The sequence below is a fragment of the Kosakonia sp. SOY2 genome (assembly GCF_027109175.1).
Taxonomy (GTDB): domain Bacteria; phylum Pseudomonadota; class Gammaproteobacteria; order Enterobacterales; family Enterobacteriaceae; genus Kosakonia.
Genome location: NZ_JAPVXH010000001.1, coordinates 519,044 through 631,885 on the forward strand (window position 1 = coordinate 519,044; position 112,842 = coordinate 631,885).

General features: G+C 52.7%; 118 protein-coding genes, 5 tRNA genes, 1 pseudogene, 1 riboswitch and 1 other annotated feature (2 of these 126 only partly in view). Of the genes and pseudogenes, 78 read left to right on the forward strand and 46 right to left on the reverse strand.

The features are described from left to right. From cpsG to ugd, 23 genes are all read left to right on the forward strand, one after another. Nucleotides 1–288: the final stretch of a colanic acid biosynthesis phosphomannomutase CpsG gene (gene cpsG, locus O3S68_RS02340; protein WP_044489686.1), read on the forward strand. The gene continues 1,083 nt to the left of window position 1, outside the view; only the last 288 of its 1,371 coding nucleotides appear in the window; its start codon lies beyond the left edge, outside the window; it ends in the stop codon at nt 286–288. A gap of 59 nt (nt 289–347) precedes the next feature. Beyond that, nucleotides 348–1,742, forward strand: coding sequence for an undecaprenyl-phosphate glucose phosphotransferase (gene wcaJ, locus O3S68_RS02345; RefSeq protein WP_020454302.1), 1,395 nt, complete (start codon nt 348–350; stop codon nt 1,740–1,742). Nucleotides 1,743–1,751: 9 nt separating this feature from the next. Continuing rightward, a complete protein-coding gene (wzxC, locus tag O3S68_RS02350; RefSeq protein WP_020454301.1) occupies nt 1,752–3,230 on the forward strand; it encodes a colanic acid undecaprenyl disphosphate flippase WzxC in 1,479 nt (492 codons plus the stop codon). A 32-nt stretch (nt 3,231–3,262) separates the two neighbouring features. Beyond that, nucleotides 3,263–4,543 carry a colanic acid biosynthesis pyruvyl transferase WcaK gene (gene wcaK / locus O3S68_RS02355; protein WP_020454300.1) on the forward strand — a complete coding sequence of 427 codons (1,281 nt, stop codon included), beginning with the start codon at nt 3,263–3,265 and terminating at the stop codon, nt 4,541–4,543. Then, nucleotides 4,540–5,760 (forward strand): colanic acid biosynthesis glycosyltransferase WcaL, encoded by a 1,221-nt coding sequence (wcaL, locus tag O3S68_RS02360; RefSeq protein ID WP_269230711.1) that lies wholly within the window; start codon nt 4,540–4,542, stop codon nt 5,758–5,760. The genes wcaK and wcaL overlap by 4 nt, the downstream gene beginning before the upstream one ends. A gap of 10 nt (nt 5,761–5,770) precedes the next feature. Further along, on the forward strand, nt 5,771–7,186 hold the full coding sequence (gene wcaM / locus O3S68_RS02365) for a colanic acid biosynthesis protein WcaM (protein ID WP_020454298.1): 1,416 nt from the start codon (nt 5,771–5,773) through the stop codon (nt 7,184–7,186). A gap of 177 nt (nt 7,187–7,363) precedes the next feature. Further along, entirely contained in the window at nt 7,364–8,257 is an 894-nt protein-coding gene (gene galF, locus O3S68_RS02370; protein WP_020454297.1) for a GalU regulator GalF, read from the forward strand. Nucleotides 8,258–8,664: 407 nt separating this feature from the next. After that, complete coding sequence (rfbB, locus tag O3S68_RS02375; RefSeq protein WP_269230712.1) at nt 8,665–9,753, forward strand: dTDP-glucose 4,6-dehydratase; 1,089 nt, start codon at nt 8,665–8,667, stop codon at nt 9,751–9,753. After that, nucleotides 9,750–10,649, forward strand: a complete 900-nt coding sequence (gene rfbD, locus O3S68_RS02380; RefSeq protein WP_269230713.1) for a dTDP-4-dehydrorhamnose reductase — start codon at nt 9,750–9,752, stop codon at nt 10,647–10,649. The genes rfbB and rfbD overlap by 4 nt, the downstream gene beginning before the upstream one ends. Nucleotides 10,650–10,697: 48 nt before the next feature. After that, the gene (gene rfbA, locus O3S68_RS02385) at nt 10,698–11,573 is read left to right on the forward strand and encodes a glucose-1-phosphate thymidylyltransferase RfbA (protein WP_020454294.1); all 876 of its coding nucleotides are present in this window, start codon (nt 10,698–10,700) and stop codon (nt 11,571–11,573) included. A 3-nt stretch (nt 11,574–11,576) separates the two neighbouring features. After that, entirely contained in the window at nt 11,577–12,119 is a 543-nt protein-coding gene (gene rfbC / locus O3S68_RS02390) for a dTDP-4-dehydrorhamnose 3,5-epimerase (protein ID WP_020454293.1), read from the forward strand. Nucleotides 12,120–12,128: 9 nt separating this feature from the next. Continuing rightward, on the forward strand, nt 12,129–13,259 hold the full coding sequence (gene rffA / locus O3S68_RS02395; protein WP_269230714.1) for a dTDP-4-amino-4,6-dideoxygalactose transaminase: 1,131 nt from the start codon (nt 12,129–12,131) through the stop codon (nt 13,257–13,259). 28 nt (nt 13,260–13,287) lie between these two features. Then, nucleotides 13,288–14,808, forward strand: a complete 1,521-nt coding sequence (locus O3S68_RS02400; protein WP_269230715.1) for a lipopolysaccharide biosynthesis protein — start codon at nt 13,288–13,290, stop codon at nt 14,806–14,808. Between the two features lie 16 nt (nt 14,809–14,824). Next, nucleotides 14,825–16,102, forward strand: a complete 1,278-nt coding sequence (locus O3S68_RS02405; protein ID WP_269230716.1) for a glycosyltransferase — start codon at nt 14,825–14,827, stop codon at nt 16,100–16,102. A 457-nt stretch (nt 16,103–16,559) separates the two neighbouring features. Then, entirely contained in the window at nt 16,560–17,840 is a 1,281-nt protein-coding gene (locus O3S68_RS02410) for an O-antigen ligase family protein (RefSeq protein ID WP_269230717.1), read from the forward strand. Between the two features lie 3 nt (nt 17,841–17,843). Then, nucleotides 17,844–18,404, forward strand: coding sequence for an acyltransferase (locus O3S68_RS02415; protein WP_020454288.1), 561 nt, complete (start codon nt 17,844–17,846; stop codon nt 18,402–18,404). Next, the gene (locus O3S68_RS02420) at nt 18,397–19,416 is read left to right on the forward strand and encodes a glycosyltransferase family 2 protein (protein WP_020454287.1); all 1,020 of its coding nucleotides are present in this window, start codon (nt 18,397–18,399) and stop codon (nt 19,414–19,416) included. Before O3S68_RS02415 ends, O3S68_RS02420 begins: the two co-directional genes overlap by 8 nt. A 16-nt stretch (nt 19,417–19,432) precedes the next feature. After that, nucleotides 19,433–20,587, forward strand: coding sequence for a glycosyltransferase family 4 protein (locus tag O3S68_RS02425; RefSeq protein ID WP_020454286.1), 1,155 nt, complete (start codon nt 19,433–19,435; stop codon nt 20,585–20,587). Nucleotides 20,588–20,600: 13 nt separating this feature from the next. Next, complete coding sequence (locus O3S68_RS02430; protein ID WP_269230718.1) at nt 20,601–22,025, forward strand: mannose-1-phosphate guanylyltransferase/mannose-6-phosphate isomerase; 1,425 nt, start codon at nt 20,601–20,603, stop codon at nt 22,023–22,025. A gap of 1 nt (nt 22,026) precedes the next feature. Beyond that, nucleotides 22,027–23,454 (forward strand): phosphomannomutase, encoded by a 1,428-nt coding sequence (locus O3S68_RS02435; RefSeq protein ID WP_269230719.1) that lies wholly within the window; start codon nt 22,027–22,029, stop codon nt 23,452–23,454. Nucleotides 23,455–23,502: 48 nt separating this feature from the next. Continuing rightward, entirely contained in the window at nt 23,503–24,939 is a 1,437-nt protein-coding gene (locus tag O3S68_RS02440) for an undecaprenyl-phosphate galactose phosphotransferase (RefSeq protein ID WP_269230720.1), read from the forward strand. 134 nt (nt 24,940–25,073) lie between these two features. Next, nucleotides 25,074–26,480, forward strand: coding sequence for an NADP-dependent phosphogluconate dehydrogenase (gene gndA, locus O3S68_RS02445; protein ID WP_045510668.1), 1,407 nt, complete (start codon nt 25,074–25,076; stop codon nt 26,478–26,480). A 267-nt stretch (nt 26,481–26,747) separates the two neighbouring features. Then, entirely contained in the window at nt 26,748–27,914 is a 1,167-nt protein-coding gene (gene ugd / locus O3S68_RS02450) for a UDP-glucose 6-dehydrogenase (RefSeq protein WP_045510666.1), read from the forward strand. 44 nt (nt 27,915–27,958) lie between these two features. On the opposite strand, the gene O3S68_RS02455 is transcribed toward ugd, so the two are convergent. Then, entirely contained in the window at nt 27,959–28,963 is a 1,005-nt protein-coding gene (locus O3S68_RS02455; protein WP_269230721.1) for an NAD-dependent epimerase, read from the reverse strand. A 204-nt stretch (nt 28,964–29,167) separates the two neighbouring features. Between O3S68_RS02455 and wzzB the strand changes: the two genes are divergently transcribed. After that, nucleotides 29,168–30,151, forward strand: a complete 984-nt coding sequence (gene wzzB, locus O3S68_RS02460; RefSeq protein WP_269230722.1) for an LPS O-antigen chain length determinant protein WzzB — start codon at nt 29,168–29,170, stop codon at nt 30,149–30,151. A 39-nt stretch (nt 30,152–30,190) separates the two neighbouring features. On the opposite strand, the gene hisIE is transcribed toward wzzB, so the two are convergent. The 9 genes from hisIE to hisL all read right to left on the reverse strand — a co-directional run bounded on the left by hisIE (nt 30,191) and on the right by hisL (nt 37,395). Further along, nucleotides 30,191–30,802, reverse strand: a complete 612-nt coding sequence (gene hisIE / locus O3S68_RS02465; RefSeq protein WP_097405685.1) for a bifunctional phosphoribosyl-AMP cyclohydrolase/phosphoribosyl-ATP diphosphatase HisIE — start codon at nt 30,800–30,802, stop codon at nt 30,191–30,193. Then, a complete protein-coding gene (gene hisF / locus O3S68_RS02470) occupies nt 30,796–31,572 on the reverse strand; it encodes an imidazole glycerol phosphate synthase subunit HisF (RefSeq protein WP_269230723.1) in 777 nt (258 codons plus the stop codon). Before hisF ends, hisIE begins: the two co-directional genes overlap by 7 nt. Beyond that, nucleotides 31,554–32,291, reverse strand: coding sequence for a 1-(5-phosphoribosyl)-5-[(5-phosphoribosylamino)methylideneamino]imidazole-4-carboxamide isomerase (hisA, locus tag O3S68_RS02475; protein WP_269230724.1), 738 nt, complete (start codon nt 32,289–32,291; stop codon nt 31,554–31,556). Before hisA ends, hisF begins: the two co-directional genes overlap by 19 nt. Beyond that, nucleotides 32,291–32,881 (reverse strand): imidazole glycerol phosphate synthase subunit HisH, encoded by a 591-nt coding sequence (gene hisH / locus O3S68_RS02480; RefSeq protein WP_269230725.1) that lies wholly within the window; start codon nt 32,879–32,881, stop codon nt 32,291–32,293. The genes hisA and hisH overlap by 1 nt, the downstream gene beginning before the upstream one ends. Continuing rightward, nucleotides 32,881–33,948 (reverse strand): bifunctional histidinol-phosphatase/imidazoleglycerol-phosphate dehydratase HisB, encoded by a 1,068-nt coding sequence (hisB, locus tag O3S68_RS02485; RefSeq protein WP_045510641.1) that lies wholly within the window; start codon nt 33,946–33,948, stop codon nt 32,881–32,883. The genes hisH and hisB overlap by 1 nt, the downstream gene beginning before the upstream one ends. After that, nucleotides 33,945–35,006 carry a histidinol-phosphate transaminase gene (gene hisC, locus O3S68_RS02490; protein WP_269230726.1) on the reverse strand — a complete coding sequence of 354 codons (1,062 nt, stop codon included), beginning with the start codon at nt 35,004–35,006 and terminating at the stop codon, nt 33,945–33,947. The genes hisB and hisC overlap by 4 nt, the downstream gene beginning before the upstream one ends. Beyond that, complete coding sequence (gene hisD, locus O3S68_RS02495; protein WP_045510638.1) at nt 35,003–36,307, reverse strand: histidinol dehydrogenase; 1,305 nt, start codon at nt 36,305–36,307, stop codon at nt 35,003–35,005. The genes hisC and hisD overlap by 4 nt, the downstream gene beginning before the upstream one ends. A gap of 4 nt (nt 36,308–36,311) precedes the next feature. Further along, nucleotides 36,312–37,211 carry an ATP phosphoribosyltransferase gene (gene hisG / locus O3S68_RS02500; RefSeq protein WP_020454271.1) on the reverse strand — a complete coding sequence of 300 codons (900 nt, stop codon included), beginning with the start codon at nt 37,209–37,211 and terminating at the stop codon, nt 36,312–36,314. 35 nt (nt 37,212–37,246) lie between these two features. Then, nucleotides 37,247–37,369: a sequence feature (His leader region), on the reverse strand. Further along, nucleotides 37,345–37,395 carry a his operon leader peptide gene (gene hisL, locus O3S68_RS02505; protein WP_001364200.1) on the reverse strand — a complete coding sequence of 17 codons (51 nt, stop codon included), beginning with the start codon at nt 37,393–37,395 and terminating at the stop codon, nt 37,345–37,347. (Overlaps the previous feature by 25 nt.) A 175-nt stretch (nt 37,396–37,570) precedes the next feature. Here hisL and O3S68_RS02510 point away from each other — a divergent pair, with 175 nt between their 5' ends. From O3S68_RS02510 to tsuB, 4 genes are all read left to right on the forward strand, one after another. Then, the gene (locus tag O3S68_RS02510; RefSeq protein ID WP_269230727.1) at nt 37,571–38,398 is read left to right on the forward strand and encodes an SDR family oxidoreductase; all 828 of its coding nucleotides are present in this window, start codon (nt 37,571–37,573) and stop codon (nt 38,396–38,398) included. Nucleotides 38,399–38,737: 339 nt separating this feature from the next. Continuing rightward, nucleotides 38,738–40,099 (forward strand): APC family permease, encoded by a 1,362-nt coding sequence (locus tag O3S68_RS02515; protein WP_269230728.1) that lies wholly within the window; start codon nt 38,738–38,740, stop codon nt 40,097–40,099. A 167-nt stretch (nt 40,100–40,266) separates the two neighbouring features. Then, a complete protein-coding gene (tsuA, locus tag O3S68_RS02520; RefSeq protein WP_045510820.1) occupies nt 40,267–41,322 on the forward strand; it encodes a thiosulfate utilization transporter TsuA/YeeE in 1,056 nt (351 codons plus the stop codon). A 15-nt stretch (nt 41,323–41,337) separates the two neighbouring features. Continuing rightward, entirely contained in the window at nt 41,338–41,565 is a 228-nt protein-coding gene (gene tsuB, locus O3S68_RS02525; protein WP_020454267.1) for a thiosulfate utilization sulfurtransferase TsuB/YeeD, read from the forward strand. 32 nt (nt 41,566–41,597) lie between these two features. Here the strand turns inward: tsuB and sbcB are convergent, their stop codons facing one another. After that, a complete protein-coding gene (sbcB, locus tag O3S68_RS02530; protein WP_097405691.1) occupies nt 41,598–43,022 on the reverse strand; it encodes an exodeoxyribonuclease I in 1,425 nt (474 codons plus the stop codon). A 210-nt stretch (nt 43,023–43,232) separates the two neighbouring features. Between sbcB and dacD the strand changes: the two genes are divergently transcribed. From dacD to O3S68_RS02550, 4 genes are all read left to right on the forward strand, one after another. After that, nucleotides 43,233–44,393, forward strand: a complete 1,161-nt coding sequence (gene dacD / locus O3S68_RS02535; RefSeq protein WP_269230729.1) for a serine-type D-Ala-D-Ala carboxypeptidase DacD — start codon at nt 43,233–43,235, stop codon at nt 44,391–44,393. A gap of 121 nt (nt 44,394–44,514) precedes the next feature. Next, entirely contained in the window at nt 44,515–44,988 is a 474-nt protein-coding gene (gene sbmC / locus O3S68_RS02540) for a DNA gyrase inhibitor SbmC (RefSeq protein WP_020454264.1), read from the forward strand. 126 nt (nt 44,989–45,114) lie between these two features. Next, complete coding sequence (locus O3S68_RS02545; RefSeq protein WP_269230730.1) at nt 45,115–46,173, forward strand: FUSC family protein; 1,059 nt, start codon at nt 45,115–45,117, stop codon at nt 46,171–46,173. A gap of 166 nt (nt 46,174–46,339) precedes the next feature. After that, entirely contained in the window at nt 46,340–46,675 is a 336-nt protein-coding gene (locus tag O3S68_RS02550; protein ID WP_020454262.1) for a DUF496 family protein, read from the forward strand. Between the two features lie 25 nt (nt 46,676–46,700). On the opposite strand, the gene O3S68_RS02555 is transcribed toward O3S68_RS02550, so the two are convergent. Then, nucleotides 46,701–47,567 carry an L-threonine kinase gene (locus O3S68_RS02555; protein ID WP_269230731.1) on the reverse strand — a complete coding sequence of 289 codons (867 nt, stop codon included), beginning with the start codon at nt 47,565–47,567 and terminating at the stop codon, nt 46,701–46,703. 442 nt (nt 47,568–48,009) lie between these two features. Continuing rightward, a riboswitch (cobalamin riboswitch) is annotated at nt 48,010–48,191 on the forward strand. Between the two features lie 99 nt (nt 48,192–48,290). On the opposite strand from O3S68_RS02555, the gene O3S68_RS02560 reads away from it, so the two are divergent. The 16 genes from O3S68_RS02560 (at nt 48,291) to cobT (ending at nt 62,464) form a co-directional block, all read left to right on the forward strand. Further along, complete coding sequence (locus tag O3S68_RS02560; protein ID WP_269230732.1) at nt 48,291–49,664, forward strand: cobyrinate a,c-diamide synthase; 1,374 nt, start codon at nt 48,291–48,293, stop codon at nt 49,662–49,664. Continuing rightward, entirely contained in the window at nt 49,661–50,617 is a 957-nt protein-coding gene (gene cbiB, locus O3S68_RS02565) for an adenosylcobinamide-phosphate synthase CbiB (protein WP_269230733.1), read from the forward strand. The genes O3S68_RS02560 and cbiB overlap by 4 nt, the downstream gene beginning before the upstream one ends. Nucleotides 50,618–50,628: 11 nt before the next feature. Then, nucleotides 50,629–51,261, forward strand: coding sequence for a cobalt-precorrin-8 methylmutase (locus O3S68_RS02570; protein ID WP_269231646.1), 633 nt, complete (start codon nt 50,629–50,631; stop codon nt 51,259–51,261). Further along, nucleotides 51,258–52,397, forward strand: coding sequence for a cobalt-precorrin-5B (C(1))-methyltransferase CbiD (cbiD, locus tag O3S68_RS02575; RefSeq protein WP_269230734.1), 1,140 nt, complete (start codon nt 51,258–51,260; stop codon nt 52,395–52,397). Before O3S68_RS02570 ends, cbiD begins: the two co-directional genes overlap by 4 nt. Further along, nucleotides 52,391–52,996: a cobalt-precorrin-7 (C(5))-methyltransferase gene (locus tag O3S68_RS02580; protein ID WP_269230735.1), complete on the forward strand. Its 606-nt coding sequence runs from the start codon at nt 52,391–52,393 to the stop codon at nt 52,994–52,996. Before cbiD ends, O3S68_RS02580 begins: the two co-directional genes overlap by 7 nt. Beyond that, the gene (locus tag O3S68_RS02585; RefSeq protein ID WP_097405700.1) at nt 52,986–53,555 is read left to right on the forward strand and encodes a decarboxylating cobalt-precorrin-6B (C(15))-methyltransferase; all 570 of its coding nucleotides are present in this window, start codon (nt 52,986–52,988) and stop codon (nt 53,553–53,555) included. Before O3S68_RS02580 ends, O3S68_RS02585 begins: the two co-directional genes overlap by 11 nt. After that, a complete protein-coding gene (locus tag O3S68_RS02590; protein ID WP_200550506.1) occupies nt 53,548–54,321 on the forward strand; it encodes a cobalt-precorrin-4 methyltransferase in 774 nt (257 codons plus the stop codon). The genes O3S68_RS02585 and O3S68_RS02590 overlap by 8 nt, the downstream gene beginning before the upstream one ends. After that, nucleotides 54,302–55,357 (forward strand): cobalt-precorrin 5A hydrolase, encoded by a 1,056-nt coding sequence (gene cbiG, locus O3S68_RS02595; protein WP_269230736.1) that lies wholly within the window; start codon nt 54,302–54,304, stop codon nt 55,355–55,357. The genes O3S68_RS02590 and cbiG overlap by 20 nt, the downstream gene beginning before the upstream one ends. After that, nucleotides 55,357–56,082, forward strand: coding sequence for a precorrin-3B C(17)-methyltransferase (locus O3S68_RS02600; RefSeq protein WP_269230737.1), 726 nt, complete (start codon nt 55,357–55,359; stop codon nt 56,080–56,082). Before cbiG ends, O3S68_RS02600 begins: the two co-directional genes overlap by 1 nt. Then, nucleotides 56,079–56,864 (forward strand): cobalt-precorrin-6A reductase, encoded by a 786-nt coding sequence (locus tag O3S68_RS02605; RefSeq protein ID WP_160269577.1) that lies wholly within the window; start codon nt 56,079–56,081, stop codon nt 56,862–56,864. The genes O3S68_RS02600 and O3S68_RS02605 overlap by 4 nt, the downstream gene beginning before the upstream one ends. 10 nt (nt 56,865–56,874) lie before the next feature. Further along, complete coding sequence (gene cbiK, locus O3S68_RS02610; protein ID WP_269230738.1) at nt 56,875–57,669, forward strand: sirohydrochlorin cobaltochelatase; 795 nt, start codon at nt 56,875–56,877, stop codon at nt 57,667–57,669. Beyond that, nucleotides 57,666–58,376, forward strand: coding sequence for a cobalt-factor II C(20)-methyltransferase (locus O3S68_RS02615; protein ID WP_269230739.1), 711 nt, complete (start codon nt 57,666–57,668; stop codon nt 58,374–58,376). Before cbiK ends, O3S68_RS02615 begins: the two co-directional genes overlap by 4 nt. A 202-nt stretch (nt 58,377–58,578) precedes the next feature. Further along, nucleotides 58,579–60,102 (forward strand): cobyric acid synthase, encoded by a 1,524-nt coding sequence (locus O3S68_RS02620; protein ID WP_269230740.1) that lies wholly within the window; start codon nt 58,579–58,581, stop codon nt 60,100–60,102. Beyond that, nucleotides 60,096–60,641 (forward strand): bifunctional adenosylcobinamide kinase/adenosylcobinamide-phosphate guanylyltransferase, encoded by a 546-nt coding sequence (cobU, locus tag O3S68_RS02625; protein WP_269230741.1) that lies wholly within the window; start codon nt 60,096–60,098, stop codon nt 60,639–60,641. Before O3S68_RS02620 ends, cobU begins: the two co-directional genes overlap by 7 nt. Beyond that, on the forward strand, nt 60,638–61,378 hold the full coding sequence (gene cobS, locus O3S68_RS02630; RefSeq protein WP_269230742.1) for an adenosylcobinamide-GDP ribazoletransferase: 741 nt from the start codon (nt 60,638–60,640) through the stop codon (nt 61,376–61,378). Before cobU ends, cobS begins: the two co-directional genes overlap by 4 nt. A gap of 27 nt (nt 61,379–61,405) precedes the next feature. After that, nucleotides 61,406–62,464 (forward strand): nicotinate-nucleotide--dimethylbenzimidazole phosphoribosyltransferase, encoded by a 1,059-nt coding sequence (gene cobT / locus O3S68_RS02635; protein WP_269230743.1) that lies wholly within the window; start codon nt 61,406–61,408, stop codon nt 62,462–62,464. A gap of 38 nt (nt 62,465–62,502) precedes the next feature. On the opposite strand, the gene O3S68_RS02640 is transcribed toward cobT, so the two are convergent. Then, nucleotides 62,503–62,814 (reverse strand): ArsR/SmtB family transcription factor, encoded by a 312-nt coding sequence (locus tag O3S68_RS02640; RefSeq protein WP_020454244.1) that lies wholly within the window; start codon nt 62,812–62,814, stop codon nt 62,503–62,505. A gap of 237 nt (nt 62,815–63,051) precedes the next feature. On the opposite strand from O3S68_RS02640, the gene fusA reads away from it, so the two are divergent. The 8 genes from fusA (at nt 63,052) to O3S68_RS02680 (ending at nt 69,972) form a co-directional block, all read left to right on the forward strand. After that, complete coding sequence (fusA, locus tag O3S68_RS02645; RefSeq protein ID WP_269230744.1) at nt 63,052–65,154, forward strand: elongation factor G; 2,103 nt, start codon at nt 63,052–63,054, stop codon at nt 65,152–65,154. 215 nt (nt 65,155–65,369) lie between these two features. Beyond that, entirely contained in the window at nt 65,370–65,723 is a 354-nt protein-coding gene (locus O3S68_RS02650) for a type II toxin-antitoxin system RelE/ParE family toxin (protein WP_174240571.1), read from the forward strand. A gap of 4 nt (nt 65,724–65,727) precedes the next feature. Continuing rightward, nucleotides 65,728–66,030 carry a helix-turn-helix domain-containing protein gene (locus O3S68_RS02655; RefSeq protein ID WP_045510571.1) on the forward strand — a complete coding sequence of 101 codons (303 nt, stop codon included), beginning with the start codon at nt 65,728–65,730 and terminating at the stop codon, nt 66,028–66,030. Between the two features lie 82 nt (nt 66,031–66,112). Then, a complete protein-coding gene (gene ldtA, locus O3S68_RS02660) occupies nt 66,113–67,063 on the forward strand; it encodes a L,D-transpeptidase (protein WP_269231647.1) in 951 nt (316 codons plus the stop codon). 142 nt (nt 67,064–67,205) lie between these two features. Next, on the forward strand, nt 67,206–68,231 hold the full coding sequence (locus O3S68_RS02665) for an LLM class flavin-dependent oxidoreductase (protein ID WP_269230745.1): 1,026 nt from the start codon (nt 67,206–67,208) through the stop codon (nt 68,229–68,231). A gap of 188 nt (nt 68,232–68,419) precedes the next feature. Further along, the gene (locus O3S68_RS02670; RefSeq protein ID WP_020454238.1) at nt 68,420–68,896 is read left to right on the forward strand and encodes a cold-shock protein; all 477 of its coding nucleotides are present in this window, start codon (nt 68,420–68,422) and stop codon (nt 68,894–68,896) included. 253 nt (nt 68,897–69,149) lie between these two features. Beyond that, nucleotides 69,150–69,689, forward strand: a complete 540-nt coding sequence (locus O3S68_RS02675) for a DUF2058 domain-containing protein (RefSeq protein WP_044489404.1) — start codon at nt 69,150–69,152, stop codon at nt 69,687–69,689. A gap of 37 nt (nt 69,690–69,726) precedes the next feature. Then, nucleotides 69,727–69,972 carry a DUF2543 family protein gene (locus O3S68_RS02680; RefSeq protein ID WP_097405711.1) on the forward strand — a complete coding sequence of 82 codons (246 nt, stop codon included), beginning with the start codon at nt 69,727–69,729 and terminating at the stop codon, nt 69,970–69,972. Nucleotides 69,973–70,069: 97 nt separating this feature from the next. On the opposite strand, the gene O3S68_RS02685 is transcribed toward O3S68_RS02680, so the two are convergent. Together O3S68_RS02685 and O3S68_RS02690 are read right to left on the reverse strand one after the other, a co-directional pair. Further along, complete coding sequence (locus O3S68_RS02685; RefSeq protein WP_269230746.1) at nt 70,070–70,576, reverse strand: hypothetical protein; 507 nt, start codon at nt 70,574–70,576, stop codon at nt 70,070–70,072. Between the two features lie 506 nt (nt 70,577–71,082). Next, on the reverse strand, nt 71,083–71,418 hold the full coding sequence (locus O3S68_RS02690) for a gamma-glutamylcyclotransferase family protein (protein ID WP_045510554.1): 336 nt from the start codon (nt 71,416–71,418) through the stop codon (nt 71,083–71,085). Between the two features lie 330 nt (nt 71,419–71,748). Between O3S68_RS02690 and O3S68_RS02695 the strand changes: the two genes are divergently transcribed. Together O3S68_RS02695 and O3S68_RS02700 are read left to right on the forward strand one after the other, a co-directional pair. Then, on the forward strand, nt 71,749–72,009 hold the full coding sequence (locus O3S68_RS02695; RefSeq protein ID WP_269230747.1) for a hypothetical protein: 261 nt from the start codon (nt 71,749–71,751) through the stop codon (nt 72,007–72,009). Next, nucleotides 71,999–73,306, forward strand: a complete 1,308-nt coding sequence (locus O3S68_RS02700) for an MFS transporter (RefSeq protein ID WP_269230748.1) — start codon at nt 71,999–72,001, stop codon at nt 73,304–73,306. Before O3S68_RS02695 ends, O3S68_RS02700 begins: the two co-directional genes overlap by 11 nt. A gap of 107 nt (nt 73,307–73,413) precedes the next feature. Here the strand turns inward: O3S68_RS02700 and O3S68_RS02705 are convergent, their stop codons facing one another. Next, nucleotides 73,414–74,592: a dienelactone hydrolase family protein gene (locus O3S68_RS02705; protein ID WP_269230749.1), complete on the reverse strand. Its 1,179-nt coding sequence runs from the start codon at nt 74,590–74,592 to the stop codon at nt 73,414–73,416. Between the two features lie 98 nt (nt 74,593–74,690). On the opposite strand from O3S68_RS02705, the gene O3S68_RS02710 reads away from it, so the two are divergent. After that, nucleotides 74,691–74,861, forward strand: coding sequence for a hypothetical protein (locus O3S68_RS02710; RefSeq protein WP_269230750.1), 171 nt, complete (start codon nt 74,691–74,693; stop codon nt 74,859–74,861). 19 nt (nt 74,862–74,880) lie between these two features. Here the strand turns inward: O3S68_RS02710 and O3S68_RS02715 are convergent. Beyond that, nucleotides 74,881–74,956: transfer RNA gene (locus O3S68_RS02715), tRNA-Asn, on the reverse strand. A gap of 6 nt (nt 74,957–74,962) precedes the next feature. Between O3S68_RS02715 and O3S68_RS24240 the strand changes: the two genes are divergently transcribed. The 3 genes from O3S68_RS24240 (at nt 74,963) to O3S68_RS02725 (ending at nt 76,754) form a co-directional block, all read left to right on the forward strand. Continuing rightward, entirely contained in the window at nt 74,963–75,121 is a 159-nt protein-coding gene (locus O3S68_RS24240) for a DUF5951 family protein (RefSeq protein ID WP_353609784.1), read from the forward strand. 9 nt (nt 75,122–75,130) lie between these two features. Beyond that, a complete protein-coding gene (locus tag O3S68_RS02720) occupies nt 75,131–76,597 on the forward strand; it encodes an EmmdR/YeeO family multidrug/toxin efflux MATE transporter (protein WP_409521837.1) in 1,467 nt (488 codons plus the stop codon). 81 nt (nt 76,598–76,678) lie between these two features. Next, nucleotides 76,679–76,754: transfer RNA gene (locus O3S68_RS02725), tRNA-Asn, on the forward strand. A 239-nt stretch (nt 76,755–76,993) separates the two neighbouring features. Here the strand turns inward: O3S68_RS02725 and O3S68_RS02730 are convergent. From O3S68_RS02730 to O3S68_RS02755, 6 genes and pseudogenes are all read right to left on the reverse strand, one after another. Further along, nucleotides 76,994–78,772, reverse strand: coding sequence for an aminopeptidase P family protein (locus tag O3S68_RS02730; RefSeq protein ID WP_269230751.1), 1,779 nt, complete (start codon nt 78,770–78,772; stop codon nt 76,994–76,996). A gap of 19 nt (nt 78,773–78,791) precedes the next feature. Beyond that, nucleotides 78,792–80,246 (reverse strand): AMP nucleosidase, encoded by a 1,455-nt coding sequence (locus O3S68_RS02735; RefSeq protein ID WP_020454228.1) that lies wholly within the window; start codon nt 80,244–80,246, stop codon nt 78,792–78,794. A gap of 136 nt (nt 80,247–80,382) precedes the next feature. Next, nucleotides 80,383–81,360, reverse strand: coding sequence for an acrylyl-CoA reductase (NADPH) (gene acuI / locus O3S68_RS02740; protein WP_097405943.1), 978 nt, complete (start codon nt 81,358–81,360; stop codon nt 80,383–80,385). Next, nucleotides 81,357–82,094: pseudogene (gene acuR, locus O3S68_RS02745) on the reverse strand (acrylate utilization transcriptional regulator AcuR). The gene acuI and the pseudogene acuR overlap by 4 nt, the downstream one beginning before the upstream one ends. Nucleotides 82,095–82,239: 145 nt before the next feature. Further along, nucleotides 82,240–82,428 (reverse strand): YjfB family protein, encoded by a 189-nt coding sequence (locus O3S68_RS02750; protein ID WP_017458405.1) that lies wholly within the window; start codon nt 82,426–82,428, stop codon nt 82,240–82,242. Between the two features lie 159 nt (nt 82,429–82,587). Further along, complete coding sequence (locus tag O3S68_RS02755) at nt 82,588–83,076, reverse strand: GNAT family N-acetyltransferase (RefSeq protein WP_269230752.1); 489 nt, start codon at nt 83,074–83,076, stop codon at nt 82,588–82,590. A 96-nt stretch (nt 83,077–83,172) separates the two neighbouring features. On the opposite strand from O3S68_RS02755, the gene O3S68_RS02760 reads away from it, so the two are divergent. Beyond that, entirely contained in the window at nt 83,173–84,105 is a 933-nt protein-coding gene (locus O3S68_RS02760) for a LysR family transcriptional regulator (RefSeq protein ID WP_269230753.1), read from the forward strand. Between the two features lie 351 nt (nt 84,106–84,456). Further along, nucleotides 84,457–86,001 carry a methyl-accepting chemotaxis protein gene (locus tag O3S68_RS02765; protein ID WP_269230754.1) on the forward strand — a complete coding sequence of 515 codons (1,545 nt, stop codon included), beginning with the start codon at nt 84,457–84,459 and terminating at the stop codon, nt 85,999–86,001. Nucleotides 86,002–86,347: 346 nt separating this feature from the next. On the opposite strand, the gene O3S68_RS02770 is transcribed toward O3S68_RS02765, so the two are convergent. Continuing rightward, nucleotides 86,348–86,423: transfer RNA gene (locus tag O3S68_RS02770), tRNA-Asn, on the reverse strand. Between the two features lie 330 nt (nt 86,424–86,753). Here O3S68_RS02770 and nac point away from each other — a divergent pair. Further along, nucleotides 86,754–87,671 carry a nitrogen assimilation transcriptional regulator NAC gene (nac, locus tag O3S68_RS02775; protein ID WP_086873058.1) on the forward strand — a complete coding sequence of 306 codons (918 nt, stop codon included), beginning with the start codon at nt 86,754–86,756 and terminating at the stop codon, nt 87,669–87,671. Between the two features lie 104 nt (nt 87,672–87,775). Beyond that, nucleotides 87,776–88,726: an HTH-type transcriptional regulator Cbl gene (cbl, locus tag O3S68_RS02780; protein ID WP_020454221.1), complete on the forward strand. Its 951-nt coding sequence runs from the start codon at nt 87,776–87,778 to the stop codon at nt 88,724–88,726. Nucleotides 88,727–88,769: 43 nt separating this feature from the next. Here cbl and shiA read toward each other — a convergent pair whose 3' ends face one another. Together shiA and O3S68_RS02790 are read right to left on the reverse strand one after the other, a co-directional pair. Next, the gene (gene shiA, locus O3S68_RS02785; protein WP_020454220.1) at nt 88,770–90,095 is read right to left on the reverse strand and encodes a shikimate transporter; all 1,326 of its coding nucleotides are present in this window, start codon (nt 90,093–90,095) and stop codon (nt 88,770–88,772) included. Nucleotides 90,096–90,443: 348 nt separating this feature from the next. Next, a complete protein-coding gene (locus tag O3S68_RS02790; RefSeq protein WP_160269609.1) occupies nt 90,444–90,989 on the reverse strand; it encodes a chorismate mutase in 546 nt (181 codons plus the stop codon). Nucleotides 90,990–91,293: 304 nt separating this feature from the next. Here O3S68_RS02790 and O3S68_RS02795 point away from each other — a divergent pair, with 304 nt between their 5' ends. Then, nucleotides 91,294–91,806 (forward strand): GNAT family N-acetyltransferase, encoded by a 513-nt coding sequence (locus tag O3S68_RS02795; RefSeq protein WP_269230755.1) that lies wholly within the window; start codon nt 91,294–91,296, stop codon nt 91,804–91,806. A 59-nt stretch (nt 91,807–91,865) separates the two neighbouring features. On the opposite strand, the gene O3S68_RS02800 is transcribed toward O3S68_RS02795, so the two are convergent. Beyond that, the gene (locus O3S68_RS02800; protein ID WP_269230756.1) at nt 91,866–92,657 is read right to left on the reverse strand and encodes an MBL fold metallo-hydrolase; all 792 of its coding nucleotides are present in this window, start codon (nt 92,655–92,657) and stop codon (nt 91,866–91,868) included. On the opposite strand from O3S68_RS02800, the gene O3S68_RS02805 reads away from it, so the two are divergent. Continuing rightward, the gene (locus tag O3S68_RS02805) at nt 92,608–92,886 is read left to right on the forward strand and encodes a hypothetical protein (RefSeq protein ID WP_269231693.1); all 279 of its coding nucleotides are present in this window, start codon (nt 92,608–92,610) and stop codon (nt 92,884–92,886) included. The genes O3S68_RS02800 and O3S68_RS02805 overlap by 50 nt on opposite strands. On the opposite strand, the gene O3S68_RS02810 is transcribed toward O3S68_RS02805, so the two are convergent. Beyond that, nucleotides 92,883–93,227 (reverse strand): winged helix-turn-helix transcriptional regulator, encoded by a 345-nt coding sequence (locus O3S68_RS02810; protein WP_020454215.1) that lies wholly within the window; start codon nt 93,225–93,227, stop codon nt 92,883–92,885. The two genes, O3S68_RS02805 and O3S68_RS02810, sit on opposite strands and share 4 nt — an antisense overlap. 90 nt (nt 93,228–93,317) lie before the next feature. Here O3S68_RS02810 and O3S68_RS02815 point away from each other — a divergent pair, with 90 nt between their 5' ends. Together O3S68_RS02815 and O3S68_RS02820 are read left to right on the forward strand one after the other, a co-directional pair. Beyond that, nucleotides 93,318–93,644, forward strand: a complete 327-nt coding sequence (locus O3S68_RS02815; protein WP_269230757.1) for a nuclear transport factor 2 family protein — start codon at nt 93,318–93,320, stop codon at nt 93,642–93,644. Beyond that, entirely contained in the window at nt 93,644–94,423 is a 780-nt protein-coding gene (locus O3S68_RS02820) for an SDR family oxidoreductase (RefSeq protein ID WP_020454213.1), read from the forward strand. The genes O3S68_RS02815 and O3S68_RS02820 overlap by 1 nt, the downstream gene beginning before the upstream one ends. A 188-nt stretch (nt 94,424–94,611) precedes the next feature. On the opposite strand, the gene O3S68_RS02825 is transcribed toward O3S68_RS02820, so the two are convergent. Then, nucleotides 94,612–94,687 (reverse strand) — tRNA-Asn (locus tag O3S68_RS02825). 99 nt (nt 94,688–94,786) lie between these two features. After that, nucleotides 94,787–95,584 (reverse strand): DgsA anti-repressor MtfA, encoded by a 798-nt coding sequence (gene mtfA / locus O3S68_RS02830; protein ID WP_269230758.1) that lies wholly within the window; start codon nt 95,582–95,584, stop codon nt 94,787–94,789. A 93-nt stretch (nt 95,585–95,677) separates the two neighbouring features. Between mtfA and O3S68_RS02835 the strand changes: the two genes are divergently transcribed. The 4 genes from O3S68_RS02835 to O3S68_RS02850 all read left to right on the forward strand — a co-directional run bounded on the left by O3S68_RS02835 (nt 95,678) and on the right by O3S68_RS02850 (nt 97,675). Next, nucleotides 95,678–95,767, forward strand: a tRNA-Ser gene (locus tag O3S68_RS02835). Between the two features lie 399 nt (nt 95,768–96,166). Beyond that, complete coding sequence (gene drpB / locus O3S68_RS02840; protein WP_020454211.1) at nt 96,167–96,433, forward strand: cell division protein DrpB; 267 nt, start codon at nt 96,167–96,169, stop codon at nt 96,431–96,433. A gap of 36 nt (nt 96,434–96,469) precedes the next feature. Then, nucleotides 96,470–97,168, forward strand: coding sequence for a phosphohydrolase (locus tag O3S68_RS02845; RefSeq protein WP_269230759.1), 699 nt, complete (start codon nt 96,470–96,472; stop codon nt 97,166–97,168). 12 nt (nt 97,169–97,180) lie between these two features. Beyond that, on the forward strand, nt 97,181–97,675 hold the full coding sequence (locus O3S68_RS02850; protein WP_269230760.1) for a very short patch repair endonuclease: 495 nt from the start codon (nt 97,181–97,183) through the stop codon (nt 97,673–97,675). On the opposite strand, the gene yedA is transcribed toward O3S68_RS02850, so the two are convergent. Continuing rightward, on the reverse strand, nt 97,650–98,561 hold the full coding sequence (gene yedA, locus O3S68_RS02855) for a drug/metabolite exporter YedA (RefSeq protein ID WP_020454208.1): 912 nt from the start codon (nt 98,559–98,561) through the stop codon (nt 97,650–97,652). The genes O3S68_RS02850 and yedA overlap by 26 nt on opposite strands. A 176-nt stretch (nt 98,562–98,737) precedes the next feature. Between yedA and O3S68_RS02860 the strand changes: the two genes are divergently transcribed. The 3 genes from O3S68_RS02860 to dgcQ all read left to right on the forward strand — a co-directional run bounded on the left by O3S68_RS02860 (nt 98,738) and on the right by dgcQ (nt 101,702). Further along, nucleotides 98,738–99,649, forward strand: coding sequence for a DUF808 domain-containing protein (locus O3S68_RS02860; RefSeq protein ID WP_097405729.1), 912 nt, complete (start codon nt 98,738–98,740; stop codon nt 99,647–99,649). Between the two features lie 79 nt (nt 99,650–99,728). Beyond that, nucleotides 99,729–99,911 carry a YodC family protein gene (locus O3S68_RS02865; RefSeq protein ID WP_020454206.1) on the forward strand — a complete coding sequence of 61 codons (183 nt, stop codon included), beginning with the start codon at nt 99,729–99,731 and terminating at the stop codon, nt 99,909–99,911. A gap of 93 nt (nt 99,912–100,004) precedes the next feature. Continuing rightward, complete coding sequence (gene dgcQ / locus O3S68_RS02870; RefSeq protein ID WP_097405730.1) at nt 100,005–101,702, forward strand: cellulose biosynthesis regulator diguanylate cyclase DgcQ; 1,698 nt, start codon at nt 100,005–100,007, stop codon at nt 101,700–101,702. Here the strand turns inward: dgcQ and O3S68_RS02875 are convergent. Further along, nucleotides 101,666–102,496 carry a mannosyl-3-phosphoglycerate phosphatase-related protein gene (locus O3S68_RS02875; RefSeq protein WP_020454204.1) on the reverse strand — a complete coding sequence of 277 codons (831 nt, stop codon included), beginning with the start codon at nt 102,494–102,496 and terminating at the stop codon, nt 101,666–101,668. The genes dgcQ and O3S68_RS02875 overlap by 37 nt on opposite strands. A gap of 222 nt (nt 102,497–102,718) precedes the next feature. Continuing rightward, nucleotides 102,719–102,949 (reverse strand): YodD family peroxide/acid resistance protein, encoded by a 231-nt coding sequence (gene yodD / locus O3S68_RS02880; protein WP_017458383.1) that lies wholly within the window; start codon nt 102,947–102,949, stop codon nt 102,719–102,721. Nucleotides 102,950–103,076: 127 nt separating this feature from the next. Between yodD and dsrB the strand changes: the two genes are divergently transcribed. Beyond that, nucleotides 103,077–103,265 (forward strand): protein DsrB, encoded by a 189-nt coding sequence (gene dsrB, locus O3S68_RS02885; RefSeq protein ID WP_017458382.1) that lies wholly within the window; start codon nt 103,077–103,079, stop codon nt 103,263–103,265. Between the two features lie 43 nt (nt 103,266–103,308). On the opposite strand, the gene rcsA is transcribed toward dsrB, so the two are convergent. The 13 genes from rcsA to fliG all read right to left on the reverse strand — a co-directional run. Next, entirely contained in the window at nt 103,309–103,932 is a 624-nt protein-coding gene (gene rcsA, locus O3S68_RS02890; RefSeq protein WP_020454203.1) for a transcriptional regulator RcsA, read from the reverse strand. 276 nt (nt 103,933–104,208) lie between these two features. Next, nucleotides 104,209–105,006: a flagellar biosynthetic protein FliR gene (gene fliR, locus O3S68_RS02895; RefSeq protein ID WP_269230761.1), complete on the reverse strand. Its 798-nt coding sequence runs from the start codon at nt 105,004–105,006 to the stop codon at nt 104,209–104,211. 8 nt (nt 105,007–105,014) lie between these two features. Then, entirely contained in the window at nt 105,015–105,284 is a 270-nt protein-coding gene (fliQ, locus tag O3S68_RS02900) for a flagellar biosynthesis protein FliQ (RefSeq protein ID WP_269230762.1), read from the reverse strand. A 9-nt stretch (nt 105,285–105,293) separates the two neighbouring features. Beyond that, entirely contained in the window at nt 105,294–106,031 is a 738-nt protein-coding gene (gene fliP / locus O3S68_RS02905; RefSeq protein ID WP_017458378.1) for a flagellar type III secretion system pore protein FliP, read from the reverse strand. Continuing rightward, the gene (gene fliO / locus O3S68_RS02910; protein WP_017458377.1) at nt 106,031–106,405 is read right to left on the reverse strand and encodes a flagellar biosynthetic protein FliO; all 375 of its coding nucleotides are present in this window, start codon (nt 106,403–106,405) and stop codon (nt 106,031–106,033) included. Before fliO ends, fliP begins: the two co-directional genes overlap by 1 nt. Before the next feature lie 7 nt (nt 106,406–106,412). Next, nucleotides 106,413–106,829: a flagellar motor switch protein FliN gene (gene fliN / locus O3S68_RS02915; protein WP_269230763.1), complete on the reverse strand. Its 417-nt coding sequence runs from the start codon at nt 106,827–106,829 to the stop codon at nt 106,413–106,415. Further along, on the reverse strand, nt 106,826–107,830 hold the full coding sequence (gene fliM / locus O3S68_RS02920; RefSeq protein ID WP_020454199.1) for a flagellar motor switch protein FliM: 1,005 nt from the start codon (nt 107,828–107,830) through the stop codon (nt 106,826–106,828). The genes fliN and fliM overlap by 4 nt, the downstream gene beginning before the upstream one ends. Before the next feature lie 4 nt (nt 107,831–107,834). Beyond that, nucleotides 107,835–108,302 carry a flagellar basal body-associated protein FliL gene (gene fliL / locus O3S68_RS02925; RefSeq protein ID WP_020454198.1) on the reverse strand — a complete coding sequence of 156 codons (468 nt, stop codon included), beginning with the start codon at nt 108,300–108,302 and terminating at the stop codon, nt 107,835–107,837. Between the two features lie 103 nt (nt 108,303–108,405). Next, nucleotides 108,406–109,680: a flagellar hook length control protein FliK gene (gene fliK / locus O3S68_RS02930; RefSeq protein WP_097405731.1), complete on the reverse strand. Its 1,275-nt coding sequence runs from the start codon at nt 109,678–109,680 to the stop codon at nt 108,406–108,408. Next, nucleotides 109,677–110,120, reverse strand: coding sequence for a flagellar export protein FliJ (fliJ, locus tag O3S68_RS02935; protein WP_017458372.1), 444 nt, complete (start codon nt 110,118–110,120; stop codon nt 109,677–109,679). Before fliJ ends, fliK begins: the two co-directional genes overlap by 4 nt. A 19-nt stretch (nt 110,121–110,139) precedes the next feature. Next, nucleotides 110,140–111,510: a flagellar protein export ATPase FliI gene (fliI, locus tag O3S68_RS02940; protein ID WP_020454196.1), complete on the reverse strand. Its 1,371-nt coding sequence runs from the start codon at nt 111,508–111,510 to the stop codon at nt 110,140–110,142. After that, nucleotides 111,510–112,226 (reverse strand): flagellar assembly protein FliH, encoded by a 717-nt coding sequence (fliH, locus tag O3S68_RS02945; RefSeq protein ID WP_020454195.1) that lies wholly within the window; start codon nt 112,224–112,226, stop codon nt 111,510–111,512. The genes fliI and fliH overlap by 1 nt, the downstream gene beginning before the upstream one ends. After that, on the reverse strand, nt 112,219–112,842 hold the 3' portion of the coding sequence (gene fliG / locus O3S68_RS02950; protein WP_020454194.1) for a flagellar motor switch protein FliG. The gene runs 375 nt beyond the window's last position; the window shows 624 of its 999 coding nt (coding positions 376–999); its start codon lies beyond the right edge, outside the window — the gene reads right to left on this strand; its stop codon occupies nt 112,219–112,221. The genes fliH and fliG overlap by 8 nt, the downstream gene beginning before the upstream one ends.

Below are 112,842 nucleotides of genomic sequence, written 5' to 3' on the forward strand. Positions count from 1 at the left end.
CTGGCGCAACTGGTGCGCGACCGCATGGTGGCGTTCCCGGCGAGCGGCGAGATCAACAGCAAGCTGGCGGACCCGGTGACGGCGATCAACCGCGTTGAACAACACTTCACGCCGGGTGCGCTGGAGATCGACCGTACGGACGGCATCAGCATCGCATTTGCCGACTGGCGTTTTAACTTGCGCTCTTCCAACACAGAACCCGTTGTACGTCTGAACGTTGAATCGCGGCACGACGAGGAACTGATGAAAGCGCGAACGCAGGAAATTCTGGCACTGTTAAATCAATAACGATAAGGCGTTCCTCTCCCCGATGCCGGGGAGGGTGAACATTACAGGCAGGTACAACAATGACTCATCTCAAAAAACGCGACCGGGCCAAAACGAATGCATCGTTAATCTCTATCGTGCAGCGCTTCTCCGACATCACCATTATGTTCGGTGGCCTGTGGTTGGTGTGTAAGGTCAATGCGCTGCCGTTCTTCTACATGCATCTGCTGATGGCTCTGATTACGCTGGTTGTTTTCCAGATGATCGGCGGAATGACCGATTTTTACCGCTCCTGGCGGGGCGTAAAAATCATGACTGAACTGACACTATTGTTGCAGAACTGGACGCTGAGCCTGATTTTCAGCGCCGGTTTGCTGGCGTTCAACAATGATTTTGATAATACCTTCAACATTTATCTCGCCTGGTATTTGTTGACCTCAATGGGGCTGATGATGAGCCGGGCGGTGATCCGCTTTGGCGCAGGCTGGTTGCGTAACCTTGGCTACAACACGCGCCGCGTGGCGGTGGCCGGTGATATGCCGATGGGCCAGGAACTGCTGGAAGGTTTTCGTAATGAACCGTGGCTCGGGTTTGATGTGGTCGGGGTTTACCACGATCCACAACCGGGCGGCATTACAACCGGCTGGGCGGGAAATCTCGACCAACTGGTGGAAGATGCGAAAAGCGGAAAAATTCACAACGTCTACATCGCCATGTCGATGAACGATGCGGCCTGCATTAAAAAGCTGGTGCGCCAGCTCGCCGATACCACCTGTTCGGTGATCCTTATCCCTGACGTTTTCACCTTTAATATCCTGCACTCGCGTGTGGAAGAGGTGAACGGCGTGCCGGTGGTGCCGCTGTACGACACGCCGCTTTCTGGTGTTAACCGCATCCTGAAACGTCTGGAAGATATTGTCCTCTCCTCGCTGATTTTGCTGCTCATCTCCCCGGTGCTGCTGGCGATTTCCGTGGCGGTGAAACTCAGCTCGCCGGGGCCGGTTATCTTCCGCCAGACGCGCTATGGCATGGACGGTAAGCCAATCAAGGTGTGGAAATTCCGCTCCATGAAGGTGATGGAAAACGACAAAGTGGTGACCCAGGCAACGCAGAACGATCCGCGCGTGACGAAAGTCGGCAGCTTCCTGCGCCGCACGTCGCTCGATGAACTGCCGCAGTTTATCAATGTGCTGACCGGTGGGATGTCGATTGTTGGCCCGCGCCCGCACGCGGTGGCGCATAACGAGCAGTACCGCTCACTGATTGAGGGCTACATGCTGCGCCATAAAGTGAAACCCGGTATTACCGGTTGGGCGCAAATCAACGGCTGGCGCGGTGAAACCGACACGCTGGAGAAAATGGAAAAACGTATTGAGTTCGATCTCGAGTACATCCGTGAATGGAGCCTGTGGTTCGATATCAAAATCGTTTTTCTGACCATCTTTAAAGGCTTTGTTAACAAAGCGGCGTATTAAGGAAAGGTCATGAGCCTGAGAGAAAAAACCATCAGCGGCGCGAAGTGGTCCGCCATGGCGACCCTGACCATTATTGGTCTGGGGCTGGTGCAGATGACCGTGCTGGCGCGCATTATCGATAACCACCAGTTCGGTTTGCTGACCGTCTCGCTGGTGATTATCGCGCTGGCGGATACGCTGTCGGATTTCGGCATCGCAAACTCGATTATTCAGCGTAAAGAGATAAGCCATCTCGAACTGACCACGTTGTACTGGCTCAATGTTGGGCTGGGCATCGTGGTCTGCATCGCCGTTTTCTCCCTGAGCGGGGTGATCGCCGATGTGCTGAATAACCCGGATCTGGCACCGCTGATTAAAACGCTGTCACTGGCCTTCGTGGTGATCCCACACGGCCAGCAATTTCGCGCCTTGATGCAAAAAGAGCTGGAGTTCAACAAGATAGGCGCCATTGAAACGCTGTCGGTGCTGGCGGGCTTCAGCTTTACGGTTATCAGTGCGTTCTTCTGGCCGCTGGCGATGACCGCGATCCTCGGTTATCTGGTCAACAGCGCCGTGCGCACGCTGCTGTTTGGCTATTTCGGGCGCAAAATTTACCGCCCCGGGCTGCATTTCTCGCTGGCGTCGGTCAGCTCCAACCTGCGTTTTGGCGCCTGGCTGACGGCAGACAGCATCATCAACTATGTGAACACCAATCTCTCCACGCTGGTGCTGGCGCGTATTCTCGGTGCCAGTGTCGCCGGGGGCTACAACCTGGCGTACAACGTGGCGGTAGTGCCGCCGATGAAGCTCAACCCTATCATCACCCGCGTGCTGTTCCCGGCGTTTGCCAAAATTCAGGACGACACCGAGAAGCTGCGCGTGAACTTCTACAAGCTGCTGTCAGTGGTTGGGATCATTAACTTCCCGATCCTGCTGGGGCTGATGGTGGTGTCGAACAACTTTGTGCCGCTGGTGTTTGGCGACAAATGGAACAGCATTATTCCCATCCTGCAATTGCTCTGTATCGTCGGGCTGTTGCGCGCGGTGGGTAACCCGATCGGCTCGCTGCTGATGGCGAAAGCGCGGGTGGATATCAGCTTTAAATTCAACGTCTTTAAAACGTTTCTCTTTATCCCCGCCATCATTGTCGGTGGACATCTGGCGGGGGCGCTCGGCGTGACGCTCGGCTTTCTGCTGGTGCAAATCATCAACACCGTTCTGAGCTACTTCGTGATGATCAAACCGGTGCTCGGTTCCAGCTACCGTCAGTACATCCTGAGCCTGTGGCTGCCCTTTTACCTGTCGCTGCCGACGCTGGTGGTGAGCTATGGCTTGGGTCTGGCGCTGAGCGGACATCTGCCGCTGGCGGCGATGCTGGCGATTCAGGTCGCGGCGGGCGTGGTGGCATTCGCCGGGATGCTGATTGTGTCGCGTAATGCGCTGGTAGTAGAGATGAAACGCCAGTTTTGCCGCAACGAGAAACTTAAAACGCTGCTTCGCGCAGGATAAGAAACCTGATTGAACCCCTTTATGAGGTCGTTATGAAATTATTGATCCTTGGCAATCACACATGCGGCAACCGTGGTGACAGCGCTATTTTACGTGGATTGCTGGATGCGATTGCCCTGATTGAGCCGGATGCAGAGGTGGATGTGATGAGCCGCTATCCGGTGAGCTCATCCTGGTTACTCAACCGCCCGGTGATGGGCGACCCGCTCTATAGCCAGATGAAAGAGCAGAACAACGCTGCCGGATTGATGGGGCGCGTGAAGAAGGTGCTGCGCCGCCGTTACCAGCACCAGGTGCTGCTCTCCAGGGTGACGGATACCGGGAAGTTGCGCAATATCGCCATTGCGCAAGGGTTTACCGATTTTGTCCGCCGTCTGGCGGACTATGACGCGATTATTCAGGTCGGCGGCTCTTTCTTTGTCGATCTGTATGGTGTGCCGCAGTTTGAACACGCGCTGTGTACGTTTATGGCGAAAAAACCGATCTACATGATTGGTCACAGCGTGGGGCCGTTCCAGAACGAGGCTTTTAACCAGCTGGCGAATTATGTTTTTGGCCATTGTGATGCGCTGATCCTGCGCGAAACAGTCAGCCTGAACCTGATGAAGCAGAGCAATATCACCACGGATAAAGTCGAGCAGGGCGTCGATACCGCCTGGCTGGTGGATCACCATCAGCATGATTTTGTGGCCAGCTATGCGGTGCAGCACTGGCTGGATCTGGCGGCAAAAGAGAAAACCGTGGCGATTACGCTGCGTGAACTGGCGCCGTTTGATAAACGACTCAACACTACCCAGCAGGCCTATGAACAGGCTTTTGCCGAGGTGGTAAACCGGATCATTGATGCGGGTTATCAGGTTATTGCGCTCTCCACCTGCACCGGTATCGACAGCTACAACAAAGATGACCGCATGGTGGCGCTCAATCTGCGCCAGTATGTCAGCGACCCGTCGCGCTACCACGTGGTGATGGATGAGCTGAACGATCTGGAGATGGGCAAGATCCTTGGCGCGTGTGATTTAACGGTGGGTACACGCCTGCACTCCGCGATTATCTCGATGAACTTTGGAACACCGGCGATTGCTATCAACTATGAACACAAGTCGGCAGGCATCATGCAGCAACTCGGGATGCCGGAAATGGCGGTCGACATTCGCCATCTGCTGGATGGTTCGCTGGCGGCGATGGCGGCCGACACGCTGGGGCAACTGCCTGCGATTAACCAGCGTCTGGCAACGGCGGTGGCGGCTGAGCGCGAGCATGGCATGAAAATGGTCAAATCGGTGCTCGATCGCGTACAGGGGGTGAAATGAAAGTCAGCTTCTTTTTGCTGAAGTTCCCCTTATCTTCCGAAACTTTTGTGCTCAACCAGATCGTTGCCTTTATCAATATGGGTTTTGAGGTTGAGATTGTCGCCCTGCATAAGGGCGATATGAACAATACACACTCGGCGTATACCGAGTACCGGCTGGCGGAAAAAACGCACTGGCTGCTGGCCGAGCCGGAAGGGAAGATGGCAAAACTGAGCTATCGCGGGCAGGCGATAGCGCGAGGTATCTGGAAATCCTCCACCTGGAAAGCGTTGAATATGTCGCGCTATGGTGACGAAGCCCGCAACCTGATCCTGCCAGCCATTTGCGGCCTCGCGCCGCGCACATTCAGCGCCGATGTCTTTATCGCCCACTTTGGCCCGGCAGGCGTTACCGCCGCCAAACTGCGGGAACTTGGCGTTCTTAAAGGCAAAATCGCCACCGTATTCCACGGCATCGATATCTCGCATCGCGACGTGCTGAACCACTATACGCCGGAGTATCAGCAGCTTTTCCAGCGCGGCGATCTGATGTTGCCGATCAGCGAGTTATGGGCCGGCAGACTGAAAAACATGGGCTGCCCGGAGACCAAAATTGCTGTGTCACGCATGGGGGTCGATATGGCCCGCTTTAGCCTGCGCTCAGTGAAAAACCCCGGTAGTCCGCTGCTAATTATCTCTGTGGCGCGCCTGACCGAGAAAAAAGGGCTGCACGTTGCGATTGAAGCGTGCCGTCTGTTGAAAGAACGCGGCGTGGATTTCAAATATCGCATCCTCGGTATTGGCCCATGGGAACGCCGCTTACGCACACTTATCGAACAATTCCAGTTGGAAGATGTGATTGAAATGCCGGGCTTTAAACCCAGCCATGAAGTGAAAGCGCTGCTTGATGAAGCCGACGTCTTTTTGCTGCCGTCAGTTACCGGCGCGGATGGGGATATGGAAGGGATCCCGGTTGCGCTGATGGAGGCGATGGCGGTGGGGATCCCGGTGGTTTCAACCGTCCACAGCGGCATTCCGGAGTTGATCGAGGCCGGACAGTCCGGCTGGCTGGTACCGGAAAATGATGCCGAGGCGCTGGCGCAGCGTCTGGCTGCTTTCTGTGATATGGAGAGCCGGGATTTAACACCGGTGGTGACGCGGGCGCGTGAAAAAGTCGAGAACGACTTCAACCAGAAAATCATCAACCAGCAACTTGCCAGTCTGTTGCAGACGCTTTAACAGAGGTTTTATGACCGTGAAGAAAACAGCAACTGCGCTATCGCGACGCACTTTTCTGGCCGCCGGTTCCGCGCTGGCGGCACTTCCTTTGCTACATATTCCCGCAGCCCGCGCGTTGGGACGTAACGACACGGTCAGCATCAGTGATTACAACCGCAATGACTGGCCTGCGGCGTTTAAACAAGCTTTTGCTGACGGGCAAACGGTGGAAGTTCCCGCAGGTGTGGTCTGCGACAATATCAACACTGGTATTTTCATTCCTGCCGGCAAAACACTGCTGGTGCGCGGCGCGCTGAAAGGTAACGGGCGCGGGCGCTTTGTGTTACAGGACGGTAGCCGGGTGGTGGGGGAGAAGGGCGGTAATTTCTATAACATCACGCTGGATGTGCGCGGTTCAGACTGCGTGATCAAGGGCGTGAGTATGAGTGGCTTTGGCCCGGTGATGCAGATTTACATTGGCGGGAAAGAGGCGCGCACGATGCGCAATTTAGTCATCGATAACATCACGGTGAGCAAAGCGAACTATGGCATTTTACGCCAGGGTTTCCACAATCAACTGGACGGTGTGCGGATAACCAATGGTCATTTCAGCGACTTACAAGGTGATGCTATCGAATGGAATGTGGCCATTAATGACCGCAACATTCTGATCTCCGACCATGTGATTGATAATATTAACTGCACCAACGGCAAGATTAACTGGGGCATTGGTATTGGCCTGGCGGGCAGCACCTATGACAATAACTACCCCGAAGATCAAGCAGTTAAAAACTTTGTCGTGGCGAATATTACCGGTAGTAACTGCCGTCAGTTAGTGCATGTGGAAAACGGTAAACACTTTATTATTCGCAATGTGAAAGCGAAAAACATCACCCCGGATTTCAGTAAGAAAGCCGGGATTGATAATGCGACGGTGGCGATTTACGGCTGTGATAATTTCGTCATTGATAATGTTTCAATGGTCAATAGCGCCGGTATGTTGATTGGCTATGGTGTTATCAAAGGCGATTATTTGTCGATCCCGCAGAATTTCAAACTCAACGATATCCAGCAGGACAACAGCAGCAGCAAATATAAGCTGCGCGGTATCCAGATCTCGTCCGGTAATGCTACGTCGTTTGTGGCGATCACTAACGTGAAAATGCAGAGCGCGACGCTGGAGCTGCACAATAAACCGCAACATCTTTTCCTGCGTAATATCAACGTGACGCAACAGGCGGCCAACGGCCCGGCACTGAAGCTGAACTTCGATTTACGCAAAGATGTGCGCGGGCGTTTTATGGCGAAACAGGACACCTTGCTGTCATTGGCGAATATTCACGCAGTCAATGAAAATGGGCAAAGTTCAGTCGATATCGACAGAGTCGATCAGCATGTGGTGAATGTCGATAATTTGAATTTCCGTTTGCCGGCGAAGCGGCTCTAAGCGCGGGAAATGGCCTTTTACGATAAATCCTGGTGCTTTAACACCGGGGTTAGGATTACATCTACTGCCTTGCAGGGACATTAGGCGTAACATCTTTCACTTTCCTCGCTGCAAACGCACTGGCGAAAACAGGTTAAAGGTTTATAATTCATCCAATTATTATAGGTGGAAGAAATAATGGTTAATTTGAAAGCAGTTATTCCGGTAGCCGGTCTGGGGATGCATATGCTCCCGGCCACGAAAGCGATTCCAAAAGAGATGCTACCGATCGTCGACAAGCCGATGATTCAGTACATCGTCGACGAAGTTGTTGCTGCAGGGATCAAAGAAATCGTTCTGGTGACTCACTCGTCAAAAAACGCGGTGGAAAACCACTTCGACACCTCCTACGAACTTGAAGCGCTGCTTGAACAGCGAGTTAAACGTCAGCTGCTGGCGGAAGTGCAGTCTATTTGTCCGCCAGGCGTGACAATTATGAACGTGCGTCAGGCGCAGCCGCTGGGGTTAGGCCACTCTATCCTCTGTGCGCGCCCGATCGTTGGCGACAACCCGTTTGTCGTGGTGCTGCCGGATATCGTGCTGGATACGGCGACTGCCGATCCGCTGCGTTACAACCTCGCGGCGATGGTGGCACGCTTTGCTGAGACTGGTCGTAGCCAGGTGCTGGCAAAACGTATGAAAGGCGATCTCTCTGAATACTCCGTGATCCAGACTAAAGAGCCGCTGGATACGGAAGGCAAAGTCAGCCGCATTGTGCAGTTTATTGAAAAACCGGATCAGCCGCAGACACTGGATTCCGACCTGATGGCAGTGGGGCGCTATGTCCTTTCTGCTGATATCTGGCCAGAACTCGAAAAAACCGAGCCAGGCGCGTGGGGGCGTATCCAGCTGACCGATGCGATTGCTCAGCTTGCGGAAAAACAGTCTGTTGATGCGATGTTGATGACCGGCGACAGCTATGACTGCGGTAAGAAAATGGGGTACATGCAGGCCTTTGTAAACTACGGTCTGCGTAACCTGAAAGAAGGTCAGAAATTCCGCGAAAGTATTAAGAAATTGCTTGCACAATAAAGATTAAAAATGTTGTGTAACTAAGATTTTTGGAGCAGGGCAGAAAGGGTTGCCAGAAGGACATTTGATCCTTTGGTTATTCTTACTGCCCTTTTTATTTCCATTATAAAATCAACGATTAAAAAAGGTAGGAATGGGTAATTCTTGCGCTGACGTAAGCAAGATTTTTCCTTGTTTCCGTCCCTGTTTCGGCGGAGAATAGCCGCTTAGCATTTTGTGCCAAGTGGTAGATTCAAATAAGAGCAGCGCAGTTTTTGACATCATAAATTGCCGACAAAAGCACACAGTACACAGGTAGCTGAAGAGCCTGGGGCGGTAGCGTGTCTGAAATATATACATGTAAGTTAATAACCTACTCTTGACTAACCTTAAGTTAATACATAGTAAAGTAAAAGCGGAAGAAACTCGTGAAAATACTGGTCACAGGTGGTGCAGGTTTTATTGGGTCTGCAGTGGTTCGTCACATCATTAATAACACTACTGATCATGTGGTTAATGTAGATAAATTAACCTACGCCGGGAACCTGGAATCACTGGCGGAAATAAATAATGACCCGCGTTATGTTTTTGAACGTGCGGATATTTGTGATAGTGACGCCATGGCGCGGATTTTTGCTGAGCATCAACCTGATGCGGTCATGCACCTGGCGGCAGAAAGCCATGTTGATCGCTCGATTACGGGGCCTGCCGCGTTTATTGAGACAAATATTGTCGGCACCTATGTATTGCTTGAAGCTGCTCGTCAATATTGGGGACAACTTGAGGAACCACGTAAAGCTGCTTTCCGTTTCCATCATATCTCCACTGACGAAGTGTATGGTGATTTGCCCCACCCGGATGAAGTGGCGGCTGGCGAACCATTGCCCCTCTTCACTGAGCAAACTGCCTATGCGCCGAGCAGCCCTTACTCAGCCTCTAAAGCCTCCAGCGATCACCTGGTCCGCGCATGGCGCAGAACCTATGGTTTCCCTACAATTGTTACCAATTGTTCCAATAATTATGGGCCGTTCCATTTTCCGGAAAAACTGATCCCGCTGGTTATCCTGAATGCGTTGGCAGGCAAAGCGTTGCCAGTGTATGGCAAGGGAGATCAAATTCGCGATTGGTTGTATGTCGAAGATCACGCGCGCGCGCTTTATACCGTGGTCACGCAAGGTGTTGCGGGTGAGACTTATAATATCGGTGGCCATAACGAAAAACAGAACCTCGATGTTGTCCACACGATTTGTGACTTGCTTGATGAAATCGTACCGAAGGCGACCTCTTATCGTGAGCAGATCACTTACGTAACTGACCGTCCGGGCCACGATCGCCGTTATGCAATCGATGCCGATAAAATCAGTAAAGAACTGGGCTGGAAACCGGTCGAAACCTTTGAAAGCGGAATCCGTAAAACGGTTGAGTGGTACTTGTCCAACAGCGCATGGGTCGCGAACGTACAAAGTGGTGCCTACCAGTCATGGATTGAACAAAACTACGGGAAGCGCAGCGAATGAATATTCTGTTATTCGGAAAAACGGGACAAGTAGGCTGGGAGCTCCAGCGTTCGCTGGCTCCATTGGGCAACCTGATTGCGCTGGATGTTGATTCCACAGAATATTGCGGTGACTTCAGTAACCCGCAGGGTGTTGCTGAAACTGTGCGCCGTATACGACCTGACGTGATCGTCAACGCCGCCGCGCATACTGCGGTTGATAAAGCTGAATCCGAGCCGGAATTTGCCTCACTGCTGAATGCGAAAAGTGTTGAAGCTATTGCGCGTGAAGCCGCCAAAATTGATGCATGGGTGGTTCACTATTCAACCGATTATGTTTTTCCGGGCGACGGTCAGACGGCGTGGGTGGAAACAGATAGCACTGCTCCCCTAAATGTCTATGGCCAGACAAAACTCGACGGTGAAATTGCTCTGCGCGAAAACTGCCCGAAGCACCTTATTTTCCGTACCAGCTGGGTTTACGCCGGAAAAGGGAACAATTTCGCGAAGACCATGCTCAAGCTGGCGAAAACGCGCCAGGAACTCTCGGTGATTAACGATCAGTTTGGTGCACCTACCGGTGCTGAGTTACTTGCAGATTGTACCGCTCATGCAATCCGAACAGCATTGATACAACCACAAGTAGCCGGTTTGTATCATCTGGTTGCTGGTGGTGAAACATGCTGGCATGACTACGCGGCGCTGGTTTTTGCTGAGGCCAGGGCAGCGGGAGTTGAACTCGCTTTGAATAAATTAAATCCGGTAACGACAGAAAGTTTCCCAACGCCGGCGAAACGACCGCACAATTCGCGACTGAACACAGATAAATTTCAGCACACTTTCGATCTGGTTCTCCCTGACTGGGAGCTCGGCGTGAAACGTATGCTGGCTGAGTTATTTAGCACAACGCCTATTTGACAATATGAAAAGTGCCTATGGGCAGGCATTTTTGCTCGGGATTACGAAATGAAAACACGTAAAGGAATTATACTGGCGGGTGGTTCGGGAACTCGTCTGTACCCGGTTACAATGGTTGTGAGTAAACAACTGCTGCCAATTTATGATAAGCCAATGATTTACTATCCGTTATCCACGCTTATGCTCGCGGGGATTCGTGATATTTTAATTATTAGTACCCCGCAGGATCTACCTCGCTTCGAACAATTACTTGGCGATGGTAGTCAGTGGGGTTTAAGCCTCCATTATAAAGTACAGCCAAGCCCTGATGGGTTAGCGCAGGCGTTTATTCTTGGTGAAGAGTTTATTGGTAATGACTCCTGCGCTCTGGTGCTGGGCGACAATATTTTCTATGGTCATGATTTGCCGAAGCTGATGGATACCGCTGTGAAACAGGAAAGCGGTGCAACTGTCTTTGCTTACCATGTTACCGATCCAGAGCGCTATGGCGTGGTCGAATTTGATAAAAATGGCACGGCAGTCAGCCTTGAAGAGAAACCGCTGGAACCGAAAAGTAATTATGCGGTAACCGGGCTCTATTTTTACGATAACGATGTTGTCGCCATGGCAAAAAGTCTTAAACCATCCGCCCGAGGCGAGCTGGAAATTACTGACATCAACCGTATCTATATGCAGCAGGGGCGTTTATCGGTGGCGATGATGGGCCGTGGTTACGCATGGCTGGACACCGGTACGCACCAGAGCTTAATCGAAGCCAGTAACTTTATCCAAACCATTGAAGCACGCCAGGGGCTCAAGGTCGCATGCCCTGAAGAGATTGCATTCCGTAAAGGATTTATCAGCGCTGAACAGGTGCGAAAGCTGGCAATTCCGCTGTCAAAAAATGCCTATGGGCAGTATCTCCAGAAGATGGTTAAAGGCTAATAAATGAATATTCTTGAGACGGAAATTCCGGATGTACTGATCATCGAGCCAAAAGTTTTCGGCGACGATCGCGGATTTTTCTATGAAAGTTATAACCAACTAGTATTAGAAGAGAGTATCGGTTGTAAGCTCTCATTTGTGCAGGACAATCATTCAAAGTCGAAGCAAGGAGTACTTCGCGGCCTGCATTATCAAGCCGAACCTTACTCACAAGCAAAATTGGTGCGCTGTGTAGTTGGAGAAGTATTTGATGTCGCAGTTGATATTCGCCTTGATTCTCCAACTTTTGGACGCTGGGTTGGTATTAACCTTTCCGCAGAAAATAAACGCCAACTTTGGATCCCCGAAGGGTTTGCTCATGGTTTTTTAGTCCTAAGTGAAATGGCTGAATTTTTGTATAAAACAACAAATTATTATGCACCTGCAGCAGAGCGTGGCATTGCATGGAATGACCCAACATTAAATATCGAATGGCCAATACCATCGGATAAATTAATACTTTCATTAAAAGATATGCAAGCTGGCAGTTTTGCTGATTTAAAATAAGGAAGAAAAATGATTCCATTTAATAAACCCTATTTACAAGGGAATGAGTTGACATATATTGCGCAGGCAGTTAGCAGTGGGAAGATTTCTGGAGATGGCATTTTTACTAAAAAATGTCATGAGTTTTTTGAAAAAAAATATGGTTTTAAGAAAGTGCTTCTTACTACGTCATGTACTGATGCATTGGAAATGGCTGCAATATTACTGAATATTCAGCCTGGCGATGAAGTGATTGCGCCATCGTACACCTTTGTTTCAACAGTAAATGCGTTCTCTCTTCGTGGTGCGAAATTGATTTTCGTCGATAGCTATAGTAACAATCCAAATATTGATCCCGTTGCTATTCGTAACAGTATTACCGAAAAAACTAAAGCGATTATTGTCGTTCATTATGCCGGGGTCGCCTGCGATATGGATGCGATTATGGCAATATCGAAAGAATTCAATATTCCAGTTGTTGAAGATGCAGCACAAGCGATCGACTCATATTATAATAACAAGCCATTGGGCAGTATTGGTACATTCGGTACTTTTTCTTTTCATGAGACGAAAAACATTATCTCAGGTGAAGGGGGAATGCTTGTCATCAACGACGATAAGTATATACAACGCGCTGAAATAATTAGAGAGAAAGGCACAAATCGTGCTTCATTCTTTAGAGGAGAAGTGAATAAATACGGATGGGTTGATATTGGTTCCTCGTTCTTACCTTCAGATATTATTGCAGCTTATCTCTATGCTCAGCTTGAAAACATGGATATCATCCAAACCAAAAGAATATCACTTTGGGAACAATATTACGCTGGTCTCAGCCGTCTTGCTGAAACAGGTGTCATAGCACTTCCAGCAATTCCAGCGTTTGCAAGTAATAACGCGCATATGTTTTACATTGTTTGTGAAAATATAAATGTCCGAACCGGGCTTATTCAGTATCTTAAGGATAACGGCATATACTCTGTTTTTCATTATCTCTCATTGAATAAAAGCGAGTATTATCTTACTAAGAACGAAAGTGTTGATCTCGAGAACAGCGATCGTTTCACTGACAGTTTGCTAAGACTCCCAATGTTCTATGAATTAGAATTGGAACAAGTGGATTATATATGCTCAAAAATAATTGAGTTTTATTATGCGAAGTAATGCGTTCCGCTTGTTTTTGTGAGCTATTATGTTTAAAAAAATAGTTATTCTATATGTGGCTCAACTATACCGTGTTGCATTTCCTCTCTTTTTGGTCCCTTTGATTATTGGGCTCTTAGGTACGGAAAGATATGGTATAGTTTCTTTTTTTACGATGCTAATAACATTAATGGGGTTGTTGGACGCAGGAATAAGCGGGACTTTTATTAAATTAGTCGCTACTAATAAAAATCACCTTGTTACCTTCATGAAGGTTATCAAATTATTTATTAAAGTATTATGTGGTTTTGTTATCATTGCCGGATTTGTTAGTTTTGTTTTTAACTATTTTTCCTTATATATAGTTACCGATTGGTTACAAACGTCATTATCCAGAGAAGAAACCGTATATTGTATAAAACTCACAGGTATAATTCTTGCATTTTTATATTTGCGGTCGTATTTGCAAAGCTTTATAAATGGTATGGAACGACAGGATTTGATTGCTATATGGAACATGTTATATACCACAGCATTTTATGGTGGCTCATATCTAATCCTTTCCTTTTATTCAAATACGTTACCTGCTTTTTTTAATACATTGTTATTTCTATCTGTCATAGATATTATTGCGACATTAGGCTGCGTAGCTTATGTTATTATTAAACAGCATCGGCAACTGATAAATCGACATCAGGAAAGAGATAAAAACAGTACCGATAGTATTTCATTTAGAAATATAGTTAAGTTTTCATTGCAATTATCTGGTTTGTCGATGATTTGGGTCATCGCTACTCAAGTCGATAAACTCGCGTTATCAACATACACAGATTTAACCCTCTACACTCATTACCAAATTGGTTCTCAACTAAGTGCGGTCGTGCTAGCACTGACTGCACCGTTATCACAATTCCTGCTACCCAGATTAAGCGCACTGGTTAAAGAAAAAAATTACAATAAATTTATTGAGTTGTTTAGCATTAGTTCTGTCGGATATGTAGTTATTCTCGGTCCGTTAGTCCCGTATATGTGCGTTTATGGAAACGATCTCATTTCATTGTGGCTTAAAAATAAAGATCTCGGATTTGCTGTTAATTTATATGCTAAATGGTTGGTCTCGGCTGCTTTTTTTGCGGGGATAATGAATTTTGTTTTTATATTGTTATATTCTAAAGGTCAGTTAAAGTACCATTTTTATGCATATGCATTTTATTCTGCGATAACGATTCCGTTAACAATTCTTATCGCTAAATTATATGGTCCAGAATGGTCGTGTATATTCTACTTTATGCATACAATACTTTTCATGATATTATGGGGAGGTTTTTGTTTAGGTAAAGAAATTATAGGTTATATATCTTTATTACTACCCTTGGCTTCGGTTGTTTTAATATTATCTTTCTTGGTTTTTTTAATTATACAAAAACTCCAAATTTTTATTCTATATAGGATAATATATGTCATTTTTCCTCCTGTTGCTAATATGATTATTATTTCCACTTTTCTTTATCTTTTACGTATGCCATTAATAGCCGCGATCAGAAATATGAAGTTAAAAAAATGGTATTAGCAAAGCGAGTTTAACCATGAATGTTTTACATTTATCTACAGGCGATAGCAAAGGTGCGTTTTATGGTGCATACAGAACGCATATAAATCTTCAAAGATATGGTCATGACTCCACAATGTTTGTAGTTGAAAAGACATCGAATGATGAGAGTGTAATCTCAGTGGAGCATATTAGACACAAGGTTATCAACTTTTTTATTAAATTAATTCGACGGTCTCTGGTACGTTGGAATGATGTAGAGAATAAGTATTATTTATTCTACAATTCTACTTTTAGTTTGAACAAACTTTTTAAAAGTTATAAGAAAAAACCAGATTTAATAATTATTTATTACGTTTCAGGTTTTCTTTCTGATTATGATATATATATAATACAAAAGAAATACCAATGCCCTGTTGCATTTTATCTCATGGATGCGGCTATGTTCACAGGTGGGTGCCATTACCCATGGAAATGTGAAGGCTATATAGATGGTTGCGATAATTGCCCGGCTATGAAATTCCCCAATTTAATTAAACTTCCGGCTTACATTTTTAACAACAGGAAAAAATATTATCAAGAAATGGACTGTTTTTTCTTGTCGGCAAGTAAATGGCTTGACGAGCGTTGTAATCGAAGTGGAATAAAAGCAAAGTTAGGTATTAAAAAAGCAATTATAGGTATCGACGAGAATATATTTTGCCCTCGCCCTCTTGATTCAGCCAAGAAACATATTCAAATTAATATTCCGGAAGGGCGGCGAGTAATTTTTTTAGGTGCACAGTCTCTCAGTGACCCTAGAAAGGGGGTGAAATATGTTGTTGAAGCTCTTAATGTAATTAAAAAAAACCATCCTGAGCATCTTAGTAAAGTTTCTCTTTTGACTGTGGGAAATAAGGCCGAACTTCAGTTACCTGAGGATATTCCGGTCATCAATATCGGGTTTATTAGTGACAAAGATAAGTATCCATTCTTATACAACTTCGCAGACGGTTTCATTTGCCCTTCGATAGAAGATGCTGGTCCGATGATGATAAATGAGGCGTTGATGTCCGGTGTTCCTGTTGTTGCTTTTAAAGTTGGTGTGGCAGAGGATCTTATTATTGATGGTCGAAATGGATTTCTGGCACAAGAAGTTAATTCTAATGCGCTCGCAGAAGCAATTTTGAATTTGTTACAGTTGAATGATTCATCCTTAGAAGCTCAAAAAAAATATGCTCGGGAGTATGCCTTGGAAAAATGCTCGGCGCATACGCAAGTGCGTGATATAGAATTACTTATCAGTGAATTTCCAAATTCTTTTAATGGTGACTGAATTTTTTAAGGGAGTTGATATTTCGCCCTTGAAGTATTGTTTATTTAAGATTGATGATGAACAAAAATATGTATATTTAATGTATGATGTTGAAATAGCTTTACGAATCACCTTCGTTTACCTTATGATTTTTTAATGTTATAAGATTTTTTTGATATTAAATGAGTGAATATTAATTTCATAATGAATAGATACAATGCCGATTGTACTAGCGAAAAACATTTTTATCCATGACCATAAATCATAACCAGTATTTTGATAATACTATTTGAAAGGTCATGATTATAAAAGAGAGTTTTTAATGAGAAAAGTATTAATGTAGAATTATTTAATAATCGCATCGTTATCATTTCTAATTATGTGCCAAAGATTTTTATCTTTTGTATAAAATCTTTTTTAATTAGACGGTCATTAAGGAAGTGTTTTTTATTCACCAACATGTATGGAATGTCTAATAATGTTAAACATAGTTTCGTTTGAAAGAATACTTCTTTTTTTGATAATGACAACTGTTGGTTCACCTTATCTTAGCTCATGGCTTCCTAAAGTCTCTGATATGCCAATAGGCCCACTTATTCGGTGTGTGGCCATTCTTCTGTTTTATGTAATAATCATCTATACGCTATTTCTATCTGGAAGCTTTAAAGTTAACGGGAGTTTAATCACGCTCTTTATCCTGATGCTATCAGGTACTCTGCTTTCGATTATAGATAATCGCTCAAATATTTTGCAAGTAGTTCTAGGATTGCATGCTCTGGTTTTCTACCCAATGGTTTTTAGTATTCTTGCCTGTTATTTTAATAATGATTATGACAATGATCGCTGGCGTAGAATTGCTTTTTTTTTAAAGCGAGTATTGACAGTGGTTTTTCTTATAACCAGCTCGATTGCGATTATTGATGTTGTAACTGGCGGAAATTTTACCTTAATGCTTGGTTACAACCCCAACTATGGGGGAGATAATTTTTCATTGATTAACCGATATTATGATTTAGTGAGAGCCAATGGTGGATTTGCCGATGCATTGGCTTTCGGTTACTTGATGGTTATCGCTTTCATCTTCTTTGTTTATAAAATTTTTAGTAAATATGGTTCAAAATATACAAACCTATTAGGTGCCATATTGGCCATCATCGCCTGCTTTATGTCAATTACTCGCGGAGCGATCATTGCCTTAATATGTTCTGGGCTGATTTTTTTATGCCGGAGCAAGATTATCGTGAAAGCCAGCGCTTCATTAATGGCTTTCGTGCTGCTGGTTGCTATTTCGTTGAGTAGTTATTCAGATATATTTATTGGACGCTTCACCGACAGTGATAAAGGTTCAAAGTACTCCACGACGCAACGTTTTGATATGGCGTCAAACTCGATTGATTTTCTAGTCAACCATCCACTAGGTGAAGGCCTGGGATCTCAAGGTGCAGGAAGCACGCTCTCACAAACGACAGAAAGAATTAACACTGATAACTTTATCTTCCATGGTATGTTAGAAGCTGGCATTTTTGGCGGCTTGATGTTCCAGTTGTTAATATTATATCAATTCAGAGTTTTTTATAAAAAAACAAAGGGAGCACGGCAGTTTTTCTTTGCATTATTTTTTTTGTACTGGTTATCTGCGGCGGTGAGTTCTTCGTTCCAGGCGGGTATCCTTTCTGTTTTATTTTGGATTGTGTGTTTTATTATTTACAGCGAAACGATAATCACAAGAAGAGAATCACTCTTGGAGTGCGGGAAGTAAGCTATGCTAATCTATAAAGTTAAGGGCAGATTACGTGCCTTGTATTACAGTTTAACTCGCAAGTTATCTATACGAATTCTGGGTAGTAATCCCAAAATTTTCGGCGCGAAGTATATGAAGATGACAAATTGCTCTATCGGAGACAATTGTTGGATACAAGCAGTAGATAAATATAAAACACAAAACTTCACTCCAGAAATCATTTTTGGTGAAAATGTAATGATGAGTTGTAATGTTCATATATCAGCTGTGAAAAAGATTGATATTGGAGATAATGTTTTATTAGGTTCTAATATTTATATTGGTGATCATTCCCATGGTTCAACTCGTCCTGCAAAATATGAGGCTCATATTCCTCCGGCATCACGTGATTTAGATGATATTGCAGAGATAAAAATTGGTAATAATATCTGGGTTTGCGACAATGTGGTCATATTAGCCGGTACATCCGTTGGTAAAGGTTCAATTATCGCAGCGAACTCAGTTGTGAAAGGCCACTTCGAAGAAAATAGTCTCATTGCAGGAAATCCAGCAAGATTCATAAGGAAACTGACTAATGGATAATGCCGCAACAATTTCAGTTGTTATACCAAGTTATAATCGGGTTCAGGAGTTAAAAGAACTCCTTAGCTCTGTACTATCACAAGAGGTTTATCCTGATGAAGTGCTAATCTGCGAAGATAATTCTCCGGAAAAACTAAATATTCAAAATATGGTTGATTCTTTTCGAAGTGAGTACGAAAATAATAAAATAAAACTTACTTTTATTATTAATGAGTTGAATCTTGGTTATGATAAGAATTTGAGAAAATGCATCGAAAGCGCCTCATGCGAATGGGCGGTAATTATGGGTAATGATGATCTGTTATTGCCTAATGCTATTTCAGAAGTTAAAGATTATATAGCAAAAAACCCACGAATCAATTTTATTTCACGTGCTTTTTTGCGCTTTAATCATGATATTTACAATCCCATTGGCTTGTCTTCGCTGAGCGATAAAGACTCAGTTTATAAATGGGGAGCATCAGAACCCAAAATGATTTTCAGGGCCGCAGGTTTTGTCGGTGGGTTGATTGTGAATGTTCCTTTCGCCAGATCTTTACATACGGAAGAATTCGATGGTTCACTCTATTATCAAATCTATTTAGCTGCATCTGCTTTTATAGGTGAAGGTATCGGCTATATCTCCCGGCCAATTATCGGGGGGCGTGCTGATAATCCGCCTATGTTTGGTCAGGCTGCGGACGACAAAGAAGTCCATGTCCCTGGCAGTTACACCGCCCGCGGGCGTGCTGCGATGTGGCGCGGCGTTCTCACCATAGCAAAAAGCGTGGGTGCCGCATATAATGTCGATCTTTATACACCGTTAAAACATGAGCTTACTACCAGACAGTCATTCCATATTTTTGAAATGAATGCGGGGCAAAGTATCAAAGTTAATAAAGAATTAAAGCAGGAGCTCTCCGCGCTAGGATTAATGAGCCATCCCGTGCCGCTTGCGTTCTATTTTCTTAACTGCACGTTGAGATCCAATGCGCGTTTTATCTATAAAGCTATCCGCAAAGTCATGCAATAATGACAAGGTTTTATCAATGAAAAACGATGTTAAAATATCCCTTGTTCATGAGTGGCTGTTAAGCTATGCAGGTTCAGAGCAAGTTTCCGCGCAAATATTAAAAGTTTTCCCAGAGGCGGATCTTTTTTCGGTGGTGGATTTTCTTACTCCGGAACAACGTGCAAAGTTCATGAATAAAAGAGCGAAGACTACCTTTATTCAACACTTACCCAAGGCACAAAAATATTATCAGAAATATTTGCCATTGATGCCTCTGGCGATTGAACAGTTAGATGTTTCTGGTGCCGATATAGTAATTTCAAGTGCGCATGCCGTGGCCAAAGGGGTAATTACTGGCCCGGATCAGTTACATATAAGTTATGTGCACTCACCTATCCGGTATGCTTGGGATCTTCAGCATCAGTATTTGCGTGAATCCGGACTTAATAAAGGATTAAAAGGCTGGTTGGCTAAATGGATTCTGCACAAAATGCGTATATGGGATTGTCGCACACCGAATGGCGTAGATCATTTTTTAGCTAATTCACAATACATTGCACGCAGGATTAAGAAAGTATACGGACGAGAGGCTGATGTTATTTATCCACCAGTGGCTGTGGATGAATTCGAGTTGAGAAATGAAAAGTTTGATTTTTATCTTACAGCGTCGAGAATGGTTCCTTATAAAAGAATTGCTCTGATTGTTGAAGCTTTTAATGCCATGCCTGACAAAAAACTGATTGTAATTGGTGACGGTCCTGATTTCGAAAAAATAAAAAAGATTGCCGCAGCCAATGTCACCTTGATGGGGTATCAGCCATTTGCTGTTCTGCGCGAGCATATGCAAAACGCAAAAGCTTTTGTTTTTGCAGCAGAAGAGGATTTCGGCATTATTCCCGTTGAGGCGCAGGCTTGCGGTACGCCTGTTATCGCGTTTGGCAAAGGTGGTGCGCTTGAGACAGTCATCCCGCCTGAACACAGTAACCCGACAGGTATTTTCTTTATGGAACAAACAGCCAGCGCTATTATTGAAGCTGTTGAAATCTTCGAAAAAAGCTCGGTTGCATTTACACCAGAATCATGCCGTAAAAATGCTGAACGTTTTTCACAGCAGCGTTTTGAGCGTGAAATAAAAGAGTATGTCGAATCAAAATGGACGGAGTTTTGCCATTATCGACAGGTAAAACGTTAATATTGGTAGCGCTATGAAAAATATTATACCTGTGATCATGGCTGGCGGCAGCGGAAGCCGTTTATGGCCACTTTCGCGAGAAATGTATCCAAAACAGTTTCTTCAGGTTGGTGGCAGCATAACCATGCTGCAACAAACAGTTAAGCGCCTGGAAAAATTACAGACATGTCCGCCTGTCGTCATCTGTAATAACGAGCATCGGTTTCTGGTTGCAGAGCAACTGCGAGCTATCGACAAATTGTCGGACAATATTATTCTGGAGCCTTCTGGTCGTAATACCGCACCCGCCATCGCCTTAGCGGCGTTTACGCTCCTCCAAAACAAGCAACAGAATGTTGACAATATCATGTTGGTGCTCGCGGCTGATCATGTCATTCAGAATGAGGATGCCTTTATCACTTCTGTTACGCAAGCTGTGGCCTATGCTGAACGCGGTAAACTAGTAACTTTTGGCATTGTTCCCTCACGTCCGGAAACCGGATATGGCTATATTCGCCGTGGACAGTCGCAAGGTAATGATGCATTTGTTGTTGCCGAGTTTGTCGAAAAACCGAGCTATGAAATTGCATGTGACTATTACTCCAGCGGTGAATACTACTGGAATAGCGGCTTGTTCATGTTCAAAGCCGAAAGTTACCTGGCAGAATTAAAAAAATACCGACCCGATATTTATGTGCAGTGCGAAAATGCGATGACGCAGACCCATCAAGATCTAGATTTTGTAAGGATTGACGAGCAGGCGTTTGCGCAATGTCCCGCGGAATCCATTGATTACGCAGTAATGGAGCATACCGATCATGCTGTTGTCGTCCCGATGGATGCCGGCTGGTCTGATGTCGGCTCATGGTCGTCGCTGTGGGATATTTCCCCTAAAGATGAACGTGGGAATGTAAAACAAGGAGATGTCCTCGAGTTTGATTGCCATAACATTTATGTCCATTCGGAAGACGCGCTGGTAGCTACCTTAGGGCTGAAAAATACCGTTGTGGTCCAGACCTGTGATGCGATTCTAATTGCTGATAAAGACCAAGTGCAGAATGTGAAAAAAGTGGTTGAACATCTTAAGTCTAGTCGACGGACTGAGCACCGCGATCACCAGGAGATCTATCGCCCTTGGGGAAGCATTAATACGCTGGTGCAAGGAGATGATTATCGCGTTCGTAAAGTCACTGTGCGCCCTGAAAAGCAACTCGCCGCGCAAATCCATCATCAGCGTGCTGAACACTGGATGGTACTTTGCGGGCGCGCAAAAGTGATTCTGCAAGATCGCGAATATTTCGTTGAAGAAAACCAGTCAACGTTTATTCCCGCAGGCCTGGTACATGTATTGGCGAATGCAGGTTCAACTCCTCTGGAAATCATTGAAATTCAATCAGGTAAAAATTTGAGCGAAGACGATGTAATTCGTGTTGAAAATCCTGTTTCAGAGAAAAAATAAAATGTCAGATTTTTTAAGCAATCATGTGATTAACAATTCGAATATACAGTTTGGCACCAGCGGTGCAAGAGGGCTGGTTCAATATTTCACACCACAAGTATGCGGTGCATTTACTGCTAATTTTTTGAGCACTACAGCCGCCTCGTATAGTTTTGATACCGTTGCGATTGGTATCGATAACCGCCCAAGTAGTTACGATATGGCACGTGCCTGTGCTGCTGTTGTCGAATATATGGGGTTCAAGCCATATTACTGTGGTGTCATTCCAACACCGGGACTGGCATATTACGCGCTTGAGAACAAAATCCCGGCGATCATGATAACCGGTAGTCATATCCCATTCGATCGTAATGGGTTAAAGTTTTACCACCCGACCGGTGAAATAACGAAGTCTGACGAAGCGGTAATTGCGACTGGGAGTACACGTTTTACCCTGCCCGCCAGATTGCCTGATTTGATCGTGAGCAACGATGCAAGTGCGCACTATATCGCGCGTTATACTTCTTTCTTCCCTAAAAATGCCCTTGCGGGAATACGGATTGGCATTTATGAACACTCCAGCGCCGGACGGGATATTTACCCTATACTGTTTTCGATGCTCGGCGCGGAGGTGGTTTCCCTTGGTCGTAGTGATCAGTTCGTGCCTATCGATACCGAAGCTGTGTCCGAAGAGGATCGACAGCGGGCTATTAACTGGTTACGCGAGTTTCATCTTGATGCCGTGTTTTCAACTGATGGTGATGGCGATCGGCCATTACTTAGTGATGAAAAGGGACGCTGGCTGCGTGGCGACATCCTCGGATTACTTTGCTCTTCGCATCTGGGTATTGATGCGGCGGCGGTGCCAGTGAGTAGTAACAGTATTATCACAACTAGCGGTTTGATCCCTCACGTTGTGCTGACCAAAATAGGCTCGCCGTATGTTATCGCGGCCTTTGACGCATTACTGGACCAATTCGGTCGTGTTGCAGGTTTCGAAGCCAATGGAGGCTATCTCTTAGCCAGTGATATCCATCACGCGGGCCGTACGCTGAAAGCATTACCTACCCGTGATGCATTATTGCCGGTGGTAACGGCGCTGGTTTCAAGCCAGCATAAAAAAATTAGTCAACAATTAGCGGAGTTGCCAGCGCGTTATACCTCTTCGAACAGACTGCAGAATTTCTCTGTCGCCCGGAGTGTTGCTTTGCTAGATAAACTTGTGAATGATCCTGCGAAGACCTTAAGCGCTTGTGGTGTAACAAATGCGAGCTTTGTGGGGCGGGATATGACGGATGGCGTCAGGTTACGGTTGACTAACGATGATATTATTCATCTCCGACCTTCCGGAAATGCGCCTGAATTACGATGCTATGTTGAGTCCACCTCTCCACACAAAGCAGATGAGTTAGTCAGAGTTATTCTCTCTCATATCGAGGACCGTTTCTAATGATTAACGTAAGTCGGTTTTTCATTCAATTCGAATCGTGAGGGGATAATGGAATTTAAGGATGTGAAAAATAATTATAAACCCTTCTTGTGTCAGCTTCTTCTCGCGCTGTCTGATTTTATTTTTTTTAATCTGTCATTAGTTTTTTCATTGGCGCTAGTCTATTTTCTGTTCGCTGATTTACAGCGTTTTATTCCGCAGGAGCAGTTTCAATATCGTATCGTTTCCCATTTATTATTGTCATTAACCTGTGTTGCGTGGTTTTTAATCCGCCTGCGTCACTATTCTTACCGCAAACCGTTTTGGTATGAGCTGAAAGAGATCCTGCGTACAATTATCATTTTTGCGATCTTTGATTTGGCGTTGATTGCTTTTACTAAGTGGCAGTTCTCGCGTTTTGTCTGGGTGTTTTGCTGGAGCCTGGCGCTCTTTATGGTGCCCTTTTTCCGCTTCACCACGAAGTATCTGTTGAATCAGTTAGGCATCTGGAAAAAGAAAACCATCATTTTGGGCAGCGGTAAGAACGCGCGTGAAGCCTGGTTTGCCTTGCAGAGTGAAGAAATGCTGGGATTTGACGTCGCGGCTTTCTTTGATGATGAAACAACTCAGGACAAGCTTCTTGATTGCCCGATTTATAAAAATGCTGACGACATCTGGCAAGATCCCGATCTTAAACATGTGCATTTTATCATTGCCTTCGATGTTGATGAGATAGACAAGACGGTAGCGTGGCTGAGGGAGTTGTCCAAACACCAGTGTCGCTCAGTAACCGTCATTCCTTCATTGCGAGGGTTGCCGCTATATAACACGGACATGTCGTTTATTTTTAGCCATGAAGTAATGCTGCTGCGGATCAACAACAATCTCGCGAAACGCACTTCGCGTTTTCTTAAGCGTTCCTTTGATATCGTATGTACACTGTTTATCTTGCTCATTTCATCACCGTTGTTTATCTACCTGTGGTACAAGGTGACACGTGACGGCGGGCCAGCCATTTATGGGCACCAGCGGGTGGGCCGCGCTGGGAAACTTTTCCCATGCTACAAGTTCCGCTCTATGGTGATGAATTCGCAAGAAGTTTTACAAAACTTGCTAGAGAATGATCCGCAGGCGCGTGAAGAGTGGGACAGGGATTTTAAACTGAAGAATGATCCGCGCATCACGAAAGTAGGGCATTTTATCCGCAAAACCAGTCTTGATGAGCTACCTCAACTTTTTAACGTGCTGAAAGGCGAAATGAGTCTTGTCGGACCGCGCCCAGTGGTCACGAAAGAGCTAGAACGCTACGAACTAGATGTTGACTATTATTTAATGGTGAAACCCGGAATGACCGGCTTGTGGCAGGTTAGCGGGCGAAATGACGTGGACTATGATACACGTGTCTATTTTGACTCTTGGTATGTGAAGAATTGGTCTTTGTGGAACGATATTGCCATTCTCTTCAAAACGGTGAAGGTCGTGCTTCGCCGGGATGGCGCTTATTAGTACAGGAGCGCCTACTGGTGGTTCAAAGTGACATCTATTGCTACCAGCTTAGTGGTTTCCTGAGTTAACATTATTTTTACTTAACCTGGCTGTAGATATACAGGCTGGGTGTTCAAACCTGACAGGAGTATGTAATGTCCAAGCAACAAATCGGCGTTGTTGGTATGGCGGTAATGGGGCGCAACCTGGCGCTCAACATTGAGAGCCGTGGCTACACCGTTTCAGTTTTCAACCGCTCGCGCGAAAAAACCGAAGAAGTCATTGCCGAAAACCCGGGCAAAAAGCTGGTTCCTTACTACACCGTACAAGAATTTGTCGAATCACTGGAAACCCCGCGCCGCATCCTGCTGATGGTGAAAGCCGGTGCTGGCACCGATGCCGCTATCGACTCCCTTAAGCCATATCTTGATAAAGGCGATATCATTATTGATGGCGGCAACACGTTCTTCCAGGACACCATTCGTCGTAATCGCGAACTTTCGGAAGAAGGTTTCAACTTCATCGGCACAGGCGTTTCCGGTGGTGAAGAAGGCGCGCTGAAAGGTCCATCAATCATGCCTGGTGGTCAGAAAGAAGCCTACGATCTGGTTGCTCCAATCCTGACCAAAATTGCTGCAGTGGCGGAAGATGGCGAACCTTGCGTAACGTATATTGGTCCGGACGGTGCGGGTCACTACGTTAAAATGGTGCATAACGGTATCGAATATGGCGATATGCAGCTGATTGCCGAAGCTTACGCGTTGTTGAAAGGCGGCCTGAATCTCTCTAACGAAGAGCTGGCGAAAACCTTCAGCGAGTGGAACGCAGGTGAGCTGAGCAGCTATCTTATCGACATCACCAAAGATATCTTCACCAAGAAAGATGAAGAGGGTAAATATCTCGTTGATGTGATCCTCGACGAAGCGGCGAATAAAGGCACCGGCAAATGGACCAGCCAGAGCTCTCTGGACCTTGGCGAGCCGCTGTCGCTGATCACCGAATCCGTGTTTGCGCGCTATATCTCTTCTCTGAAAGAGCAGCGTGTTGCCGCGTCTAAAGTGCTTTCCGGCCCGCAGGCGAAACCGGCGGGTGATAAAGCTGAATTTATCGAGAAAGTACGCCGTGCGCTGTACCTCGGTAAAATTGTTTCCTATGCACAGGGCTTCTCTCAGCTGCGTGCTGCTTCTGACGAGCACAACTGGAACCTGAATTACGGCGAAATCGCGAAGATCTTCCGCGCAGGCTGTATCATCCGTGCGCAGTTCCTGCAGAAAATCACCGATGCTTATGCCGAGACCCCGGCTATCGCAAACCTGCTGCTGGCACCGTACTTTAAGAAAATTGCCGACGATTACCAACAGGCGCTGCGTGATGTAGTGGCCTATGCCGTGCAGAATGGTATTCCGGTACCGACTTTCTCTGCGGCGGTGGCATACTACGACAGTTACCGTTCTGCGGTACTGCCGGCGAACCTGATCCAGGCTCAGCGTGATTATTTCGGTGCGCACACATACAAGCGCACAGATAAAGATGGCGTGTTCCATACCGAATGGCTGGATTAATCTGATAATCACCCATCTGGTTTACCCAGGCCCGGTTGTTAAAACCGGGCCTTTTTTTCGTCTCAACCGCCGTTTTTTCGGGCAGTCATATTCATTTTGTCGATTATTTCCCGCTAAACCATACATAAACGCCGCTGTTGACGGCCGATTGTCGCCTTGACAGTCCCTCAACAGAAGAGGTAAAAACCCCAACAGTTATTGATATTAAGCGGGTGGCGACGGGATCGTCATCTCCGGTTTCATACACTCACAAAAGTTGCTTATCGAATGAAAATAACAATCTCCGGAACAGGTTACGTTGGGCTATCGAACGGGATTCTGATTGCGCAGAACCATGAAGTGGTGGCGCTGGATATCGTTCAGTCCAAAGTAGATATGCTTAATCAGAAGATCTCTCCCATCGTGGATAAGGAGATCCAGGAGTATTTGCAGAATAAGCCGCTGAACTTCCGTGCGACGACGGACAAACTCGACGCCTATCGCGGCGCGGATTTCGTCATCATTGCCACGCCGACGGATTACGATCCGAAAACGAACTACTTCAACACCAGCAGTGTGGAGTCTGTGATTCGTGACGTTCATGAGATCAACCCGCAAGCGGTGATGATCATTAAATCGACTATTCCCGTTGGCTTCACCCAGTCCATCCGTGAAAAATATGGCATTGATAACGTTATCTTTTCACCGGAATTCTTGCGTGAAGGTAAGGCGCTGTACGATAACCTGCACCCATCGCGTATCGTTATCGGCGAACGCTCCGAACGTGCCGAGCGTTTTGCTGCGTTGCTACAGGAAGGCGCTATCAAAAAAGATATTCGCGTGCTGTTTACAGACTCAACTGAAGCCGAAGCGATTAAACTCTTCGCCAACACCTATCTGGCGATGCGCGTGGCGTACTTCAACGAACTGGATAGCTATGCAGAAAGCCTGGGGCTGAACAGCCGCCAGATTATCGAAGGCGTATGTCTGGATCCGCGTATCGGCAATCACTACAACAACCCGTCGTTTGGCTACGGCGGTTACTGCCTGCCGAAAGACACCAAACAGCTGCTGGCGAATTACCAGTCAGTACCGAATAATATTATTTCGGCTATCGTTGATGCTAACCGTACACGTAAAGACTTTATTGCGGATTCCATCCTGGCGCGTAAACCGAAGGTGGTGGGCGTTTATCGTCTGATCATGAAGAGCGGTTCCGATAACTTCCGCGCCTCTTCAATTCAGGGCATCATGAAGCGTATTAAAGCGAAGGGCGTGCAGGTCATCATTTATGAACCGGTAATGCAGGAAGATGAATTCTTCCACTCCCGCGTGGTACGCGATCTGGACGCGTTCAAACAGGAAGCGGATGTCATTATCTCCAACCGTATGGCGCAAGAACTGGCTGATGTTCAGGACAAAGTCTATACCCGCGATTTATTCGGTAACGACTAATTGTTATTGCTTAAAGTAAAACGGCCCGTCAGGGCCGTTTTTTTTTACACGTTATAAAACGCTCTATACCAGTCAACAAAGCGCTTCACACCGTCTTTGACTGAAGTCTGGGGCTTAAAGCCTGTCACCTCATACAGCGGCTGGGTGTCTGCGCTCGTTTCCAGCACATCACCTGGCTGAATCGGCATCATGTTTTTCTGCGCTTCAATACCCAATGCTTCTTCCAGTGCCGTGATGTAATCCATCAGCTCGACCGGAGAGCTGTTGCCAATGTTATAAACATGGTAAGGCGCAGAGCTGGTTGCTGGTGATCCGCTTTCAACTGTCCAGTTTGCATCCGGCTGCGGGATAACATCCTGCATACGGATAATCGCTTCCACGATATCGTCAATGTAGGTGAAGTCGCGCTTCATTTTGCCATAGTTGTAAACGTCAATGCTCTTGCCTTCCAGCATCGCTTTCGTGAACTTAAAGAGCGCCATGTCCGGGCGCCCCCAGGGGCCATAAACCGTAAAGAAACGCAGGCCGGTCGTTGGCAGACCATACAGATGCGAATAGGTATGCGACATCAGTTCATTGGCTTTTTTCGTTGCCGCGTAGAGTGATACCGGGTGGTCAACTGAATCATCAGTGGAGAACGGCATCTTACGGTTTAACCCGTAAACGGAGCTGGAGGACGCATACAGCAGATGCTGCACTTTATGATGACGGCAGCCTTCAAGTACGTTCAGATGTCCAATCAGATTAGATTCTGCGTAAACGTGCGGGTTTTCCAGCGAGTAACGGACACCTGCTTGTGCAGCGAGATGAATAACGCGGTCGAATTTCTCACGCGCAAACAGCTGCACCATCGCTTCGCGGTCAGCGAGATCGATTTTATGAAAGTGGAAATCGGGAAAGGCCAGTAAGTCCAGGCGCGCTTGCTTCAGACTGACATCGTAGTAATCATTCAGGTTATCAATACCCACCACCTGGTGGCCTGCTTTCAGCAAACGTTCACTGACGTGATAGCCGATAAACCCGGCAGCGCCGGTAACCAGAAATTTCATAGCTAATCCTTTCTTACATCAAAAACGTACAATCCTTCTATTGTATGATCCCCGACAGGTAATCGCTATCAGTTATAAACGCGGTCACTATTCTTAAATAGTGTCTGGTAAATCTTAATTACACGTAGTCCTATAGAAAAAAAATAACGAACCGCTAAACTCGCGCTCTATGATTCTCTTTTGCGCTTCTCATTTAGGGTTGCTATGACATACGAAAAAAACAATGTGCCTGCCGGGCAGAGTAATGATTCGGAACTAATTGATTTGTTAGAGGTTTTAGCTCAACTTTGGCGTGGTAAATGGATTGTAGCCTTATTTATTCTTGTCGCTGTTATTGTCGCTGGCGTCTATTTAAGTATTGCCAAAGAAAAATGGACTTCGATCGCCGTGATCAGCGCTCCTGATGCCGGGCAGATTGCTGGTTACTCCAATGCGATGAGCATATTGAGCAACGATGAAAGATATGATATCGCAGGTATCCAGCAGCGCGTGATTGGCCGCTTTAATTCCGCCTTCACGGCATTGTCGGAAACCCTTAGTAACCAGGATGAGCCGGAAAAACTGACTATTGATACTGCGGTCCAGGGGCAGCCATTGCCGCTAAAAGTTACCTATCAGGGAAGTACTGCCGAGGATGCACAAAAAAAACTGGCGCAATATATCGAGCAAATTGATCAACAAATCGCCAAAGAATTGATTGACGATTTACAGACCAGTGTGAAATCGCGTACTCGCGATTTAGTTGAGTCGTTGTCGACGCAGGAAAAAGTTGCACAGGAGCAAAAAGACCTTAGGATCAAACAGATCGCCCAGGCACTTTCTGTTGCAAAAGAGGCGGAAGTGCATTCACCGCAAGTGCGGCAAACGGAAAACGTATCTCAGGATACGCTGTTTCTGCTTGGCAGCGCGGCGCTGGAGTCGATGATCAAGAATGAATCGTCCCGCCCGCTGGTATTCCCTGATGATTACTACAAAATTCGCAAGAATCTTCTTAATATTCAGACGATTGTCGTAAAGCCACAAAATATACATGCTTATCGTTACGTGATGAAACCAACGCTGCCTATCCATCGGGACAGCCCGCGTAAGGTAATTACTCTTGTAGTGGCCATTTTACTCGGGGGCATCCTGGGTTCTGGTTTTGTGCTGATGCGTAACGCATTTCGGGAGCGTCAATCAAAAGCATAAGTACAAAAAACCGGGCAACGCCCGGTTTTTTTACGCCCGTTATTTATGCCGCTTGCGTAAATTCTCAATCACGGTCGTTAAATCAAGCTGCTGATCCTGTAACAGCACCAGCAGGTGATACATCAGGTCAGAGGCTTCGTTAGTCAGCTCTTCGCGGTCGTTCACGGTTGCCGCCAGTGCCGTTTCTACTCCTTCTTCGCCCACTTTCTGCGCGATACGTTTAGTACCGCTGGCGTAAAGTTTGGCGGTGTAAGAACTTGCCGGGTCGGCCGTCTTACGCGCGGCGAGCAACTCTTCTAACTGGTAGAGGAACAACCACTGGTGGCTGGTATCGCCAAAGCAGCTGGATGTTCCCGTGTGGCACGTTGGGCCGATTGGGTTAACAAGGACCAGCAATGTGTCGTTGTCGCAATCAGGCGCTATCTTCACTACGTTAAGGAAATGGCCCGAGGTTTCACCTTTGGTCCATAAACGCCCTTTAGTGCGGGAGAAAAAAGTCACTTTGCCGCTTTCCTGCGTTTTAGCCAGCGCCGCTTTGTTCATGTAACCCAGCATCAGCACTTCGCCGGAAACCGCATGTTGCACCACGGCGGGCAGCAGTCCGTCGGTTTTTTCCCAGTCCAGTTGGGCCAGTTGTTGCTCTGTTAACATACCCTGATCTCCACGCCCTGATCTGCCAGGTACGTTTTTAATTCACCAATATTGATAATCTGCTTGTGAAACACGGAAGCTGCCAGCGCGCCGTCAACGTTCGCATCGCGGAAGGCTTCCAGAAAATGTTCCATGGTGCCCGCGCCACCAGAAGCAATCAGCGGCACGTGGCACATCGCGCGCACTTTCTTCAGTTGTTCAAGGTCATAGCCATTGCGCACGCCATCCTGGTTCATCATGTTAAGCACGATCTCCCCGGCGCCGCGCTTTTGCACTTCCTGCACCCAGTCCAGCGTTTCCCATTGCGTGACCCGGGTCCGGCTCTCATCACCGGTGTACTGATTAACGTGATATTTGCCCGTTTCGGCGTCAAACCAGGTGTCGATACCGACCACAATGCACTGTACGCCAAAGCGATCGGCCAGCCGTGTGATTAATTCCGGATCGGCCAGTGCAGGGGAGTTAATCGAAATTTTATCTGCACCGAACGAGAGAATTTTCGCCGCATCGTCAGCAGACTTAATCCCACCTGCCACACAGAAAGGAATATCAATCACTTCCGCCACGCGTGATACCCAGCTCTTATCCACTACGCGGCCATCGCTTGAGGCGGTGATATCGTAGAACACCAGCTCGTCCGCGCCTTCTTCGGCGTAGCGTTTTGCCAGCGGCACAATGTCGCCAATAATTTCGTGATTACGAAACTGTACGCCTTTCACCACCTGGCCATCACGCACGTCAAGACAAGGGATTATCCGTTTTGCCAGCATTGAATGGCCTCCTTCACCGTGAATTTACCTTCCAGCAGCGCCCGTCCGACAATCACGCCGCGCACGCCAGTACCGCGCAGGGCGGCAATATCATTTAAACCGCCAATACCGCCGGAAGACTGAAACGCTACCTGCGGCCAGCGAGCGCAAATCTCTTCATACAACGCAACGTTCGAGCCCGCGAGCGTGCCGTCTCGCGAGATGTCGGTGCACAATACATGCTTCAGGCCAACAGCAAGATAGGTTTCCACCAGCGCTTCCAGCGTCACCCCGGAGTTCTCCTGCCAGCCGCTCACCGCGACCTGCTTAGTGCCTTGTTCATCAATGCGCACATCCAGCGCCAGCACCAGCTTGTCTGCGCCAAAACGTGCAAACCAGCCTTTCACTACCTCAGGCGATTTTACCGCCGTCGAGCCGATGACCACGCGGGCAACACCGGCCGAGAGCAGGGCGGCGACGTCCTCTTCCGTGCGTACACCGCCGCCCACCTGTACCGGAACGTTCACCCCGGCAACCAGCATTTTCAGCAACGGGATCTGGCGTTTCGCCGGATCTTTCGCACCGGTTAAATCGACGAGGTGCAGCACCTGCGCGCCCTGAGCGGCGTAATCCTGCAAGCGTGGCAGCGGGTCGTTGCCATAATCGCGCTGCTGCGCGTAGTCGCCCTGATGAAGACGTACGACGGTGCCGTCAATTAAATCTAAAGCTGGAATAATCATCACATCTCCAGGAAGTTTTTCAGCAGTTGCGCACCTGCGCGGCCGGAACGTTCCGGGTGAAACTGCACACCGTAAAAATTGTCTTTCTGCACGGCAGCGGTAAACGGCTCGCCGTAATCGCAGCGGGCAATGGTGTACGCATTCACCGGCATGGCGTAGCTGTGCACAAAGTAGAAATAAGCGCCATCCTCGATGCCCTGGAACAGACGGTTGCCGGCTTTTGCGTAAACCTGGTTCCAGCCCATATGCGGCAGCGGCAGGCCAGCGTCTTTCATCTTCGGCACATCCTGTTCAATGATGCCCAACAAATCGACGCCGTGGGTCTCTTCGCTAAAGCGCCCAAGCAGTTGCATTCCCAGGCAGATGCCGAGCACCGGCTGCGTACAGGCTTTCACCAGTTCGATCAGGTCTCGCTCGCGCAGCTGATCCATCGCCGCCTGCGCGGTTCCGACACCGGGTAAAAACAGTTTGTCTGCGCGCAGCACCACATCCGGGTCGCGGCTGACTTGCGGCTCGTAACCGTGGCGCGAGACGGCGGATTTCACCGAGTTCAGATTGGCGCAGCCGGTATCGAGGATCACCACATTCATCACAGCACTCCTTTTGATGAGGGGAGCGTATCGCCTTCCACGCGGATCGCCTGGCGCAGCGTGCGGCCAAATGCTTTAAATAAACTTTCCACGCGGTGGTGGTCGTTTTTGCCTTTGGTTTTGAGATGCAGCGTCACCGCCATGGTGTAAGAGAGCGAGCGGAAGAAGTGCTCGACCATTTCGGTGCTCAAATCGCCCACGCGCTGGTAGGCAAATTCCGCTTTATATTCGAGGTGCGGACGGCCGGAGATGTCCAGCGCACAGCGAGCCAGACATTCGTCCATCGGCAACACAAAGCCAAAACGGTTGATACCACGTTTGTCGCCGAGCGCCAGTTTTAGCGCTTCCCCCAGCGCCAGCCCGGTATCTTCGACCGTGTGGTGATCGTCAATATAGAGATCGCCTTTCACCACAATTTCCATCCGAAAACCGCCATGTGTCGCAATCTGATCGAGCATATGGTCGAAGAAACCGACGCCGGTGTGGATCTTGCTACCGCCTTCGCGATCCAGCCACACTTTGACATCAATCTGTGTCTCACGGGTGTTGCGTTCAACGTGCGCATAACGATCGCGGCGCGTCAGTTGCTCACCAATCATCGCCCAGTTCAGCGTTTCAGGGTTGTATCGCAAACCGCCAATCGACATGTTGTTCGCCAGCTCAATATCAGTAGCGCGATCGCCAATCACATAGCTGTTCATGCGATCGAGCGCGTCTTCCGCCAGCCAGCGTTCCACCAGTTTCACTTTCGGCTTACGGCAGTCGCACTCATCATCTGCAAAATGCGGGCAAATCAGCACCTCTTCAAACGCAATACCCTGCGAAGTAAAGATCTGCATCATCAGGTTGTGCGGGCCATCAAAATCCGCCTGTGGGAAACTGCTGGTGCCCAGACCGTCCTGGTTGGTGATCATCACCAGTTTGTAGCCCGCTTTTTGCAGTTTCAGCAGTACCGGGATCACATTTGGCTCAAAGGCCAGCTTGTCGAATTTATCCACCTGATAATCGGTAGGCGGCTCGGTAATCAGGGTTCCGTCACGGTCAATAAACAGGTACTTCTGGCTCATACTGGCTCCGCACGTAAGGCGTCAATGACGCGCTGGCTCTCTGCACGGGTGCCAATGGTGATACGCAGGCAGCCGCTTAAAGAAGGTTGTTTGTTCTGGTCTCTCAGGATAATGCCTTGATCCCACAAAGATTTAAACACTGCGCTGGAAGCGGTCAGGCGCACAAGAATATAGTTGGTCTCTGAGTCAAACACCTGCTCCACACAGGGAATATCCCGTAGCGCGGTAACCAGATACTGGCGTTCAACCAGAATCTGCGCCACCCGCTCGCGCATCGCGACAATCCCCTGCGGGCTGAGCGCTTGCGCGGCAATATCTGCCACCGGCGTGGAGAGCGGGTAGGGGGCAATCACTTTTAACAGCAGCGCAATAACGTCTTCATTAGCAAGGGTAAAACCGCAACGCAGGCCAGCCAGCGCAAACGCTTTAGAAAGCGTACGCAGTACCACCAGATTCGGGTATTCACTGAGCCAGCCCGCCAGCGTGGCCTGCGGGCAAAACTCAATATACGCTTCATCCGCCACAACAATGGCTTTGCCGCGCGTCATCTCGAGCAAGACGCGGAAATCTTGCGGATTGATGATCTGCCCGGTGGGGTTATTCGGGCTGCAAACATAAATAACTTTGATGCCATCCAGTTTGTCGGCGATAACTTGCAGATCCAGTTGCCAGTCGGCAAGGGCCGGAACGGTACGGTATTCCACGCCCAGCGTTTCGGCGCTGACGCTGTACATGCCGTAGGTCGGCGGGCAGAACAGTACCGCGTCTTTACCCGGTTCACAAAACGCGCGGATTAGAAGTTCAATCCCTTCATCTGCGCCACGACTGACCAGCACTTGCTCCGGTTTTACGCCCGCATACTGCGCATAACTTTCGATAACCGCTTTCGGCTGGCACTCCGGGTAACGATTTAATGTTTGCTGTGTCAGTTCAAAAGGAACCGCCGTCGGGAACTCATTGGCATTCAGCCAGACGTCACCTTTACCGCCAAGACGGCGAGCCGACTGATAGGGCGTCAGTTCGCGCACGTTTTTACGCGCCAGTTCTTCAATGCTCATGCTTGCTCCTTTAGTGCGTTAACGCGCAACGTGACGGCGTTTTTGTGAGCGGTCAGGCGTTCTGCCGCCGCCAGCGTTTCAATGGTGCTGGCAAGCTGCGCAAAACCTTCCCGGGAGAGTTCCTGCACCGTCATACGTTTCTGGAAATCGGCCAGACCCAGGCTGGAACAGGTGGCGGTATACCCGTAAGTTGGCAGCACGTGGTTGGTGCCGGAGGCGTAATCGCCTGCGGATTCCGGCGACCAGTCACCGAGAAACACCGAGCCCGCGCTGGTGATGCTCTCCACCAGCGAACGGGCGTCGCGAGTCTGGATGATCAGGTGCTCCGGCCCGTATTGGTTGGAAATCGCCACGCACTGCGCTAAGTCGCGCGCCACAATCAGGCGGCTGGCAGAGAGTGCCTGGCGAGCGGTTTCGGCGCGAGGCAGCTCCGCAAGCTGGCGTTCAACCGCCTCGGCTACACGGGTGGCCATTTCGCTGTCCGGCGTCAGCAGGATCACCTGCGAGTCCGGGCCGTGTTCCGCCTGCGAAAGCAGATCGGAGGCGACAAAATCTGGCGTTGCGCCGCTGTCGGCAATCACCAGCACTTCAGAAGGACCGGCGGGCATGTCAATCGCCGCACCGTCCAGACGCTGGCTGACCTGGCGTTTGGCTTCGGTCACAAAGGCATTTCCTGGGCCAAAAATTTTATCGACCTTCGCGATCGATTCGGTGCCAAAGGCCAGCGCGGCAATCGCCTGCGCGCCACCCACTTTAAAGATCGCCTGCACGCCGCACAGCTTAGCGGCATAGAGAATTTCGTCGGCAATCGGCGGCGGTGAGCAGAGCACCACTTTCTGGCAACCGGCAATACGCGCCGGTGTGGCCAGCATTAATACGGTTGAAAACAGCGGCGCGGAGCCACCGGGAATATACAGGCCAACCGAGGCGATAGGGCGGGTAACCTGCTGGCAGCGCACGCCTGGCAGGGTTTCAACATCCACCGTTTGCAGCTTCTGCGCGGTGTGGAAGGTATCGATATTTTTCACCGCCACGGCCATCGCTTGCTTGATATCGTCACCCAGGCGCGCGCTGGCATCAGCAATTTCCTGTTCGGTGACTTTCAGCGCGTCGACCTGAGTCTTGTCGAACCTGGCGCTGTATTCACGCAGGGCGTCATCCCCGCGCGCTTTCACGTTATCCAGAATCTCAACCACGGTACGCGTGATGCTATCAGAAGCAGAGATCGCCGGGCGCATCAGCAAGTCGCGTTGCTGCGCTTCACTACAGCTATTCCAGTCGATTACGGTATTGAAGCTCATGGCATTACTCCATCATCTTCTCAATCGGCAGCACCAGAATGGAACTTGCTCCCAGCGCCTTCAGTTTTTCCATGGTTTCCCAGAACAGGGTTTCGCTGCTGACCATGTGCATTGCCACACGCTGTTGATCGCCCGCCAGCGGCAGAATGGTGGGGCGTTCAGCGCCAGGCAGCAGGGCAACGACCTCTTCCAGACGCTCGCTTGGCGCGTGCATCATGATGTATTTCGATTCGCGCGCCTGGATAACACCCTGAATACGGGTCAGCAGTTTGTCGATAAGTTGCTGTTTGGCGTCGGTCATTTCACCGTCGCGCTGGATCAGGCAGGCTTTGGAGCGGTAAATCACTTCCACTTCGCGCAGGCCATTAGCTTCGAGTGTCGCGCCGGTCGAAACCAGATCGCAAATCGCATCCGCCAGACCTGCACGCGGGGCGACTTCAACAGAACCATTTAACAGACAAGATTTAAAAGAGACGCCTTTCTGATCGAGATAGCGTTTTAACAGGTGCGGATAAGAGGTGGCGATACGTTTACCATCCAGCGCTTGCGGCCCGCTCCAGCTTTCATCCACTGGCGTTGCCAGCGACAGGCGGCAGCCGCCGAAATCGAGGCGACGCAGGGTGAAATAGCGCGGATCTTCACCCTGCGCGCGGCGGGTCAGCAACTCTTCTTCCAGCACGTTTTCGCCGATGATGCCCAAATCAACGACACCGTCCATCACAAGGCCCGGAATGTCATCATCGCGTACGCGCAGAATATCAATCGGCATATTTTCCGCCAGGGCGATCAGGCGCTGGGTGTGCAGGTTAATTTTAATCCCGCAGCGGGCCAGTAGTTCGCGTGAATCATCGCTCAGGCGGCCGGATTTCTGAATAGCTATGCGTAAACGCGAGTTGTCTAACATTCTGTTGTCCTCTTTTATCCTGCTGAATTTGGTTCAAAAAAAAGCCCCCGGAAGAAGATCTTCCGGGGGCTTTCTCTGCGTTCATGCACCACTGGAAGATCCAAACGTCTTCCAGCACACATCGCCTGAAAGACTAGTCAGGATGATGGTGATGATGGTGGTGTTTAAATTGAACGCGGGTCATAAAATTCTCGATGAATGTTTATTCATAAGTTGTCAGTTAACGTAAACCACTTTGGTCGCCGAAGGCAAGGGCTTTTTTTTATCATTAAATCATTTCATATTCGTTGTATGAATTGTCAGTTATCACTGGCTGGCGTAGCCTTAAACAGGTGGAAGCGAGAGTGCAGGGGAGAGGCATGAAAAAGGTCGCGATTATCGGATTAGGATGGCTGGGAATGCCGCTGGCACTGTCATTAACAGCGCGAGGCTGGCAAGTTACCGGCAGTAAAACCAGCCAGGATGGCGTCGAGGCGGCGCGTATGTGCGGCATCGAAAGTTATGTGCTCAACCTTGAACCAGAATTAGTCTGCGAATCGGCGGATCTGGATGCGCTGATGCAGGTCGATGCGTTAGTTATCACCCTCCCGGCGCGCCGCAGCGGCCCCGGCGAAGAGTTCTATCTGCAAGCGATGCAGGAGATTGTCGACAGCGCGCTGGCTTATCGCATACCGCGTATTATTTTTACCAGTTCCACCTCTGTTTATGGCGATGCGCCCGGTGTCATCAAAGAAACCACGCCGCGCCAGCCTGTTACCGCAAGCGGACGGGTGCTGAAAGAGCTGGAAGACTGGCTGCATAATTTGCCCGGCACATCGGTGGATATTTTACGCCTGGCAGGGCTGGTGGGACCGGCGCGCCATCCGGGGCGCTTTCTGGCCGGAAAAACCGCGCCTAACGGCCAGCACGGCGTTAATCTGGTACATCTCGAAGATGTTATCGCCGCGATTACCTTGTTGCTGCAGGCACCGAAAGGCGGACACATCTATAATCTTTGTGCGCCGGGACATCCGTCGCGCAAAAGTTTCTACACGGCAATGGCGCGACAGCTTGGCCTTACGCCGCCCACCTTCACCGCGTCGCGCAGCGATGATGAGAAGGGAAAAATCATAGACGGTAGCCGTATTTGCAATGAACTGGGCTTTGACTATCTTTATCCGGATCCGGCTCAGATGCCGCTGGCGTAATTTTTTTAGCAATTAGTGCTATTAAAATGTTTAATAATTCAGCGATAGCCTAAAATTCAAGCATTTAGATGCATAAACGGTGCAGGGTAGGCCTTACCGTATTGTCATCCTGCTTCAGGATGGTGCAAAATACGCCGCTGCAAAAAAATGAAGAGACTAGCCGACGTTAATCCGTCGGTTATTTTTTTTGCAGGCACAAACGTCATTCAATAAAAGAGGCCGGGCTTCGTACCGGATAGATACACATTTAAAAACCGACAGTCGTTGTCGCTGAGGAAATAACACAAATGGGGCAATTTTTTGCTTTTGCGCCGGCACTCGCCGTACAGGAGAATCGCCATGACGCATAACGTTACTCCAAAAACCTCTCGCGTGGAATTACGTAAGACGCTTACGTTGATTCCGGTTGTAATGATGGGCCTGGCCTATATGCAGCCAATGACGCTGTTCGATACGTTTGGTATCGTCTCTGGCCTGACCAATGGCCACGTGGCAACCGCGTATGCCTTTGCGTTGGTCGCTATCCTCTTTACTGCGCTGAGCTACGGTAAGCTGGTACGCCGCTTCCCGTCTGCTGGCTCTGCGTATACCTACGCTCAGAAATCCATCTCCCCGGCCGTCGGCTTTATGGTGGGCTGGTCATCGCTGCTGGACTATCTGTTCATGCCAATGATCAACATTCTGCTGGCGAAAATTTACTTTGAAGCGCTGGTGCCTTCGGTGCCGTCGTGGATTTTCGTGGTGGCGCTGGTGGCCTTTATGACCATCTCCAACCTGCGCAGCATCAAAACCGTGGCGAACTTCAACACCCTGATCGTTATCCTGCAAATGGGGATTGTCGCCGTCATCGTTGGTTTGATCATCTACGGTGTTTCCCACGGCGAAGGTGCTGGCACGCTGGTAAGTTCCCGCCCGTTCTGGTCTGAAGGTGCCCATGTCGTGCCGATGATCACTGGCGCGACTATCCTGTGCTTCTCGTTCCTCGGCTTTGACGGTATCTCTTCTCTTTCCGAAGAGACCAAAGATGCGGAGCGTGTGATCCCGCGCGCCATCTTCCTGACTGCGCTGATCGGCGGCATGGTATTTATCGGTGCCTCTTACTTCCTGCAACTTTACTTCCCGGACATCTCCCGCTTTAAAGAGCCGGATGCTTCTCAGCCGGAAATCATGCTGTACGTTGCGGGTAAAACATTCCAGTGGGGCGTGCTGATTTTCTCCAGCGTGACCGTGCTGGCGTCCGGTATGGCCGCGCATGCGGGCGTTTCCCGTCTGATGTACGTGATGGGACGCGATGGCGTATTCCCGACCCGTTTCTTCGGTTATATCCATCCGAAATGGCGCACTCCGGCGTGGAACGTGCTGCTGGTTGGCGCAATTGCGCTGCTGGCGATCCGTTTTGACCTGGTCACGGCCACGGCGTTGATTAACTTTGGTGCGCTGGTGGCGTTCACCTTCGTTAACTTGTCGGTGATCTCCCAGTTCTGGATCCGCGAAAAACGCAACAAGACGCTGAAAGACCATTTCAACTATCTGCTGCTGCCAGTGTGCGGTGCGCTGACGGTTGGCGCTCTGTGGATCAACCTTGAGCAAAGCTCGATGATCCTGGGGCTTATCTGGGGCGGTATCGGCCTGGTTTACCTGGCGTGTGTGACGCGCAGCTTCCGCAATCCAGTCCCGCAGTACGAAGATATCGCGCAGTAAATTTTCTTCTGCATATCTACTCAGCCGGAGCCTTGTCTCCGGCTTTTTTATATCTGTTACCTCCCTATTAATAACCCGGCGAACTAAGTTAGATAATTTCGTTATTGGTTCCGTCCATGCAGCGCGTGGAAAATTCACGATCTGGTTTTTCTGACGTAGCTACCGTTATGTTTTCAATGATATTGAGTGGATTGATTTGCGGCGCACTGCTGGGGTTTGTGATGCAGCGCGGGCGCTTCTGCCTGACCGGTGGATTTCGCGATATGTATATCGCCAAAAATAACCGGATGTTTTATGCCCTGTTGATTGCCATCGCCATTCAAAGCGTGGGTGTCTTTGCCTTAATCCAGAGCGGAGTGCTGCAATACAATGCCGGGACGTTCCCGTGGCTTGGCACTGTTGTTGGCGGGTACATTTTCGGACTGGGGATTGTCTATGCTGGCGGTTGCGCGACAGGCACCTGGTACCGTGCAGGGGAAGGGCTGATCGGGAGCTGGATTGCGCTGTTTACCTATATGGTGATGAGCGCGGTTATGCGATCCCCACATGCTGACGGCATCAATGGGTTGCTGAAAACCTACAGCACCGAACATAACTCGATTGCCGAAACCTTCGGTGTCTCTGTCTGGCCCTTTATCGCCCTGCTGCTTGCCGTCACGCTGTGGGCGGTCGCCAGAGAGCTGCGTAAGCCGAAGCTGAAGATTGCGTCATTACCGCCGCGTCGCACCGGGCTTGCGCACCTGCTGTTTGAAAAGCGCTGGCATCCTTTTGTCACTGCGGTACTTATCGGTCTAATCGCACTGCTGGCCTGGCCGCTCAGTGAAGCGACTGGTCGCATGTTTGGCCTCGGCATTACCTCACCCACCGCCAACATTTTACAGTTTCTGGTGGCGGGGCAGAGTAAGTTCCTCAACTGGGGCGTCTTCCTGGTGCTGGGGATTTTCCTGGGGTCGTTTATTGCCGCGAAAGCCAGCCGCGAGTTTCGCGTACGCGCGGCGGATGCGCAAACCACGCTGCGCAGCGGGTTTGGTGGCCTGCTGATGGGTGTGGGAGCCAGTATGGCCGGCGGTTGTTCGATTGGTAATGGTCTGGTGATGACCGCGATGATGACCTGGCAGGGCTGGGTCGGGCTGGTATTTATGATCCTTGGCGTATGGACGGCGTCATGGTTTTTATATGTCCGTCCGCAGCGCAAAGCGAAACTGGCGGCGGCTGCGGCTTAACTTACAGGAGCTGTTATGGCTGTAAAAAAACTGGACGTGGTAACGCAGGTTTGCCCGTTTCCTCTGATAGAAGCAAAAGCGGCGCTGGCGGAGATGGCCCGCGGCGATGAATTGATTATTGAGTTCGACTGCACCCAGGCGACGGAAGCTATCCCACAATGGGCGGCGGAAGAGGGCCACACCATTACGGATTACCAACAGGTTGGCGACGCCGCCTGGAGTATTACCGTGCAGAAGGCGTAAGCCGATGCCCTCCCGTTAGCGGGAGGGCACTCTCAGACAATCTCTTCGGCGTACTGCCACAGCGCTTTCAACAGCGCCTGCTTTTCACTATCGCCTTCATATTGCTGGAACAACGCCTGCAACGTTTCGGCGTATTGCTGCAAAAACTCAGGCGTGAAGACATTGCGGCGATGCGTAAGCCAGCGCTGCTGTTCGTGCTCATCCAGCGTGCCGGGGAAGTTACGCGCCCGGTAGTTAAACAGCAGTTTTTCTATGCGCGCATCGGCAAAGGTGATGTCCAGCGCGGGCAGGTTGCGCGGCTCGGTTTCCAGCAAAATTTTCATCGCGGCGCGGTCGGCATCGCTGAAAAAGCCGTTGTAGATTTGTGCGTCCACGTTCTCAGAAGGGACAAACGGTTCCGCCTCGGCGAAAATCGCCAGCACTTTCTCGCGCACCTGCGGGTTATCGCGCAGGATTTGCAGATTATCCAGGCACTGCTGGCGGTTAATACCCAGCCGCCCGGCGTCCTGCGGGCGCAGCGTATTGGCCTGCGCCAGGATCGGGCACTTATTCAGATGCACCAGTTTCACGGGCACCGCTGCGCTATCGCCGAGTTCCGCTTTCGGTGTATACAGCCTTTCGCGCAGCGCATCGGTATCCAGTTCCAGCAGCGGCGACATGTCTCCCGCCAGATCCACCATAATCACCGCGTTGCGGTTTTCCGGGTGCCAGGCCAGAGGTGCCACCCAACTGGTGTTACCGCGCCAGGCACCAAACATCCCGGAGACATGCACCAGCGGTTTCATTTGCGGCACATCGATCAGCGTTGCCAGCTTCTGCTTGTGACGATGGCTGAACAGGTAGTCGAACAGCTTCGGCTGCTTCGCTTTCACCAGTTGCGCCATGGCGATAGTGGCGTAAACATCCGCCATTGCATCGTGGGCGTTGGCATGTTCAATACCGTTGGCTTTTGTCAGGTGCTCAAGGCGGAAACTGGGCAGACCGTCTTCATTTTCCGGCCAGTTAATCCCGTCCGGGCGCAGGGCGTAGCAGGCGCGCATAACGTCCAGCAAATCCCAGCGTGAATTATGGTTTTGCCAGCTCCAGGCGTAAGGATCGTAGAAGTTGCGGTAGAAAATATTGCGCGTCACTTCGTCGTCAAAACGCACATTGTTGTAACCGAGCACACAAGTGTTCGGCACGGTGAACAGATCGTGAATACGTTTGGCGAAAGCCGCTTCGTTCTCGCCTTTGGCGCGGGCAATTTGCGGGGTGATACCGGTTATCAGTACCGCTTCCGGCTGCGGCAGATAGTCGTCCGCCGGTTTGCAATAGAAGACTTCCGGCTCGCCAATAATGTTGAAATCTGCGTCGGTGCGAATCGCGGCGAACTGCGCCGGGCGATCCAGCGCCGGGCTGGTACCGAAAGTTTCGTAATCGTGAAAGAGAAAAGTGGGCGTTGCGGCGGAATCAGACACCAGATGCTCATCCTGTCAGTAAATATGCCCTCTATGGTAAACCATCCCGGCGCGTGTGCCGAAGGAAAACCGGTCATTCTTCCGCAGACCTTCGCAAAAACAGACGCTTGAAATCGATCCATGTCACACTTTTTTGCAATTTAACCAGGTAACGACACACGAAGTTCCGTACAAAGAACGACGATTTTTGATGCCATTGAGGATATTTCATTGAAACGCCGTTTGTTTGCTGCTTCTTTGCTGGCGGTTTGCGTTAACCACGCTTACGCCGACGACTTACCTTTTGCCCCTCAGCCCCCGGTAATTCAGGCTGGCTCCTGGGTATTGATGGACTACACCACCGGGCAAATCTTAACAGCGGGCAATGAACATCAGCAACGTAACCCGGCGAGCCTGACCAAACTGATGACCGGCTACGTGGTTGACCGCGCCATCGATAGCCACCGCATCAGCGCTGATGATGTCGTCACTGTTGGAAAAGACGCCTGGGCAAAAGGAAACCCGGTGTTCGATGGTTCTTCACTGATGTTCCTCAAACCGGGCGATCGGCTGACGGTGCGTGATTTGAGCCGCGGTTTGATTGTTGATTCCGGTAACGATGCCTGCGTGGCGCTGGCTGATCACGTGGCGGGCGGGCAGCCGCAGTTTGTTGCCATGATGAATGATTACGTCCAGAAGCTGAATCTGCGTGATACCCATTTTGAAACCGTGCACGGGCTGGATGCACCGGGTCAGCACAGCTCGGCGTATGACCTGGCGGTGCTCTCGCGCGCCATCATTCATGGCGAGCCGGATTTCTACCATATGTACAGTGAAAAAAGCCTGACGTGGAACGGCATTACCCAGCAAAACCGCAACGGTTTACTCTGGGATAAGACGCTGAACGTTGACGGGCTGAAAACCGGCCATACGTCTGGCGCAGGTTTTAACCTGATTGCCTCAAGCGTGGACGGAGAACGTCGCCTGATTGCGGTGGTAATGGGCGCCGACAGCCCGAAAGGGCGTGAAGAGCAGGCACGTAAGCTGCTGCACTGGGGCCAGCAGAACTTTAATACCGTGGAAATTTTGCGTAACGGTAAAAAAGTCGGTAGTGAGCGCGTGTGGTACGGCGATAAAGAGCAGGTTGATGTCGGCACCGATCGGGATTACTGGCTGGTGCTGCCGAAAGCGGAGCTGCAAAACGTAAAAGCCAAATATGTACTGGACAGCAAGGAGCTGGATGCGCCGCTGGCAGCACATCAGCGCGTGGGGGAAATCCAGCTTTATGACCGCGATAAAGTGATAGCGCACTGGCCGCTGGTCACGCTGGATAGCGTCCGCAAAGGCGGCTTGTTCTCGCGTCTTAGTGATTACTTCCACCACAAAGGCTGACACCGTCAGGCGTTGGCTGGAAGGCATGCGAAGTTGCTCGCATAATTGAGCGCTTGCAGATGGCAGGCGCAGGCCTGCCCGTTATACTGTATGTTCGAACAGTAACGCTAAGGGAGTTAGTATGAGCTACACAGTCAAGCAGTGTGAAAAACGCCGTATCGCCGGGTTTCATCTGGTCGGGCCGTGGGACGAGAAAGTTAAACAGGGATTTGCACAGCTGTCGATGTGGGTTGATAACAAGCAGATCCAGCCGCTGGAGTGGATTTGCGTTTATTACGACAACCCGGATGAAGTACCCGCAGAAAAATTGCGGGCGGATGTGGCAATCACCGTTGACGCTGCGTTTCAGGTGCCAGCCAACAGCGAAGGGGTGATGACCACTGAGGTTCCGGGCGGCCAGTACGCGGTGGCGCAGGCGCGGGTTTACAACGAAGAGTTTGCAGCAAGCTGGGATCTCTTTTTCGATGAGTTGCTCGCCGATCAGGCATTACAAATTTCGGCCGGACCCTGTTTCGAAATCTATCGCAACGACGGGCAGCGCGACGGTTACTGGGAGATTGAGATGTATATTCCGGTGGAGTCGAAAGCGCTGTAAGCTGTAAACGCACGCAAAGGGACGTCAGGATCAAACTGGCGTCTCTTTTTTGTTTTAAAAGGTGATCTCTGCGACTGAAAAATCCTACAATTGCGCCTCTTTTTACTACTAGCCCGGAGAACGGCCGTGCGCCGCGACAAATCACTCAGCCCTTTTGAAATTCGTCTTTACCGCCATTATCGCGTCGTTCACGGCGTGCGCATTGCTCTGGCCTTTGTGCTGACTTTCCTGCTGATCCGCCTGCTGGATGTGCCGGAAGGCACCTGGCCATTAATAACGCTGGTGGTGCTGATGGGGCCAATTTCCTTTTGGGGGAATGTGGTACCGCGCGCTTTCGAACGTATCGGCGGCACTATCTTCGGGGCCGCACTGGGGCTGGTAGCGTTAAGGCTGGAGCTGATTTCTTTGCCGCTGATGCTGGTGTGGTGTGCCGTTGCGATGTTTATATGCGGCTGGCTGGCACTCGGTAAAAAACCTTACCAGGCGCTGATTATCGGCGTGACGCTCTCAGTGGTAGTCGGCGCGCCGACCGGGGATATGCATACGGCGCTGTGGCGCAGTGGCGATGTGATCATTGGCTCGCTGCTGGCCATGTTGTTCACCGGCATCTGGCCGCAGCGGGCATTTTTGCACTGGCGCATTCAGATGGCGAATTATGTCACGGCGTTTAACCGGGTCTATCAGGCGGGTTTGTCCCGCAACCTGGTGGAGCGGCCGCGTCTGGAAAAGCACCTGCAAAAAATTCTCAATGACGTGGTAAAAATGCGCGGCTTAATCACGCCAGCCAGTAAAGAAACCCATATCCAGAAAGCGATTTTTGAAGCTATCCAGACCGTCAGCCGTAATTTGGTGTGTATGCTGGAGTTGCAGATCAACGCCCACTGGAGCTCGCGCGCCAGCCATTTTGTCATGATCAATGCGAATACTTTGCGTGAAACGCAGCAGATGACGCAGCAGACGTTGCTGACCATTGCCCACGCGTTGTATGAAGGCAACCCGCAGCCGATTCTGGCAAACACGGAAAAGCTCACTGAGATTGTCACCGAGTTACGCCAGTTAAGCCGCGCGCATCAGGGGGATGCACTGGCCGAAACCTCGATTCATGGTTATGTCTGGTTAAGCCTGGAGCTGGCGCGCCAGCTGGAATTGTTATCGCATTTGATCTGCCGGGCATTGCGCAAATAAGCGGCAGATAGCCGCTGTACACAGTCTGGTTGTTTCGATTCAGCTGGATTTGTGGTTATGATAGGGAAAAGGAAAAATTATTGTCATATGCAACCGCTTTGGGTAGGTTTGCCTCTAAGCTTGTTGCGTTAACGAATCCGAATCTCACATTATCAGGGGTGTAAAAATGGAAACAACCAAGCCTTCGTTCCAGGACGTTCTGGAGTTTGTGCGTCTGTTCCGCCGCAAAAACAAGTTGCAGCGTGAAATTCAGGACGTTGAGAAGAAGATCCGTGATAACCAGAAGCGCGTACTGCTGCTGGATAACCTCAGCGATTACATCAAACCGGGCATGAGCGTTGAAGCCATTCAGGGCATTATCGCCAGCATGAAAACCGATTACGAAGATCGCGTAGATGATTACATCATCAAAAACGCCGAGCTGTCGAAAGAGCGTCGCGACATCTCCAAAAAGCTGAAAACCATGGGCGAACTGAAGCCGGCTGAAACGAAAACCGAATAATGCCTCGCGGTGAGAGGTTCGCCTCTCACCCTTCTTTCACGCCGCCCGCCACCATCTTCAATAAATAATTTTTCGGCCAGTGCGCCGCCAGTTCTCTCTTCGCTAAAAACCGGCAAACCGCCTCCACATCGTGACGTGCCGAATCCAGAAACAAACCCACCACGCTCCCGCTGTGCGCCACGTTCAGACCGTATAAACCGAACTGCTCCACCAGGTTGAGCAGGGTAGTGAACGCAGGTTTCGGCAATAGCGCCTGGCTGGCCATCGCGCTGAGCGTTGCGGCTTCGCCGAGCAGTGCGGCATCTTTTTGCGCGCACGCGCGCTGTAGCATTTGCCACGCGCTGTCCAGTATTTCCGCATTGTCCAGCAGCGCCTGCTGGCGCGCCATCCGGTGATAATCTGCGGTCGTCAGCGTCAGCGGGCTTTCCAGTAGCAGGATCTCGGTGGGCGGCAGCGCGCCACAGGGAATGCGCGTTGCCGCCGTGTTGTGGTCAAACAGCGTCAGGCCTGAAAACAGGGTGCTGTCGGTCGGCTCCAGCGCCACGCAAAGTTGCGCCAGCGTCTCTTCATCCAATGATTGATTGAGGTGCCGGGCCGCCGCCACGGCTGTCGCCGCAATATCGGCGGTGCTACTGGCCATGCCTTTCGCCACCGGAATTGTCGAGTGGCAGTCAATACGCAGGGTCGATGAGAGGGATGCGGGGAGTTGCCAGTGCGCCAGCAGTTGCCTGAGCATCGCGCGGGTGAGCGGGCGTTCATTGGCAAGTGGCGTACCGGTGGTGACTTCGACGTGGCTGTACCACGCCACCGGGCAGGAGACCAGCTTTTCGCCGCCGAGGATCCAGCCCTGGATAATTTCGCCGCAGGATGCGGGACATGCTGCCTGCGCCACGGTGCTTCCCCTTAAAAATAAAAACCGGATAGTGTCACTTCATCCGCGCGAATGCCAGCGTTAACCACTGCCGGTATATGTCCATCAGGGCACGAAGCATACCCTGTTATTGTACTCGCAGATGGCTTTTACCTTCGGCAGGTAAGGATTTTCGCAGGATCGATAGTGCACAGCCTTTTCCGTCAGCGCTATCACCTGACTGCGCCGGTATTTTTTTACCGCCTGAGACGGTGTTGAATTACGCATGAAGTTTCCAGCGCTAAAGATCGGTTGGCGAAAGCTGAATAAATCAGGTGTTGATAAAAACGGGCACGCAATACATTGTCATAGCGCAACAAACTCGCGTTTACACGACGATAAACTGCTTCAGTTTTATTTCCCTGCGGCAATCCAGTGCGCTTTGGGGAAATGTCATGAGAACGCGAACTCTGTTTTCGCGCCGTGACGCAATAAGCCAACAGGTTTTGCCGCCGCTTTTTGCGCGGCTGGGAAGGGGGTGAAAATCCCCCGCAGCCCCCGCTGCTGTGATGCTGACAACCCCGAAAACGCCACTGATCGCCAGATCGGGAAGGACGGGTGAGGATGACGCTAAGCCAGAAGACCGACCTGATGGGCCATTATCAACAACTTCGGTGGGAAGTAGGTTGCTCAGAAGCGAACGGTCGCAAGACCGGGCAAACGCGCGCCTGACTTCAGCTTTCCGCCCGGAATGGGGTGTCAGGAATGTCAAACCGGCGCAGCGCTTTTCTCCTTGCCGGAACCGGCAGCGGCTGTGGGAAAACCACCGTCACGCTGGGGCTGCTCACTGTTTTTAAGCGCCGTGGCTTACGCGTTCAGCCGTTCAAAGTTGGGCCGGATTACCTCGATACCGCCTGGCACAGCGCCGTTTCTGGCGTTGCCTCCCGCAATCTCGACAGCTTTATGCTGCCGGAACCCACGCTAAACGCGCTCTTTAGCGATCATGCTGCCGCATGCGATGTCGCAGTTATTGAAGGGGTGATGGGATTGTACGACGGCTATGGCACCGACCCGGATTATTGCAGCAGCGCCGCGCTGGCAAAACAGCTCGGTGTTGCGGTGATTTTACTCGTTGATGGCAAAGCGGTGTCGACCTCCATTGCCGCCACGGTGATGGGTTTTCAGCACTTTGATCCGCAACTGCCGATTGCCGGCGTTATCGTGAACCGGGTCAACAGCGACAGCCATTTTCAGCTACTTAAACACGCCATTGAACGCTATTGCGCGCTCCCGGTGCTGGGCTATGTCCCGACTACGCCCGGCGTTGCGCTGCCGGAGCGCCATCTTGGGCTGGTGACCGCCCGTGAATCAGTGGTGGAAGCGCGGGTGTGGCACGATTTTGCCGGGCGTCTGGAGCAAACCCTTGATATCGACCAACTGCTGACACTCAGCCAGGTCACGACCCTTCCCGCAGGACAAATGCCACCGTTGCCGGATGTCGTTGCAGGGCTGACGCTGGCATTAGCCTTTGATGAAGCCTTCAATTTTTACTACCCCGATAACCTCGATTTACTGGAGCGTGCAGGTGTGCGCATTGCGCGCTTTAGCCCGCTGCGGGATCGCCAGTTGCCGGAATGCCAGATGCTGTGGCTGGGCGGGGGTTACCCGGAGCTGCATGCGCGGGCGTTATCAGAAAATACCCCGATGCTGGAGGCTATCCGCGCGGCGTATCAGCGCGGTGTGGCGATCTACGCCGAGTGCGGCGGGCTGATGTATCTCGGCACCGCGCTGCGTGATGCGGACGGTGAGGAGTGGCCGATGGCGAATGTGATCCCCGGTCTTAGCGTGATGGGCAGCAAACTGACCCGCTTTGGCTACTGCGAAGCCCGCGCCACGCAACAGACCTTACTGGCGGCGGCGGGTGAAACCCTGCGCGGTCATGAATTTCACTACTCGGATTTCACCGCGCAAACGGCGGCGGTACTTGACTGCCATAAAACCCGCGACGGCGAAGTACTCAAACGCTGGCAGGGCGGCTGGCAGGTTGGCAACACGTTCGCCAGCTACCTGCATCTGCACTTCGCCCAACGCCCGCAAATGCTCAACCACTGGTTTGCCGCCGCAAGGAGCGCGCAATGACGCTGCTTGCCTGGGCTGTGGCCTTTTTACTCGATCGGTTGCTGGGCGACCCGCCGCACTGGCCGCATCCGGTGCGCTGGATTGGCGCGCTGATCAACCTGCTGCAAAGCATCGTGCGGCGCTGTTGCCATAGCGATAACGCGCTGCGCGTGGGCGGCGGTGTGATGTGGCTGGTGGTGGTCGGCGTGAGCTGGAGTCTGGCCTGGGGCGTGCTGGCGCTGGCGAACACCATTCACCCGTGGCTCGGCTGGTGCGTTGAGGTGTGGATGATTTTCACCACGCTCGCCACCCGTTGTCTGGCGGACATGGCGCGGGAAGTGGAAAAACCGCTGCGCGAAGGGCTTCTGGCGCAAAGCCGCGAAAAACTCTCATGGATCGTCGGGCGCGATACCCGCCAGTTGCAGCCGCCGCAAATCACCCGCGCGGTGGTGGAAACGGTCGCCGAGAACACCGTCGATGGAGTGATTGCCCCGCTGTTCTTTTTACTGCTCGGCGGCGCGCCGCTGGCAATGGCCTATAAAGCGGTCAACACGCTGGATTCGATGGTCGGCTACAAACATGAAAAGTACCGCGCCATCGGCATGGTCAGCGCCCGGCTGGATGATGTCGCCAATTTTATCCCGGCACGCCTGAGCTGGCTGCTGCTGAGCGTCGCCGCCTGCTGCTGCCGCCAGAATGCCCGCGCCGCGTTGCGTATTGGTTTTCGTGATCGGAACAATCACAGCAGCCCGAACTGCGCCTGGCCAGAAGGCACCGTGGCGGGGGCGCTCGGCGTGCGCCTTGGCGGGCCAAATGACTACTTCGGCCAACGTGTCGACAAACCCTGGATTGGCGATGACACCCGCGCCATCGACGTGGATGACATCGGGCGAGCCATCCGGATGATGTGGCTGGCCTCGACGCTGGCGCTGGTGCTGTTTGCACTGGTGCGTTTTGTGTGGATGGGAGCCTGAGGATGGAAAAGATGGATTATTTGCAGCAACCGCAGGCTATTGAAGCCAAAAGTTTTGTCATTATCGACGACATCATCAACGAGACTCGCCCCGATTACCGCTTTGCCAGCCCACTACATGAAGCGGTGATCAAACGGGTCATTCACACCACAGCGGATTTCGACTGGCTCGATATCTTATGGTTCTCCTCTGACGCGCTGGAAAGCCTGTGTTCCGCGATTAGACAGGGTTGCACGCTCTACACCGATACCACCATGGCGCTTTCCGGCATTAACAAAACGCTGCTGGCGCAATTCGGCGGCGAAGTGCGGTGCTATATCTCCGATCCGCGCGTGGTGCGCCGCGCCAAAGCCGACGGTATCACCCGTTCGATGGCGGCAGTTGATCTGGCGCTGGGCGAAGAGGGCGGCAAAGTGTTTGTCTTCGGTAATGCGCCCACCGCACTGTTTCGCCTGCTGGAACATAACGCGCCGGTAAGCGGCGTGGTCGGCGTGCCGGTCGGGTTTGTCGGCGCGGCAGAATCGAAAGAGGCGCTGGTGGCGAGCGGTTTACCGGGCATTGCCGCTCGCGGGCGCAAAGGCGGTAGCAACGTGGCGGCGGCGATCGTTAACGCATTGCTTTACAGCCTGCGGGAGGCGCAATGAGCGAACAGGCGTTCGACGATCCGGTGTGGCACAACGGAAAAGCGCTGCGCAAAGGCTATACCACCGGCTCCTGCGCGACGGCGGCGGCGAAAGTGGCAGCGCTGATGGTGCTGCGCCAGCACCTTATTCACCAGGTGTCGATTGTCACGCCATCGGGTGTCACGCTGCGCCTGAACGTCGAATGTCCGCATGTGGAGGGGCTTCAGGCTGTCGCCGCGATTCGCAAAGACGGCGGCGATGACGTCGATGCCACGCACGGCATGATGATTTTTGCCCGCGTCACGCTCAATGATGAGGGGGAGATCATCCTGCGCGGCGGCGAAGGCATCGGCACGGTGACCCGCAAAGGCATTGGCCTGGCGGTCGGAGAGGCGGCCATCAACCGCACGCCGCGCCAGACTATCGAAGCCGCTGTGCGTGAAGTGATTGGCCCGACGCGCGGCGCCGAGGTGGAAATATTTGCCCCGGAAGGGGAAGCGCGGGCGAAGAAAACCTACAACGGCAGGCTCGGTATTCTTGGCGGTATTTCAATTATTGGCACCACCGGCATTGTCACGCCGATGTCAGAAGAGAGCTGGAAACGCGCGCTGGCGCTGGAGCTGGAGTTAAAACGCGCCGCCGGGATGGATCGGGTGATCCTGGTGCCCGGCAACCACGGCGAGCGTTTTGTGCGCGAACATCTGGGCGTATCGGGCGAACTTGTGGTCACCATGAGTAACTTTGTCGGCTACATGCTGGAAGAGGCGGTGCGCCTCGGTTTCCGGCATATCGTGCTGGTCGGTCACCCTGGCAAGCTGGTGAAAATCGCCGCCGGGATCTTTCACACCCACAGCCATATCGCGGATGCGCGCATGGAAACGCTGGTCGCACATCTGGCGCTGCTCGGTGCGCCGCACGCGCTGCTGCTGGCGGTGAGCGAGTGCGACACCACCGAAGTGGCAATGGAACACATCGACGCCGCCGGGTTCAGCCACCTTTACGATCACCTGGCAACCCGAATCTGTCAGCGTATCGACCAGATGCTGCGCTTTACGAACAATCCGCCGCAGTGCGATGCCGTGATGTTCTCCTTTGATAACACCGTGCTGGGCGCGAACCGTCCGGTTGAAGAAATTGCGAGGGATCTCAGATGTTGACCGTTGCCGGAATGGGGCCGGGCAATCTGGCGCTGATGACGCCGCAGGCGCAGGAGGCGGTGGCGCAGGCTGAAGTGCTGGTTGGCGGTAACCGCCACCTGGCGCAGTTCCCCGATTTTGCCGGGCAACGGCGAGCGCTGGATGCCGATATCCCGGCTTTGCTGGCGTGGCTGGAAAAACACGCCGCGCGCAATGTCGTGGTGCTGGCCTCCGGCGACCCGTTGTTTTACGGCATCGGCACGCGGCTGGTGGCGCATTTTGGTATCGAACAGTTGCGCATTATTCCCGGCATCAGCGCCGCGCAGTACCTCTGCTCGCGCACCGGTATTGATATGAACGATATCTGGCTGACCAGCAGCCACGGGCGCGATGTCGATTTCGATGCCCTGGCGCGTGCCAGCAAGGTCGCGATGGTGACCGATGCCCGCTGCGGGCCAAAAGCCATTGCCGATGCGCTGATTTCGCGCGGGGCAGAAAAGCGCTGGCTGGTGATTGGCGAAAACCTCGGTATGGACAATGAACGTATCCACTGGCTGCGCCCTGCGGATGTGCAGGCGCATTACGAAATGAATGTGGTGGTGATCCTCAATGAAAGATGAGCGGTTTATTCGCGGTGAAAAGGTGCCGATGACCAAAGAGGCCGTGCGCGCAGTAGCGCTGTCAAAGCTGGCGCTGCACGATGCTCGCCACCTGATCGATATCGGCGCGGGCACCGGCAGTGTGAGCATCGAAGCGGCGCTGGCGCACCCGCAGTTGCAGGTCACGGCGATTGAACGCAACCCGGCAGCGCTCGGGCTGCTGGAAGAGAATTGTCAGCGCTTTGCTTGTCGCAATATCACCCTGATCCCCGGCGTTGCACCGCTATTCATTGAGCAGCCTGCGGACGCGGTGTTTATGGGCGGCAGTGGCGGCAATCTGACGCAACTTATCGACTGGTCACTGGCGCAGCTTAGGCCCGACGGGCGGCTGGTGATGACTTTTATTCTGCAGGAAAACCTCAGTACCGCACTGGCACACCTGGCCGATTGCCCCGTCACTGCGCTGGATTGCCAGCAACTTCAGGTTTCCCAACTGACCTCGCTTGGCAGCGGCCACTATTTCAAAGCGCATAATCCCGTTTTTTTAATTTCCTGTGAAAAGGAGCAACACCATGGCTGAGCACGCGGATGCACAAACTGTCTGGTTTGTGGGCGCAGGACCAGGCGATAAGGAGCTCATCACGCTGAAAGGGTATCGCCTGTTGCAGCAGGCGCAGGTGGTGATTTACGCCGGTTCGCTGATTAATACCGAACTGCTGGAATACTGCCCGCCAGACGCAGAGTGCCACGACAGCGCAGAACTGCACCTTGAGCAAATCATTGACCTGATGGAAGCCGGGGTGAAGGCCGGGAAAGTGGTGGTACGCCTGCAAACCGGCGATGTTTCTCTGTATGGCTCGGTGCGTGAACAGGGAGAAGTGTTAACCCGCCGTGGTATTCGCTGGCAGGTTGTACCCGGCGTCAGCGCGTTTCTCGGCGCGGCGGCGGAGCTGGGCGTGGAGTACACCGTGCCGGAGGTGTCGCAAAGCCTGATCATCACCCGCCTCGAAGGACGCACGCCAGTGCCGGAGCGCGAACAACTGGAGGCATTTGCCAGTCATCAGACCTCGATGGCGATCTACCTCTCGGTACAGCGTATACACCGCGTGGCGGAACGTTTAATCGAAGGTGGTTACCCACAGACCACGCCAGTGGCGGTTATTTATAAAGCGACCTGGCCGGAAAGCCAGACGGTGCGCGGCACGCTGGCGGATATTGCTGACAAAGTACGCGATGCCGGGATCCGCAAAACCGCGCTGATCCTCGTGGGGGCATTCCTGGGCGAAGAGTTCCACTACTCGCGGCTTTACGCGGCGGATTTTAGCCATGAATACCGCAAAGCCTGAATCGATAGCGCTGTTTTGCCTGACGCCGGGCGGTGTGGCGCTGGCGGCGCGTCTGCAATCTGCGCTGCCGATGACTTGTTTTACCAGTGAGAAACTACTCGCGGCGGGGTTTCAGCCTTTTGACGGCAGTTTTGCGCAGGCGTTGCGCGAGGCGTTTTGCCACTTTTCAGCGGTGATTTTTATCGGTGCAACCGGCATTGCCGTGCGCGTTATCGCCCCGCTGGTGAATGACAAGTTTAACGATCCGGCGGTGATCGTCATTGATGAACGCGGACAGCATGTTATCAGCCTGCTCTCCGGGCATTGCGGCGGTGCGAATGCGCTGGCGCGTTACCTCGCGGCTGTGCTGGACGCCGATCCGGTGATCACCACCGCGACAGACGTGAACGATGTGGCGGCGCTCGACACGCTGGCCATCCAGCTGGATGCGCGAATGCAGGATTTTCGCGCAGCGGTAAAGACCATCAATCAGATGCTGGTCAGCGGTAAACGCGTTGGCCTGTGGTGTGACGCGGCGATGCGTGAGGACGTGGCGCGTTGCGATACACGCGGTTTTATCGCAGTGGATCGCCTCGATGCGTTACCGCAACTGGATGGCCTTGTGTGCGTGACCACTCAAGCGGCGCTGCCGGTTCTCCCTGTGCCTGTTTTCAAACTGGTGCCGAAACGCATTGTGGCGGGGATGGGCTGTCGGCGCGATACGCCGTTTACGCTGCTTTCGGCGCTGTTGCAACGCCAGTTGCAGACGAACGCCATTGACCCGCTGGCGCTGCGTGCGATTGGCAGCATCACCTTAAAGCAGAATGAAAAAGGGCTGATCCAACTGGCGCAAAGCCTGGGCGTGCCGTTTGACGTTTTCACGGCTGAGGCATTGCGGCAGCACGAACACCATTTTCCCGCTTCGGAATTTGTCCGTCACACCGCCGGAGTCGGAAGCGTCTCCGGCCCGGTGGCATGGCTGATGAGCAACGGGCAACTGACTGGCGAAACCCTGCGTGAGCAGGGCGTGACTATTACTTTGGGAGTTTCACACTGATGTTAACGGTAATCGGGATTGGCCCCGGCTCACAGGCAATGATGACCATGGAAGCCGTTGAAGCGCTACAGGCGGCAGAAATTGTGGTCGGTTACAAAACCTATACCCATCTGGTGAAAGCCTTTACCGGCGATAAACAGGTGATCAAAACCGGCATGTGCAAAGAGATTGAGCGCTGCCAGGCGGCGATTGAGCTGGCGCAGGCAGGACATAACGTGGCGCTGATCAGCAGCGGTGACGCCGGGATCTACGGCATGGCCGGGCTGGTACTTGAGCTGGTGAACAAGCAGCAATTTGATGTGGAAGTCCGTCTGGTGCCGGGCATGACCGCCAGCATTGCCGCCGCCGCGCTGCTCGGCGCGCCACTGATGCATGACTTTTGCCATATCAGCTTAAGCGATCTGATGACGCCGTGGCCGGTGATTGAAAAACGCATTGTCGCGGCGGGTGAAGCGGATTTCGTTATTTGCTTCTACAACCCACGCAGTCGGGGCCGCGAAGGCCACCTGGCGCGCGCGTTTGAACTGCTTACGGCCAGCAAAAGCGCCGACACGCCGGTGGGCGTGGTGAAATCTGCCGGGCGCAAAAAAGAAGAGAAATGGCTGACCACGCTTGGCGAGATGGATTTTGAACCCGTCGATATGACCAGCCTGGTGATTGTCGGCAACCGCGCCACTTATGTGCAAAACGGCCTGATGATCACGCCCCGGGGCTACACCCTGTGACCGCCGGGGAAGTGTTGGTTATCGGCGGTACCAGCGATGCACGGCAAATTTGCCAGCAACTGGACGCAGCCAATGTGTGCTACACGCTGTCGGTGGCGACACCGACCGGGCAGCAGCTGGCGGGAAATATTCGCGGTCAGGTGCGCTGCGGGCGGCTGGAGATGCGCGATATGGTCGCATGGCTGCAACACCACGGTACGCGCTGGGTCATTGATGCTTCGCACCCGTATGCCGATGCGGTGAGCCGCAATATTGCCGCGGCCTGCGAGCAGGCACAGGTGCTGCTCAGCCGTTATCAGCGCCCGGAGCAGTTAGCGGATTTAACCCATCCGTTGCTGTTTTATGTCGCCACGCTGGAAGAGGCCTGCGCCAAAGCCCGCGAACTGGGCGAGCGTATTTTGCTGACCACCGGCAGTAAAGATCTGGCGCGCTGGCGCGAAGGCTTGCCGGATAAAACCTTACTGGCACGGGTACTTCCCGTGCCGGAAGTGGTGGCGCAGTGCGCGGAGCTGGGTTTTGGCGTTGGTGATATTTTCGCCCTCTGTGGCCCGTTCAGCGCCGGATTTAACGCCGCGTTTTATCGCCAGTATCGTGTGGAAGTGCTGATCACCAAAGCCTCCGGGGCGGAAGGCGGTTATCTGGAAAAAGTACAGCCCGCGCTGGATGCCAGCATCCCGTGCATCGTCATTGCCCGCCCGCAACCTGCGGTGAGCGGGGAAGAGTTACTCAACAGTCAGGATGCCTTCGCCGGGCGGTTGCGGCGCTGGCTGGCGGCACAGTGAGGAGAACAGCATGAAAAAAGCCCTTCTGGTGGTGAGCTTCGGCACCAGTTATCACGACACCTGTGAGAAAAACATTGTCGCCTGCGAGCGCGAGCTGGCGGCCAGTTGCCCGGATCGCGCCCTGTTTCGCGCGTTCACCTCCGGCATGATCATTCGCAAGCTCAGACAGCGCGACAACCTGCACATTGATACCCCGCTCGAAGCGCTGCAAAAGCTGGCGGAACAGGGTTATCAGGATGTGGCAATCCAGTCTTTGCACATTATCAACGGCGATGAGTACGAAAAAATTGCCCGTGAAGTGCAAACGATGCGCCCGCTGTTTAAACGGCTGGTGATTGGTGCGCCGCTGCTCAGCAGCCATGAAGATTACCTGCATCTGATGCAGGCGCTCTCGCGTCAGATGCCGATGGTCGCTGCGGACGAACGCGTGGTGTTTATGGGCCACGGAGCCAGCCACCATGCTTTTGCCGCGTATGCCTGCCTTGACCATATGATGGCGGCGCATCACTTCCCGGCGCGCGTCGGTGCGGTGGAAAGCTACCCGGAAATCGATGTCATCATCGACAGCCTGCGTCGGGAAGATGTCAAAGCCGTTCATCTGATGCCGCTGATGCTGGTGGCAGGCGATCATGCGATTAATGATATGGCTTCCGATGATGACGATTCGTGGAAAACGCAGTTCGAACGCGTCGGTATCGCTGCCACGCCGTGGCTGCAAGGGTTGGGCGAAAACGCCGATATCCGCGCCATGTTTGTTCAGCATTTACACCAGGCACTCGAACACGCACTGGAGGTGGCGGCATGAGCGGAAAACTCTACGCCCTCAGCACCGGTCCGGGCGCGGCGGATCTTATCACTGTGCGCGGTGCGCGCATTCTCGGAAAGCTGGATGTGCTGTATGCGCCGGCCGGGCGCAAAGGCGGCGACAGCCTGGCATTGTCGATTGTACGCGAGTATCTCGGTGAGCAGACCGACGTGCGCTGTTGTCACTTCCCGATGAGCGCCGACAGCGCGGAAAAAGAGGCGGTGTGGGATGAGGTTGCCGCTGCGCTGGAGGCTGAAGTGCAGGCCGGAAAGCAGGTCGGTTTTATTACGCTTGGCGACGCCATGCTGTTCAGTACCTGGGTGTTTTTGCTGCAGCGCCTGCAACACCCGCAAAATCTGGAGATTGTTCCCGGCGTCACCTCGTTTGCCGCTATTGCCGCGCGGGCGCAAACACCGCTGGCGATGGAACAACAGTCGCTGGCGGTGGTCTCCTGCACCGCGCCGGAAAGCGACATCCGCCAGGCACTGGCGCAGCACGACAGCCTGGTGTTGATGAAAGTCTATGGCCGTTTCGCGCGGATCAAAGCGCTGCTTGCGCAAGCGGGGTTGCTCGACCATGCGCTGATGATGGCAGAAGCCACGCTGCCGGGAGAACAATGCTGGCGGCGGTTGGGCGAGGTGAGCGACGATCAGCCGTTGCCCTATTTTTCGACCATTCTGGTGAATAAACAGTGGGAGAAGGCATAGCAGCGCCCTGATATGCGAGGGCTACCGGTGTTCACCCGCGAGGTTGAGCGGTGTGTGCCAATAATGGAGTAATCATCATATTATCGCCAGCCATGACATTGCTTTATTCTACATGGCTTGTGAGAAGTAAAACGGCACGGCGGGCAGCAGTGCCGCTGTGCAAACATGCCCGCATGCGGGCGACGCAGGTTAAGGAGGCGTCATGACGCAGGCCATTATGCTGCAGGGCACCGCATCGGACGTGGGCAAAAGCGTGCTGGTGGCGGGGCTGTGCCGTATTTTTCATCAGGACGGGTTAAAAACCGCGCCGTTTAAATCGCAGAATATGGCGCTCAACTCGGGTATCACTGCGAACGGTCAGGAGATGGGGCGCGCGCAGATATTTCAGGCCGAAGCGGCGGGTATCCAGCCGGATGTGCGCATGAACCCGGTGCTGCTCAAACCGACCAGCGATCGCAAAGCGCAAGTGGTGCTGATGGGCAAAGTCGCCACCGATATGGACGCCGTGAGTTATCACGACTATAAACCGCGGCTGCGCGAGCAGATTATCCAGGTTTACCAGAGCCTGGCGCAGGAGTATGACGCGCTGGTGCTGGAGGGCGCGGGCAGCCCGGCGGAGATCAACCTGCGCGACCGGGATATCGTCAATATGGGCATGGCAGAGATGGCCGCTTGCCCGGTCATTCTGGTTGCGGATATTGACAGAGGCGGCGTTTTTGCCGCGATTTACGGCACGCTGGCGCTATTACAGGAGCATGAACGCTGGCGGGTGAAAGGGGTGATCATCAATAAATTTCGCGGCGATGTCGCGCTGCTTATCCCGGGAATTAAGCAGATTGAAGAGTTGACCGGCGTACCGGTGATTGGCGTAATGCCGTGGCTGGAGGTCGACCTTGAAGATGAAGACGGCGTGGCGTTACAGCGCGGGAAATACTTGCGCACCGGCGAGCGGGCGCTGGATATCGCCGTGATGCAACTCCCGCATATCTCTAATTTCACCGATTTCAATGCGCTCGCTGCTCAGCCCGACGTACGCGTTCACTACGTGCGCACGCCGGAGGAGCTGCATAGCGCCGATCTGCTAATCCTCCCTGGTAGTAAAAACACCCTTGGCGATCTCAACTGGCTGCTCGAAAGCGGGCTGGCGAAAGCAGTGCTGGAACGTCATCGTGCAGGTGTGCCGATTATTGGCGTCTGTGGCGGGTATCAAATGCTTGGCGAAACCATTATTGATGAGGTGGAGTCCGGACTGGGGCAACAGCCAGGGCTGGGGCTTCTGGAGACGGTGACGCGATTTGCCCGCGACAAAACCACCACCCGAGTCGACGCGAGTTTGCAGGAGACGCTCCCCGGCTGGCTGGCGCCGTGCGCCGGGCTAACGGTGCGCGGGTATGAAATTCATCTGGGTGAAACCACGCGCAGCAATGGTTGCCAGCCGGCGTTATGGCTACAAAAAGCGGGGCAGCGCGTGGCAGACGGCGCAGTCAGCCGTGACGGTCTGGTGTTTGGCACTTATCTGCATGGCTTGTTCGATAGCGACGCGTTCACCCGCACACTGCTTAACGGGCTGCGTCAGCGCAAAGGGCTGCCGCCGCTGGATGCGCGCGTTGATTACGCGCAGTACAAAGCGCAGCAGTTTGATATCCTCGCCGACGCCATGCGTCAGCATGTGGACATTGATCGTATTTATCAAATTATGCAGCAACATCAGGAGCAAGCATGTTAACCCTTGTTACCGGCGGCGCGCGCAGCGGCAAAAGCCGTCATGCTGAATCGCTGGTCGCGGATGCAAAAACGGTGCTCTATATCGCCACTTCACAAATCGTAGATGACGAAATGGCGACGCGGATTGAGCACCACCGGCAGGAACGCCCCCGACACTGGCGCACCGAAGAGCGCTGGCAACAGTTGTCAGCCGTCATTACCCCGCATAACGATCCTGACGAAGCGGTATTGCTGGAATGCATTACGACGCTTGTCACCAATCTGCTGTTTGCTTCTGGCGCGGGCGACGACCCGGATAACTGGGATTACGCCGCGCTGGAAGCGCAGGTTCAGCACGAGATTGAACGACTGATTGCCGCCTGTGCGGCGTGCCCGTCGCCGGTGGTGCTGGTGACCAATGAAGTAGGTATGGGCATTGTGCCGGAAAACCGGCTGGCGCGGCATTTTCGCGATATCGCCGGGCGCGTCAACCAGCGACTGGCGCAGGCGGCAGATCACGTCTGGCTGGTGGTGTCAGGGATTGGAGTCAAAATCAAATGATCAAATTGTTTTTCGCCACGCTCTCTTTTATCAGCCGTTTGCCGGTGCCTGGCCGTTGTGTGCAGGGGCTGGATGTCGCGGAATATGTGCGCGGTATTGTGACCTTTCCATTGGTCGGGCTGCTGCTCGGGGCGCTCAGCGGTGTTGTCGTACTGGCGTTACAACCCTGGTGCGGCGTGCCGCTGGCGGCGCTTTTTGGCGTGCTGGCGCTGGCCTTGCTAACCGGAGGCTTTCATCTGGATGGTCTGGCGGACACCTGCGACGGTATCTTTTCCGCGCGTCGACGCGAACGGATGCTGGAAATCATGCGTGACAGCCGACTTGGTACCCACGGTGGCCTGGCGCTGGTGTTTGTGCTGGTCGCCAAAATCCTGGTTATCAGCGAGCTGCAACTGCGCGGTGTCAGCATCATTGCCGCACTGGCGATGGCCTGCGCCGCCGGGCGTGGTTGCTCGGTGTTACTGATGTTCGGCCATCGCTATGCGCGCGAAGAGGGGCTGGGCAACCTGTTTATCGGTAAAGTTTCCGGCAGAGACACGCTGGTTACGCTGACCATCACTGCGTTGCTGGCAATAGCCATATTGGGCTTGAAAGGGATTATTGCGCTGCTGGTGACGCTGGCGGCGATCTTCCTGCTGGGGCAGATGCTTAAACGCACGCTGGGTGGGCAAACCGGCGACACGCTGGGCGCCGCGATTGAACTTGGCGAAGTGGTATTTCTTCTGGCGCTGCTCTGAACAGCCCGCAACATAACGAGAAACAACATGCAGACATTGACGACACTACTGGCAAGTATCCCGACCCCCAATGACGTAGCAATGGCGCAGGCACAGCGCCACCTGGATGGTTTACTGAAGCCGGTTGGCAGCCTCGGGCGACTGGAAGCATTAGCGGTACAACTGGCGGGAATGCCGGGGTTAAACGGCACGCCACGTAGCGGTGAGAAAGCCATTGTGGTGCTGTGCGCAGATCATGGTGTCTGGCATGAGGGCGTGGCGGTATCACCGCAGGTTGTCACTGCGATTCAGGCGGCGAACATGACGCAGGCGACGACGGGCGTTTGCGTACTGGCCGCGCAGGCCGGTGCAAAAGTACATGTGCTGGATGTTGGCATTGATGCTGATCCGATCCCCGGCCTGGTGAATATGAAAGTCGCGCGCGGCAGCGGCAATATCGCCACCGGCCCGGCAATGAGCCCGCAGCAAGCTGAAGCATTGCTGCTGGAAACGATGCGCTACACCCGAGAGCTGGCGGCGCAAGGCGTGAAGCTCTTTGGCGTCGGTGAACTCGGCATGGCCAACACCACACCGGCGGCGGCGATTGTCAGCGTGCTGACCGGCGAAGAACCTGAACATGTGGTCGGTATTGGCGCAAATTTGCCGGAAAGCCTGCTCGGGCATAAAGCGCAGGTGGTGCGTAAAGCAATTGCCGTCAACCAGCCCAATCCCGCCGATGGCCTTGAGGTGCTGGCAAAAGTGGGGGGATACGATCTGCTGGGAATGACCGGCGTGATGCTCGGCGCGGCATCTTGTGGTCTGCCGGTGGTGCTGGACGGTTTCCTTTCTTACGCGTCGGCGCTGGCGGCGTGTCGCATGGCGCCACAGGTAAAACCGTATCTGATCCCTTCTCATCTGTCGGCGGAAAAAGGGGCGCGCCTGGCGCTGGAACATTTAGGGCTGGAACCGTATCTCAATATGGGCATGCGTTTAGGTGAAGGGAGCGGGGCGGCGCTGGCGATGCAACTGGTTGATGCGGCCTGCGCGATCTACAACCACATGGGTACGCTGGCAGCGAGCAATATCGTGCTGCCGGAGACGAAATAACGATGTCCGTTGCCGGGGGAGTTTTGACTTGCCCGGCATTACCCCTCTTTTTGCATTGCCTGCAACAGCGTATCCAGCAAACCCGGATAGCAGGCGTCGAGATCTTCGCGGCGCAGGGAGATCATATTTTCCCGCCCCTGCGGACGCTGCCAGACCACGCCGCTATCGCGCAGGACGCGCCAGTGGTGCGTCATCGTGGATTTCGCCACATCTTCCGGGCGCAAAGCGTTACAACTTAATTCGCTGCCGTCGGCAAGCCGCTTGATCATCGCCAGGCGCAGGGGATTGCCAAGGGCAAAGAGCACATTTTCAAGGCGAAATTGCTCACGTTCGGGGTGGTTAGCGATCATAATCTTCCTGTGTCGGCGGTGGCTGTGCTGGAAAAGCAGCAGCCCGTATCGGCGGCTGGGCCGGTACTATATGCAAACTGCTTTGCGAAAGCCACGAGGTCAATCGCGGCTCAACCAATCGTAAGAATAGCAAAAATAGTTCGAATATACTCGTACAGTTGTACTATTATAGATGCCGTGAATGAATAGCGGCCAATTCCGGTCGCGAACTAACAGTCAAATGACTAAGGACGCATCATGCCCCGACCCATCCCCCTCGAACGTTATCGTAACATCGGTATCTCCGCGCATATCGATGCCGGTAAAACAACCACTACTGAGCGCATTCTGTTTTATACCGGGATGAGCCACAAACTGGGTGAAGTACACGATGGCGCGGCAACAACCGACTGGATGGCGCAGGAGCAAGAGCGCGGCATTACCATTACGTCTGCGGCGGTAAGCTGCTTCTGGCTTGGTATGGACAGAGGTTTTGAGCCGCACCGCATTAATATTATCGACACCCCCGGGCACGTGGATTTCACCATTGAAGTGGAACGTTCCATGCGTGTGCTCGACGGCGCGGTAATGGTGTATGACTCCGTGGGTGGCGTGCAGCCGCAGTCGGAAACCGTGTGGCGTCAGGCTAATAAATACCACGTGCCGCGTCTCGCGTTCGTCAACAAGATGGACAGACCCGGCGCGGATTTTTTCCGCGTGGTGCAGATGATGATTGACCGCCTGAAAGCCAACCCGGTGCCGATTGTGATCCCTATCGGCGCGGAAGAGCATTTCACCGGCGTGGTGGATTTGATCAAAATGCGCGAAATCATCTGGGATGACGCAACGCAGGGCATGACTTTCAGCTATGGCCCGGTGCCGGATGATCTCATGGCAACCGCGCTGGAGTGGCGTGAGAAGATGATCTCCGCGGCGGCGGAAGCCAGTGACGAGCTGATGGATAAATATCTGGAAACCGGCTCGCTCGACGAAGCGGAAATTATTGCCGGCCTGCGCAAACGCACTTTTGCCGGGGAAATTCAGCCGATGCTGTGCGGCAGCGCCTTTAAAAATAAAGGCGTCCAGCGCATGCTCGACGCGGTGGTGGAACTGATGCCGTCGCCGCTGGATATTCCTGCTATTCAGGGCGTGGATGAAAAAGGCCAACCGGCAGAGCGCCATGCGAATGACGACGAACCGTTCTCGGCGCTGGCGTTTAAACTGATGACCGACCCGTATGTTGGCCAGCTTACCTTTATCCGCGTCTATTCCGGCGTGCTGAAAAAAGGGGATGCAGTTTACAACCCGGTGAAAGGCAAGAAAGAGCGTATCGGACGTATCGTGCAGATGCATGCCAACGATCGCCACGAAGTGGATGAGCTGCGCGCCGGTGATATTGCCGCCTGCGTCGGCCTGAAAGATGTCACCACCGGTGACACGTTAAGCGACCCGGATAAAGTGATCACGCTGGAGCGCATGGAGTTTCCTGAGCCGGTGATTTCGCTCGCTATTGAGCCGAAAACTAAAGCGGATCAGGAGAAAATGGGCATCGCCTTGCAACGGCTGGCGTCGGAAGATCCGTCATTCCGCCTGCATACTGACGAGGAATCCGGACAGACGATTATTTCCGGGATGGGCGAGTTGCATCTGGAAATTATTGTCGACCGCATGAAACGTGAGTTTGGCGTGGAGGCGAATATCGGTCGCCCGCAGGTCACATACCGCGAAACCTTGCGTAAAACCGTGAAGGATATCGAAGGTAAATTTGTGCGCCAGTCCGGCGGTAAAGGTCAGTATGGTCATGTGGTTCTGACGCTTGAACCGCTGGAGCCGGGTAGCGGCTTTGTATTTGAAGACGCCACCAAAGGCGGCGTGGTGCCGCGCGAGTTTATTCCTTCAGTGGAAAAAGGCCTGCGCGAAGCCATGAACAACGGCGTGCTGGCGGGTTACCCGGTGGTCGATGTGAAGGCAACCCTGACATTCGGTTCCTATCACGATGTCGACTCCTCGGAAATGGCCTTCCGCATGGCGGCGATCTTTGGCTTTAAAGAGGGCGCGCGCAAAGCCGATCCGGCAATCCTTGAGCCGATTATGCATGTGGAAGTGGAAACACCGGAAGAGTACGCCGGGAACATCATGGGCGATCTCTCTTCCCGTCGCGGGATGGTGCAGGGCATGGAAGAGCGGTTCGGTAGCCAGATTATCCGCGCCGATGTGCCGCTGGCTGAAATGTTCGGCTACTCGACCACGCTGCGATCCATGTCGCAAGGCCGCGCGACCTACAGCATGGAGTTCCACCACTATGCGGAAGCGCCGCGCAACGTGGCGGACGACATCATCGCCAGCCGTGCGAAAGCGTAACGTCTACGCTGTAACAGCAAACCCCGCTCCGGCGGGGTTTTTTTTGCGTGAAGCCGGGTCGCAAAATCAATGCAACATTGCATTTTGCTGCGGATATTCAGGAATCACGCTTCCATTGCTGTCCCTCTGTGCATGCATAAACCGCCCGAACACCGCATTATTTAAATATAGAATTTGATCTATATAGTTTTTGATCTATATTAATGGGGTGTGCTGTGTGGCAGATAATGATGACGCAGACGTTTGAAAAGTGGTTTGATGCACTGGGTGACAACGATCGCGCCCGTGTGCTGGCGGCGCTGATGGTGCTACGGGTTAAAGGTCCGCAGCTACCAAGGCCTTACGCGGATACGGTAAAAGGCTCGCGTTATAACAATATGAAGGAGCTGCGCATACAAAGCCGGGGTGAGCCGTTTCGGGTCTTCTATGCCTTTGATCCGCAGCGCGTGGGCATATTGCTTTGTGCTGGCAACAAGGCGAGTCATGAAAAACGCTTTTACGATGTGATGATCCAGATTGCAGATCGGGAGCTAACGAGCCATCTGCACCAGCTTAAAATCAAGGAGTAATACGATGAGCAAAACACTTGAGCAGCTAATTGCCGAACAAAAGGCTGATGTTGTCACCGCTGCGCAGTCACTCGCGCAAGAGATGCTGCTCAATATCCATCTTGCGGAGCTGCGTGAGCGGGTACAAAAAACGCAGATCGAAATGGCGCAGGCGCTGGGGCTGAAACAGCCCACGGTAGCGGTGATGGAAAAGCAGGGCCGGGATATTAAACTTTCCACGCTGAAGCGCTACGTGGAAGCGACAGGCAGCAAGCTACGCATTGATATTGAGTTGCCGGATGGCTCGCACTATGGCTTTGCGCTGTGAAGCGATAATGCGCTGTAAAAAAGAGAAAACCCACAAAGCAAACTATGATTAGCACATACCCGTTGCGCCTGAGGATAAGATGATGCGCTGCGTTAAACTTCTTTGTTGTTGTGTTGCGTTACTCTGCGCCCAGGGCGCCCAGGCTGTGAGCTATCCGCTGCCGCCGGAAGGTAGCCGTCTGGTGGGCAGCCCGTTAACTATCACCATTCCTCATGACAACACCTTCCCGCTGGAAGCGTTTGCCGCAAAATACGGACAGGGGCTGAGTAATATGCTCGAAGCCAACCCGGATGCCGATCCCTTTTTACCGAAAGCCGGTTCACAACTGGTTATTCCGCAGCAGGTGATCCTGCCTGCGACTGTTCGCGAAGGCATTGTGATTAACGTTGCGGAAATGCGCCTCTACTATTACCCCAAAGAGTCGAATACGGTGGATATCTTACCGATTGGCATCGGCCAGGCTGGACGCGAAACGCCGCGCAACTGGGTGACTGCGGTGGAACGCAAGCAGGAAGGGCCGACCTGGACACCTACGGCGAATACGCGGAAAGCGTACGAGAAAGAGGGAAAAACCTTACCTGCGTTTGTGCCTGCCGGGCCGGATAACCCGATGGGGCTTTATGCTATTTATATTGGAAAGCTGTACGCTATTCACGGCACGAACGCTAATTTTGGCATTGGGTTGCGCGTCAGTCAGGGCTGTATCCGTTTACGCAGCAATGACATTAAATACCTCTTCGACAATGTGCCTGTGGGAACACGGGTACAGATTATCGACCAGCCGGTCAAAATCACCACCGAGCCGGATGGCAGCAGTTGGGTGGAAGTTCACGAACCGCTATCTCGCAATCGCGCTGAGTTTGAGTCCAGCAATAAAGTGCCGCTGCCTGCCACTCCGGTGCTACATGCATTAATGAAAGACGAAGGCATCGATGCGAACCGCGCAAGCCAGGAACTGGAGCGCCGTTCCGGTATGCCGGTAAATATTAGTGCGCCTGCGGTGAATCATCCGATAGATAAACAACCGCTATAGAATGGTTTATCAATAAATTTGAACCTTAAGGTTAAACAATCGGTATTTATTCTTCTTATGGAGTGCGTAGAGTAAGGGCAATCCTGGACGGGAAATTCCCCCGTCTGCTGATTACCTCTCTGAACAGAAGGACAACGACGCCATGAAGAAGATCGGATTTTTGTCATTTGGTCACTGGACACCTTCGCCGCAATCTGCGACGCGTTCGGCGGCTGATACGCTGCTGCAATCCATCGATCTGGCGGTTGCCGCTGAAGAACTTGGTGCGGACGGCGCGTATTTCCGAGTGCATCACTTTGCCCGTCAGCTCAGCTCACCTTTCCCGTTACTGGCCGCTATTGGCGCCAAAACCCACAAAATAGAGATTGGCACCGGCGTTATTGATATGCGCTATGAAAACCCGTTGTATATGGCGGAAGATGCCGGCGCGGCGGATTTGATTTCCGGCGGTCGTTTGCAGTTGGGTATCAGCCGGGGCTCACCGGAACAGGTTATTGATGGCTGGCGCTATTTTGGCTATCAGCCGGCGGAAGGCGAAACCGATGCGGATATGGCGCGCCATCATACGGAAACGTTTCTGGATGTGCTGCGCGGCGAAGGGTTTGCCAAACCGAACCCGCAGCCGATGTTCCCGAACCCACCAGGCTTGCTGCGCCCGGAACCCTGGTCTGAAGGTTTGCGCGAACGTATCTGGTGGGGCGCAGGCTCAAACGCGACAGCGGTCTGGGCGGCAAAACTGGGGATGAACCTGCAAAGCTCCACGCTGAAAGATGATGAAACCGGCGAACCGTTCCATATCCAGCAGGCGCAGCAGATTCGGGCCTACCGTGAAGCCTGGAAAGCAGCAGGGCACTCACGCACACCGCGCGTCTCCGTTAGTCGCAGTATCTTCGCGCTCATGGACGATCGTGATCGGGCTTACTTTGGTGGCAGCCGTGATGACAGCGATAAAATCGGCTTTCTTGATGAGAAAACCCGCGCTGTTTTTGGCCGCAGCTACGCCGCAGAACCGGATAAATTGATCGAGCAGCTGAAAAAAGATGAGGCCATTGCCGAAGCAGATACGCTACTGCTGACCGTGCCGAATCAATTAGGCGTGGATTATAATGCGCACGTGATTGAGTCGATTCTCAAGCATGTCGCGCCGGAGATGGGCTGGCGTGATTGATGTGAAACTGCAGTTGAAAGCATAACTTTCTCTTCGTGCGGCGCTTTGTAAAGCGCCGCATTCCGTTTTGCAGTACAGAAATTTATCACCGACACTTGAGCCAAAGACGTAGTCGGCGCAGGCATTGTGCTTTACACTGCGCGCTGCAAAAAACAGAGCAAATGAACGATTAAGTAGGTGGTAAGGCGATGAACGGAAAGATCACAACCTGGTTTAAAGATAAAGGTTTTGGATTTATCAAAGATGAAAACGGCGAAAACCGTTACTTTCATGTGATTAAGGTCGCCAACCCTGAGTTGATTAAAAAAGATGCGGCGGTAACGTTCGAACCCACGACAAACAACAAAGGGTTGTCTGCTTATGCGGTGAAAGTTGTCCCGGAAAGCAAATACATCTATATCGCAGGTGAACGAATTAAGCTCACGTCGATCAAATCTTATCTGGTATACAGCGAAGAAGTTCCTGTCGATACCCGCATCGATAAAGACAATGCCGTGCTCTCCGTTGGCGCGCTGATGGGAAGTATCCGGCCGAAATCCGCGACTAAGCCTGGCGAAATGCGTTCGCTAAAAAAACTGGCAATCACCACTTTTCAGGGAACGACCCTGATTTTCTCCGAAGACGAGATAGACGTGGATGCGACGGTTAAGCTGCTTAACGTCTAAAAACATCCAGATTGGTTTGCTGCCGAAACCGCCGTTTTTCTAAACCGCGTTTCGGCATCATTTACTGTTCGCTGTGGTTCCCGTTTTTCTGTTCAATCCGTCCCGCCAGAGCAATGCTTTCGCCCCGTGCGAGTGTGGAATGGCGAGCGCAATGTTTGCGCTTCGCGGGTAATGAGCCGATTCCACAATCTGGTCTCTTCGCAGTAATTACAGCTATAATCCGACCCAATGTTCAACCGGTTTACAGACGAAAATGACAAAACTCACTTTACAAGAGCAGATGCTCAAAGCGGGATTAGTAACCAGCAAGAAAATGGCCAAAGTCCAGCGCACTGCCAAAAAATCACGCGTTCAGGCGCGTGAGGCAAGAGAAGCCGTGGAAGAGAATAAAAAAGCACAGCTTGAGCGCGATAAGCAATTAAGCGAGCAACAAAAACAAGCGGCGTTATCAAAAGAATATAAAGCGCAGGTTAAGCAACTTATTGAAATGAACAGGATCACTATTGCCAAAGGCAATATTGATTTTAATTTCACAGATAATAAGTTAATTAAAAAAATAGTGGTGGATAAAAATACTCAGGCACAATTGATTAGCGGTCGTCTCGCCATTGCTCGTCTGGTTGTTGATGGCAAGGATGAGAGTGAGTATGCGATTATTCCCGCAATCGTAGCCGATAAAATCGCTCAGCGGGATGCGAACAGTATTGTGTTAAACAGCGCGCTTAGTCAGGAAGATCAAGATGAAGATGATCCGTACGCTGATTTTAAAGTGCCCGATGATTTGATGTGGTAATAACCATTGCAAACGATTTTAACCTCCGGGGGAATGTATGAGTAACGAAATACCGCTTAAATTTTATGACATCGTTGATGAGTATTCGACGGAAACCGAAAAAACGGTAAAAGAATCAGAACGCGATGCGCTGGCGCACTATTTCCAGCTACTGATCACCCGTTTGATGAATAACGAAGAAATCAGTGAAGAGGCGCAGCAGGAAATGGCCAATGAAGCGGGTATCGACGCGCTGCGTATTGACGAGATTGCGACGTTTCTGAATCAGTGGGGCAACGAGTAGCGCTGTTGCCGTGATTTTCAAAAGCGCGAAAGTGCATTTTTTATGTCCGCTCGCCGCCGGAAGCGGACATCGCAAACATCCCCGAACGTGCAAAACATCAGTAGAGGATATTTGCCATCGCTTTGTACCGTTCAGGTAACGCGCTGTTCAGCGCCAGGACTTTTTCAAGAGTAGAAAATGTTGGAGCCCCTTTAGCGCGTTCGCCATCAACAATCGCGGAACGTATTGTCGCCGCCGCCGTAGAAATAGTGTTGAAATACTCTTCTGATTCCGCAGTTTGTAATTCTCCTGAAACGGCGTAACGGACAATTGGCCAGTCTGTAAAATCAATTAACGGGAACGCTTCTTTATCGGATGATATGTTAGCTAATAACAATTCTTCTGCTTTTTTATGATCTCTTTGTGCAGTTGAAAGTAGCTGTAAGCGATATTTCATTCTTGACAAAATATCGCTATTCATTTTTTCAGACGAGAGTGCCGCAATAAAGGTGGATAGCTCATCAGGCGGGCTGTGATCATAAGGCGTCTTCCGCTGGGCTTCAGAAGAAGGTTGGGTGCTATTTGATGCAATTTCAATTAAATAATTTAAAATTTCTAAAGTCATTTAATGTGCCTTATGAATTTCATTGTGCGGTATTAACTGGCGATAGTGAAAATAGTGCTGGCAGCTTTGTATCACTGTTAATAAATCCCGTGTCGAAAATAACGCATGGCCTGCCAGTATATGACAGGTGCTTTAAATGAACGTTTTTAAAACGTCACGCATGTTTCATATTTAAATAGCAGCGCGCTGCCAGGCTTACGCGATGAGTATTATTGATAGTGCGCGGTTTGAAAAACGAATAATTGTGCGGTCTGCTGTGAGTTCAACTCAACATGGTTAATAACGATGGGGGCTACTGACGTGGGGCGGCCTGCGAGAAGCGGTATCGCCGGTGTTGGATTTGCTTCGAACAGGTTCCGGTATTTTGCAAACCGCCAGCGTTTTGTGGCTTAACGGTTAGCGAGGCACAAGCCCCGCAAAAGAGGAGCCTGGTTCAACAGAAAGGTTTCGCAGACTTGCCTCTGACATGAGGCATTTTGCGATGATGGCTGTTAATCACAGCGATACTATGCTTTTTCCTGCGGTTGCAGTTGATAAATCCATGCCGTCACATGCTTGCCGTCGAGCGTGGTCACATCCACCCGAACACGATCGTAGCCCTCTTCGAATTCGTCCAGCATCGTCCAGTGCGCCGCCAGATTAGCGGATACAAACAGGTAACCATCAACCCGGGAACCGTCTTTATCCAGCACAATGCCGGGGAATTCGGCGGCGGCTCCCCAGCCAAATTCATAAAATGTTCCCGTAACGTAACCCGGCAGCCACTCTCCACCGATATTTTCCAGAATATGTGCATTCGAATGACCGGGGCGAAGCGTCCCGTAAACAAACAGTGATTCCATATTTCCTCATTATCTAACGCAATGAATAACCAGCAGAATGATCATCAACATACGTTTAAGCGCTGTAGTTCGCAACTGGCTGGAATCGGGTAAGTGGTTGTAACATCCCGGGGATGTGCTCAGGGTTATTACCGGCATTGAGAATGTACTTACTGATAACTCCATGATTTATGAATCACTGCGCAACCGGTCTTCATTATTGCGGCTCAAAACATGCGGTCGGGCAGTTATCAAACCTGCCGGTGATGAGTCAGGCGAGACTGAAAGCATCAATTTCAATCAGTGGTTTCGCTGAAAATACGACATGATGGCCTGTTTTAAAAAGATGCCATGGAACCGGTTGAGCGGAATGGTATTTCCATCGGCAGTATGCACATACCACTGCGGGCGTTGCCTGCGCGCATCGCAGAACTCCTTCAGGATCAACTGATAGTTGTTACTGCAAATCTGAAAGCCCGGGCCAACGCGCTATCCTGTATCTCAGGGATCGTGGTTTTACCCACGTTGTTAATCTTACCGGCGGGGATGATGGGGCTGATACAAAGCGAAAAGCAAAATTGGTGCGAATGGGATGAGCACTATGAAAGTTGATGCGTTTATGCCTTCCGAACCCCGTTTTTTCTTATTGCAAACGGGCGCATCGCTGGGCACGGTGTCGGGGCATATTTTCCGCCTGGCCATCGCCTGGTGGTGCCTGCAAGTTACGCACTCGGCGGCCACTTTTTCTTCACTCGTTGCGATATCCGTGGCGGCAGAAATTTACCTTAAACCGTTTCTGGCGTCATTTGGCGATCGCTTCAATCGCATTAAATTTATCATCGTCTGTCAGTTCGCTGTTTCAGGGATCATCACATTATTCTGCCTGGCAAGTTATCTGGGGTATTTCAATTTGGTGGCTATTACCTCAGGGCTGGTCGTGATGAGTGCTATCTCATCTGTGCGTGAACCGACGATTATGGGGCTTATTCCCGATCTCGTTGCAGAAAGGAAAGTGACGCAAGCTATATCGCACCGCTCGACCATTAATTCCCTTATTATGTTGATAGGGCCGGTGATTGCGGCCTCGCTTATTTCACTTTTTTCCGCTGGTGTTGCGTTGTATATTTCTGCGCTGGTTTATGCATCATCTTGCATCGCATTTATTATTTTATGGTTTAAATATGATGTGGACGCCGTTTCAACTGGCGAAAAGGAGAGCTGGTTTCATAAAACGAAGGGAGCATTTAAAGCGATTTACCATGTTAAATCTGAGCTTCATATTGCACTGGTCTCCTCTGTTATTAACGTTACGATGTTCCCTTTCTTTTCCGTGACGATACCCTACTGGATCAGCACTGAATTAAAGCTTCCCGCCACCTATCTTGGCGCGTTTGAATTCTCATTTGCTCTGGGGCTCATTGCCAGTAGTCTTTATATAAACGCTTTTGTAAGAGCGTGGGCGGGACGGCTCAAGAATGTTTTATTTGGCTTTGTCCTGTTGGGCAGCAGCGTCATGGCAATTGTCCTGATGGGAAATATCTATATGTCTATTATGCTGGCGTTCTTTTGCGGTATGGCGTTTATTTTTATTAACGTCAACCTCAGTACGCTGCGCTCAACGGCAACTCCCCGTAATTACCGAACGAGAATGAGCGCCATGGCAGGCTTTTTATCCAGCCTGGCCAACCCTTTTGGCGTGGCCATTGCTGGCTGGTATATCAGTTTATTAGGCGTGGTTCCGTTTACCGTTATTTCCGGTGCCGTTGTGGTGTTAATTGCTCCCGTTATTTTATGTTCGTTTCATTTGCGTCGGGCACTTTCGCTTGATGAAATTGAAATGAAAGGGTATTACGAAAAAACCTACCCGGATGCATTTTATAAACGCGGGCAGCAAAAACAGGACGTATAAAGGATATTTAACAGAAGTGCTTTGACGTTATGACCAGACATTGCATGGGTTGCCATTCTGGCAACCCATGCAAAGTGTGTTTTCTCTGTGACTGGTTTGTGTGGGGGCTAAGGCGTGTTTGCGGTTACGAGATGGTTATTAATGGCGTACACCGTACAGTTGCCCGCGCCCGGACGCTGCTCCTGTTGACAGATGCTTAGCGCCGTTTCTGCGGCTTGACGGCTGTTTCTGGCCCAGTACGCCGCGCCCCAGTCGCCGTCCTCGTCCGTGGCAAAGGCTTTTTCATAGCGTTGTGTTGCTGCATATTCTGAGAACGCCTTTTTCCCGGCGGCATTGAGCGCGGGCGGTGCAGGCAGGTGCGTTTCGGGCAGAGGCACAGCTTCGCTGGTCGGTAAATGCTGCTGTTTTAGAAATGCGGCCACCGTCTGCCACCAGAAACTTTCCGGCGCTGAATCCATAAAGACATGGCCGTTATTACCGAAGGCAGGCATCGTGATGAATTGCGCAGTGTGGCTTCCCTGCTGATAGGCATCGAACATCTCTTTGCCCATCGACGGCGGGAAGGATTTATCATTTTTCGCATACAGCCACAGGGACGGGATTTGCGCTGTCTTCCCGTAACGTGCATAGGCTTGCAGCAGACCGGCTTTATCGCAGAGTGATTTCCCGTCAATCGCGCCCCTTCCGCCGTCGAAATTGATTACCGCCTTAACGCCTGGTGGATTAGCCGCGCCAGTAGCAAGCGCCGCAAAACCGCCTGCGGACATTCCGGCAAGGATCGCGTTATCGGCTGCGGCCCACGGCTGGTGGCGCACGGCTTCGAGGGCCGCAAGCAGGTTACGTGTATCCTGCTCCCCGGCCCGCAGATGTAAAGGTTGCGCGCAGGAACCATCGGCATACTCCGCCGCACCGCTTGATTGCCCGTAGCCCTGGCGCAGGACCACCACCGCCGCATAACCGTGGCGCGCAAAAGCGATAGCCGCTGAGGCATAACGGTTCGGGTTGATTATCCAGCGATCAAATTCAGCATTGCCAACGGTTCCATTAGTGATTAACACCACGGGCAAAGGCGTTTGGCTGTCCATGCGTGTCACAAAGGCATCCAGCACGGCCGGCTGACCATTATCTAAGGTGACCGCCAGCAAAAGCGGCTCTCTTATCAGCCCGTCAATCTGTTGGTATTCCGGGGCTTGCCCTACAACATCTGCATGGCCTGCAACAGTAAAAAGAAGGAGGGCGGTGACGAAAAGGCGTTTTGCCGGACGAGTCGTAAAACGGTTGCGCATGGTGGTTAACCCTGAAATGTTTGGCCTTAAAAGGCGCGGCGTGACTGGAGAGCTGGTCACTTGTTTTTCTATTTCCTGTCGCGCGGTATTGATCGCGCATGTCGGTACTTTCTGCAAGCCCTGAGCATAGCATTAAGCTAAGCAAACATTTTCAATGGATTACGTTACAGGTTCAGCTTGATACTCAAGAAGCGGAAAGGGCGGTTTCTGAAGGGGAAAAACTTATCGCTATGTTTAGCGGAGCGATAAAAAGCAAAAAGCCTGCTTAAAAGCAGGCTTTTTTGAATCTGGCTCCTCTGACTGGACTCGAACCAGTGACATACGGATTAACAGTCCGCCGTTCTACCGACTGAACTACAGAGGAATCGTTGTGGAGGCTTATCTTAGCGGCGAAAAATCTTTTGTCAAACCTCATTTCTCGCAGGGTGTGCTGACTGCCGAATCCATCGACAATTTGAGTTCATTATCATCGTTTTCTGTGGAAATGCTTTGCAGGATCACGGTTTCTCCCCCATCATTTGAAATGTGATTTCACCTTTTGCGGCTAAGGACCAATTTGAACGTCGTTACTCCTCTTCGCCAGGCTGTCATGCGCACGCCGTGGTACAGAAAGCGTAAAAGCTACCGTGTTTTATTCTGGCGAGAAATCACCCCCCTTGCCGTACCTATCTTCCTCGAAAACACCTGCGTCCTGATGATGGGCGTGCTCAGCACCTTCCTCGTAAGCTGGCTAGGCAAAGAGGCGATGGCGGGGGTAGGTCTTGCCGATAGTTTTAACATGGTGGTGATGTCATTTTTCGCGGCAATCGACCTGGGAACCACGGTGGTGGTGGCCTTCAGCCTCGGTAAGCTGGATGGCGAGCGGGCGAGGGCGGCGACGCGCCAGTCGCTGGTGATCATGACGCTGTTTTCGATTGTGCTGGCGGCGGTGATCCACTACTACGGTACGGAAATTATCGATTTTATCGCCGGGGCGGCAACGGCGGAGGTCAAGGCGCTGGCGCTGACCTACCTTGAACTGACGGTTCTCAGCTACCCGGCTGCGGCCATTGCGCTGATTGGCAGCGGAGCGCTGCGCGGCGCGGGCAATACCAAAATCCCGCTGCTGATTAACGGCGGCATGAATATCCTCAATATTCTTATCAGCAGCGTGCTGATCTACGGTCTCTTCGGCTGGAAAGGGATGGGCTTCGCCGGGGCAGGGCTGGGGCTGACCATTTCCCGCTATATTGGCGCGGTGGCGATTATCTGGGTACTGATGATTGGCTTTAACCCGGCGCTGCGTATTCCGCTAAAAAGTTACTTCGAAAAGCTCAACTTCAGCATTATCTGGGAAGTGATGGGTATCGGCATCCCCGCCAGTATCGAATCGGTGCTGTTTAACGGCGGCAAGCTGCTGACGCAAATGTTCGTTGCCGGTATGGGCACCAACGTTATCGCCGGTAACTTTATTGCTTTCTCCGTCGCCGCGCTAATTAACCTACCGGGCAACGCGCTGGGTTCCGCCTCCACAATTATTACCGGTAAACGACTGGGCAAAGGACAGATAAGCCAGGCTGAGCGCCAGTTGCGGCATGTATTCTGGCTCTCGACGCTGTTACTGACGATGCTTGCCTGGGGAACCGCGCCGTTTGCCGGGCTTTTCGCCTCGTTTTACACCCAGGAAGAGGATGTAAAAGAGGTGGTTAAAGTGCTTCTCTGGCTTAACGCGGCGTTTATGCCCATCTGGGCGGCATCCTGGGTGCTACCCGCCGGGCTGAAAGGCGCGCGCGACGCCCGTTTCGCCATGTGGGTGTCCATGCTTGGAATGTGGGGTTGTCGCGTCGTCGCCGGTTACACCCTCGGGATTATGCTCGGTATGGGCGTGGTTGGGGTCTGGCTTGGGATGTTCCTTGACTGGGCGGTGCGCGGTGCGCTGTTTTACTGGCGTATGGTCAGCGGACGCTGGCTATGGAAGTACCCGAAGCCGCAAAAAAGCGCCATTTCTGCACAGAATGGAGAATAATTCAGCAAACGCGCCAAAATGTGAAAATCAGGCTTTGACAAGGGCCTGGGGCATCGCTAATATTCGCCCCGTTCACACGATTCCTCTGTAGTTCAGTCGGTAGAACGGCGGACTGTTAATCCGTATGTCACTGGTTCGAGTCCAGTCAGAGGAGCCAGATTTTAAAAAGCCTGCTTTTAAGCAGGCTTTTTGCTTTTCTGCGTTCTCACATCCCGCAACTTAGCGTTTTTCCCTACGGGAATTTCTCGTTGAAGCAGCAATGCATCGCGATGACAAAGGCTATCGACATGGTCAGTTCGGGCGGCGATACGCTGGCAAAGAAGCGCTGAAAAGACATTATGCCTGCACGGAGTAAAATAAAACCCGCCGCAGCGGGTTTGTGAATGAACCGAACGCTTAGCTTGCCTGCACGCGCAGCGGTGCAGTGGCTGCATTAAGCCACGCGCGGGCATCGTCATCAACCAGTGGCGACAGGGTGTCGCGCACCTGCTGGTGATAATCATCCAGCCACTGCTGCTCCTGTTCGCTCAACAGGCTCCATTCCACCTGGCTTAAATCGATGGGAATAAGCGTCAGCGAAGCAAAGCGGCAGAATCCCGGCTGGCTTTCCACCACTTCCACCTGGTTTTCGATACGAATGCCATAGTTGTCCGCTAAATAGTAACCCGGCTCAATAGTCATAATGTTGCCCGCCGACAGCGGCCAGGGGTTGACCTTTTTTGCAATGCGTTGCGGCTGCTCATGGATCAGCAACTGATGACCAACGCCATGACCGGTGCCGTGATCGAAATCCAGCCCTAAATCCCACAGCGCGCGGCGGGCAAACGCATCCAGTTGGTGGCCGTGCGTACCTGCAGGAAATTGCAGGGTGAACATCGATAAAAAGCCTTTCAGCACGGCGGTGTAGTGCAGCCGTTGCTGAGCATTGAGTGCGCCAAACGACAGGGTACGCGTCGCGTCAGTGGTGCCGTTTTGGTACTGGCCGCCGGAATCATTCAAATAGAAATTGGCGCTGGTGATGGCTTTATTTGTTTTTTCGCTGCTGTGGTAATGGCACATCGCCGCATTGCTGGCAGAGGCTGAAATGGTGCTGAAACTCTGTTCAATAAAGCCGGGTTGCCGCTGGCGGAATGCCAGCTGTTTTTGCTGCGCTTCCAGTTCGGTTACCGGGTTACCCGCCGCTTCCCGGGCGGGCACTTCGCGCGCCAGCCAGGCGAGGAAATTGACCCACGCCACGCCATCCTGCTGGTGGCTTTCGCGGTAGCCTGCCAGTTCGGTCGCGTTTTTATGCGCTTTGATAAAGGTAATAGGATCGGCGCTCCACAGCACTTCGCCACCCTGCTGTTCAATAGCGAAACGCAGCGCCACCGGCGCGAAATCACCGTCGAGCAGGATGCGTTTTCCGGCGGCGATCTGCTGGCAACGCGGCAGGAAATCCCCGACATCATGCAGCGTCAGCGTGGAGGTGAGCTGCGCAGATAAACCGGCGGTTTTCTGCGGATTGACAAACCATTCGACGGCACCTTCGCGGCTGAGCAGGGCAAAGGAGTGCGCCACCGGGTTCATCGCAATGTCCGAACCGCGAATATTCAGCAGCCAGGCGATATTATCCGGCAGCGTAATCGCCAGGTAATTCGCCCCTTTTTCCGCCAGCACCCGCGCGATGCGCGCGCGTTTATCGGCACTGCTTTCACCGCTTATCGCCAGCGGCATTTCACGGATCGCGCCGCACGGTGCCGCCGGGCGATCGGTCCAGATGACGTCGAACGGATCGCTGTCCAGTGCCACCAGTTCACAGTGCGTGGCGTTCAGCGCCTGAAACTGGCTGTTGACCATCAGCAGCGGCTCAAAGCCGATGCGGCTGCCCGCAGGCAAGGAAGCGTTTAACCACTGATCCAGCGGTTCGTTGTGCAAATGGTGGATCGCAAAATCATGGAGATCGACTTCGCTGCGCACCTGTACCTGGTAGCGACCATCCACAAACAGCAGCGCTTTGTCGCGCAGCACCAGCGCCAGCCCGGCAGAACCGGTAAAGCCGGTGAGCCACTGGAGTTTATTGTCATGTGGCGCGCAGTCTTCGCTCTGGTGCGCATCGGCACGCGGAACAATCATGCCGTCAAGCTCCAGGGCGACCAGCCGATCGCGTAACGCTTGTAACGGTGTCGGTGTTTGCATGGTTAATCCTTTTTAATTGTTATCGGAATGGCGGTTCGTTAAAGGTGCGCAATTTACGCGAGTGCAGGCGATCGCCCTCTGCGCGGAGCAGGTCGATGGCGCGGATGCCAATTTGCAAATGCTCGGAAATCGCCCCTTCGTAAAAACGGTTGGCCTGGCCGGGAAGTTTGATCTCGCCGTGCAGCGGTTTGTCAGAAACGCAGAGCAGGGTGCCATACGGCACGCGGAAGCGATAACCCTGCGCGGCAATGGTGGCACTTTCCATATCTATCGCCACCGCGCGGCTCAGGTTAAAGCGTAGGGAGGAAGCGGAATAACGCAGCTCCCAGTTGCGATCGTCGGTGGTGACCACCGTGCCGGTACGCAGCCGCTGTTTAACCTCCTCACCCGGCATGTCGCTGACCTCTTTGGTCGCGTCGTATAGCGCACGTTGCACTTCAGCGATGCTCGGGATCGGAATATCCGGCGGCAGCACGGCATCCAGCACGTGGTCATCGCGCAGGTAGGCATGCGCCAGTACGTAATCGCCAATCGACTGGCTTTCACGCAGGCCGCCGCAGTGGCCAATCATCAGCCAGACATCCGGGCGCAGCACGGCCAGATGATCGCAAATGGTTTTCGCGTTCGACGGGCCAACGCCAATATTTATCAGCGTAATGCCCTGACCGTCAGCGGTGACGAGGTGCCAGGCCGGCATCTGGTGTTTTTTCCACGCCAGATCAGAAATGGCCTGCTCCGGCGCTTCCGTATCGGCAGTGATCCAGTTGCCGCCCGCGCAGGAGAGCGCGACGTAAGGGCTATCGGGATTGAGGATCTCGTTACAGCCCCAGCGCACGAACTCATCGACATAACGCGTGTAGTTGGTAAACAACACAAACGGCTGGAAATGTTCAACCGGCGTGCCGGTGTAGTGGCGCAGTCGCGCCAGCGAGAAATCCACGCGGCGCGCATCAAAATGGGAAAGCGGGTAAAGCTCGGTCGGGTGGAATAGGCCATCGGCGGTCTCATCACCAATCTGCGCCAGTTCGGTGGTGGGAAAATGGCGCGTTAAGCCCGCGCTCATTGACCTGTCCAGCGTCAGCTCCGAACCGTCAATCACGTAAGGGTACGGGATTTCATGCGCGGATAACCCCACCTCGATATGAGCGCCATAGTCCTGACACAGCAGGGTTAATTGTTCGAGTAAATAGGGACGAAACAGCGAAGGGCGGGTGATGGTGGTGGTGTAACAGCCCGAATGGGTGAAGCGGGCGTAGGCGCGGGTTTTCGGTGGGTTCGTCGCGCTGCCATTCCAGCTTACGGATAACTGCGGATAGACGAATAACCCTTGTGCGCGGGCTTCGGTATCGGGAAGCTGACCGTCGTCAATATAGCGAGCGATCGCCTGACGAAGGGCCTCGACGGAACGGTCATACAGCGCTTCAAGTTGATCCAGCGCTTGTTCCGGGGTCAGAGTTGCACCCTTATTATTCATCTTTATCTCCTTATCTGCTCTACGGCTGTAGCCGATAGTATGTCACAGGAATGTGAAACGAAAGCAGCGCGCAACGGGATTCAGAGGAAACGGATGAGGGAACAATCCGGCGCGACAGCGCGCGCCGGAAGGCGGATTAGCCGCTGATTTTCACCAGTGTACGGCCCTGGATTTTATTGCTGAGAAAATCGGCAGCGGTTGCCGGAGCCTGTTCCAGCGTAATTTCGGTTGCCGCCTGCTGGTAGTAACTTTCTGGCAACGTACGTGCGAGATTTTCCCACACGGCGCCGCGCTGTGCGGTTGGCACCATCACGGAATCCACGCCCTGCAAACGCACGTTTCGCAGAATAAACGGCATCACGGTGGTCGGCAGTTCGAAACCGCCTGCCAGACCGCATGCGGCAACGCATCCGCCGTAGTTCGTCTGCGCCAGCACTTTTGCTAACACGTGGTTGCCAACCGTATCAATCGCACCGGCCCACAGCTGTTTTTCCAGCGGACGGGTCTGTTCAAAATCGCTGCGCGGCAGGATCTCATCGGCGCCCAGCTTACGCAGAAAATCATGGGTAGATTCGCGACCGGTTACGGCGGCAACGGTGTAGCCCAGCGCTTTCAGCAGCACGACAGCAGTGCTGCCAACGCCGCCACTGGCACCGGTGACCAGCACGGTACCATCCTGCGGTTTAATCCCGGCATCCTGCAGCGCCATGACGCACAGCATGGCGGTAAAACCAGCGGTGCCAATGATCATCGCATTGCGCGCACGTAAACTTTCCGGCAGCGCCACCAGCCAGTCCCCTTTTACGCAGGCCTGCTCGGCAAGTCCACCCCAGTGGTTTTCGCCCACACCCCAGCCGGTGAGGATCACGGCCTGGCCGGGAGTAAAGCGCGCATCGCGGCTTTCGCTCACGCGACCGCAAAAATCAATGCCTGGCACCATCGGGAACTGGCGAATGATTTTGCCTTTACCGGTGATAGCCAGCGCGTCTTTGTAGTTAAGGCTGGACCAGTCAATATCGACCCGAACGTCGCCTTCACCCAATGCGGGCAGGTCGACCTCTTTCACTTCCGCCAGGGTTTTATTCTCATTCTGTTCCAGAACTAATGCTTTCATGACTGCGTTTTCCTCGTCGGATGAGGTGTATTTTCGGCGTTTTCGCCGTCCTGTGCAGATGCTCCATCCCCCGTCATGCTTCACGCAGCAGGGGCGGTTGTTATGCTGTGGTGGAAAAATTTCCAGTACTGATCCAGCGGCTCGACGGAGCGGAACAGTTTGGCGCGCATTACTGCGCCTTCCCAGCCGGACCAGAACACCCTGGCCAGTTCGCGGCTCGCGGCGTCTGGCGGCAGTTCGCCGCAGACTTTTGCTTCATCGAGACACGTTGCGACGCGCGTTTCCCAGTCGGCGAGGATGGCTTTCAGACGCGCCGGGAAGGCTTCCGGTAACAGTGGCGTTTCCTGCAACAGGTTGCCCACCAGGCAACCCCGGCGGAAATCGTATTTCGCCATTCCCTGGCCCGCGTGGTGCACAAAGGCGGCCATACGTTGCAGCGGGGAGCGCTGGGTATCGGTTAAAAATTTATCCAGTTTATGCGCGAAAAAGTCGCCGTAAGCGGCCAGCACTGCCATGCCAAATTCCTGCTTGCTTTTAAAGCAGTGATAAAACGAGCCTTTAGGAACCGCGATATTTTTGATCACTGCATCAATGCCCGCCGACAGATAGCCGGTTTCGGTTAGCACTTCCAGGCCGGAGCGAATCAGCTCCTGGCGGGTATCGGTAAAGTTGCGCTCGACTTTTGGCGGCCGTCCACGGAGGGGTTTTTGCCGTGCTGCTGTTTCGTCATTCATAATTTAGACCGATCGGTTTTAATTCGGCAGAGGCTACGCCGATTTACCATTCCAGGCAAGCGAAGAAACAAAAAAGCCCGCACGAGGCGGGCTTGCAAACTTGCCGGTTGACGCTGTTACCGCAAACGCCAGCGGGCAAACCGGGTTAGGCGGTGGTATTGATATTACGACCGATTGCCGGGTTGGAAGGTAACTGCGGGATCTGCTGAATCAAGTCGCTGGCGATCGTTTTCTGGGTATCGAGCGCTTTTTTCAGCACCAGCGTGTTGACTTGGTTATCAAGCTGATAAGAGTCAAGGCTGCTGGCTAATGATGCAATTTGTATCGGATCCATGCTGTAAATCCTTTATTGTAGAAAAAACAACCAGAGAACAGCTATGAGTATAGCTGCACAATTTTTATCGGCAGTAAGCGCGGGATCTTTAAGCGAGGCGTGAGACGAACCCAATGATGAATAAGCGAAAACCCGCCGTGGCGGGTTAATGGAGAAAGATTAAGCGCCGGGACTTTCGGCGAATTTCAGCAGGGCATCGCCATCCAGCCGGTAACGCACCCATTCACTTTGCGCCCGCGCGCCGATGCTCTGGTAAAAATCAATGGCCGGCTGGTTCCAGTCGAGCACGCTCCACTCCAGACGACCGCAGCGGCGCTCAACGGCATACTGCGCAATCTTTTGCAGCATCGCTTTTCCGGCACCGTTACCGCGAAAATCGGGCGAAACGTAGAGATCTTCCATGTAAATGCCGTTTCGGCCAAGCCATGTCGAATAACTGGTGAAGAAAACCGCATAACCCACGGCTTTGCCTTCGATTTCGCAGATCAAGGCTTCCGTTTTGCTCTCCGTGCCAAACAGGGTTTCGCGGATCTCATCTGCTGTGGTGATCACTTCTTCAGGCGCTTTTTCATACACCGCCAGTTCATAAATCATCGAAAAAATAGCGCTTGCGTCAGTCGGGCGGGCGGGGCGGATGGTAATGCTCATTGCGTTTCCTGTTGTTGTTACCGGGAGTTCAAAATTGATGGCCGCCAGCATAAGCGGTATTGTGCAAAGAATTAAGTGCAATGAAATCACTACTCGATGAATATTATGCATCCCACGTTACGGCGTCTTGATCTCAACCTGTTACCCGTTTTCGACGCGGTCTACCGCCACCGTTCTGTGCGCCAGGCGGCAGAAGAACTGGCGATGAGCACATCGGCGCTCAGCCACGCGCTCTCAAGACTACGTGTGACGCTCAACGACCCGTTATTTTACCGGGAAGGGCACGTAATGTGCCCAAGCGTTTATGCCAGCCAGCTTGCGCCCGCCATTGCGTCGGCATTAGCGCATCTCAACCATGAACTCACCCCGCACGCGGAGTTTAATCCCGCAACGACCACAGACTGTTTGCAGGTCGCGATCACTGATTTCACCGTGTTTAGCATTTTCCCCGCGCTGATGGCCGCATTACAGCATACAGCGCCCGGCCTGCGTTTTGAGTTTCGCTATTTGCCTCATAGCCCGGCGCTTAATGAGCTGCTGGCAGGAGAAGTGGATTTCGCGCTGGGGTTTAGCGCGCCGCAGGATATTCATTACGCAGAGCTGGATGAGATCGGCTTGTTTGCAGATGAATATGTCGTTATCAGCAATCAACACAGGCAACAGTTAACGCTGGACGATTACCTTGCCGCGCGCCACCTGGTGGTAACGCCGTGGAATGAAAGCAAAGGCGTGCTGGATTGTGAACTCGAACGTCTGGGTTATACGCGACAGGTGGCGATAAAAACCCCCTCGATGCTCAGCGCGCCTTTTATTATCGCCGACAGCGATCTGCTGATGGCGCTTCCGCGTTCGGCAGCGGAAAAGTTAAAACAGGCGGCAAGGATTACCATTTTTGCGCTGCCTTTTGCGGTTCCGCCGTTCGAGGTGAAGATTTATTCCCATAAACGCAGCGGCAAGCGCGGGGCGGCGCAGTGGTTGCAGAAAATGTTGAAAGAACTGTCGCACCCGCAAACTACGCGCAACACGTAAACAACCTGACCGTAGGCCAGACGTTGCGCAGTACACGCAAAAACGGCGATGACTCGTTAGCGAATGCGGCGGGATTGCTGTTATCTCCCGGTGATGCCTTCGCGCATGAATGTGACGGCGTTCTTATTTATTAATAAGACTTTCGCTGGCTGCATTAACCCGCCAAAAATAACACTCTATTTATTAATTGGTTACTTTTTTATAACCTCAAAACGGTTAAGTTGTGAAAGATATACAACTTCTATCGATTAACTCGTTTTTTTTTATTTCCGATATAGAGATAAGGCGCGGTTCGAATGCCCGAAGCCGATGCTGTACCCGCCATATAAAACAACAATAGGTACTCATGCCATGAAACTATCCCTCGCGCAAAAACTTTGGCTCCCTCTCATCGTGGCGCTGGTGTGCCTTGCCGGGACACTGCTCTACAGCTCTTTTACGGTCAAAGAAGACCAACTGTCACTGCGGAAAAACGAGTTGCAGCATGTTTCGCAACTGGCGCTGAGTATCGTCAAAACACAGGCCGCGCTGGTTGATAAAGGGGCGATCACGCAACAGGAAGCGCAGCAGCGTGCAACCCAGTTAATTAAGGATTTACGCTATGGAGAAACGGGATACTTCACGATTCTCAATACCCAGGCTGAAGTGATTATGCATCCGATCAACGCCAAGCTGATTGGTCAGGGGCCACAGGTTGCGGATGCCAATGGTGCCTACATCTTCAGAGATATGGTTGCGGTTACCCGTGATAATCAGGCCGGGTTTACCGCTTATGTTTTTCCGCGCCCTGGCGAGACGGAAGCTCAGCCGAAAATCGCTTACAGCATTCCGTGGACGCCCTGGGGCTGGATCATCACCACCGGTCTGTATGTGGATGATATCGACGCGGCGTTTCGGGTTTCGCTGTATCAGAACCTGATTGAATTTGTGGCTATCAGTATTTTGCTGTCGGTGATCGTCTATCTCATCAACCGGGGAACGTTGCTGGCACTTGGGGGCGAACCTCTTTATGCCGTTGATGTCGCCGCGCGGATTGCCGCCGGGGATCTTTCGCAGGCGGTGGATAAAAAATCCGGGGATAACTCAAGCCTGATCCACGAAATGGGCGTGATGCGTGAGCAACTGACCGCCGTGATCAATGATATCCGTGAAGGGGCGGAGATCATTAACACCAGCACCCATGATATTGTTGCCGGAAATCAACAAATTGCCTCACATTCCGAGCAGCAGGCGATGTCGCTGGAGCGCACCTCGTCCAGCATGGAAGAGATCACCGCCGCCGTGAAACAAAACGCGGAGAACGCCGGGCAGGCGCGTCATCTGGCGAGTGAAGCTGTGGATATTGCTTCGCGCGGCGGTGTGGTAATGCAGAGCATGAATGAAACCATGAACGGTATCTCCGAGAGCGCCGGGAAAATAGCGAGCATTATCGAGGTGGTCAACGGCATCGCGTTTCAGACCAATATTCTGGCGCTGAACGCGGCGGTTGAAGCAGCCAGAGCGGGTGAACAGGGCAGAGGCTTCGCGGTGGTCGCCGGTGAAGTGCGCAGTTTGTCATTGCGCAGTTCGCAGGCGGCGCAGGAGATTAAAGGGCTGGTGGAAGAGTCTGTCACGCGCGTCAATAACGGCTCGTCACAAATCAAAATTGCCGGCAGCAGTATCGACGACATGATTGTGGCGGTGCGGCGCGTCTCGGACATCATGTCGGAAATCTCCGTCGCGACCGAGGAGCAGAGTAAAGGCATCAGCCATGTTAACGAAGCGATTGTGCAAATTGATGCGGTCACGCAGCAGAACACCGCTCTGGTTCAGCATGCGGTATCGGCGGCCAGTGCGCTGGAAGAGCAGACCCGTCGACTGACGCAGACGGTGGCCTTTTTTAATACCGGCAGATAATCACCGCGACATCACGTTCCTGGGCCTGCGAAGGCAGGCCCGTTAAGGCTTATCCCTGCCAGCCTCGCCATTACAGGCAAAGCAGCATCTGCAATCACGGGGCTTCATCTTCACTTTTACGGTGGACAGCCTTTATTGCTCAATCGGCAAGCGTAAGCCCTGAGCGCAACAATGCTGCTGGTCAGGAATATCTGAAAAAACGCGAGGTTGAAAACCGCGACTGGTGCAGGGGACGCACGCGCTCGGCTCGCAAAGCAACGTTTTGCCTGGATGAAAGGTGAGGGGTTTATCGCGTGCGGTTGGTAGAAAAGCAAAAAGCCTGCTTAAAAGCAGGCTTTTTTAAATCTGGCTCCTCTGACTGGACTCGAACCAGTGACATACGGATTAACAGTCCGCCGTTCTACCGACTGAACTACAGAGGAATCGTGTGAACGGGGCGAATATTAGCGATGCCCCAGAGCCTTGTCAAAGGATGGATCGTGCCGTCGCGATCGTTTGCTGACTATTTCAGCAATCTGCTGCCGGGATAAGCACTTAAGCGCGCATTTGCACCAAAATTGTGCAATGCATCCGCCATGGGGCATCATACAAACCACTGTTTCAGTAATAATTCCCCCGCTCGTAATTAGAATCTCTTATTATCCAGCCTGTTAGCGCCTTTCATTTTGCCTAACTAAAACTGGCAAGCATATTGCAACTCCTCTGGCTACATCACATCCGGCGTTGGCACTGGTACCCGTACAGGAGGCAAAATGAACTTAAGACGACTGAAATACTTCGTAAAAATCGTCGATATTGGAAGCCTGACTCAGGCAGCCGAAGTATTACACATTGCGCAGCCCGCGCTGAGCCAGCAGGTTGCCACTCTGGAAGGCGAGCTGGATCAGCAATTGCTTATTCGCACCAAACGCGGTGTGACGCCGACCGAAGCGGGCAAAATCCTCTACACCCATGCACGGACGATTTTGCGCCAGTGCGAACAGGCGCAACTGGCGGTAAACAATGTCGGTCAGTGCCTGCGGGGACAAGTCTCCATCGGCCTGGCACCGGGCACTGCTGCGTCTTCCGTCACCATGCCGTTGTTGCAGGCGGTGCGGACCGAGTTGCCGGAAGTTATGGTTTATCTGCATGAAAATAGCGGCTCAACGCTGAACGATAAATTGCTCAGCGGGCAACTGGATATGGCGGTGCTGTATGAACGCGCGCCTGGCGCGGGGATCAACAGCCTGCCGCTGCTGAAAGAGGATCTCTATCTGGTGGGCACGCGTGACTGCCCAGGCCAGAGCGTCGATCTGACGGCGGTTGCCGATATGAATCTTTTCCTGCCGCGCGATTACAGCGCTGTCCGTTTGCGTGTTGATGAAGCCTTTTCGCTGCGTCGACTGACCGCGAAGATCATTGGCGAAATTGAGTCGATCGCCACGCTGACGGCGGCGATTGCCAGCGGAATGGGCGTGACGGTACTGCCGGAGTCTGCCGCGCGTTCGCTGTGCGCTGCGACCAACGGCTGGATGGCGCGTATCACCACGCCGTCGATGAACCTGCCGTTGTCGTTAAACGTTTCCGCGCGCGGCACGCTCTCGCCGCAGGCGCAAGCGGTGAAAGATATTTTAATGTCATTAGTCAGCCGCCCGGCAATGGAAAGCCACGAGTTGCAGCTGGTGAGCTAAGCATTATTCCTTAATGGAATAAGATGCTGGTTTTTATTATTTGTTCTGCCTGGCCGCAGACTTTAACAATATCGTCATGTCTGACAGGCCAGGAGCAGCGAAGGGTGAATTTCCAGCAACTCAAAATTATCCGCGAGGCGGCGCGGCGGGATTACAACCTGACCGAAGTCGCCAACATGCTTTACACATCACAATCCGGCGTGAGCCGCCATATTCGTGAGCTTGAAGAAGAGCTGGGGATTGAGATTTTTATCCGTCGCGGCAAACGTTTGTTGGGCATGACGGAACCCGGTAAAGCGCTACTGGTGATTGCCGAGCGCATTCTTAACGAAGCGAGCAATGTGCGCAGGCTCGCCGATCTCTTTACCAATGACACCTCTGGCGTACTGACTATTGCGACGACGCATACTCAGGCGCGTTACAGCTTGCCCTCGGTGATTAAAGCTTTTCGCGCGCTGTTCCCGGAAGTGCGGCTGGAATTGATTCAGGGCACTCCACAAGAGATTGAATCTCTACTGCATAACGGTGGCGCAGACATCGGCATTGCCAGCGAACGCTTAAGCAATGACAGCTCACTCGTGGCGTTCCCCTGGTTTCGCTGGCACCACAGTTTGCTGGTACCGGCGGATCACCCGCTGGCGCAATCCTCACCGTTAACGCTCGAAGATATCAGCCGCTGGCCGCTTATCACTTATCGCCAGGGGATAACCGGACGTTCGCGTATTGATGAAGCGTTTGGTCGCAAGGGGTTAATCCCGGATGTGGTGCTGAGCGCGCAGGATTCCGATGTTATCAAAACCTATGTTGAGCTGGGGCTGGGCGTCGGGCTGGTGGCGGAGCAATCGAGCGGCGAAAACGAAGAGGGCAAACTGGTGCGGCTGGATACGCAACACCTGTTTGATGCCAATACTGTCTGGTTAGGGTTAAAACGCGGCCAGTTACAACGAAATTATGTCTGGCGCTTTATTGAACTGTGTAACGCCGGGCTGTCGGTAGACGATATCAAACGCCAGGTGATGGAGCCGGACGAAGCGGCGATCGATTACCAGATTTAACAAGGGTCACAAGAAACAGAGCCTCCGCATGCGGAGGCTTTTTTTATTGATGCGCGTGCGGCGGTGTTTTCATCAGCATCGCTGTCAGAGCGGAGAGCAGACAGCCTGCCAGCAGATAAATGGCGACGGAATGCCACTCACCGCCGGAAAAGTTCAGCAGCGCGGCGGCAATAAAGGGCGTAAACCCGCCGCCAACCACGCTGGCGACCTGGTAACCAACACCCGCGCCGCTGTAGCGATAACCCGCGCCGAACATTTCGGTGAACATCGGCTGCTGTACGCAAACCACCATATCGTGGGCGATATTGGCCAGCAGTAACGAGAAGATCACCACGCCGAAAATGGAGCGCATTTCCAGCGCCATAAAGAACGGGAAGGCGCTCAGCGCGCCGATCAATGCGCCGGTGATATAGATGCGCCGCCGTCCAAAACGATCCGCCAGCCAGGCGAATAACGGAATGGTCAGGCAACTTATCCCGCCGACCAGCAAGCCGATATTAAGGAACAGCTCACGCGGTAAACCCAGATTTTGCGTCGAGTAGTTCAGCGCAAAAGCGGTGACGATATACATGGTCAGCAGTTCGCACAGGCGCAGGGCGATAATTTTCAAAAACGCCCCCGGATGGCGAAACAGCGCTTCAAATACGGGCGGGCGTTTTTTTATTTGCGTCGGTTGTTGTGTCTGCGCTCGTTCAAACTCGGCCGATTCCGCCATGCCGTTACGCACCCACAGCGCACCGAGCACCAGTACAATGCTGAACAAGAAAGGCAGACGCCAGCCCCAGCTCAGAAACTGTTCGTTGGTGGTCAGGCTGCTGATGAGCGACACAAGCCCCGTGGAGAGCAATAACCCGACGCCATATCCGACCTGAACGCCGCTGCTATAGAAGGCTTTTTTGCCGGAGGGCGCACTTTCGACCGCTAGCAGCGCCGCGCCGCCCCATTCGCCGCCAACGGCGAAACCCTGAATGGCGCGCAGGATGACCAATAACGCCGGTGCCCACCAGCCGATGGTGGCAAAAGAGGGCAGAATACCAATACAGGCGGTGGCGATCCCCATCATCCAGACCGTCATCATCAGCATTCGCTTGCGACCGAGACGATCGCCGAAATGACCAAAGACAATGCCGCCGAGCGGGCGGAATAAAAATCCGACGCCAAACGTGGCGAAAGCGGCAAGCGTGCCCATCGCCGGATCTATCTGCGGGAAAAATTCGCTGTTAAACACCAGCGCGGCGGTGATGCCATACAGTAAAAAATCGAACCAGTCGACCACTGCGCCAGCGAAGCTGCCCCAGGCTGCACGGCGGGCGCGATTTAGTGGCGGTACCTCTTCATCGGGGCGGGTTGTGATGAGCGTGGAGTCCATAGTTGTTCTGTCCGTTCCTCAAAATTGCAAAATTTTCTAGTTTTAATAGGAAAAAAGGTTACTCACATCGTACGCAGCTAAAAAAGTCGCTATTGAGACTACAGCGACAGCGGACAGGTGAAAACTCTTTTGCAGAGCGGGCGGCATGAAAGGGGGAATTTAACTCAGGGGGCGTTAATGCGCAGAAGATTATTCGGTTGTCGAATGATTCGCATGTGTGGCATTCGGTCGGTCGATGTTACACCGCAGGCGCCGGCCATAAGCCGTTAATCTTCTTATCGGATGCCCGGCCTGTCATGCGCCTGGCAGGCCAGGTATCCGTGTTATTCATTGCATAGGCATTGATGGCTAACGTACGCGATGAATACGGCGTAAAGCGGCAAGCAGGTTGTTTTTATCCGCCTCGCTGAGATTGGGCGCCATAATTTGTGCCGACAGCCATGCGGTGTCTGCTTCAGTGAAAGGGCCGGTGAGCAGTCGCTGGCTGATGGCAGTGAGCAACTGGCTATCGAGTTGATTTATCTGCTGCCGGGTCGCGTCCAGGCTTCTGACCGAGTGGCTGGTATCCGGTGTGGCTAACCAGTCGGCCAGATAGCGATACTGAACGGCCTTGCTGGCGTTCATTAATGCGCGGAAAAAAGGCTCCACGGAACCGGGATCCAGACCCGCGTCCTGGGCATTTTTCACTGCTTCTGCCAGTACTTTTTGTTCCCGCCCGACATCTTCCACGGGGGAGTGGTGCTGTGCCTTGTAACTGGCGACGTCTTTCATGATCAGCATGCGTTCATTGAGTGCTGATGAAAGTGTGCTGAGCGACACCGAGGCGACGGAGCCTGCAAACACATTGCCGCACATGAACAGTGACGAAAGGAAAACAACCGCAGACTGGAACATCAATTTACCCTCCTGTCAAAACCCAAAAAAAAGCCGTTCTCGGGGAAGAACGGCGAATCGACCATCACGGCTAAAATCACTAACACGATTCATATTCTATTAGTTACGTGAATGGATTATTTCCTGGTGAGCGTTTTATGTAAGTAAATGAAACGATGTAAATAAGCGACAAAGAGTGAGGGCGCAGCACGAAAATTGTGCTGGCGCATGCGGGATGTACAATACCAGGCGCGGGACGACGCGGGAACGCCTGACGCTCTCGTGTCGCTCAGGCTTAACGCTTGTTACCTTTGGGAACATTCAGATGACAGATATCACAATCAGACCAGCGCGAAGCGAGCATTTTGCGGCGTTAAGAGCCATCGAACTTGCATCGTTTGAAACCCTGCGCGAGGCGGGTGCAGTGAGCGGAACGCCTGTCGCTAACAGCCTGGAAGCGTTGCACCAGCTGTGCAGGGAAGGGGTATTGCTCGTCGCGTTTGCACCGGACGATATTCCCGTCGGGTTTGCCGGTGCCGTGATTAGGGAAGACTGGCTGCACATTGCCGAAGCGGATGTTCACCCGGACTGGCAGCGGCAGGGCATTGGCCGGCGCCTGATGCACGCGCTTTTGTCGGAAGGCAAAGCACGCGGTTTAAACGGTGCCTCGTTGACGACCGATCGTAATGCGCCCTTCAACGCGCCTTTTTACGCTTCGCTGGGTTTTGACATCGTTGAAGGCAACGCCATTTCACCCCGGCTGAAAGCGGTGCTAACAGAGGAAATCCTCGCCGGGCTGGATCCGAAACGCCGGGTTGCCATGCAATTAGTATATTGAAATCAAGGGGCGCAGTGCGTTATGTGCAAGCGTACCCGAACGGTTAGATAAACAATCGCTTAGCGCAGGCAAGCGATATATTTCTCACCTGAACGGCGCACCATTTCCGCAGCATCGTGCGCGATCTCCCGCCCTTCAAACGCACCGTAGAGTTTCGCGAATTTCACCGCATCCAGCCGGCGCGTTATTTCACGAACCGTCTCTGCCGACAGCGGCAGCATATTCGGATAGCTCCACATAAAGGAGACGGCATTAGCGCCTGGCGTGACCTGAACGATATCGCCGGATAGCAGCACACCGTCATCCCGCGCCCAGTGAAGGACGCAGCCGCCGGCAAAATGACCGCCAAGGCGCATGATACTTACGTCTGATGTCAGTTGCAGGGTGTCGCCATCCCAGAGGGTAATGTGCGGGCTGTCGCGCATGATCCATTCGCGATCGCGTTCATGCAGATAAATCGGGGCGTCAAATACGGCAGCCCAGTCTTGCATGGTGGTATAGAAATGAGGATGCGAAATAGCGATAGCCCTGAGCCCGCCCAGAGAGGCGATCAGCGTTTTTGTGGCGTCGTCGAGGGTGGAAATGCAGTCCCACAGGATATTGCCCTGCGCTGTTCGCAGCAGAAAAGCGCGCTGCGCAATCGCGAAATCAGGCACGGTTTTAATGCTGAAGAGATCGCTTTCGTGTTGTTGCCATTTATTGACATGCGAGGCCAGAAGGGTGGGGAAATCAACCCACTTCTGCCCGGTTACCGGCACGAACTGGCGCTCATCTTCGCAAATAGTGCACCGGTGTGGGGGAGTGTCAGTTATTTCATACGATGTGCCGCACGCGTTGCATAAGGTGATCATTATTGTCCTCTTTGTTGCGGATACGTCAGTGCTAAAGGGTTTTGCAGCGAATGGCCGCTTTTTTGCGCGCCATTATTTGAGTAATAACCTCTTTAGCATGGCACATGGAGGCTGCGGTATGTGCTGGAGAGTGCGGCCAATAAAAGAAGAATTGTCCGCTGCGCGACAGAACGGTTCAGCGCGCAGCTGGCTGGGGCAGAACGAAGGAAAAGGTGATTGCCGGATTTAAGGCTCGTTCGGTGGGAAGGTGTCGCGTTTTTCTGCCCATTTCAGCATGGCATCCAGCGCCGGGCACAGGGCCTGGCCCCACTCCGTCAGCCGGTATTCCACCTTCGGCGGGATCTGCGGATAGACCTTGCGTGACACGATGCCATCCGCTTCAAGCTGCCTTAGTTGCTGGCTTAACATCTTTTGCGAAATGCCCGGAATAAGCCTGCTGAAATCGGAGTAGCGCTGCACTTTTCCATCAAATAAATGAAACAGGATGACCAGCTTCCAGCGGCCTTCCAGTAATCGCAGCACCTGTTCGACGCCAAGCGCGGCGGTATCGGGGGTATAAATCTTACTCATAAGCCTGTTACTAACTTTTTTGTGCGTTCTTGATGATTTGAAACTATATGGTGAAAATGAGAGCACCGCAAACAACAGGAGCCTCTCATCATGTCTTTGTCACTACCCGACGCTGTTGCTACCTACTTCGCCATCAGCAATGGCGCAGATATCGCCAATGTTAACCACTGTTTTACGCCTGATGCCGTGGTTATCGATGAACATAAGACCCATCGCGGCCTTGACGCTATCCAGGCCTGGCAACGCGACGTGCAGAGTGCGTTTGCGTACACCGTTGAACCGATCCGGGTTGCTGTTGAGGGAACACGGTTAACGGTGACCTCGCATGTGGCGGGCAATTTTCCCGGCAGCCCGGTGCAGCTTAACCATGCGTTCACTTTGCTGGACGGGAAGATTGCCGCACTGGAGATCGTCTGATGAGCATAAATCTGAACTTACAAGGAAAACGCGTTCTGGTCACGGCGGGCACTAAAGGTGTCGGAAAGGCGGTTGTTGGCCTGTTTCATGAACAGGGGGCGAAAGTGTTAACCACCGCGCGGATCCAGCCTGATGAATCGTTAGCAGATCACTTTGTGGCGGCCGATCTGACAACGGTTGAAGGTTGTCAGCGCGTCGCGCAGGCGGTGCAGAGCCGCTTTGGCGGCGTTGATATTATTGTTCATGTTGTTGGCGGCTCGACAGCGCCCGCGGGTGGTTTCGCGGCGTTAGGCGAAGAGGAATGGCAGCAGGAACTGAATCTCAATCTGCTGCCTGCGGTCCGCCTCGACAGAGCACTTTTACCCGGCATGCTCGCGCAGGGAGCGGGGGTTATTATTCATGTCACCTCCATCCAGCGCGAACTGCCGTTGCCGGAATCGACAACAGCGTACGCCGCGGCAAAGGCTGCACTCTCGACCTACAGTAAAAGCCTGTCGAAAGAGGTTTCACCAAAAGGGATCCGCGTACTGCGTGTCGCACCCGGCTGGATTGAAACGGAAGCCTCTGTCGCGCTGGCTGAACGGCTCGCGCATCAGGCAGGAACGGATTACGAAGGCGGCAAGAAAATCATCATGGATTCGCTCGGTGGCATTCCGCTGGGGCGTCCATCAAAACCGGTGGAAGTGGCAAATCTCATTGTGTTCCTCGCTTCATCCTGTGCGGCGGCAATCACGGGTACGGAGTACGTTATCGATGGCGGCACAGTACCCACCGCGTAATCGCGACTATGATTGCGCGTGACCTCCATGTGCCGGCGGCTGTTTTATTCTCTCGTGCGAGCTGGAATGTGCGTAAACCAGGCCGCTCGCTGTACGGAAAAAGAGAAGTAACGGCTGAAGGGAAGGGGGCAACACGTTGTCAGGCCTGAAAAGCAAAAAGCCTGCTTAAAAGCAGGCTTTTTTGAATCTGGCTCCTCTGACTGGACTCGAACCAGTGACATACGGATTAACAGTCCGCCGTTCTACCGACTGAACTACAGAGGAATCGTGTGAACGGGGCGCATACTACTGGCCCCGTACTTGAGTGTCAACACTAAATTTAACACACTGATTCAATTGGCGAATTAAAACACAGGCGGCGTTTTAATGTACCTGCCTTGCGCTTTCGTTATCGCAGCCCGCCTGCCCGCGCAGACGGCTTAGCGGATCCTGGCCATAAAAATGGTAGAAGCGCTGCCACAGCGCCGGGAAGCGGGGAGCAAACAGCTCTGGCGCGCTAAAGAAATACTCGGAAAGCACGGCGAAACACTCTGCCGGATCGGTTGCCGCGTAGGCGTCGATGCTGGCCGCGCTTTCGCCAACCAGGTCAATCTCATCCTGAATATTGTCCATCGCGGCGCGCAGATCGTGTTCCCAGCCGGCCACTTCACGCAGCGGAATCAGCGGAATGCCGCTGGCGCGATCGCCGTTGCGCGTATCCAGCTTATGCGCCACTTCATGAATAATGAGATTGAAGCCGGAAGCGTCGAACGAGTCCTGAATATCCAGCCAGTTAAGGATGATAGGGCCTTGTTGCCAGCTCTGCCCGGACTGAACCACGCGCTGATTGTGCACCAGGCCAATGTCGTCTTCCCACTCGTCATCAACAACAAACGGCGCCGGGTAGATCAGCACTTCGTGGAAGCCATCGAGCCATTCAAGACCAAGCTCCAGCACCGGCAGGCAAAACAGTAAGCCGATGCGCGCGCTTTTCAGCGCATCCAGATCGAATCCTTGCAACGGAACCAGTCGTTTTTGCTGCAAAAAACGGTCAGCCAGATGAACAAGTTTCTCCTGTTCCTCCGGCGACAAATTTGCTAACACAGGGGCATTTAACGCTTCTTCCCAGGGGTACTCTGCACCTTCGGCAGATTCCCTTGTCTTCCAGGGCCACTTAATCATCGTTTTGCTCGCAAACTCGCCACTTGAACCAAATTAACGGGACAGGGTCTGTTAAAATGCCAAATTACCTGGCATCATGGCAACCATCTGAACGGAGAGATGCCGGAGCGGCTGAACGGGACGGTCTCGAAAACCGTAGTTGGGGCAACTCAACCGGGGGTTCAAATCCCCCTCTCTCCGCCATTATTCAAACAGTTACGCGCTTCGCTTTCAACGACTCCCGTCACAGTTGCTTTTCCACTCTTGCATTTGCACATTTTATAACCTTTTCTTAACATAATCGATAGAAATGATTGCCGCTTTTACCATTAATTTTTGTAGCGTTTTCCCGCGGCCTGGAAATATCACCGCACGCGCGTTAATTACACTTTTTCTTATTAATTTTTATCCCGTTACGTCTGTTTGTCATTTACGTGTTGCACACTCTTTGGCGGTCTGCGGCCGTTGCAGGTGAGGGGATTCATCAGTCTCGCTGATATATCTTTAAAATTCATCAACTGGCGATATGATGAGAGAGTTGTCACATTTATGTCGGAACCATTTCCCTCCTTTCATCCCTTAACCCATGCGGAAAAAACCATTATGGACGATAAAGCGGTGCGCAGCCTCGGTGGCAAACTGGCACTCTGGGTGTTCTGGATTTTCTGCGTCTATTTTGTCTGGTCGGTGCTTAATGATATCTGGCCAGTCAGCCAGACAAATTTGCCGGCCGGGTTTAATACTGGCACTGTGGGAACCGCGACCGGGAGCTGGCTGAATTCATTTTTTGGCGTGCTGGTGTTAGCCGTCGTGGGTGCGATACTTGGCGCTATTGCCTGGTACACACGTCCGCAGGATCCGGATGGCTGAAACAGCAGGTAAGGGCTTTAATTGACGGGAACAAGCATGAATGTAATCGACTGGCAGCATCGTTTTGACCAATGGATTTCTCAGCATTTCAACCACGGCGACGCCGCGCATGATGTCTCACACTTTCGTCGGGTCTGGAAAACAGCACAAACGCTCATGCAGGGCCAGCAGGTCGATGCGCTGGTGGTGCTGACCGCCTGTTATTTTCATGACATTGTGAGCTTTGCAAAAAATCACCCCCAGCGTCATCAGTCCTCGGTGATGGCCGCAGAAAAAACGGCGGCTATTCTTGCAAGCGAGTTTCCTGATTTCCCGCAACACGCCGTGGCTGGCGTGCGCCATGCCATTGAAGCGCACAGCTTCAGCGCCGGCATTGCCCCGCAAACGCTGGAAGCGAAAATTGTTCAGGATGCCGATCGGCTGGAATCGCTGGGGGCGATTGGCCTTGCACGCGTTTTTGCCGTTTCCGGCTCAATGGGAGCGGCCTTATTCGATGGCGAAGATCCGTTTGCCGCCGAACGTGAACTGGATGATAAAGCCTTCGCTCTCGATCATTTTCGTTGCAAGCTGCTGAAATTACCCGCCACCATGCAGACTGAACAAGGGCGTAAACTCGCCGAACACAACGCGGATTTTTTAGTGCACTTTATGGCGAAACTCAGCGCCGAATTGCAAGGCGATCACCAGCGCGTTGATGAAGAGGTGCTGCGCCGCTTTGGTTTTCATCTGGCCTGACGGAGACGCGTGATGGCGGATGTGCATGATAAAGCGACGCGCAGTAAAAATATGCGCGCCATCGGCACAAAGGATACGGCGATTGAAAAGCGGCTTGCCTCGTGTCTTGCTTCACTGGAACTCGATTTTCGTGTCCAGGGCGCCGCCTTGCCGGGGCGGCCTGATTTTGTGCTCGACGATTATCGCTGCGTTATCTTTACCCACGGTTGCTTCTGGCATCACCACACCTGTTATCTGTTCAAAGTGCCTGCCACACGCACGGATTTCTGGCTGGATAAGATTGGCAAAAATGTTGAACGTGATGCACGTGACACGGCGTTGTTGCTGGAGCAGGGCTGGCGAGTGCTGGTGGTCTGGGAGTGTGCGCTGCGGGGGCGGTTAAAACTTAGCGACGAGGCGCTAAGTGAACGGCTGGAGGAGTGGATCTGCGAAGGTCAACAGACCGCGCAGATCGACACTCAGGGGATCCATGCGACGACGGTTACTTCTCTGCCTCGCAAGGCGTAACGATCGGGCGCGCCGGAATGAGATATTTACCCAGCGTCACCAGTACCACCGCCATAATAATAATGCCCAACGCCAGCCATTCCACGGATGAGAGATGTTCCCCGCCAAAACTTGTGCCGAGCAGCACGGCGACAACCGGATTGACATACGCATAGCTGGTGGCAACGGCAGGCGAGACGTTGCGGATCAGATACATATAGGCGTTGATGGCGATAATGGAGCCAAAGAGCGCCAGATAACCGACGGCAAAGAAACCGGAAAGTGGCGGTACTGCGCTAAGGCGCTCGCCACTTAATGCCGAAGCCGCTAACAACACAATGCCTGCAGCCAGCATTTCGATTGCGCCCGCCATCATGCCGCCCGGCAGTTCAATGCGCGAACCGTATACCGAGCCAAATGCCCAGCTTAGCGAACCGACCAGAATCAACACGGCCCCCCACGGATTACCGCTTAAATTTCCGCCGCTATTAAGTAAAACAATGCCTGCCAGACCAATGGCTATGCCAAACCATTCAAGTTTTCGCGTCTTAATGCCGAAAAAATGACTGAAACACAAGGTAAATAACGGAACGGTCGCCACAACAACAGCGGCAATTCCCGATGGCACATTTTGGTGTTCGGCGACGGTCACAAACCCGTTGCCCACCGCCAGCAGCAGCACGCCAATCAGTGCGGCATTAAGCATCGGGCGCAGCGGCGGCAATTTATGGCCGGTCAGTAATAAGACGCTGGTCAGAATGACGCCCGCAGATAAAAAGCGTGTACCGGCCAGCATAAACGGCGGCCAGCTTTCAACACCAATGCGAATAACAAAGTACGTGGAACCCCAAATAATATAGAGCGCGAAAAGCGCGCCAATAAGCGGTAAAACCTGCCTGAAACGCATAACCCACCACGGCAAAAGATAAGAGGCTTATAGTAAACGTTAAAACTATCGGCCTGGCGAGTGGTTAATTGCGAAAGAAGTGTTAAATTTTTGTTGACTCAAGGAGGTGATTTTCGTCCCGGACTTTTTCCATCATACTGAGAAGCGTGACATCATAAATTCAAAAGGAAGACATTTTGGCAGGAAGTAGTTTATTAACATTACTCGATGATATTGCGACGTTGCTGGATGATATTTCAGTGATGGGCAAACTGGCGGCGAAAAAGACCGCCGGTGTGCTCGGCGACGATCTTTCGCTTAACGCGCAGCAAGTCACCGGCGTGCGCGCCAATCGTGAATTGCCGGTGGTGTGGAGCGTCGCGCGTGGGTCATTGCTGAATAAGGTGATTCTCGTCCCGCTGGCGTTACTGATTAGCGCCTTCATCCCCTGGGCCATTACACCTTTGTTGATGCTTGGCGGCGCATTTTTATGCTTTGAAGGTGTGGAAAAAGTGTTGCACACGTTTGAAGCGCGTAAACATAAAGAGAGCCCGGAGGCGCGCCAGCAGCGTCTGGCGGCGCTGGCAGCGCAGGATCCGCAGCAGTTCGAGAAAGATAAAATCAAAGGCGCGGTGCGCACCGATTTTATTCTCTCTGCCGAGATTGTTGCCATCACGCTTGGCATCGTTGCCGACGCGCCTTTGCTGAATCAGGTGCTGATCCTGTCGGGCATCGCGGTGCTGGTTACCATTGGTGTATACGGGCTGGTGGGTATCATCGTGAAGCTCGATGATATGGGCTACTGGCTGGTAGAGAAACCGGGCGTTCTGACGCAAGGGCTGGGGAAAGGGTTGTTATTCACCGCGCCCTGGCTTATGAAGATCCTGTCTGTCGTTGGTACGCTGGCAATGTTCCTGGTCGGTGGCGGGATTGTGGTACATGGTATTGCGCCGTTACATCACGCTATCGAACATTTTGCCGCGAGCCAGCCCGCACTGCTACAGGCGCTGACACCGATGGCGGCCAACCTGGTGCTGGGCTTTGTGATTGGTGCCGTGGTGGTCGCGGTTTTGAAAGGTGTGGAACGTTTACGTGGCGGTGAAAAATAAAATCTCGCGGCAGGGATTATGCAAATTTAAGTAACTTCGTCTAAGGTGAAAAAGTTTCGCCCTGATACCGGAGGCAAGAATGGTCTTTTTGGTCAGCGATGAAGTGCAGAGTAAAAAGGGTGGTCCGCTCATGATTGTTACCGGTTATGCCAGCGGTATGGTTGAGTGCCGCTGGTATGACGGCTACGGCGTCAAACGGGAAGCCTTTCGTGAAGATGAGCTGATGCCTGGCGACAGGCGGCGGATCCACGAAGAAGCATAACCACTAAAACGCCCGGCATTGCTGGGCGTTTTTATTGCCGGATAAAATACGAGCGGGGCGAAAGAGCACTCACAGAGATTTCAGGGAGCCCGTGTGCGGCAGAACCGTGTCGTAAAACAGCCCAGGTCGTTTAAACAACTGCAGCGCTATTTTGTTCCGGCTCAGGTGGTCAACCTTTGCTTTGTGATCGTGATGGTGTGCTCGACGATCCTGACGTGGCGTGAAGTCATTGTGCTGCAGGGGGCTTATGTCGCCAGCCAGCGTAGCGCGCTGGAAAACGTCAGTAATGCGCTGGATATGCAGTTTCAGGTCGGTGTGGACCGGTTGCTCTTTTTCAGAAATGGCATGCAGGCCGCCCTGCAAACACCTTTGGGATTTGAAGCGTTAAATTCCGTGCAGGGCGAGTTTGATCGTAAACGTGCCTTACCGTACTGGCAGATTGGGCTGGATAACAGCCGGACGCTGCCCATTTACGGCGTTTCCGATGCTTTGGTTGAACAGAGCGAGCTGCTGCGTCGCGACGAGGAGCTGTTGCACAACGAACTCACGGCGGCAATGGAACTTGGCTACCTGTTTCGCCTCTCCTCTGAGGCCTCTATGTTGCCGCGTCAGGCTTATTATTTCTCACGTGCGGGCTTTTTCCTCTCCACGCGCGCTGTTGAGCATGAGCAGGACATTATTTCTACCTATTACCGCTTATTAACGCGCCCCTGGTTTAGCAGCCAACAGCTGCAGAAAAACCGCGCGCGTGGGGTTCGCTGGTTCACTTTTTTTACCAACTCAGAAAGCAACAGCTTTGTTGCCGCCAGTGTGCCGCTTGATTATGAATACTATTGGTACGGTGTACTGGTCATGAGTTTCCCGTTGAGTGCGATTAAGCCGTTACTGGTTGGCGTACAACTCCAGCAGGATGGCGGGGAGTATCAGCTTTACGATAACCATTTCCGGCTGCTGACCAGTACGCAACCGCAACAAAATGCCAGCGGCGAGTTTAATCAGGATGAGATCGCTAAGCTACAAGCAGACATGACACGCGATACCGTCGGTGGCCTGCATCTGGGCACCCGTTATGTGAGCTGGCAAAAACTTAAACATTTTGGTGGCGTGCTGGTGCGCATTCACTCTTTGCAGGAAGGCCTCTCCGGGGATTTCGGGCGTATCAGCATTGCGCTCTCGCTGTTGTGGGTGTTGTTTACCGGCATGCTGCTTTTTTCCTGGGTGGTCATCCGCAGAATGGTGACCAACTTGTATAGCATGCAACACACGCTGCAATGGCAGGCGTGGTTCGACCCGCTGACGCGCCTTTATAATCGGGGCTCGTTTTTTGAGCAGGCGAAAGTGTTATCTGAAGAAGCGCGGGTTCAGCGACGGCCTTTCTCAGTCATTCAGCTTGATATTGACCATTTTAAGGGCGTCAATGACCAGTTCGGTCATCAGGCTGGTGATTTGGTACTATCCCACGCCGCCGGGCTTATCAGCAGTTCCCTCAGAGAGCAGGATGTTGCCGGGCGCGTCGGCGGCGAGGAGTTCTGTATTTTATTACCGGACAGCACACTTGAGCAGGCGGTACAGGTTGCCGAGCACATCCGTTCGCGCATTGAAAGTAAAGAGATCCTGATCCACAAGCGTACGACTTTGCGCATCACGGTTTCCCTCGGCGTCTGCGATGCGCAGGAAAACGGCAATTACGATTTTGAATATCTGCAATCCGTCGCCGATAGCCGCTTATACCGGGCGAAAAACAGTGGTCGCAATCAGGTCTGTTCAGTGGATGTGATGCCAAAGAGGTGATCCAGACCTTCACGCCAGCCCGCTGCTCCCTCTTGTTGCGTGTGATAAACCCGTGGCGGGCTATCCTGACGCAGCGTTACTCCCTGACGATTAAGGCCTTTTACCACCACGGCGTAGTCAACGTTATCAAGTAGCGGCGCATCGTTTGGCCCGTCACCCAGCCCGACCGTGACAGCGCGTTTACCCCGGTAATGGCGATATTGCCGGGTCAGCCAGTTTACGGCCTGATCTTTTCCGCCGCGCTCATCCAGCACATGCCAGAAACGGGCTCCCTGAACAACACGTAAGCCCAGTTGCGCCAGCGCATCATCAAAGGCGGCCATGTGTTCATCGCTGTCGCGCCAGATCAGGGTTTCAGAGGCTTCCTGCAACTTAGCAAGAGTAGCCTGCGCAGGCGTAAGGCCTGTTAACTCTGCCAGCACATGTTCATCCAGCTCTGTAAAGGTTGTGAATTTCCAGCCATTGCTCAGGCGTAATTGAGTCAGCACACGGGCGATTTCCGCATGGGGGGAACCCGTAATAATCCGTGGGTAGTCATCGTGATCTTGCCAGTGTTCATCTAACTGAATCACCGCGCCGTTTTCGGCAATAAAAGGCAGACCTTGCAGTTGCAGCATGTTTTGCACAGCGATCATTTCTGCCGCGGTTTTGCTGCTACAGAGGATTACCGGTATCTGGCGCTGGCGCAGGCGCGCAAGCCACCCGGCAGCGGGTTGCCATTCACCGGTGTGGCTATCCAGCAGCGTTCCTTCTATGTCAGAAAAGATCAGTAACGGGTCGTCCAGGCTCGGCATAGTGAGCTCCTTTGGCAGTATGAGTCGGGAGACTTTTGTCGCGCATTGTATGCAGTAGAATACAGATGTATCTGCTAATTCATTGATTTATAGTTATTTCTTGTCATGTGGACGTTTTATCTATAAAGTTGTCCCCACATCAGATTCCCTGGTGTACGAATTTTAAGTGCTTCTTGCGAGAGCAAGTTTGTCCCGGCCGTTTCGGCGGCCGGGATGTTTTCTTCAGCGATTCGCCTCCGTAATACTGAAGTCATGCACGTCCAGTTCAAATGCTTCCGCCAGTTCCCGCCAGGTATGATATTCCCGACCATCCACGCTCACGCGCTGGCCATCTTCGTCGTCGACACGATGCACTTCGCTTTCGCTGATTTCGTTAATCGCAGCCAGCAGGGCATCAACATCGATATGCACGTCCCGCTTTGCGGTCTCGCTGTACTCTTTGACTGTTTTCACGCCGTCACCTCCTTCATAAATGCAGTGTTAAGTATAGTCGGTAGAAAAAATCGCCAGCTAAACGCAGGCACGCTGTCAGGGCTGCGGTTTTGTTCTACACTGGCGTAAATGCGAGAGGAGGGTACTTATGAAAGTTAACGATCGGGTTACGGTCAAAACGGACGGGGGTCCACGCCGTCCGGGGGTGGTATTGGCTGTCGAAGCGTTTAATGAAGGTACGATGTACCTGGTCTCACTGGAAGATTACCCGCTCGGGATTTGGTTCTTTAATGAAAAAGACCACCCGGACGGCGTATTTGTAGAACGTGCAGATTAATATTTCGCCCTCCGCCTGGAGGGTGAATAAATAAAAAATATCCTCAACGCATATTAACAAATATACCAGTGGTAACATTATCTGTTAGCCGCACTACATGATATATAACCTGCTTATTATGCGTTTTAATTTTTCTTTTAATATTACCCTTATGTGATGATACCGTTTTCGCTTTAATATTCATCTGATCGGAGATTTGAATCGTATCCTGCCCGGACATCCACATTCTCAACATGCTTGACTCGGTACGACTTAGTGAAAGTGTTGGTAAGTTAATGGTCCCAACGCTTTTTTTCTCTTTGTTGAGACAATCTCCCAGAATATTATCCAGCGACTCAGGCTTGATTGATTTAGAACTAATCAATAAGTTTTTGCGAACCAAAAGATATTCATCAAAGTGGATATTGGCGATAGCCATAAACACAATAAAAAGTGTACGGGGATGCTGATTAATGACTTGCTTAATGTGTTGACTGCTGCTTGGGTCATGAATAAAGCAGTCCTCATTAATAAACACCACGGTTGGCTGGAGTGTGGCGCAAGCTGATTCGAGTTCATCAACAGTCTGGATGTCGTTGATATCTCGCTTTTTAACCCCCCGGCTTGTCAGATACCCTGTTAATCCCAACCGGGTATAACTGCATAAATCCATAATAATCGTTGACATGGCATACCCTCACTCAATGCGTAACGATAATTCACCACCCGCCAGAAGCTTCAGAAGCCATACAGGAAAAACTTATATTACTGAAGTACGACGCGAAACTTCAGGCGAACCCACTATCCCGTAAAGTTAGGTATAATTTGCCAGGAATCATCTTAAAGTAAAGTAAATGTTGCGTTATGTGAGAAGGCTAAAAACAAATAAGCCGCGCCAGATATATGGTGGGGGATGTTTTTCAAATTTAACTTTAGGAATATCCTCAGAAAGGCATTACTAAAGTCAGGGATTACTATTCTGTGGAAGTTCGCTAACAATATCAGCTAACAGATTGAAAATCTCACTGAATAATCGCTCACAATAAGGGGCGATTAACGGCATCATTGCCGCCATCAGTAAAATCCCAACGCTTAACGTAACGGGAAAACCAATCACGAACACCGACAATTGCGGTGCCATGCGGTTCAGTAAACCAAGGGAAAGGTTAATGGTCAGCAGCAATGTGATAACCGGTAACGCCAGCATCAACCCATTGAGGAAGATCATGCCTGCCGCACGCGTCAGCGCCAGGTACGCATTGCTGTTTACCGGATTACCGCCAATCGGCAGGGTGTGGAAGGTATCGACCAGCATCGAGATTAACCACAAATGCCCGTTAAACGTGAGGAACAGCAGCAGCGCCAGCATATCGAGGATGCGCGCCAGCACCGGCATGTTTAAGTGGCTGGTGGGGTCGACAAAGGTGGCGAAAGAGAGGCCCATTTGCAGGCCAATCAGCTCACCGGCGGTACGAATAGTCGCAAAGGCGAACTGCATCGTAAAACCGAGCGCGACGCCAATCAGGATCTGCTGTAGCGCCAGCCAAAGCGCCGCCGGGGCGAATACCGGTACATCCGGCGTTGGCGGCAAGGCGGGGGCGATAACGATGGTAATCACAATCCCCAGCCCCACTTTTATCCGGCGCGGAATACGCGATTCGCTGAGGATCGGCGCGGTCATAATTAACGCCATCACGCGCAGCAGTGGCCAGAAATACATACTGATCCAATGCAGCCACTGATCGCTGGTGACGTTCAACATAAGTCGGCTTACCCGATGATATAAGGAATGTTGTTGAACAGGGTGCGCATGTAATCAAGCAGTAAATTCAGCATCCACGGCCCGGCAACCACAATCGTGACAAACACGGCGATGATTTTCGGGATAAAGGAGAGCGTCATTTCGTTGATCTGTGTCGCCGCCTGCAAAATACTGATAATCAGGCCCGTGACCAGCGCAACCAGCAGCAGTGGGGCAGCGAGCGCGAGTGCGACTTTCATCGCCTCGGTACCCATCATCATGACCGATTCTGGTGTCATGGCTTACTCCTAACTGTAAAAGCTCTGGGCGAGCGAGCTGACCAGTAACTGCCAGCCATCCACCAGCACGAACAGCATCAGTTTGAACGGCAGGGCAATGGTTGCGGGCGGTACCATCATCATCCCGAGCGCCATCAGAACGCTGGCGATCACCAGATCGATAATCAGGAACGGAATAAAGATTGTAAAACCAATCTGAAACGCGGTTTTCAGCTCGCTGGTGACGTAAGCGGGCAACAGAATGCGCATCGATACGGCTTCCGGCCCCTGAATCGGCGGGCTATTAGAGAGACGGGCAAACAGCGCCAAATCGGCTTCGCGCGTCTGACGCAGCATAAATTCACGCAGCGGTTGTGCGCCGCGTTCCAGCGCCACATCGACGGAGATTTTATTCTCGCTAAACGGCTGATAGGCGTCGGTATAAATCTTGTCGATCACCGGCGACATAATAAAAAAGGTCAAAAACAGCGCCAGCCCAAGCAGCACCTGGTTTGGCGGCGCAGAGGGTGTTCCCAGCGCGTTTCGCAGCAGGCCGAACACAATGATGATGCGGGTAAAGCTGGTCATCATCAGCAAAATGGCGGGCAGGAAGGTGAGCGAGGTAATAAATACCAGCGTCTGCACTGGCAGCGACCAGCTCTGGCCACCACCGGCTATCGGCTGGCTAATCAAACCCGGAAGTTGTGCAAATGCCGCAGGGGCAACCAGCCATAATCCGGCCAGCGCAAAAGAGAACAAACGGCGCATCAGGATCTCCCGGAACGCTTAAGCAAATTCTTCATCACGGTCTGGAAATCCACATTTTTCACGTTCACGTCCTCACTTTCTGCGGGTGCGGGAGGAAGTTTGTGCAACAGATTGATGTTGGTGGGCGTAACGCCCAGCACCAGGCGTGCATCCTCAACATCCACGATCACCACGCGTTCACGCGGGCCAACCGTGGTGCTGGCGGTCACTTTTAAACCCCGGCCGCTGGCGGTTTTGCCGCCGAGACCAAGGCGTTTGGCGAGCCACGCGATAATCAGAATTAACGCGATCATGCCAAACAGCGCGCCACTGACCTGCAACAGTGGCGAACCGGAAAGGGCAGACGGTTGGGAAACCGTGGCCTGTGTTTTCATGCTCGACTCAGCGGCTCAAACGACGCATACGCTCGGAAGGGGTGATGATATCGGTGATACGTACGCCGTATTTATCCGCAACGACCACCACTTCACCCTGAGCAATCAGATAACCGTTGATCAGGATATCCAGCGGTTCGCCCGCCAGCCCGTCAAGTGCCACCACGGAACCCTGCGTCAAACGCAGCAGCTCTTTAATTGTCATACGCGTACGACCCAGTTCCACGGTCAGTTTGACCGGGATATCCATAATCAGGTCGATATCCTGGAGAGTGCCGCCAACATCACCACCGCCGAGCTGCTGGAATACGGCATCGGCCGCGCTTTTCGTCGCGGGAGTGGTTTTTTGTTCGTTCAACGCGTCAGCCCACAGATCGTCCAGTGCTCCGCAGTTCTCATCGGACGGATTGTTCATATCACTCATTTGGGCTGTTCCTCATTCAGCGAATTCAAAATCGGGTTTATCAAGTGCTCTACACGTAACGCATATTGTCCGTTGACCGTACCATACTGGCTCGTTAGCACCGGTACGCCGTCCACATGAGCGATAATGCGATCGGGTTTATCAATCGGCAGCACATCGCCGGGTTGGAGCTTAAGTATCTGCGACAGGCGCAGGGGAATATCCGCGAAATTGGCAATCAAATTCAGTTCAGAGTGCTGAACCTGACGCACCAGGTTGTCACGCCAGTTCTGGTCTTCACTGCGTGAGTTTTCCAGCGGCGGGTTGACCAGCATTTCGCGCAGCGGTTCTATCATGCTGAAAGGCAGACAGATATTGAACTCACCCGTCAGGTTGCCGATCTCAACATGGAACGGCGTATTGACGACGATATCGTTCGGCGATGTCGTAATGTTGGTAAATTTGACCTGCATTTCCGAACGCACATACTCCACGTCCAGCGGGTTAATCGCCTTCCACGCATCGCTATAGGCTTCGAGCGCCAGCTTCAGCATGCGGTTGATGACGCGCTGTTCAGTGTGCGTAAATTCACGGCCTTCCACTTTCGTTGGAAAACGCCCGTCGCCACCGAACAAGTTATCCACGGCGATAAACACCAGGCTTGGCGAGAAAACAAACAGGCCGGTGCCGCGCAGGGGTTTCAGGTGGATCAAGTTAAGGTTGGTCGGAACGGGTAAGTTACGCGCAAACTCGTGATAGGGCTGAATGCGGATCGCGCCAACGGTGATATCCGGGCTACGACGCAGCAAGTTAAACAACCCCATACGGAACTGACGCGCAAAACGCTCGTTGATGATCTCCAGCGCTTGCAGACGCTCACGCACCACGCGGCGCTGGGTATTGGGGTCATAGGGGCGAATATCGCTATCGCCACCCATACCCGGTTGCGGATCATCGCTCTTATCGCTGTCTCCGTTGAGCAGCGCATCGATTTCGGCCTGAGAAAGAATGCTATCGCCCATGTCTTTACCGCAAAATGAAAGCTGTATAAAGAACGTCAGTGACTTCCTGCTTCGGCTGTCCTGGCACTAACGGCGTTGCGATCGTCTCTTTAATCGCGGTAGCAAGGTTCTGCTTGCCTTCGTTGGTTGCAAGCTGTGCTGCGTCCTGACGTGAGAACAACATCAACAAGCGGCTGCGTACTTCCGGCAGATATTCGCTAAGTCTGGCGCGCGTAGCGTCATCTTTCAGACGCAGTGTGATACCGACATACAACACACGGTCAGCATCGCCCAGATTCACTGTGAAGGTGTCGAGAGCGAAGAAAACCGGCGCTGGCGGAGGAGGCGCTTCCACTTTTGCGCTAGCCGCAGGTTTCTGTTGCATACGCCAGTAACTATAGCCAGCGGTGGCGCAAGCTGCGAGTGTGATTAACACCAGCAGCGGGATCCAGATAGAGCGCTTACGTTTTTTGTTAATAGCGGAGTCAGTCATCTGTTACGGGCTTCCTGTTAGTACTGCTTATGAGCTGATTATCCCGTGTCCTGCTCCCGTCAAAGCGCGGAAAAGACGGGGATAATCATGCTACCTCTGGCGTTTAGGCAAAGATGTCGACTGCGCCGTTACCGCGAGCCGCAGATTGCAGGCTTGCCGGGGCGACTAACGCGTCGCCATCATCCGCGCCAAACAGATCGCCTGCGCCCGAACGTGAAGCCTGTTGCTGCTGTTGAGAGGCCTGCTGTTGCTGCTGCTGACCGGCAAAAGACTCGCTGCTAATATTGCTCTGACCCAGCTGAATGCCGTTTTCTGCAAGCGAGGTACGCAACATCGGCAGCGCCGCCTCCAGTGCCTGGCGAACATGGCTGTGCGCTGAAACCATCTGCAACTGCGCCTGGTTATCTTCGAGTTTAATAGAAATCTGAACCTGACCCAGATCTTCCGGGTGCAGACGCAGCTCCGCGCTCTGCTGGCCCTGGCGGGTAAAGAGCGTGACATGCTGGCTGATATTCTGCTGCCACTCATGGCTGCCCAGCGGTGCGCTGATCACCGGTGCGGCGACAGGCGTGCTGGCCTGGGCGGCACTGGCGGTAGTCGTCACCGGTGCGATGCTGGCCGTGGTATTGGTGGTTTGCAGCGCGTTGTCATTATCTTTCTTCACCGCCGCAGAAGAGGAGGCGAGCACCGCCGTCTGCTGGGCATCATCCGCTACATGGAACGGCGTGGTGCTGGCAGGGCTGTCATTTTTCGCGCTGCCGCGCGGTAAATCGGTATCTGTCGTCAGTGAACTGGTATTCAGTGCGCGGTTTGCTGCTTTGGCCACATCAATACCGCTTGTCGCGGTAGCCGGTTGGGCGCTGGCGTTGTTTAACTGCGCAGCTTGTTGATGCGGCAGCATCGCCATCAGCGCGCTTAAACCTGCCAGCTCTTCATCATTTAAATCGGTTTTGTTTTCGCTGTCAGTGGCTTTAGCCGTTTTGCTTAACGCGGCCAGCACATCGGTTTTCGCCGCAGGTGTAAGGCCAGAAAACAGTTTTTGCACGTCAGCGTCGCTTGCCGCTGAGGCAATCACATCGCTTTTCGCGCTCTGGCGCGCCAGCAGTTCCGCCAGTTTTTGCGCCGGTGTTTGTGCCTGCGTCTCTTCGCCGGTGGCTGCGGTTGCCGCCAGGTTGCCTTTCGCCAGCTTGCCGCTCAGGGCGGCTGCCTGCAGATCGGCAAGCGTAATCGGCGCATCGCTCTCCTGTCCCTGGCCGCCGGTCATTGCACCCGTCAGCAGAGCGAGGAAGTCTTGTGCAGAATCGCCGCCGCTTTTGCCGGCTTGTACACCGGTGGTGGCATCAGATTCTGTCATTAACAGTTTTGACAAGTTGATCATTCTATTTTCCTCAGGGACGCGCGCTGTGCAAATTCATCCATTTTTTTCTGATCGAGACGGTTTTCCGCCAGTAACGCCGCGGCGCTTTGTCGGTCCTGCAAGGTTTGCCAGGCTTGTAAACGTTGTTTCTTTTCACGCCAGCTACCCAGGGCACTATCGACTTTTTCATTCCACTGCGCTAACTGCTGACGGTGCTGCTCAATCGCTTTTTCCAGCGTCTGAATAAATTGCTGATAATTCTGCCAGCGTTGGTTATCAATCCCCTGGCTCATGTTGTTATTCAGACTGCTGCGATACTCATGCTGATATTCAATCAGCATTTTTAATTGCTCTTCCGCTTGCTGGCAGCCGCGACGCATCTCACCCAGTTTCAGTGCGGCGTCGTCAACTTCTTTCTCTGCCAAATCCTTTAGCGTCGTTAATGCGCTGTTTTGCGTCATAAGTCAGCTCTCCACTACCTTAGACTGTCGGGAAGATCAGCTCTAATGCCTGCATTGAATCTTCCCACCCGGCACGTTCAAAAATGCCCTGCTGCAGGAAGGCTTCCAGGTGTGGCCACAATGCGATGGCTTTATCCAGCATTGGGTCGCTACCGCGCGCATACGCGCCAACGCTAACCAGATCGCGGTTACGCTGGAAGCTCGACAGCAACTGCTTAAAGTTCCGGACTCTGGCGTAATGTTGTTCCGTAATTAACGCTGTCATCGCACGGCTGATAGAGGCTTCAATGTCAATGGCCGGGTAGTGACCGGCTTCCGCCAGGCGGCGGGACAAGACAATGTGCCCATCAAGAATGGCTCGTGCGGAGTCAGCGATCGGATCCTGCTGGTCATCCCCTTCGGTCAGAACGGTATAAAACGCGGTGATCGAACCGCCGCCGTGAATACCGTTCCCCGCGCGTTCCACCAGCGCCGGTAATTTGGCGAAGACAGAAGGGGGATAACCTTTCGTCGCTGGCGGTTCGCCAATTGCCAGCGCGATTTCACGCTGCGCCATGGCATAACGCGTCAGGGAGTCCATGATCAGAAGCACATGCTGACCGCGGTCGCGGAAATCTTCAGCAATGCGCGTCGCGTACGCAGCGCCCTGCATACGCAATAAAGGAGAAACGTCTGCCGGGGCGGCAATCACCACCGAACGTGCGCGGCCTTCTGCGCCAAGGATGTTCTCGATAAAATCTTTTACTTCGCGGCCACGTTCACCAATCAGCCCGACGACAATAACGTCGGCCTGGGTATAACGGGCCATCATGCCTAATAGCACGCTTTTACCGACGCCGGAACCGGCGAACAACCCCATACGCTGACCACGACCGACGGTCAGCAGGGCGTTAATGGCGCGTACGCCGGTATCCAGCACATGCTCAATCGGCGTACGTTGTAAGGGGTTAAACGGCTGCGTGACCAGTGCGCCGGTCTCACCGGTTTCCGGTGCAGGCAGACCGTCGAGCGGCTTGCCGCCGCCATCCAGCACGCGGCCAAGCAGGGCAGGGCCGAGCGGCAGCTGTTTACCGCTTTGCAAACCATCACCTAACACGCTGCGGGCATAAACGCGCGCGCCAGGCAAAATACCTTCAACTTCTTCCAGCGGCATTAAAAACAGGCGCTGGCCGTTGAAGCCAACCACTTCACATTCGACTTCGCGCGTTTCGACACCGTCCTGACGCTCAATAATGCAGGTCGCGCCCAGCGGCAGCTGCAGGCCGGTGGCTTCCAGCACCAGCCCGGTCGCGCGGGTCAGCCGACCATAACGGCGCACAGCGGGCAGCTGCGCCATTTTGACTTCAAAGTTATCCAGCGTCGTTAGCCAGCGGGTCAAACGTGCGGTCATTAAACTACTCCCGGCGCCGCCAGACGGCACAGTTCCTGCCAGCGTGTTGCTACGCTGGCGTCGAGATCGCCTTCATCGGCGGACACTTTGCACCCGCCCGGATGCAGGGTCGGGTCGCCACGCAAACGCCAGCCGTGCAGGCTGAGGGTTGCGCCAAGCATCTCTTCCACGCGCTGCAAATCGTCCGGATGCACGCGCAATTGCGGTTTCCCGCTGAACAGCGGCTCCTGCTGGATTAAATGCTGGATCTGCTTGATCAGCGCGCTGTTATCAACAACCGGCACCTGGCCTAACACCTGGCGCGCGGCTTCCAGCGCCATCTGCATCAGACGCGAGGCGATAACACTGTCCAGCGCATCCAGCGTGTACTGGAATTCGCTGACCAGCTGCTGCATACGCGCATGGATTGGCGCCTGTTGCTGGCGCGCCTGGTTGAGACCATCTTCGCGCCCCTGCGCCAGACCTTCCTGGTAGCCGACGTCGTGACCCGCTTTGCGGCCTTCCGCCAGACCGGCGTTATACCCGGCGTCGTGCGCCTGCATCTGGATCTGCGCTAACTGCTGCTGCAGCTTTTGCTCTTCTGATATCTCATCTTCTTCGCCGTCCGCTTCAGCGGCTGACGACGACTCTTTCGTCAGCAGGGGAGCGAACTCGGCGGCCAGCGGGAGGGCCAGATCGTCCGGCTTCCAGACTTTCCACGGCAATTCATTAGACATAGGTATCCTCGCCGCTGCCAATTACCATCTCGCCGGTCTCCGCCAGACGGCGAACGATGAGCAGGATGGCTTTCTGTTCGTTTTCCACCTGAGACAGACGCACCGGCCCACGGTTGGCCAGGTCGTCGCGCAGAATATCTGCCGCACGTTGCGACATGTTGCGCAGGAACTTCTCGCGCAGCGGTTGCTCGGCGCCTTTGAGGGCAACCAGCAGGGATTCGGAATCCACTTCCTGCAGCAGGCGCTGGATGCTGCGGTCGTCCACATCCACCAGGTTTTCGAACAGGAACATCTCGTCGATAATTTTCTGCGCCAGCTCGCCGTCGAACTCGCGAACGGCGGTAATAACGGCTTCTTCCTGCTGCGTTTTCATCAGGTTGATGATTTCCGCCGCGGTTCTCACACCGCCCATTTTGCTGCGCTTGAGGTTCTGGCCGTCGAGCAGGTTGTTCAGCACTTCGGTCAGTTCCGCCAGTGCGGCAGGCTGTACGCCGCCGAAGGTGGCGATACGCAGCATCACATCGTGGCGCATACGCTCATCAAACAGCGCAAGGATATCCGCCGCCTGAGAACGTTTGAGGTGCACAAGGATAGTGGCGATGATCTGCGGGTGTTC

Coding starts and splice junctions, on each gene's coding strand:
- wcaJ (WP_020454302.1), top strand. CDS start 348: ATGACTCATCTCAAAAAACGCGACCGGGCCAAAACGAATGCATCGTTA.
- wzxC (WP_020454301.1), top strand. CDS start 1,752: ATGAGCCTGAGAGAAAAAACCATCAGCGGCGCGAAGTGGTCCGCCATG.
- wcaK (WP_020454300.1), top strand. CDS start 3,263: ATGAAATTATTGATCCTTGGCAATCACACATGCGGCAACCGTGGTGAC.
- wcaL (WP_269230711.1), top strand. CDS start 4,540: ATGAAAGTCAGCTTCTTTTTGCTGAAGTTCCCCTTATCTTCCGAAACT.
- wcaM (WP_020454298.1), top strand. CDS start 5,771: ATGACCGTGAAGAAAACAGCAACTGCGCTATCGCGACGCACTTTTCTG.
- galF (WP_020454297.1), top strand. CDS start 7,364: ATGGTTAATTTGAAAGCAGTTATTCCGGTAGCCGGTCTGGGGATGCAT.
- rfbD (WP_269230713.1), top strand. CDS start 9,750: ATGAATATTCTGTTATTCGGAAAAACGGGACAAGTAGGCTGGGAGCTC.
- rfbA (WP_020454294.1), top strand. CDS start 10,698: ATGAAAACACGTAAAGGAATTATACTGGCGGGTGGTTCGGGAACTCGT.
- rfbC (WP_020454293.1), top strand. CDS start 11,577: ATGAATATTCTTGAGACGGAAATTCCGGATGTACTGATCATCGAGCCA.
- rffA (WP_269230714.1), top strand. CDS start 12,129: ATGATTCCATTTAATAAACCCTATTTACAAGGGAATGAGTTGACATAT.
- O3S68_RS02400 (WP_269230715.1), top strand. CDS start 13,288: ATGTTTAAAAAAATAGTTATTCTATATGTGGCTCAACTATACCGTGTT.
- O3S68_RS02405 (WP_269230716.1), top strand. CDS start 14,825: ATGAATGTTTTACATTTATCTACAGGCGATAGCAAAGGTGCGTTTTAT.
- O3S68_RS02410 (WP_269230717.1), top strand. CDS start 16,560: ATGTTAAACATAGTTTCGTTTGAAAGAATACTTCTTTTTTTGATAATG.
- O3S68_RS02415 (WP_020454288.1), top strand. CDS start 17,844: ATGCTAATCTATAAAGTTAAGGGCAGATTACGTGCCTTGTATTACAGT.
- O3S68_RS02420 (WP_020454287.1), top strand. CDS start 18,397: ATGGATAATGCCGCAACAATTTCAGTTGTTATACCAAGTTATAATCGG.
- O3S68_RS02425 (WP_020454286.1), top strand. CDS start 19,433: ATGAAAAACGATGTTAAAATATCCCTTGTTCATGAGTGGCTGTTAAGC.
- O3S68_RS02430 (WP_269230718.1), top strand. CDS start 20,601: ATGAAAAATATTATACCTGTGATCATGGCTGGCGGCAGCGGAAGCCGT.
- O3S68_RS02435 (WP_269230719.1), top strand. CDS start 22,027: ATGTCAGATTTTTTAAGCAATCATGTGATTAACAATTCGAATATACAG.
- O3S68_RS02440 (WP_269230720.1), top strand. CDS start 23,503: ATGGAATTTAAGGATGTGAAAAATAATTATAAACCCTTCTTGTGTCAG.
- gndA (WP_045510668.1), top strand. CDS start 25,074: ATGTCCAAGCAACAAATCGGCGTTGTTGGTATGGCGGTAATGGGGCGC.
- ugd (WP_045510666.1), top strand. CDS start 26,748: ATGAAAATAACAATCTCCGGAACAGGTTACGTTGGGCTATCGAACGGG.
- O3S68_RS02455 (WP_269230721.1), bottom strand. CDS start 28,963: ATGAAATTTCTGGTTACCGGCGCTGCCGGGTTTATCGGCTATCACGTC.
- wzzB (WP_269230722.1), top strand. CDS start 29,168: ATGACATACGAAAAAAACAATGTGCCTGCCGGGCAGAGTAATGATTCG.
- hisIE (WP_097405685.1), bottom strand. CDS start 30,802: ATGTTAACAGAGCAACAACTGGCCCAACTGGACTGGGAAAAAACCGAC.
- hisF (WP_269230723.1), bottom strand. CDS start 31,572: ATGCTGGCAAAACGGATAATCCCTTGTCTTGACGTGCGTGATGGCCAG.
- hisA (WP_269230724.1), bottom strand. CDS start 32,291: ATGATTATTCCAGCTTTAGATTTAATTGACGGCACCGTCGTACGTCTT.
- hisH (WP_269230725.1), bottom strand. CDS start 32,881: ATGAATGTGGTGATCCTCGATACCGGCTGCGCCAATCTGAACTCGGTG.
- hisB (WP_045510641.1), bottom strand. CDS start 33,948: ATGAGCCAGAAGTACCTGTTTATTGACCGTGACGGAACCCTGATTACC.
- hisC (WP_269230726.1), bottom strand. CDS start 35,006: ATGAGCATTGAAGAACTGGCGCGTAAAAACGTGCGCGAACTGACGCCC.
- hisD (WP_045510638.1), bottom strand. CDS start 36,307: ATGAGCTTCAATACCGTAATCGACTGGAATAGCTGTAGTGAAGCGCAG.
- hisG (WP_020454271.1), bottom strand. CDS start 37,211: ATGTTAGACAACTCGCGTTTACGCATAGCTATTCAGAAATCCGGCCGC.
- O3S68_RS02510 (WP_269230727.1), top strand. CDS start 37,571: ATGAAAAAGGTCGCGATTATCGGATTAGGATGGCTGGGAATGCCGCTG.
- O3S68_RS02515 (WP_269230728.1), top strand. CDS start 38,738: ATGACGCATAACGTTACTCCAAAAACCTCTCGCGTGGAATTACGTAAG.
- tsuA (WP_045510820.1), top strand. CDS start 40,267: ATGTTTTCAATGATATTGAGTGGATTGATTTGCGGCGCACTGCTGGGG.
- tsuB (WP_020454267.1), top strand. CDS start 41,338: ATGGCTGTAAAAAAACTGGACGTGGTAACGCAGGTTTGCCCGTTTCCT.
- sbmC (WP_020454264.1), top strand. CDS start 44,515: ATGAGCTACACAGTCAAGCAGTGTGAAAAACGCCGTATCGCCGGGTTT.
- O3S68_RS02550 (WP_020454262.1), top strand. CDS start 46,340: ATGGAAACAACCAAGCCTTCGTTCCAGGACGTTCTGGAGTTTGTGCGT.
- O3S68_RS02560 (WP_269230732.1), top strand. CDS start 48,291: ATGTCAAACCGGCGCAGCGCTTTTCTCCTTGCCGGAACCGGCAGCGGC.
- cbiB (WP_269230733.1), top strand. CDS start 49,661: ATGACGCTGCTTGCCTGGGCTGTGGCCTTTTTACTCGATCGGTTGCTG.
- O3S68_RS02570 (WP_269231646.1), top strand. CDS start 50,629: ATGGATTATTTGCAGCAACCGCAGGCTATTGAAGCCAAAAGTTTTGTC.
- cbiD (WP_269230734.1), top strand. CDS start 51,258: ATGAGCGAACAGGCGTTCGACGATCCGGTGTGGCACAACGGAAAAGCG.
- O3S68_RS02580 (WP_269230735.1), top strand. CDS start 52,391: ATGTTGACCGTTGCCGGAATGGGGCCGGGCAATCTGGCGCTGATGACG.
- O3S68_RS02585 (WP_097405700.1), top strand. CDS start 52,986: ATGAAAGATGAGCGGTTTATTCGCGGTGAAAAGGTGCCGATGACCAAA.
- O3S68_RS02590 (WP_200550506.1), top strand. CDS start 53,548: ATGGCTGAGCACGCGGATGCACAAACTGTCTGGTTTGTGGGCGCAGGA.
- cbiG (WP_269230736.1), top strand. CDS start 54,302: ATGAATACCGCAAAGCCTGAATCGATAGCGCTGTTTTGCCTGACGCCG.
- O3S68_RS02600 (WP_269230737.1), top strand. CDS start 55,357: ATGTTAACGGTAATCGGGATTGGCCCCGGCTCACAGGCAATGATGACC.
- cbiK (WP_269230738.1), top strand. CDS start 56,875: ATGAAAAAAGCCCTTCTGGTGGTGAGCTTCGGCACCAGTTATCACGAC.
- O3S68_RS02615 (WP_269230739.1), top strand. CDS start 57,666: ATGAGCGGAAAACTCTACGCCCTCAGCACCGGTCCGGGCGCGGCGGAT.
- O3S68_RS02620 (WP_269230740.1), top strand. CDS start 58,579: ATGACGCAGGCCATTATGCTGCAGGGCACCGCATCGGACGTGGGCAAA.
- cobU (WP_269230741.1), top strand. CDS start 60,096: ATGTTAACCCTTGTTACCGGCGGCGCGCGCAGCGGCAAAAGCCGTCAT.
- cobS (WP_269230742.1), top strand. CDS start 60,638: ATGATCAAATTGTTTTTCGCCACGCTCTCTTTTATCAGCCGTTTGCCG.
- cobT (WP_269230743.1), top strand. CDS start 61,406: ATGCAGACATTGACGACACTACTGGCAAGTATCCCGACCCCCAATGAC.
- O3S68_RS02640 (WP_020454244.1), bottom strand. CDS start 62,814: ATGATCGCTAACCACCCCGAACGTGAGCAATTTCGCCTTGAAAATGTG.
- fusA (WP_269230744.1), top strand. CDS start 63,052: ATGCCCCGACCCATCCCCCTCGAACGTTATCGTAACATCGGTATCTCC.
- O3S68_RS02655 (WP_045510571.1), top strand. CDS start 65,728: ATGAGCAAAACACTTGAGCAGCTAATTGCCGAACAAAAGGCTGATGTT.
- ldtA (WP_269231647.1), top strand. CDS start 66,113: ATGCGCTGCGTTAAACTTCTTTGTTGTTGTGTTGCGTTACTCTGCGCC.
- O3S68_RS02665 (WP_269230745.1), top strand. CDS start 67,206: ATGAAGAAGATCGGATTTTTGTCATTTGGTCACTGGACACCTTCGCCG.
- O3S68_RS02670 (WP_020454238.1), top strand. CDS start 68,420: ATGAACGGAAAGATCACAACCTGGTTTAAAGATAAAGGTTTTGGATTT.
- O3S68_RS02675 (WP_044489404.1), top strand. CDS start 69,150: ATGACAAAACTCACTTTACAAGAGCAGATGCTCAAAGCGGGATTAGTA.
- O3S68_RS02680 (WP_097405711.1), top strand. CDS start 69,727: ATGAGTAACGAAATACCGCTTAAATTTTATGACATCGTTGATGAGTAT.
- O3S68_RS02685 (WP_269230746.1), bottom strand. CDS start 70,576: ATGACTTTAGAAATTTTAAATTATTTAATTGAAATTGCATCAAATAGC.
- O3S68_RS02690 (WP_045510554.1), bottom strand. CDS start 71,418: ATGGAATCACTGTTTGTTTACGGGACGCTTCGCCCCGGTCATTCGAAT.
- O3S68_RS02695 (WP_269230747.1), top strand. CDS start 71,749: ATGGAACCGGTTGAGCGGAATGGTATTTCCATCGGCAGTATGCACATA.
- O3S68_RS02700 (WP_269230748.1), top strand. CDS start 71,999: ATGAAAGTTGATGCGTTTATGCCTTCCGAACCCCGTTTTTTCTTATTG.
- O3S68_RS02705 (WP_269230749.1), bottom strand. CDS start 74,592: ATGCGCAACCGTTTTACGACTCGTCCGGCAAAACGCCTTTTCGTCACC.
- O3S68_RS02710 (WP_269230750.1), top strand. CDS start 74,691: ATGTCGGTACTTTCTGCAAGCCCTGAGCATAGCATTAAGCTAAGCAAA.
- O3S68_RS02730 (WP_269230751.1), bottom strand. CDS start 78,772: ATGCAAACACCGACACCGTTACAAGCGTTACGCGATCGGCTGGTCGCC.
- O3S68_RS02735 (WP_020454228.1), bottom strand. CDS start 80,246: ATGAATAATAAGGGTGCAACTCTGACCCCGGAACAAGCGCTGGATCAA.
- acuI (WP_097405943.1), bottom strand. CDS start 81,360: ATGAAAGCATTAGTTCTGGAACAGAATGAGAATAAAACCCTGGCGGAA.
- O3S68_RS02750 (WP_017458405.1), bottom strand. CDS start 82,428: ATGGATCCGATACAAATTGCATCATTAGCCAGCAGCCTTGACTCTTAT.
- O3S68_RS02755 (WP_269230752.1), bottom strand. CDS start 83,076: ATGAGCATTACCATCCGCCCCGCCCGCCCGACTGACGCAAGCGCTATT.
- O3S68_RS02760 (WP_269230753.1), top strand. CDS start 83,173: ATGAATATTATGCATCCCACGTTACGGCGTCTTGATCTCAACCTGTTA.
- O3S68_RS02765 (WP_269230754.1), top strand. CDS start 84,457: ATGAAACTATCCCTCGCGCAAAAACTTTGGCTCCCTCTCATCGTGGCG.
- nac (WP_086873058.1), top strand. CDS start 86,754: ATGAACTTAAGACGACTGAAATACTTCGTAAAAATCGTCGATATTGGA.
- shiA (WP_020454220.1), bottom strand. CDS start 90,095: ATGGACTCCACGCTCATCACAACCCGCCCCGATGAAGAGGTACCGCCA.
- O3S68_RS02790 (WP_160269609.1), bottom strand. CDS start 90,989: ATGTTCCAGTCTGCGGTTGTTTTCCTTTCGTCACTGTTCATGTGCGGC.
- O3S68_RS02795 (WP_269230755.1), top strand. CDS start 91,294: ATGACAGATATCACAATCAGACCAGCGCGAAGCGAGCATTTTGCGGCG.
- O3S68_RS02800 (WP_269230756.1), bottom strand. CDS start 92,657: ATGATCACCTTATGCAACGCGTGCGGCACATCGTATGAAATAACTGAC.
- O3S68_RS02810 (WP_020454215.1), bottom strand. CDS start 93,227: ATGAGTAAGATTTATACCCCCGATACCGCCGCGCTTGGCGTCGAACAG.
- O3S68_RS02815 (WP_269230757.1), top strand. CDS start 93,318: ATGTCTTTGTCACTACCCGACGCTGTTGCTACCTACTTCGCCATCAGC.
- O3S68_RS02820 (WP_020454213.1), top strand. CDS start 93,644: ATGAGCATAAATCTGAACTTACAAGGAAAACGCGTTCTGGTCACGGCG.
- mtfA (WP_269230758.1), bottom strand. CDS start 95,584: ATGATTAAGTGGCCCTGGAAGACAAGGGAATCTGCCGAAGGTGCAGAG.
- drpB (WP_020454211.1), top strand. CDS start 96,167: ATGGACGATAAAGCGGTGCGCAGCCTCGGTGGCAAACTGGCACTCTGG.
- O3S68_RS02845 (WP_269230759.1), top strand. CDS start 96,470: ATGAATGTAATCGACTGGCAGCATCGTTTTGACCAATGGATTTCTCAG.
- O3S68_RS02850 (WP_269230760.1), top strand. CDS start 97,181: ATGGCGGATGTGCATGATAAAGCGACGCGCAGTAAAAATATGCGCGCC.
- yedA (WP_020454208.1), bottom strand. CDS start 98,561: ATGCGTTTCAGGCAGGTTTTACCGCTTATTGGCGCGCTTTTCGCGCTC.
- O3S68_RS02865 (WP_020454206.1), top strand. CDS start 99,729: ATGGTCTTTTTGGTCAGCGATGAAGTGCAGAGTAAAAAGGGTGGTCCG.
- O3S68_RS02875 (WP_020454204.1), bottom strand. CDS start 102,496: ATGCCGAGCCTGGACGACCCGTTACTGATCTTTTCTGACATAGAAGGA.
- dsrB (WP_017458382.1), top strand. CDS start 103,077: ATGAAAGTTAACGATCGGGTTACGGTCAAAACGGACGGGGGTCCACGC.
- rcsA (WP_020454203.1), bottom strand. CDS start 103,932: ATGTCAACGATTATTATGGATTTATGCAGTTATACCCGGTTGGGATTA.
- fliR (WP_269230761.1), bottom strand. CDS start 105,006: ATGTTGAACGTCACCAGCGATCAGTGGCTGCATTGGATCAGTATGTAT.
- fliQ (WP_269230762.1), bottom strand. CDS start 105,284: ATGACACCAGAATCGGTCATGATGATGGGTACCGAGGCGATGAAAGTC.
- fliP (WP_017458378.1), bottom strand. CDS start 106,031: ATGCGCCGTTTGTTCTCTTTTGCGCTGGCCGGATTATGGCTGGTTGCC.
- fliO (WP_017458377.1), bottom strand. CDS start 106,405: ATGAAAACACAGGCCACGGTTTCCCAACCGTCTGCCCTTTCCGGTTCG.
- fliN (WP_269230763.1), bottom strand. CDS start 106,829: ATGAGTGATATGAACAATCCGTCCGATGAGAACTGCGGAGCACTGGAC.
- fliM (WP_020454199.1), bottom strand. CDS start 107,830: ATGGGCGATAGCATTCTTTCTCAGGCCGAAATCGATGCGCTGCTCAAC.
- fliL (WP_020454198.1), bottom strand. CDS start 108,302: ATGACTGACTCCGCTATTAACAAAAAACGTAAGCGCTCTATCTGGATC.
- fliK (WP_097405731.1), bottom strand. CDS start 109,680: ATGATCAACTTGTCAAAACTGTTAATGACAGAATCTGATGCCACCACC.
- fliJ (WP_017458372.1), bottom strand. CDS start 110,120: ATGACGCAAAACAGCGCATTAACGACGCTAAAGGATTTGGCAGAGAAA.
- fliI (WP_020454196.1), bottom strand. CDS start 111,510: ATGACCGCACGTTTGACCCGCTGGCTAACGACGCTGGATAACTTTGAA.
- fliH (WP_020454195.1), bottom strand. CDS start 112,226: ATGTCTAATGAATTGCCGTGGAAAGTCTGGAAGCCGGACGATCTGGCC.